Source organism: Glaciecola siphonariae (assembly GCF_042652645.1).
Classification (GTDB): domain Bacteria; phylum Pseudomonadota; class Gammaproteobacteria; order Enterobacterales; family Alteromonadaceae; genus Glaciecola; species Glaciecola siphonariae.
Genome location: NZ_JBHSGU010000009.1, coordinates 57,672 through 173,014 on the forward strand (window position 1 = coordinate 57,672; position 115,343 = coordinate 173,014).

General features: G+C 44.2%; 98 protein-coding genes, 1 tRNA gene and 3 pseudogenes (2 of these 102 cut by a window edge). 70 read left to right on the top strand and 32 right to left on the bottom strand.

Features of this window, described 5'->3' with window-relative positions; genetic code table 11:
- On the bottom strand, positions 1-381 hold the 5' portion of the coding sequence (locus ACFO4O_RS14245) for a VOC family protein (protein ID WP_382409708.1). The gene continues 168 nt to the left of window position 1, outside the view; the window shows 381 of its 549 coding nt (coding positions 1-381); it begins with the start codon at positions 379-381; its stop codon lies beyond the left edge, outside the window.
- Positions 381-1,478, bottom strand: coding sequence for a 4-hydroxyphenylpyruvate dioxygenase (gene hppD, locus ACFO4O_RS14250; RefSeq protein WP_382409710.1), 1,098 nt, complete (start codon positions 1,476-1,478; stop codon positions 381-383). The genes ACFO4O_RS14245 and hppD overlap by 1 nt, the downstream gene beginning before the upstream one ends.
- 214 nt (positions 1,479-1,692) lie before the next feature.
- Here hppD and ACFO4O_RS14255 point away from each other — a divergent pair, with 214 nt between their 5' ends.
- The 3 genes from ACFO4O_RS14255 to ACFO4O_RS14265 all read left to right on the top strand — a co-directional run bounded on the left by ACFO4O_RS14255 (position 1,693) and on the right by ACFO4O_RS14265 (position 5,517).
- The gene (locus ACFO4O_RS14255; protein WP_382409712.1) at positions 1,693-2,148 is read left to right on the top strand and encodes a MarR family winged helix-turn-helix transcriptional regulator; all 456 of its coding nucleotides are present in this window, start codon (positions 1,693-1,695) and stop codon (positions 2,146-2,148) included.
- Between the two features lie 102 nt (positions 2,149-2,250).
- The gene (locus ACFO4O_RS14260) at positions 2,251-2,916 is read left to right on the top strand and encodes a TetR/AcrR family transcriptional regulator (RefSeq protein ID WP_382409714.1); all 666 of its coding nucleotides are present in this window, start codon (positions 2,251-2,253) and stop codon (positions 2,914-2,916) included.
- Positions 2,917-3,174: 258 nt separating this feature from the next.
- Positions 3,175-5,517, top strand: a complete 2,343-nt coding sequence (locus ACFO4O_RS14265; RefSeq protein WP_382409716.1) for a PAS domain-containing hybrid sensor histidine kinase/response regulator — start codon at positions 3,175-3,177, stop codon at positions 5,515-5,517.
- 28 nt (positions 5,518-5,545) lie between these two features.
- On the opposite strand, the gene ACFO4O_RS14270 is transcribed toward ACFO4O_RS14265, so the two are convergent.
- The 5 genes from ACFO4O_RS14270 to ACFO4O_RS14290 form a co-directional block, all read right to left on the bottom strand.
- Complete coding sequence (locus tag ACFO4O_RS14270) at positions 5,546-6,556, bottom strand: DNA topoisomerase IB (protein WP_382409718.1); 1,011 nt, start codon at positions 6,554-6,556, stop codon at positions 5,546-5,548.
- A gap of 95 nt (positions 6,557-6,651) precedes the next feature.
- Entirely contained in the window at positions 6,652-7,527 is an 876-nt protein-coding gene (locus ACFO4O_RS14275) for an SDR family NAD(P)-dependent oxidoreductase (RefSeq protein ID WP_382409720.1), read from the bottom strand.
- Entirely contained in the window at positions 7,517-8,515 is a 999-nt protein-coding gene (locus ACFO4O_RS14280; RefSeq protein WP_382409722.1) for an alpha/beta hydrolase, read from the bottom strand. The genes ACFO4O_RS14275 and ACFO4O_RS14280 overlap by 11 nt, the downstream gene beginning before the upstream one ends.
- Positions 8,512-9,384 carry an SDR family NAD(P)-dependent oxidoreductase gene (locus tag ACFO4O_RS14285; protein ID WP_382409724.1) on the bottom strand — a complete coding sequence of 291 codons (873 nt, stop codon included), beginning with the start codon at positions 9,382-9,384 and terminating at the stop codon, positions 8,512-8,514. Before ACFO4O_RS14285 ends, ACFO4O_RS14280 begins: the two co-directional genes overlap by 4 nt.
- Positions 9,365-10,759 (bottom strand): MFS transporter, encoded by a 1,395-nt coding sequence (locus tag ACFO4O_RS14290; RefSeq protein ID WP_382409726.1) that lies wholly within the window; start codon positions 10,757-10,759, stop codon positions 9,365-9,367. The genes ACFO4O_RS14285 and ACFO4O_RS14290 overlap by 20 nt, the downstream gene beginning before the upstream one ends.
- Before the next feature lie 158 nt (positions 10,760-10,917).
- Between ACFO4O_RS14290 and ACFO4O_RS14295 the strand changes: the two genes are divergently transcribed.
- A complete protein-coding gene (locus ACFO4O_RS14295) occupies positions 10,918-13,527 on the top strand; it encodes a TonB-dependent receptor (RefSeq protein WP_382409728.1) in 2,610 nt (869 codons plus the stop codon).
- A 220-nt stretch (positions 13,528-13,747) separates the two neighbouring features.
- Here ACFO4O_RS14295 and ACFO4O_RS14300 read toward each other — a convergent pair whose 3' ends face one another.
- On the bottom strand, positions 13,748-14,278 hold the full coding sequence (locus tag ACFO4O_RS14300) for a PEP-CTERM sorting domain-containing protein (RefSeq protein WP_382409730.1): 531 nt from the start codon (positions 14,276-14,278) through the stop codon (positions 13,748-13,750).
- A gap of 60 nt (positions 14,279-14,338) precedes the next feature.
- Positions 14,339-17,536, bottom strand: coding sequence for a S8 family serine peptidase (locus tag ACFO4O_RS14305; protein WP_382409732.1), 3,198 nt, complete (start codon positions 17,534-17,536; stop codon positions 14,339-14,341).
- 425 nt (positions 17,537-17,961) lie between these two features.
- Here ACFO4O_RS14305 and ACFO4O_RS14310 point away from each other — a divergent pair, with 425 nt between their 5' ends.
- The 7 genes from ACFO4O_RS14310 (at position 17,962) to ACFO4O_RS14340 (ending at position 27,236) form a co-directional block, all read left to right on the top strand.
- Positions 17,962-18,960: a Gfo/Idh/MocA family protein gene (locus tag ACFO4O_RS14310; RefSeq protein ID WP_382409734.1), complete on the top strand. Its 999-nt coding sequence runs from the start codon at positions 17,962-17,964 to the stop codon at positions 18,958-18,960.
- A 186-nt stretch (positions 18,961-19,146) separates the two neighbouring features.
- Positions 19,147-19,455 carry a hypothetical protein gene (locus tag ACFO4O_RS14315; protein WP_382409736.1) on the top strand — a complete coding sequence of 103 codons (309 nt, stop codon included), beginning with the start codon at positions 19,147-19,149 and terminating at the stop codon, positions 19,453-19,455.
- A 289-nt stretch (positions 19,456-19,744) separates the two neighbouring features.
- Positions 19,745-21,211 carry a TolC family protein gene (locus tag ACFO4O_RS14320; protein ID WP_382409738.1) on the top strand — a complete coding sequence of 489 codons (1,467 nt, stop codon included), beginning with the start codon at positions 19,745-19,747 and terminating at the stop codon, positions 21,209-21,211.
- The gene (locus ACFO4O_RS14325) at positions 21,208-22,800 is read left to right on the top strand and encodes an efflux RND transporter periplasmic adaptor subunit (RefSeq protein WP_382409740.1); all 1,593 of its coding nucleotides are present in this window, start codon (positions 21,208-21,210) and stop codon (positions 22,798-22,800) included. Before ACFO4O_RS14320 ends, ACFO4O_RS14325 begins: the two co-directional genes overlap by 4 nt.
- Entirely contained in the window at positions 22,800-25,916 is a 3,117-nt protein-coding gene (locus ACFO4O_RS14330; RefSeq protein WP_382409742.1) for an efflux RND transporter permease subunit, read from the top strand. Before ACFO4O_RS14325 ends, ACFO4O_RS14330 begins: the two co-directional genes overlap by 1 nt.
- A gap of 20 nt (positions 25,917-25,936) precedes the next feature.
- Positions 25,937-26,419: a GGDEF domain-containing protein gene (locus ACFO4O_RS14335; protein ID WP_382409744.1), complete on the top strand. Its 483-nt coding sequence runs from the start codon at positions 25,937-25,939 to the stop codon at positions 26,417-26,419.
- A gap of 208 nt (positions 26,420-26,627) precedes the next feature.
- The gene (locus tag ACFO4O_RS14340; RefSeq protein WP_382409746.1) at positions 26,628-27,236 is read left to right on the top strand and encodes a hypothetical protein; all 609 of its coding nucleotides are present in this window, start codon (positions 26,628-26,630) and stop codon (positions 27,234-27,236) included.
- A gap of 107 nt (positions 27,237-27,343) precedes the next feature.
- On the opposite strand, the gene yjgA is transcribed toward ACFO4O_RS14340, so the two are convergent.
- Positions 27,344-27,874, bottom strand: coding sequence for a ribosome biogenesis factor YjgA (gene yjgA / locus ACFO4O_RS14345; RefSeq protein ID WP_382409748.1), 531 nt, complete (start codon positions 27,872-27,874; stop codon positions 27,344-27,346).
- Positions 27,875-27,989: 115 nt separating this feature from the next.
- Between yjgA and pmbA the strand changes: the two genes are divergently transcribed.
- Positions 27,990-29,321 (top strand): metalloprotease PmbA, encoded by a 1,332-nt coding sequence (gene pmbA / locus ACFO4O_RS14350; protein WP_382409750.1) that lies wholly within the window; start codon positions 27,990-27,992, stop codon positions 29,319-29,321.
- A 186-nt stretch (positions 29,322-29,507) separates the two neighbouring features.
- On the opposite strand, the gene arcA is transcribed toward pmbA, so the two are convergent.
- The 4 genes from arcA to trmB all read right to left on the bottom strand — a co-directional run bounded on the left by arcA (position 29,508) and on the right by trmB (position 33,658).
- Entirely contained in the window at positions 29,508-30,215 is a 708-nt protein-coding gene (arcA, locus tag ACFO4O_RS14355; protein WP_382409752.1) for a two-component system response regulator ArcA, read from the bottom strand.
- Between the two features lie 239 nt (positions 30,216-30,454).
- Entirely contained in the window at positions 30,455-31,897 is a 1,443-nt protein-coding gene (locus ACFO4O_RS14360) for a glycogen synthase (protein WP_382409754.1), read from the bottom strand.
- Between the two features lie 4 nt (positions 31,898-31,901).
- Positions 31,902-32,939 (bottom strand): methyltransferase, encoded by a 1,038-nt coding sequence (locus ACFO4O_RS14365; RefSeq protein ID WP_382409993.1) that lies wholly within the window; start codon positions 32,937-32,939, stop codon positions 31,902-31,904.
- On the bottom strand, positions 32,939-33,658 hold the full coding sequence (trmB, locus tag ACFO4O_RS14370; protein ID WP_382409756.1) for a tRNA (guanosine(46)-N7)-methyltransferase TrmB: 720 nt from the start codon (positions 33,656-33,658) through the stop codon (positions 32,939-32,941). Before trmB ends, ACFO4O_RS14365 begins: the two co-directional genes overlap by 1 nt.
- Positions 33,659-33,831: 173 nt before the next feature.
- On the opposite strand from trmB, the gene mutY reads away from it, so the two are divergent.
- The 3 genes from mutY (at position 33,832) to ACFO4O_RS14385 (ending at position 35,454) form a co-directional block, all read left to right on the top strand.
- Positions 33,832-34,950, top strand: coding sequence for an A/G-specific adenine glycosylase (gene mutY, locus ACFO4O_RS14375; protein WP_382409758.1), 1,119 nt, complete (start codon positions 33,832-33,834; stop codon positions 34,948-34,950).
- 19 nt (positions 34,951-34,969) lie between these two features.
- Complete coding sequence (locus tag ACFO4O_RS14380; protein WP_382409760.1) at positions 34,970-35,242, top strand: oxidative damage protection protein; 273 nt, start codon at positions 34,970-34,972, stop codon at positions 35,240-35,242.
- 136 nt (positions 35,243-35,378) lie between these two features.
- Positions 35,379-35,454: transfer RNA gene (locus ACFO4O_RS14385), tRNA-Phe, on the top strand.
- Positions 35,455-35,542: 88 nt separating this feature from the next.
- On the opposite strand, the gene ACFO4O_RS14390 is transcribed toward ACFO4O_RS14385, so the two are convergent.
- Both ACFO4O_RS14390 and ACFO4O_RS14395 read right to left on the bottom strand, forming a co-directional pair.
- On the bottom strand, positions 35,543-36,550 hold the full coding sequence (locus ACFO4O_RS14390; RefSeq protein WP_382409762.1) for a site-specific integrase: 1,008 nt from the start codon (positions 36,548-36,550) through the stop codon (positions 35,543-35,545).
- A gap of 1 nt (position 36,551) precedes the next feature.
- Positions 36,552-36,785: a DUF4224 domain-containing protein gene (locus ACFO4O_RS14395; RefSeq protein ID WP_382409764.1), complete on the bottom strand. Its 234-nt coding sequence runs from the start codon at positions 36,783-36,785 to the stop codon at positions 36,552-36,554.
- Positions 36,786-38,027: 1,242 nt separating this feature from the next.
- Between ACFO4O_RS14395 and ACFO4O_RS14400 the strand changes: the two genes are divergently transcribed.
- Both ACFO4O_RS14400 and ACFO4O_RS14405 read left to right on the top strand, forming a co-directional pair.
- Positions 38,028-38,588 carry a recombinase family protein gene (locus ACFO4O_RS14400; protein WP_382409766.1) on the top strand — a complete coding sequence of 187 codons (561 nt, stop codon included), beginning with the start codon at positions 38,028-38,030 and terminating at the stop codon, positions 38,586-38,588.
- A gap of 28 nt (positions 38,589-38,616) precedes the next feature.
- On the top strand, positions 38,617-41,433 hold the full coding sequence (locus ACFO4O_RS14405) for a TrlF family AAA-like ATPase (RefSeq protein WP_382409768.1): 2,817 nt from the start codon (positions 38,617-38,619) through the stop codon (positions 41,431-41,433).
- 1 nt (position 41,434) lies between these two features.
- On the opposite strand, the gene ACFO4O_RS14410 is transcribed toward ACFO4O_RS14405, so the two are convergent.
- Both ACFO4O_RS14410 and dcm read right to left on the bottom strand, forming a co-directional pair.
- Positions 41,435-42,733, bottom strand: a complete 1,299-nt coding sequence (locus ACFO4O_RS14410) for an MvaI/BcnI family restriction endonuclease (RefSeq protein WP_382409770.1) — start codon at positions 42,731-42,733, stop codon at positions 41,435-41,437.
- Between the two features lie 101 nt (positions 42,734-42,834).
- Entirely contained in the window at positions 42,835-44,226 is a 1,392-nt protein-coding gene (gene dcm / locus ACFO4O_RS14415) for a DNA (cytosine-5-)-methyltransferase (protein ID WP_382409772.1), read from the bottom strand.
- Between the two features lie 285 nt (positions 44,227-44,511).
- Between dcm and ACFO4O_RS14420 the strand changes: the two genes are divergently transcribed.
- A complete protein-coding gene (locus ACFO4O_RS14420) occupies positions 44,512-45,588 on the top strand; it encodes a hypothetical protein (protein WP_382409774.1) in 1,077 nt (358 codons plus the stop codon).
- A gap of 283 nt (positions 45,589-45,871) precedes the next feature.
- Positions 45,872-46,711 (top strand): hypothetical protein, encoded by an 840-nt coding sequence (locus ACFO4O_RS14425; protein ID WP_382409776.1) that lies wholly within the window; start codon positions 45,872-45,874, stop codon positions 46,709-46,711.
- Between the two features lie 67 nt (positions 46,712-46,778).
- Here the strand turns inward: ACFO4O_RS14425 and ACFO4O_RS14430 are convergent, their stop codons facing one another.
- From ACFO4O_RS14430 to ACFO4O_RS14440, 3 genes are all read right to left on the bottom strand, one after another.
- Entirely contained in the window at positions 46,779-48,422 is a 1,644-nt protein-coding gene (locus ACFO4O_RS14430; protein ID WP_382409995.1) for a methyl-accepting chemotaxis protein, read from the bottom strand.
- 340 nt (positions 48,423-48,762) lie between these two features.
- Positions 48,763-49,812, bottom strand: coding sequence for a beta-N-acetylhexosaminidase (gene nagZ, locus ACFO4O_RS14435; protein WP_382409778.1), 1,050 nt, complete (start codon positions 49,810-49,812; stop codon positions 48,763-48,765).
- Between the two features lie 16 nt (positions 49,813-49,828).
- The gene (locus tag ACFO4O_RS14440; RefSeq protein ID WP_382409780.1) at positions 49,829-51,061 is read right to left on the bottom strand and encodes an anhydro-N-acetylmuramic acid kinase; all 1,233 of its coding nucleotides are present in this window, start codon (positions 51,059-51,061) and stop codon (positions 49,829-49,831) included.
- A 309-nt stretch (positions 51,062-51,370) separates the two neighbouring features.
- Here ACFO4O_RS14440 and ACFO4O_RS14445 point away from each other — a divergent pair, with 309 nt between their 5' ends.
- The 3 genes from ACFO4O_RS14445 (at position 51,371) to ACFO4O_RS14455 (ending at position 56,108) form a co-directional block, all read left to right on the top strand.
- Positions 51,371-54,082, top strand: coding sequence for a TonB-dependent receptor domain-containing protein (locus tag ACFO4O_RS14445; protein WP_382409782.1), 2,712 nt, complete (start codon positions 51,371-51,373; stop codon positions 54,080-54,082).
- A gap of 86 nt (positions 54,083-54,168) precedes the next feature.
- Complete coding sequence (locus ACFO4O_RS14450; RefSeq protein WP_382409784.1) at positions 54,169-54,927, top strand: GntR family transcriptional regulator; 759 nt, start codon at positions 54,169-54,171, stop codon at positions 54,925-54,927.
- 74 nt (positions 54,928-55,001) lie between these two features.
- Complete coding sequence (locus ACFO4O_RS14455) at positions 55,002-56,108, top strand: acyltransferase family protein (RefSeq protein ID WP_382409786.1); 1,107 nt, start codon at positions 55,002-55,004, stop codon at positions 56,106-56,108.
- Positions 56,109-56,183: 75 nt separating this feature from the next.
- Here ACFO4O_RS14455 and ACFO4O_RS14460 read toward each other — a convergent pair whose 3' ends face one another.
- Positions 56,184-56,720: a redoxin family protein gene (locus ACFO4O_RS14460; RefSeq protein WP_382409788.1), complete on the bottom strand. Its 537-nt coding sequence runs from the start codon at positions 56,718-56,720 to the stop codon at positions 56,184-56,186.
- A gap of 123 nt (positions 56,721-56,843) precedes the next feature.
- On the opposite strand from ACFO4O_RS14460, the gene ACFO4O_RS14465 reads away from it, so the two are divergent.
- Positions 56,844-58,043, top strand: a complete 1,200-nt coding sequence (locus tag ACFO4O_RS14465) for an energy transducer TonB (RefSeq protein WP_382409790.1) — start codon at positions 56,844-56,846, stop codon at positions 58,041-58,043.
- A 29-nt stretch (positions 58,044-58,072) separates the two neighbouring features.
- Here the strand turns inward: ACFO4O_RS14465 and ACFO4O_RS14470 are convergent, their stop codons facing one another.
- The 3 genes from ACFO4O_RS14470 to ACFO4O_RS14480 form a co-directional block, all read right to left on the bottom strand.
- Positions 58,073-59,596 (bottom strand): sulfatase family protein, encoded by a 1,524-nt coding sequence (locus ACFO4O_RS14470; RefSeq protein WP_382409792.1) that lies wholly within the window; start codon positions 59,594-59,596, stop codon positions 58,073-58,075.
- Between the two features lie 131 nt (positions 59,597-59,727).
- A complete protein-coding gene (locus ACFO4O_RS14475; RefSeq protein ID WP_382409794.1) occupies positions 59,728-60,972 on the bottom strand; it encodes an ABC transporter permease in 1,245 nt (414 codons plus the stop codon).
- The gene (locus ACFO4O_RS14480; RefSeq protein WP_382409796.1) at positions 60,969-61,658 is read right to left on the bottom strand and encodes an ABC transporter ATP-binding protein; all 690 of its coding nucleotides are present in this window, start codon (positions 61,656-61,658) and stop codon (positions 60,969-60,971) included. The genes ACFO4O_RS14475 and ACFO4O_RS14480 overlap by 4 nt, the downstream gene beginning before the upstream one ends.
- 111 nt (positions 61,659-61,769) lie before the next feature.
- Between ACFO4O_RS14480 and ACFO4O_RS14485 the strand changes: the two genes are divergently transcribed.
- The 3 genes from ACFO4O_RS14485 (at position 61,770) to ACFO4O_RS14495 (ending at position 64,857) form a co-directional block, all read left to right on the top strand.
- Positions 61,770-62,414: a CIA30 family protein gene (locus ACFO4O_RS14485; RefSeq protein WP_382409798.1), complete on the top strand. Its 645-nt coding sequence runs from the start codon at positions 61,770-61,772 to the stop codon at positions 62,412-62,414.
- A 44-nt stretch (positions 62,415-62,458) separates the two neighbouring features.
- A complete protein-coding gene (locus tag ACFO4O_RS14490; RefSeq protein ID WP_382409800.1) occupies positions 62,459-63,583 on the top strand; it encodes a hypothetical protein in 1,125 nt (374 codons plus the stop codon).
- A gap of 188 nt (positions 63,584-63,771) precedes the next feature.
- Positions 63,772-64,857, top strand: coding sequence for a methyl-accepting chemotaxis protein (locus tag ACFO4O_RS14495; protein WP_382409802.1), 1,086 nt, complete (start codon positions 63,772-63,774; stop codon positions 64,855-64,857).
- 96 nt (positions 64,858-64,953) lie between these two features.
- Here ACFO4O_RS14495 and ACFO4O_RS14500 read toward each other — a convergent pair whose 3' ends face one another.
- Positions 64,954-65,307 (bottom strand): DUF4870 family protein, encoded by a 354-nt coding sequence (locus tag ACFO4O_RS14500; RefSeq protein ID WP_382409804.1) that lies wholly within the window; start codon positions 65,305-65,307, stop codon positions 64,954-64,956.
- A 190-nt stretch (positions 65,308-65,497) separates the two neighbouring features.
- Between ACFO4O_RS14500 and ACFO4O_RS14505 the strand changes: the two genes are divergently transcribed.
- Entirely contained in the window at positions 65,498-67,798 is a 2,301-nt protein-coding gene (locus ACFO4O_RS14505; protein ID WP_382409806.1) for a DUF5916 domain-containing protein, read from the top strand.
- A 45-nt stretch (positions 67,799-67,843) separates the two neighbouring features.
- Here the strand turns inward: ACFO4O_RS14505 and ACFO4O_RS14510 are convergent, their stop codons facing one another.
- Positions 67,844-68,374, bottom strand: coding sequence for a cupin domain-containing protein (locus ACFO4O_RS14510; protein WP_382409808.1), 531 nt, complete (start codon positions 68,372-68,374; stop codon positions 67,844-67,846).
- A gap of 177 nt (positions 68,375-68,551) precedes the next feature.
- Between ACFO4O_RS14510 and ACFO4O_RS14515 the strand changes: the two genes are divergently transcribed.
- From ACFO4O_RS14515 to ACFO4O_RS14550, 8 genes are all read left to right on the top strand, one after another.
- A complete protein-coding gene (locus ACFO4O_RS14515; protein ID WP_382409810.1) occupies positions 68,552-69,496 on the top strand; it encodes an SPFH domain-containing protein in 945 nt (314 codons plus the stop codon).
- Positions 69,497-69,535: 39 nt separating this feature from the next.
- A complete protein-coding gene (locus tag ACFO4O_RS14520; RefSeq protein ID WP_382409812.1) occupies positions 69,536-70,003 on the top strand; it encodes an NfeD family protein in 468 nt (155 codons plus the stop codon).
- Positions 70,004-70,195: 192 nt separating this feature from the next.
- The gene (rpsF, locus tag ACFO4O_RS14525; RefSeq protein WP_382409814.1) at positions 70,196-70,606 is read left to right on the top strand and encodes a 30S ribosomal protein S6; all 411 of its coding nucleotides are present in this window, start codon (positions 70,196-70,198) and stop codon (positions 70,604-70,606) included.
- Complete coding sequence (gene rpsR / locus ACFO4O_RS14530; protein WP_382409816.1) at positions 70,606-70,833, top strand: 30S ribosomal protein S18; 228 nt, start codon at positions 70,606-70,608, stop codon at positions 70,831-70,833. Before rpsF ends, rpsR begins: the two co-directional genes overlap by 1 nt.
- 25 nt (positions 70,834-70,858) lie before the next feature.
- The gene (rplI, locus tag ACFO4O_RS14535; protein ID WP_382409817.1) at positions 70,859-71,311 is read left to right on the top strand and encodes a 50S ribosomal protein L9; all 453 of its coding nucleotides are present in this window, start codon (positions 70,859-70,861) and stop codon (positions 71,309-71,311) included.
- Between the two features lie 185 nt (positions 71,312-71,496).
- On the top strand, positions 71,497-72,681 hold the full coding sequence (locus ACFO4O_RS14540) for an acetyl-CoA C-acyltransferase (RefSeq protein ID WP_382409819.1): 1,185 nt from the start codon (positions 71,497-71,499) through the stop codon (positions 72,679-72,681).
- A 114-nt stretch (positions 72,682-72,795) separates the two neighbouring features.
- Positions 72,796-74,445 (top strand): PAS domain-containing sensor histidine kinase, encoded by a 1,650-nt coding sequence (locus ACFO4O_RS14545; RefSeq protein WP_382409821.1) that lies wholly within the window; start codon positions 72,796-72,798, stop codon positions 74,443-74,445.
- Between the two features lie 57 nt (positions 74,446-74,502).
- Positions 74,503-76,221, top strand: a complete 1,719-nt coding sequence (locus tag ACFO4O_RS14550) for a putative bifunctional diguanylate cyclase/phosphodiesterase (protein ID WP_382409823.1) — start codon at positions 74,503-74,505, stop codon at positions 76,219-76,221.
- Between the two features lie 13 nt (positions 76,222-76,234).
- Here the strand turns inward: ACFO4O_RS14550 and ACFO4O_RS14555 are convergent, their stop codons facing one another.
- Positions 76,235-76,906, bottom strand: coding sequence for an MOSC domain-containing protein (locus tag ACFO4O_RS14555; protein WP_382409825.1), 672 nt, complete (start codon positions 76,904-76,906; stop codon positions 76,235-76,237).
- A 532-nt stretch (positions 76,907-77,438) separates the two neighbouring features.
- On the opposite strand from ACFO4O_RS14555, the gene ACFO4O_RS14560 reads away from it, so the two are divergent.
- Together ACFO4O_RS14560 and ACFO4O_RS14565 are read left to right on the top strand one after the other, a co-directional pair.
- Entirely contained in the window at positions 77,439-78,542 is a 1,104-nt protein-coding gene (locus ACFO4O_RS14560; RefSeq protein ID WP_382409827.1) for an alpha/beta fold hydrolase, read from the top strand.
- Between the two features lie 446 nt (positions 78,543-78,988).
- Positions 78,989-79,129: pseudogene (locus tag ACFO4O_RS14565) on the top strand (hypothetical protein); the annotation flags it as partial.
- Positions 79,130-79,184: 55 nt separating this feature from the next.
- On the opposite strand, the gene ACFO4O_RS14570 reads toward ACFO4O_RS14565, so the two are convergent.
- On the bottom strand, positions 79,185-80,954 hold the full coding sequence (locus ACFO4O_RS14570; protein WP_382409829.1) for a PAS domain-containing protein: 1,770 nt from the start codon (positions 80,952-80,954) through the stop codon (positions 79,185-79,187).
- A gap of 357 nt (positions 80,955-81,311) precedes the next feature.
- On the opposite strand from ACFO4O_RS14570, the gene ACFO4O_RS14575 reads away from it, so the two are divergent.
- The 26 genes and pseudogenes from ACFO4O_RS14575 to ACFO4O_RS14705 all read left to right on the top strand — a co-directional run.
- Positions 81,312-81,983, top strand: coding sequence for an RHS repeat-associated core domain-containing protein (locus tag ACFO4O_RS14575; protein ID WP_382409831.1), 672 nt, complete (start codon positions 81,312-81,314; stop codon positions 81,981-81,983).
- A gap of 251 nt (positions 81,984-82,234) precedes the next feature.
- Positions 82,235-82,699, top strand: a complete 465-nt coding sequence (locus tag ACFO4O_RS14580; RefSeq protein ID WP_382409833.1) for a hypothetical protein — start codon at positions 82,235-82,237, stop codon at positions 82,697-82,699.
- Between the two features lie 325 nt (positions 82,700-83,024).
- Positions 83,025-83,276, top strand: coding sequence for a hypothetical protein (locus tag ACFO4O_RS14585; RefSeq protein WP_382409835.1), 252 nt, complete (start codon positions 83,025-83,027; stop codon positions 83,274-83,276).
- Positions 83,277-83,469: 193 nt separating this feature from the next.
- Positions 83,470-84,078 carry an RNA polymerase sigma factor gene (locus ACFO4O_RS14590; protein ID WP_382409837.1) on the top strand — a complete coding sequence of 203 codons (609 nt, stop codon included), beginning with the start codon at positions 83,470-83,472 and terminating at the stop codon, positions 84,076-84,078.
- Positions 84,071-84,646 (top strand): hypothetical protein, encoded by a 576-nt coding sequence (locus ACFO4O_RS14595; protein ID WP_382409839.1) that lies wholly within the window; start codon positions 84,071-84,073, stop codon positions 84,644-84,646. The genes ACFO4O_RS14590 and ACFO4O_RS14595 overlap by 8 nt, the downstream gene beginning before the upstream one ends.
- A gap of 8 nt (positions 84,647-84,654) precedes the next feature.
- Complete coding sequence (locus tag ACFO4O_RS14600; RefSeq protein WP_382409841.1) at positions 84,655-85,638, top strand: DUF4097 family beta strand repeat-containing protein; 984 nt, start codon at positions 84,655-84,657, stop codon at positions 85,636-85,638.
- 221 nt (positions 85,639-85,859) lie between these two features.
- Positions 85,860-86,732, top strand: a complete 873-nt coding sequence (locus ACFO4O_RS14605; RefSeq protein ID WP_382409997.1) for a transporter substrate-binding domain-containing protein — start codon at positions 85,860-85,862, stop codon at positions 86,730-86,732.
- A 70-nt stretch (positions 86,733-86,802) separates the two neighbouring features.
- Positions 86,803-88,182: a replicative DNA helicase gene (gene dnaB, locus ACFO4O_RS14610; protein ID WP_382409843.1), complete on the top strand. Its 1,380-nt coding sequence runs from the start codon at positions 86,803-86,805 to the stop codon at positions 88,180-88,182.
- A gap of 50 nt (positions 88,183-88,232) precedes the next feature.
- The gene (locus ACFO4O_RS14615) at positions 88,233-89,264 is read left to right on the top strand and encodes an SMP-30/gluconolactonase/LRE family protein (protein WP_382409845.1); all 1,032 of its coding nucleotides are present in this window, start codon (positions 88,233-88,235) and stop codon (positions 89,262-89,264) included.
- A 201-nt stretch (positions 89,265-89,465) separates the two neighbouring features.
- Positions 89,466-89,780, top strand: a complete 315-nt coding sequence (gene tnpA / locus ACFO4O_RS14620) for an IS66 family insertion sequence element accessory protein TnpA (protein WP_382409847.1) — start codon at positions 89,466-89,468, stop codon at positions 89,778-89,780.
- A 2-nt stretch (positions 89,781-89,782) separates the two neighbouring features.
- On the top strand, positions 89,783-90,067 hold the full coding sequence (gene tnpB, locus ACFO4O_RS14625; RefSeq protein WP_382409999.1) for an IS66 family insertion sequence element accessory protein TnpB: 285 nt from the start codon (positions 89,783-89,785) through the stop codon (positions 90,065-90,067).
- Entirely contained in the window at positions 90,012-90,293 is a 282-nt protein-coding gene (locus ACFO4O_RS14630; RefSeq protein WP_382409848.1) for a hypothetical protein, read from the top strand. The genes tnpB and ACFO4O_RS14630 overlap by 56 nt, the downstream gene beginning before the upstream one ends.
- Positions 90,293-91,159, top strand: coding sequence for a hypothetical protein (locus ACFO4O_RS14635; RefSeq protein WP_382409850.1), 867 nt, complete (start codon positions 90,293-90,295; stop codon positions 91,157-91,159). Before ACFO4O_RS14630 ends, ACFO4O_RS14635 begins: the two co-directional genes overlap by 1 nt.
- A gap of 113 nt (positions 91,160-91,272) precedes the next feature.
- Entirely contained in the window at positions 91,273-92,082 is an 810-nt protein-coding gene (locus ACFO4O_RS14640) for a hypothetical protein (RefSeq protein ID WP_382409852.1), read from the top strand.
- A 10-nt stretch (positions 92,083-92,092) separates the two neighbouring features.
- Positions 92,093-92,701, top strand: coding sequence for a hypothetical protein (locus ACFO4O_RS14645; RefSeq protein ID WP_382409853.1), 609 nt, complete (start codon positions 92,093-92,095; stop codon positions 92,699-92,701).
- Positions 92,702-92,947: 246 nt separating this feature from the next.
- On the top strand, positions 92,948-93,952 hold the full coding sequence (locus ACFO4O_RS14655; RefSeq protein ID WP_382409855.1) for an RHS repeat domain-containing protein: 1,005 nt from the start codon (positions 92,948-92,950) through the stop codon (positions 93,950-93,952).
- Between the two features lie 9 nt (positions 93,953-93,961).
- Positions 93,962-94,579, top strand: a complete 618-nt coding sequence (locus tag ACFO4O_RS14660; RefSeq protein ID WP_382410001.1) for an RHS repeat-associated core domain-containing protein — start codon at positions 93,962-93,964, stop codon at positions 94,577-94,579.
- Between the two features lie 470 nt (positions 94,580-95,049).
- Complete coding sequence (locus ACFO4O_RS14665; RefSeq protein WP_382409857.1) at positions 95,050-95,214, top strand: hypothetical protein; 165 nt, start codon at positions 95,050-95,052, stop codon at positions 95,212-95,214.
- Between the two features lie 100 nt (positions 95,215-95,314).
- Positions 95,315-96,055 (top strand): DUF6088 family protein, encoded by a 741-nt coding sequence (locus ACFO4O_RS14670; protein ID WP_382409858.1) that lies wholly within the window; start codon positions 95,315-95,317, stop codon positions 96,053-96,055.
- A 20-nt stretch (positions 96,056-96,075) separates the two neighbouring features.
- Positions 96,076-97,044, top strand: a complete 969-nt coding sequence (locus tag ACFO4O_RS14675) for a nucleotidyl transferase AbiEii/AbiGii toxin family protein (protein WP_382409860.1) — start codon at positions 96,076-96,078, stop codon at positions 97,042-97,044.
- 117 nt (positions 97,045-97,161) lie between these two features.
- Positions 97,162-97,815, top strand: a complete 654-nt coding sequence (locus ACFO4O_RS14680) for an RHS repeat-associated core domain-containing protein (RefSeq protein ID WP_382410003.1) — start codon at positions 97,162-97,164, stop codon at positions 97,813-97,815.
- A 2-nt stretch (positions 97,816-97,817) separates the two neighbouring features.
- Positions 97,818-98,180 (top strand): hypothetical protein, encoded by a 363-nt coding sequence (locus ACFO4O_RS14685; protein ID WP_382409862.1) that lies wholly within the window; start codon positions 97,818-97,820, stop codon positions 98,178-98,180.
- Positions 98,181-98,526: 346 nt separating this feature from the next.
- Positions 98,527-100,728, top strand: a complete 2,202-nt coding sequence (locus tag ACFO4O_RS14690; protein WP_382409864.1) for an AAA family ATPase — start codon at positions 98,527-98,529, stop codon at positions 100,726-100,728.
- 178 nt (positions 100,729-100,906) lie between these two features.
- A complete protein-coding gene (gene istA / locus ACFO4O_RS14695) occupies positions 100,907-101,953 on the top strand; it encodes an IS21 family transposase (RefSeq protein WP_382409866.1) in 1,047 nt (348 codons plus the stop codon).
- A 46-nt stretch (positions 101,954-101,999) separates the two neighbouring features.
- Positions 102,000-103,012, top strand: a pseudogene (locus ACFO4O_RS14700) (IS3 family transposase); the annotation flags it as partial.
- Between the two features lie 486 nt (positions 103,013-103,498).
- Positions 103,499-103,669: pseudogene (locus ACFO4O_RS14705) on the top strand (transposase); the annotation flags it as partial.
- 163 nt (positions 103,670-103,832) lie between these two features.
- Here ACFO4O_RS14705 and ACFO4O_RS14710 read toward each other — a convergent pair.
- On the bottom strand, positions 103,833-105,026 hold the full coding sequence (locus tag ACFO4O_RS14710) for an OmpA family protein (RefSeq protein WP_382409868.1): 1,194 nt from the start codon (positions 105,024-105,026) through the stop codon (positions 103,833-103,835).
- Positions 105,027-105,373: 347 nt separating this feature from the next.
- Positions 105,374-105,829: a transcriptional repressor gene (locus ACFO4O_RS14715; RefSeq protein WP_382409870.1), complete on the bottom strand. Its 456-nt coding sequence runs from the start codon at positions 105,827-105,829 to the stop codon at positions 105,374-105,376.
- 187 nt (positions 105,830-106,016) lie between these two features.
- On the opposite strand from ACFO4O_RS14715, the gene nudC reads away from it, so the two are divergent.
- The gene (gene nudC, locus ACFO4O_RS14720) at positions 106,017-106,823 is read left to right on the top strand and encodes an NAD(+) diphosphatase (protein ID WP_382409872.1); all 807 of its coding nucleotides are present in this window, start codon (positions 106,017-106,019) and stop codon (positions 106,821-106,823) included.
- A 58-nt stretch (positions 106,824-106,881) separates the two neighbouring features.
- Complete coding sequence (hemE, locus tag ACFO4O_RS14725) at positions 106,882-107,946, top strand: uroporphyrinogen decarboxylase (protein WP_382409874.1); 1,065 nt, start codon at positions 106,882-106,884, stop codon at positions 107,944-107,946.
- A 55-nt stretch (positions 107,947-108,001) separates the two neighbouring features.
- Here hemE and queG read toward each other — a convergent pair whose 3' ends face one another.
- The gene (gene queG, locus ACFO4O_RS14730) at positions 108,002-109,180 is read right to left on the bottom strand and encodes a tRNA epoxyqueuosine(34) reductase QueG (protein WP_382409876.1); all 1,179 of its coding nucleotides are present in this window, start codon (positions 109,178-109,180) and stop codon (positions 108,002-108,004) included.
- Positions 109,181-109,195: 15 nt separating this feature from the next.
- Here queG and ACFO4O_RS14735 point away from each other — a divergent pair, with 15 nt between their 5' ends.
- The 5 genes in view from ACFO4O_RS14735 to miaA are tightly spaced (at most 42 nt apart) and all read left to right on the top strand, a layout consistent with a single transcriptional unit that may run on beyond the window.
- A complete protein-coding gene (locus tag ACFO4O_RS14735; RefSeq protein ID WP_382409877.1) occupies positions 109,196-110,695 on the top strand; it encodes an NAD(P)H-hydrate dehydratase in 1,500 nt (499 codons plus the stop codon).
- Positions 110,692-111,162, top strand: a complete 471-nt coding sequence (tsaE, locus tag ACFO4O_RS14740; RefSeq protein ID WP_382409879.1) for a tRNA (adenosine(37)-N6)-threonylcarbamoyltransferase complex ATPase subunit type 1 TsaE — start codon at positions 110,692-110,694, stop codon at positions 111,160-111,162. The genes ACFO4O_RS14735 and tsaE overlap by 4 nt, the downstream gene beginning before the upstream one ends.
- A 21-nt stretch (positions 111,163-111,183) precedes the next feature.
- Complete coding sequence (locus ACFO4O_RS14745) at positions 111,184-112,524, top strand: N-acetylmuramoyl-L-alanine amidase (RefSeq protein ID WP_382409881.1); 1,341 nt, start codon at positions 111,184-111,186, stop codon at positions 112,522-112,524.
- Position 112,525: 1 nt separating this feature from the next.
- Positions 112,526-114,448: a DNA mismatch repair endonuclease MutL gene (mutL, locus tag ACFO4O_RS14750; protein ID WP_382409883.1), complete on the top strand. Its 1,923-nt coding sequence runs from the start codon at positions 112,526-112,528 to the stop codon at positions 114,446-114,448.
- Between the two features lie 42 nt (positions 114,449-114,490).
- Positions 114,491-115,343, top strand: the 5' portion of a protein-coding gene (miaA, locus tag ACFO4O_RS14755) for a tRNA (adenosine(37)-N6)-dimethylallyltransferase MiaA (protein WP_382410005.1). It continues 38 nt past the right edge of the window; the window shows 853 of its 891 coding nt (coding positions 1-853); its start codon is at positions 114,491-114,493; the stop codon falls past the right edge of the window.

Here is a 115,343-nt window from a genome sequence, read left to right on the forward strand (position 1 = left end):
TGGGTCAAAAAAGTAAATGGACTGAAAAATACCGTGATTAGTAGGACCTAGCACGCTGATGTCATTTGCCTCAAGCTTTGCTTTGGCCGCATGCAAGGCGTCCATTGATTCGACTTCAAAGGCAATATGCTGCACCCATTCAGGGGTATTAGTGTCGCGGCCCATTTTCGGTGAATTAGGCAGTTCAAAAAACGCCAATACGTTGCCATTGCCCGCATCTAAAAACACATGCATATACGGGTCGGGCGCTTTGGTCGACGGTACTTGGTCTTCGGCAATGGCAAGCTGAAAATCCATATCGAGCATATTTTGATAAAACTCAACGGTCTCCTTGGCGTCGTTGCACCGGTAGGCAACATGATGAATGCGAGAAATGGCCATTACGCGCCTTCCTTAGTTTTGTCAGCGCCAGCAATCACTCCTCGCTCGACTTGATCGCGTTCGATAGACTCAAACAAGGCTTTGAAGTTACCTTCGCCAAACCCTTGGTCTTCTTTGCGTTGAATAAACTCAAAGAACACAGGGCCTAATAAAGTGGCTGAAAATATCTGAAGCAATAAACGTGGCTCACCGCCATCGGTTGTGCCGTCAAGCAAAATACCTCGGGCTTGTAGCTCTTCGGTTGGCTCGCCGTGGCCAGGAAGGCGTTCCTCTAACATACTATAATAAGTCTGAGGAGGAGCTGTCATAAACTTCATGCCTTGAGCCTTTAATCGGTCCCAACATGCCGGTAAGTCATCACAGGCAAAGGCAATATGTTGAATGCCCTCGCCATTATAGGCCATCAAGAACTCTTCAATTTGGCCACCCGCGCCACCGGCTTCTTCATTTAACGGTATACGTATTTTGCCGTCTGGCGCCGTCATCGCTTTAGACAGCAAACCGGTATATTCCCCTTTAATGTCAAAGTAACGAATTTCACGGAAGTTAAATAAATCTTCGTAGAACTTGGCCCAATGCGCCATGCGGCCGCGGTATACATTGTGAGTAAGATGGTCGAGGGTATGGAAGCCGCAGCCCTCAGGATGGCGGTCTACGCCCTCTAGCCACTCAAAGTCGATGTCGTATATGGTGTTCTCGCCCTTGTAGCGGTCAATTAAATAAAGCGCCGCACCGCCAATACCTTTAATGGCAGGCAGCTTTAGTTCCATTGCGCCGGTCTGCATATCTATAGGCTGGGCGCCTTTTTCAATGGCCATTTTATAGGCTTTTTGAGAATTTTTAACACGAAAGGCCATGCCGCAAGCCGATGGTCCATGCTCTTGGGCGTAGTAAAAAGCAGGGCTGTTTTTGGTATAGTTAGTGATAAAGTTGATATCACCTTGACGCCACAAGGCAACATCTTTAGATTTATGATTTGCCACATGAGTAAAACCCATCATGGTAAATACGGGCTCTAAAATGCCTTTACTCGGGGCGGTAAATTCAACAAATTCAAAGCCATCTAAGCCCATGGGGTTTTCGAATAAATCAGCCATAGTGTTTCCTTTTGTGTGAGGTCTTTAACTAAATTCAGACTGAGCCTGTGGTGTCTGGTAGCGTTTAAGGACCATTGGTACAAATAGTTGCAAGTGCAACTAAATTAGTTGTAATTGCAACTAATGTCAAGTCTTGTGATATGCTTCAAAGCAATATTGAGTTATTGTTTACGCAAAAGCCGCGTTTTTTGATTGATAAAGTAAGGAGTAATAAGTGACCAAGCAGCAAAGTTTGCTTACTTTAGAAAAATACATGCCCTACCGCTTATCTATTGTTTCAAATAAGGTAAGTAGCATTGTTGCGCAAACCTATAAAGATAAGTTTGCATTAAGCATTACAGAATGGCGTATTATGGCGGTGCTAGGAGAATACCCCGGTGCCTCAGCAGACGAAATCTCGCAAAAAACGCAAATTGAAAAATCCCTAATAAGCCGTGCAATAAGTCATTTACTCAAGCGCAAGCTGGTGGAGCGAAAGCTCGCAAAAGATGACAAGCGCCGGTCACATATCAGCCTTTCGCAAACTGGATATGAGGTGTATTCGGAAATTGTACCGCTCTCTCTCCAATATGAACGCGCACTTTTAGATTGCCTAAGTGATGATGAACAAGCAGCCTTGAGTAAAATTATTGAGCGGCTATATGCTCATGCACAAAAGCTTGAGTTCTGAATCGATAAAGATAAAAAAGCCAGACCGTTATCTGGTATAAGGGTTAATTCCGGTTATAAATCCTGTATTATTTAAACTTAAGTTGAACTAACGATGTCGAATATGCAAGCATTCCAAGTTGGAAAACAAAAGAAAACACGTCGTAAACGCGGGCAAACTCGCCCAGCCATTTTAGACGCTGCGGTTCGTTTGCTAATGCAGGAGGGGCCTGAAACGCTCACGACTACGCGCTTAGCAAAAGAAGTTGGCATTGTGCAGTCGGGTTTTTATGCGCATTTTCGTACCATTGATGAATGCCTAAAAGCAGTGGTCGCTGAAATAGACACAAACGTGAGAGCACCGCTCGCCGACCAAATGGCGCAACTGCGACTAACCGATGCTGGCGATGTTGAGCTACTCGATGAGTTTTATCACGTACTGTTTGACCGAGTAGAAGAAAATTGGCCGCTAATGGAGGTGTTTTTGCATTTTCGCGGGGATCACTCCAGTATTGGAAAAATGATTGCGGATTTTGAAATGAGTCTTGTGAGCGACCTGCAACTGCATTTGATGGAGATGCGAGATACCGTAAGCTTAGAAAAAGTTTTTGGAAATGCGCCAGAAAAAATGCTTTTGGCCCTTGCTCAAATGATGATCAGTCAAGCGCTAGTAGGGATTATGCAGTGGAAGCTTGGCAATATTTCGCGTGATGTGTTGGCCCGCTTGTTAGCTGAGCAAACCTCCAAAGTTGGTGAAAGCGCAAAGGCGGCTGGTATCCGTATCGTTTAAGTCAAAGGTTTAACACCAGCGCGTTAAGACAAACGGAAATAAATGCAAACGATTTAATGTCGGCTTTTTCGTTGTTCTTGTTGTAAACCGATATAGTTGTTAGCTTGTGGGTCGATAACTCACATAGTATAAGTGCTGCAGCTATGCTGTATTTGCAAATTGTGTATCAACAGCCTGTGCGCCATGAACAATGCGAACTCCTTGTTTTTACATGAGCGTTTAAAGAGATCAACCAATCTATGCCAAACTGCGACGATTATGCTGTCAGCTTTTTCATTCTTTAAAGACGTAAATTGCGTTTTCATCAGGCTCGATGACGCTTTTTTGATTCAGCAGTGCAATCAATACACGCTAAGCAACACGGTAGCGAATGCCGACGAAATGCTTAATCATAAGTTTGAAGCATTTTTTCATATTGACGATCAAGAAGATGTCTCCTCGATTTTAGCGCAAGTCTCCAAACCCGAAGTCACCAACAGGCGTTTTGTTCATAGATGGCAACAGGCCGGCGGCAGCCATATATGGTTAGAATGGTTCATAGTGCCTGATGACGATGGGAAGCATTTTTACGTAAAGGGTGAAGACGTTTCAGAACACAAGCGTGTAAAGTCAGCGTTAACGGCAATTGAAACGGTAACCGATACTGGCTATTGGGAAATTGATTTAGATACAAATCATGTGTATTGGTCTGATCAGGTCCATCGTATCCATGAAACAGACGCTCGAACCTTTCGACCGAAGGTTGAAGACGGCATCAGCTTTTATCACCCAGACGCTATACCTACTTTGTTAGACGCCGTTGAGGGTTTAAAACGCAGTGGGAAGTCGTATTCTGTTGACTTAAAATTTATCACCAGCAAAGGAAAAAACTTGGTGGTCAATGCTACCGGTTTTTCTGAAACGGTTGACGGTAAAGTCGTCAGAAATTTCGGCACATTTAAGGACCTAACCAAGCAGAAAGAAGACGATATCATGCGTCAGCGGCTAGAGCAGCGCATCGTGCTGGCCTTAAAAGCTGCCAACATTGGCGTATGGGAATACGACATCCTGCACGACGAGCTCACATGGGACGACCGTTTATTTGATATTTACGGGCGCAGCAGAGAGTCTTTTCAAGGTAAGCTCGATGATTGGATAAAATCGGTGCACCCCGATGATTTAGACGAAGCACTAGCCGCTTTCAATAAAGCAGTGCAGTCGCATACCTATTTTAATCATAAATTTAGGGTGGTCACTGAAGGCGGTGACACGCGCTATGTTCATGGTATGTCGGCATTTATTTATGACGACCATAGTACCCCCATCAAAGCTACTGGTATAAACATAGACTTGACTGAAGCGCAGGAAATGAACGCTAAGTTAGAGGCTACCATTGAACGAGCTGAAAAAAGTGCGTCACTTGCACGTGATTTGGCGAAAAAAGCGCAAACCGCTGACCTGCAAAAGAGTGCCTTTTTAGCGAATATGAGTCACGAAATTCGCACACCCATATCAGGTGTTATTGGGCTTGTTGAAATGCTCATTGATAATCAAGAAACTGATAAACTAAGCAAGCAAGAGCACCATCACTATTTGAATTTGGTGAAAAACAGTTCAAAACATTTGCTCAATATCATTTCCGACATTCTTGATTTCTCAAAAATTGAAGCGGGCAAAATCACCATTGTTAAGCAAAACTTTGTGCTTAAAAAACTGCTCAACGACCTGTTAGACGACTTTAAATATCAGGCCTCCGATAAAGGCCTAGATTTTGACTTTAAAGCGCATAATTTAAGTGATGAAATATTCTGCGGCGACCCTCTGCGACTTAAACAAATATTGTATAACCTGCTTGGTAACGCCATTAAATTCACGCAAACTGGCGGCATAAAAGTGCGAGTGCGAATTAATCAGCGAGATGAAGAGCATGTTGAATTTATTTGTTCAATCATCGATACCGGCGTAGGCATTGCTCAAGACAAACTAGACATTTTGTTTATGCCTTTTGAACAGGTAGATACCAGTGCCACAAGAGCATCTCAAGGGACCGGTTTAGGTTTATCGATTACCCGAAAGTTGATTGACTTGATGAGCGGAGATATTACGGTGACAAGCCAAGAAGTACTCGGCTCAAACTTTACCGTAAAACTGCCCTTTGAAAAGGTGAAAGACCAGCAGCAAGCGAACCAAGACATAAAACAAACGCAATTAGAAGCAGATAACATAACGCAGCACAAAAACCTGCATGTACTGGTTGCAGAAGATAACGACGTTAATCAGGTTGTAATCAAAAGCCTGCTTGAGCAACTTCATATCACCTGTATGCTGGCAGAGAACGGCGAGCAAACAATCGCATGCTTGAGTCAATACCCGCCAGAGCACTTCGATTTCATATTGATGGATTGTCAGATGCCCGTTATGGACGGCTTTGAGGCAACTTATCAAATCCGCAATAGCGCAAAGTTAGCCACGTATAAAAATATTCCCATTATTGCGCTGACGGCCAATGCGATGGCAGATGATAAAAAGCGGTGTTTAGACACCGGAATGAATGAATACTTAGCGAAGCCGGTAAGTAAGGAGCAGCTAAGCCAAACTATCGCAAGTTTATTAGCCAAATAAACCTTACCCGTCGCCGTAAGACTTATCGCTATTCAATGATGCGTAATACCGTGCGTTCGGCTGCGCTGAGTGCATAGGAACTGTTATTGTCTTCATCGTTGTTTGTGCGCAGTGTTTCAGTACTGATGGCGTCATCTTCAATAGCGCTTAGTATCTTAGGATGGATGTAGTACTCGCGGCAAATAGCGGGCGTATTGCCCAAGCTTTTTGCTACCTTTTTAACGATTTTGTTTATGGGTTTGGTATTGCCCGATTTAGCAGAATCGGTACGTTTATTGTTTTGCTGCATTTCAACATAATATTCAACCGCCAAGCAGCTAGCGGTCCACGTTCTAAAGTCTTTGCAGGTAAACGCTTCACCCATTTGTGACTTAATAAAGGCATTGACTTCATCGCTTGAAACGTCAGACCAAGCGCTTGCGTTTTCGCGGTACCTAAATAGCGCGTAGCCAGGCTGTTCACTGGCCTGCTGAACATGCTTAGCCAAACACTCATCATCAATTGTTACGCAGCGCTGCTTACCACTTTTACCTGTAAACTCTAAGCTTATACCGTCATCGTGCTCAACGATGTGTTTACGCCTCAAGGTAGATAGGCCATAGGTTTTATTATGTTGAGCGTAGTGTTTATTGCCGATGCGAATGCCGGTGTCGTCTAATACTAGCACCATCAAAGACAAGACTTTCTCAGGTGTCCATTGGGTTTGCTGCAACTGCTTGTGGCAGTATTGTCTCATATCGGGAAGCTTCGCGGCGAACTCTGGCAATTTGCCAAACTTAGCTGCCTGCTGTTGGCGTTGCCATTGTTCTGAATAGATATACTGCTTGCGACCTTTTGCGTCGCGTCCCGACGCTTGTATTTTAGCGCTTGATTCGGTGGCAATGAGCACATCATCCCACATAGGCGGAATAACGAGTGCCTTAATTCGCTTAAGCTGCCGTCTGCAGTGTATTTTTCGGTTGTTGCTATCAAAATACTGAAACCCCTTTCCCCAGCGTTTTCGCGTAATAAAAGAGGCATCTTCAATCTTGTCTGTCATGTAAAGCGTCTGTGAGTCAGGTAGTTATGTTGTTTATACTTTTCAGACGCTACATAGTTCAGCGCGACTTGAACAGGGCAAGGCCTGCAAGCCGTTTATGGCCGCTCTGTATCGAGGCTTATATCAGTATTGAGCTCTTTATTTTGCCGCTTTAGGTCATGCGACTTTGCCACTGCTTTTTCAATATTTTCATCGGTGAACTGACGCTCAAACAAACGCTGTACTATCCATGGAAATTTAAGTAACCAAGCCATTTTACGCGGGGCAACAATTTCTCTTTGTCTTTGATTAATACCGTCGACGGCAATTTGTGCAACCTTTGAAGCGCTTATTGCGTCTCCGTCACCTGAATTTACATTTCCCCATAGTAACTGCATCAGCTCATCGGTATCGCGATTGTCATCTCCTTCGCCTTTCACAAAGTTAGGGCATAGAATACCGACCTCAATGCCTCTAAACTTCACCTCCTGTCGATAGCAATCGAGCATCGCGTAAAGCCCCGCTTTAGAAGCGCAATAATGAGACTGTAAAGGGCTTCTGCCGACTGCAGCGGTTGATGCAACGGCCAATAAGTATCCGCGAGTTTGCGCTAAGTAGGGCGTTGCGATTTGCGCGACTCGATACGCGCCCACAAGATTAATATCTAACATGCGCTGAAAGGCACTTTCACTTGCAGTCTCAAGCGCGCCAGAACCCATAATACCGGCGTTTGATACCACAATGTCAACTCTGCCAAAAACGTCTATCGCTTTGTCAAATGCGTGTTGAATTGAGGCGCTGTCGCACACATTCATTTCAACAGCGATAGTGTTTGGGAGGTCTTTTGCCATGGCTTCGAGCTTGTCGAATTCTAAACCTGCCAAGACCAATTTAGCACCGCGCTTATGCAGTTCAAGCGCAATATGTTTGCCAATGTTTCTGGCCGGTCCGGTGACAAGTGCTACTCGCTGTCGGATTTGTTTATGCTTCATATTTGTTTCCCTCACGGCTGCCTTTGCTGCTTTCGCTGGCTTCTTCCTGAGTACTTGAACCGCCTACTTGTACAACTGAGTCAGGTAGTTCAACAATGCTTTTGATAAAGGCGATTTGATCGGCAATAGTGCGTTCAAAAGCCTCGCCATGATAAATCTCGAAGTGCTCAATGTGATAGTTAATACACTGACCGTGCGGTGCTAATTCAGCCGCTTTTTGCGCGGGCTCGGGCGGGGTCACTTCATCTTTTGTTGCTACCTGCACCAATAAAGGACATTGAATACTAGGTGTTGCAAGGCCAGGCTGCCAGTTTACTACCTCAAGAAACACCCTCGGCGTTGTGCGATTCTCCCAGTTGGCGTCTATATTCTGCTGCCATAAGTCGTCAGGAATAGCATCTGGGGAGGTCATTGCCGCAATCTGCCCAGGATAGCCAACGCTGGCGATGTAGTAGGGGTATTTATTGCGCTTTTCTCGCCATTTGTCTCTTAGCGCGCTATACAACAATGGAATAGCGGTGCGTAAAGACCCAGTGTTTGCCTTGCCATCAGCAAACGGCGCTTGGGCAATCACGCCTTTTATAAAATGTTTGCGACTGGCAATGTCCATGACGTGACCACCAGATAAAGAGCTGCCCCATAAAATGATGCTGTCGGATGCAACGTGATGTTGCTGTTTACACCACTCAATGACATGTTCATAGTCTTCATGGCGTCTTGCAATTGACATCCATTGGCGCGGCCAGCCGCCGGAGCGACCAAAACACCGATAGTCGAATAAAATCACGTTCAGACCAACTGCGGCAAAGCGCGCAGCATAGCGAAGAAGGGCTTCATTTATGGTACCGCCAAATCCGTGAGCCATCACTACGGTTGCTGCACCCGTTGCGGGAGTTAAGTCTGAAAAACACCGCCACAGCGCCATATCAACACCGTCGTGGTCAATGCTAAATTGCTCGGTATAAATGTGTGGAAAGTCCGTCGTCATAGCTGTTTGCCTTCTCTTTTTTCAATAGGCTCAATAATTTGTCCATCGACCAAGCCATTCTTTTTCATCTCTTTGAGAATGCGTTTGCTATAACCTACAGGCATGAGTCGAGCGGTCAGGTCCATTATTTTGGCATCCATACCAATAAGAATTCGCGTTTTGCTGTTTTTAATGCCTTCAATAATGGTAGCAGCCGCCTTTTCTGGTGAGGTGATAAAGGTTTGTTTAAAGGTACTGAGGTCTTTGTGTCGCTCCTCTTCGGTGCGTGACCCCGCGGTAATGGCATTTTCTGCAACATTAGTGTCAATGCCACCGGGATGGACCACCGACACAAGTAGGTTTGGATAATAGCTCATGGCCTCCATCCTTAAACTCTCGGTATAGCCCCTGACTGCAAACTTAGACGCGCAGTAGGCGCTTTGCAGGCCTACCGCAGTTACGCCAAAAATAGACGATATATTCACAACTGCCGCCTCACGAGCGCGCGCAAGTTCGGGTAAGAATACTTGCGTACCATGAACAACCCCATAAAAATTGATGTCCATCACCTTTTTTAGGTCTGTTTCGCGAAGGTGCTCAACGGCGACGGCCTCGTGCGCAATACCTGCATTATTGATAAGCGCGTCAAGTCCGCCAAAATGCGCCATAACCTCTGTTTTAAAGGCAAGCCATTCGTCTCTTTGCGCCACTGAAAACGCACGTGTAATTGCTTTGTTCTTCAGCAGCTTAGCGGTTTCTTGCAGTGCTTGTTCGTTAATGTCGTTTAAAGCGAGTTGCGCGCCCTCTTTATCAAGTGCAATCGACAGCGCGCGGCCTATGCCCGAGCCTGCCCCGGTAACAACAAATACTTTATTTCTGAGGTGTCGCATTAGCTAACTCCATAGCATGAATTTTTTCTTGGGTGAGAAGATGAGAGGCTTTGGTAATGGGGTATCGCCAACAAAGAAAGCTGGTAATAACAAAAAGCACAAATGGAACAGGTCCGGTCATCCATACAAAGGCGCCTAACGTGGTTTCATTTTGTATGATTTGACCGGCCTGATGCTCAAAGACTGATAGCACAATAGCATTTGAAAAAACGCCGATTGAGCCTGCACATTTATGCATGAATATAAAGGCTGAATAAACTAGGCCCTCCCGTCGCATGCCGCTGTTGAGAGTATCTTCGTCTACCGAGTCTGGAAGCATCGCCCATGGAAACAAATTAATGGCCGATATGCCGACGCCCGATAGCACGGCTGCTAAAAACAGCATGGGGCTTGCGCCAGTGCGCGGGATAAAGGGAATGAGCGACAAAAACAGCAAATATACAAGTATTCCGCAAATGAGTGCACGTGGCTTACCGATGCGCTGGCCCACAGCGGCCCAAAGCGGAAAGGTCAAAATTGACAGCAAAAAAATAGCACCAAGCATCTTTTGCTGCTCATTGCCTGGTAGTTTGACAACAGATTCTAAATAAAACGGCAGCATTGACTGGACAATCATCGTTGCCACAGTGCTAAGTACCAGCAGCATGACCAATAAACGAAAGGCCTTGGCTTTAAAGACACTTATAAAGTCACGAACAAGATGATGTTGGCTAGGCGCTTGCTTCGGGCCTTTCACATCGTCGATTACCAGAAAAAACGGGATCGAAAATATCAGACCCAAAAGAGAGTAGGTAATAGCGCTTAGCCACCACGCCAAGGGCGAACTTGTAGCTAAATCTGTTTGCCCTGCAAAAAATAATACCAACGCTGGGGTAACGGCAATGCCTATGAGTACTGCCAGCATCACAAAGCTCACGTTGTAGGTTACTTGCTTGGTGCGTTGGTCGTAGTCGGGTACCAGTGAGGGCAGCATGGCGTGTCTTGGGATGGTAATAAGCGTATAGAACAAAGAAAAAACAACGAATGCCAAACAGGCAAGCGCAAATTGCGTATATGCCTGAGCGCTGATAGTGGGCAGCCACCACAATGCTACGTATGCAACCGCGGCCGGTATAATACCTAATAAAATTAATCCCTTTCGTCCATGACTATGCTGTATGCGATCTGATAACCGGCCGATGTAAGGGTCTAAAACAGCATCCGCCAAACGTCCAATGATGAAAGCAAAACCTGCAAGAATGGCAGGTATCTCAACAACGTTTACAAAGTAGTAAAGCAACCAAGAATTAATGGTGACAAAAGTCAGCGCCAAGTTTACCTCTGGCGTCGCAAACGCGAGCTTTTTAGTTAAGGTATTGATTTTATTTGCGTTCATTAATGTTTGCTCTATGCATAGCCTTTTTGTTAGGGCTCAATTGTTTACAAAATGTAAAAATTAAGTTGTATAAACGGTGCTTAATATGATAGTACTATCATTTAATGTCAAGTGACAGATATAAATTTTTGCTTTCATAAAGCCAAGGAGCTCCTTGTATGAGTACTCATACTGCAATAAAGTTATCCCGTTTTACGATGCTGCCGGTCACATTGTGCACACTAGCAGCACTTTACCCGGCGTTTAGTACAGCGCAAGAACAAGTTAACGATACAAGCCAAACTGTATCGTCACAAAATGAAATCCAACAGGATACGATGTTAGAAACCATTGAAGTAACCGCCCAGCGGCGAGTACAAAATCTGCAAGACGTTCCTGTTTCTATTACTGCACTCTCTGGTGCGGCTTTACAAGACGCCGCGGTAAAAGATATTGTCGATTTAGAAGTAGCGGTGCCCAGTTTGCAAACCTTTATTACACAAAGTGCCACGCAAACTAATTTGGATATTCGTGGGGTGGGTACTTCGTCACAGAATTTTGGTCTGGAGTCTTCAGTAGGCTTATACGTTGATGATGTATTCAGGGCGAGACAAAACTCGATTATTAATAATCTAGTCGATATGGAAGCAGTAGAGGTACTGCGTGGGCCTCAAGGCACTCTGTTTGGTAAAAACACCCCATCAGGGGCAGTTGTTATTCGTACCAAAGCGCCAAGGCATGATGAGCGAGACGGTTTACTAGAGGCAACGGTGGGCAATTTAGGCCTACTCAATTTTGCTGCTGCGTCTAACGTTAATATTGTAGAAGATGAGCTGAGCCTTAGATTTACTGGGTTTAGCAGTCAGCGAGATGGGTTTGTAGACGATGTTGCGCTAGGTGAAAATACTCTGCACGACAGAGACCGCTATGGCGTTAGAGCACAAGCCCTGTGGACACCGAATGACGATTTACGCGTGCGGGTAATCGCAGACTATTCAGAAATTGATGAGATTTGTTGTGCGGCGCCCACCTTCTTAAGTAATTTCCAGTCGCAACAGGTGCCAGGAGTGTTTGGGACAGACGCGATTTTTGCGCAACTCGGCGGCACTATTTTTACAGGCGAAGAGTTTTTTGACTATCGTGTTGCACTCAATTCACTTCCGATTTCACAAAATGAAGATAAGGGCGTGTCGGTCCAAGTTGACTACGATATCAATAATGAATGGTCAGTAACATCCATTAGCGCTCTGCGTGACTTTGATTCGCGAGACACTATCGACGGTGACTTTACCGATATTGATTTAGTGACCACCACCAACGTCGCTTCCCAAAAATCGCTTTCACAAGAGTTCCGTTTTAACTACACCAGTGAGCGCCTTAACGCAGTAATCGGTGCCTATTATTTTACGCAAGACTTAGATTTAGATTATAAGGTTGAAATAGGTGAGCAGTTCCCTGACTTTTTCAATATTGCTGTGCTACCCAGCTTACAAGCATCGCCTCTTGGCCCATTACTTGCCGGGCTAGACCAAATCAGTGCTGCAACAGGAGGCTTAGTTGCGCCAGTAGGGCCAGGTGTTGGCGCAGGTTTTAGTTTTCCGCATATTGCGCAACAAGAGCATACCTCTTATGCTTTATTTGGACAATTTGACTACTCGCTAAATGACAGCTGGATAATTACGGCTGGACTTCGCTATACCGATGAAGACAAAACACTATTTAGTGGTTTTAGTGAGCTTAACAGCGCCGGTACACAAACCACCGCCGTAGATTTTGCAGCCGCTGGAGCTGCACTCGGTCAAATCGGCGCTGGATTAGCGCAGGGCCAGCTTCCTACAGAGGAAATGCTTGCGCCTCTAGTGCCTCTGCAAACTGCAGGCTGGGCCTTTCCGTTTGTGTCAGCGGCTACCTCGCCTAGACCAACCATTGACACCGACTTGGCAGATAGTAAAACGACCGGTACCTTAAAGTTAAGCTACACACCTAACAGGCACACCTTAGTGTATGCCTCTGCAGCGACTGGGTATAAGTCAGGCGGCACTAATACCGACCGTATACCAAGTGGTTTTTCGCCCTTGTTTGATGCCGAAACCGCCACGTCTTTTGAGCTAGGGATTAAAGCAGACTTTCCTCAGCAGGCGCTTCGTATAAATGCCGCTATTCATTCAACCAAGATTGATGATTTTCAAGCGAATACTTACGACGGTACCGGTTTTAATTTACAAAATGCCGGTGCACTCGATACGTTTGGTGGCGAAGTAGAATTAACGTGGCTGCCAACTGATGACGTGGAGCTTCGTTTAAATTACGCGCACATTGATGCGCAGTATGACGAATTTGATGCGGGCTCTTGTTATATCGCTTATACCTTTCATACTGGCATAGACGACCCAGGAAGACGCAATCCTCAAGACCCCTTCTGCTCGCGTGCTGGCGATCGCCTGCCAGGTTCGCCAGAGCACAAGCTGAATGCACAACTGCGCTACGACACTGAACTGACAAGTGACATTTTCATGTATGCGGTTGTGGAGGGTATTTTTAGCTCTGACATCATTCGTGATTCAAACAACGACCCACTTAAACTGCAGCCTGGCTATAGTTTTTTCAATACAAGAGTAGGCTTTGATTTAACACAATACGACATGCAGGTGTTGTTTTGGGGGCGCAATGTGTTCAACAAAGAGTATTATGGCGCCGCAATGTTCGATACGACCCTGCAAGATGGAAAGATATCGTCTTATGTATCGGAACCTAGAACCTTTGGCGTGACAGTGCGAAAGCGATTTTAGAACATAAGAGAATGAATCTCGGTGAAATGAAAAACAGACCTAGGTCTGTTTTTTTATGTTTAGGGCTTAGCGGCTATATCCTAAAACATCTTGTTCAAATGTAGCCAATAAAAAACCTGATTAAGCCAAGGGCTTCAATCAGGTTTTTGTTCGTTGTGCGAGGCACAACATGTAGATTATTTTGTATTTGGCTGAATAGGTTTATTCAGCCGATTTTACTTTACTTGCGTTGACGACGTAGCAACACACCACCGATTGCAAGCGTTAGCAATGCAATAGTAGCCGGTGCTGATACACGTGCTTCACCTAACTGTACGTCTGCTGAGAAGAAAACAAATCCTGCAGGCGAAAAGATGTCGATGAAGTTGCCGAACGGGTCGAAGGTATCAAAAATGAACTGATAGCTCCAATCGTCAAAGCCGTTTTCTTGCACGTCAAGCGCGAAAAACTCTATACCAGCAGATAAGTCAGCCGTATCAATTGCTACTTGGAAATCGAACTGAGTGAACGCAGGCGTTGGCAAACCGAACAATTCAATGCTAAACAAAGAAATGCCGCTATCAAATCCTGAGTCAACTATGTCACCGCTATTTGCAAGCGTCTGCGTAAGTTCAACTTCAATAGTGCCAAATGTAAAACCATCTACAATGATGTCTTGCGTTATAACAACTGCGTTTGCTGCAAAAGATGATGCGAACAAAAGGCTCGTTGCAAGGATGGCGTTACTTACTAATTTTTTTAGAGACTTCATATATACTTCCTCTTATTTATATAAATATTCCGAGGCGATAATCGCCCCGGAATTCTCTGATTATGGTTGTACTTCTAGTACAGTTGTTCCTTGAGACTCGCCCTCTGCATCAAAGTATTCGATAGTACCCATGTAAAGTGCTTCAGGGTTCAAGCCACGAGTTCTAATACTGATGTTTTGGAATCGACCTTCAACCGCTCTTCTTGAAGCAGTGATGCGTGTAGTGCTTTCTACGCCATCAGTGATCCAAGTAGCAACGGTGTAATCAACTGAATCTGCGCCTTGGGTGTCTACGCCTTGAGCAAACAAGATGTAAAGTGCACCTGGGTCAGCAGGATCGTTAGGTACTGGATTAACCAAGATGATCTCTTCGTTTGAGTCTGGGTTGGTTGAAGACTCTACAAAAGAACAGCTAAAGGCTACACAGCGATACACTAACAAGTCTACGTTTGCATCTGGGTTGCTTACCAACTCATTTACTAACGTAAAGCGCATTAGTGTCGTTCCTTCTCTAATTCTTAAGAATGTAGAGGTTGGAACGTTAGCACCGAAGTTAAACGCGCCTGGGTTAGAGATTGCACTGCTTTCGATACCGGCAGCAGGAACAAGACCAGCATATTCCATTGTAAACGCACCTGAGTAGAGAGTTTCTACGAAGGTTTGTCCACGGCCGCGGTTAAGCGATAGTGAAAGGGTTTCTGGTACAGCAATCGTGTTGATTGCGGCTGGGTTTACAGCGATTGGGCTGCGAACGTTAATACCGTTATCACCTTCAAGCGTAACTGCACCAAACGCAAATTGCTCTGGTACAAACTCACCTGGTACACGCTCAAATGTTAGGGCGTAGCTAGCGGTGCCGTTAGGCGCAACAGTAACTAGACCGTCTTCAGTTTGAACGCCTTCAGAATCGAAGGTAGCAACTGTTACAGCAATACCAGTAGGTGCTTCAACAGATACTGTATATACACCACCATCGCCAGTAACGTCAGTTACGGTACGAGTGATAGTTTCTGGTTCTTCAAGTGTACCAATAGCAATTGAAGGATAGTTCAATTGACTTGCGTCAGTTGCAAATCCATCAGCCTCTAAATCTGCACAGGTAGTTTCAGCTAAAGTAGATACTAAACCTGCTTCGCCTTGACCACATAAGAAACCAAGGTAGTCGCCTAAGTTTGCATTATATACAAGACCTGGGTTCATCGCTGGTACTGGGTCAACATGACCTGCACCAAAGTCAAACGGGTCAGCTGGCGTCTCACCATCTTCTTTTACAACATTCTGACGAGCAGTTGTCATAATCGCAGATTTGATTTGGGCCGGCGTCCAGTCTGGGTATTGACCAGATAATAAGGCTGCCATACCTGCAATGTGCGGGCTAGACATTGATGTACCTTGCAAGTATGCAAAGTTCTCACCTTGTGGGTTACCACCAAAGTTAAGCTGTTCTGGGCTTGATGCCGCTAAGATACGAACGCCTGGAGCGGTAATATCAGGCTTGATGATGTCATTCGTCTGCGTGTTCACGCCACGAGATGAGAAACCAGCCATGATGTTACCCACTTCTGTAATGGTGCCAGAATCTGGAGTAAGCGTCATTGTTACGTTAGTGGTTTCTGCTTCAACACTTGCAGACAATAGCAAGCCGTCAGAGTTAGTCACCATTACGCCAGGAATAGTAATACCTGTACCGTCGCCGCCCATCGCAGTTGGTGTGCGCGCGTCAGAGTATACAACTACGCCCACAGCCCCTGCGTCTTGTGCGCCTAAAATCTTGGTTGAGAAGTTACATGCACCGCGAGCGATTAATGCAATCTTTCCAGCTAAGGCTTCAGGATTAGTGATAGGGTCACACGCTAATAGTGGCTCTGCTAGCGCTAAGTCACCCGTTAGACCTTCTGCAGGGATAGGAGCAGTGATTTGACCTGGTAGAGAGAATAAAGTCTCAGAACCTACATTACCGCTGTTGATTTCAAGCTCTGTTCCGATTAGTGCAGATTCGCCGTCATAGGTAGATGCAGCTACAGTGGCCACCCAAGGAGCGATGTTGCTTACTGTTGCAGCAGCAGGACCGCTGTTACCGCCAGAACCAGAGAAGAACACGCCAGCATCGGCAGCACGAAGCGCTGCGTTGTATACGGGTGAGTTAATTGCTTGAGAGTTACCAATTGAATAGTTAAGCACGTCTACGCCGTCAACTACTGCTTGGTCGATTGCCGCCATGCTGTCGCCGAAGAAACAACCGCGTTCGTTTACGCCTTCAGGGCTTACGTAGTTAGCATTCCAACATACTTTGTATGCAGCAACGCGAGCGCGTGGAGCGATTCCGGAAACTGTGCCCACGTCAGCACCGCTTAATACAGCAGTAACGCCAGCATTACCTGCCGCAGTTGAGGCCGTGTGGCTACCGTGACCGTCTGCGTCTCTAGGAGAAGCGAATTCGCCTAGGTCAAAACGCATTTCGTATACGCTAGAGAAAGATGTACCGAAGTAACGAGCACCAATCAGTTTGTTGTTACATGTAAATTCGTCAACCGGCGCAGTTTCGTCGTTATATACAACGTTACCCGCATCATCAACGAATTGACCAACAGAACCTACGTTACACTCTCCTGCCCAACCTTCTGGCGCAGGACCGTAAGCGAGCTCTTCAACAGATGGGTCCTCGCCAAAAGACATATTTTCTGGCCAGATACCTGAATCTAAAATACCAACAATAACGTCTTCGCCTTTAATGCCGAGCGTGTGTTGACCGTCTGGACCTGTAAGACCTAAAAAGGCTGGTGTATTAGAAGTGGTAAGCGTGTGAAGCTCATCTTGGTATACAGCAGCAACGTCTGGGTGATTTTGTAGGGCAGCTAACTGCTCAGAATTTAAACGTGCTGAAAAGCCGTTGAAAGTGTGTGCATAGTTATAAAACACGTTCTCAACGCCAATTTCAGATGCAACAGCTGCTTGCTTTTCTTTAACCGCTGCAACGTAGGCCTGAATTTCAGGTGACTTAGCGTTGTAGTTGTTGCCAAAGCGCGCCACCAGCTGGTTGCTTGGAATTAATTGTCCAATCTCAGATGCTTTGGCTATAGCCGGTGCACCTTTCAGCTGAATAATAAACATATCCGCTGCTGCTGGGGCAACTGGAGCCGGCCCAGTTGCAGAAAATTTGCTTGTGTCTACTTGAACTATGTTCGGTGCAGCTGAGGCAAAACAGCTTGCAACTGCAGCAGAGACAGCAATACCTGATAGGTATTTATTGAATTTCATCTACTTCTCCCGTTTACATCATTTTAAACTTCAGTCGTTATACTTTCGGAATCTTGTGATTACCCAGTTGCTCGGTACAACAATCAACGTCCAATATTTACGCTTTAGCTCATTCGTATTTTATTTATTGTTCTGAATCTGATTTTTATAATTTTTAAATCCAGACTGTACTAGAGTGCAAGTTTTGTGCCCCTAAAATAAGTGTTTATTTTGCTTAGATTTTTCAGTTGTAATTAGCTTGAATATAATGAGATTGTAAAGAAAGCTGACATTATTTTAGACGGCTGAACGTCTGTAAAGTGCTGATTTATTGAGCAATTTTATTGCGCTATTTTCTATTTAATCGAATGAGCCCAAGACCTAATTTGCCTATTCGGTTATATTAATAGAAACATTATAGGTAAACTTCAATCGGGGCGATGCTCATGGCAGAACAAACCTTAATCAGGTGGGGGCTTTTAGGCTGCGGTCATATTGCAAAAACCTTCGTCCGATCCTTTCATGCGTCGCGTGGCAGTGAGCTATTGGCTTGTGCAGCGTCTCAGCAAAGTCGTGCAGAGGATTTTGCTGCACACTTTGGCATCCCTAAAGTGCATCAGAACTACTTGGCACTAGTGCAAGATGAGTCGCTAGATGTCATTTACATCGCGACTACCCATAATTTCCATTTTGAGCATATTATGCTGTGTTTAAAACACAACAAACACGTGCTGTGCGAAAAGCCGCTAACCGTCAACGCCGAGCAAGCGCGCAAAGTTAAGGCAGAAGCATCTAAGCGAAATTTACTTGTGGTAGAGGCCGTGTGGACGCGATTTTTACCTGCAATTAATGCGCTTAAACATATGCTTGATGCAAAGGTGATTGGACAGCTCAAATCGCTTTATGCAAATTTTAGTTTAAACCGCGTGATGAAAGACGAGCATCGTTTGTTAAATCCAGCATTAGCGGGTGGCGCACTTTTAGATTTGGGTATATACCCAATCACCTTTGCCGACATCGTGTTCGACCAGCCCGTGGTATCTTGTAAGGCAAGTGCCGTCATGAGTCACACTGGGGTCGATGAAGTGTCTAATTACTTAGTTGCTTATGAGGGCGGGCAAACTGCTCTGCTGTCTGCAGGATTTAGGCAAAGCGCACCGATTGAGGCGATTATTTACGGTGACGCAGGCCATATAAAAGTGCCGCATTTCCTAGGTGCTCGTTCCATTGAGGTGTATGTTGATGGGCAAGCGCCTGCTACACACGATTTTCATTTTGATGATGACGAGAAGTTTCGCTTTGAAATTGAGCATGTAAATGACTGTTTAAAACGCGGCCTTCGCAGTAGTTCAATACTGCCTCTTGAAACGTCGATTCACATGCTTGCTCTCATGGATGAGCTTAGAGCGCAGTTCGGTCTGAAATACCCAGACGAGCCGGCATAAATCAACACTTTATGGATGGCTTATTTTATGCTTTTATTTTATGCTTGTATTCCGAGCTTAGTTATACAGCGTAAGCCAAATCAAAAAAGGTGATCTCTGAAAACGCGTCTACTGCCCAGCCTAATCTGCATGCTTCTGCTACTTTCTCAAATTGCAGACGCGTTTGCGTGCAAGTCGATGCCCTGTATGAGCAATAACGCCCCGGTACCAGCAGCTATGACCGAGCACATGTCCGAGCATAGTCACCACGATATGAATGACGCAGGTGTGGAGATGGCGGATATGGCCTTATCACCAATGATGAGCATGGCCTGTGAATGTTGCGACGAGCAATGTCAATGCTTAGTAGCCTTCATGTCGATTGCAATACTTCTCGACAGCCCTGTACAAGCGCCTTATGCGCAAAATATGTTTCAACTCCCTGATTATCAATCAAGATTTGTAGAGCTCGTCATTGCTCTGCCTCCCCGCCCGCCCAAACTTTCTTTCATTTAGCAGGCAAGTTGTGCCTGAAATTTGTGTTTGAAGACACAGTGCAGCAGCACTTGCTTACTTATATACCTGCTTGTTGCTGCGCGTTAGAGGCTTTTGAGTAATTTTATAAAGTCCTTTTTGTTCTCCTTTTAAATGAAAGTTTGAGATAACCCTTATGACTTATGTTCACGATTGCCACCACGACATCACTGTTTGTAAAGTGTGTGTGTGCATTTTATTAAAGCCTTTTCGAGAAAATCTAGCGTATTGCCGTTGGTTAAAATGTGCAAAAGAGCTTTTTCTCATTGCATTGTTTACATTATTTGCAATGTGGCTGCCTGCTACAACCTTCGCTAGTAGTATTCACAGCAAAGAGGTTACGAGTGCGGCTGAGAGCGCCCTTGGAGTACTCAGTCTTCAGCATGCTATTGAACTAGCAAGCGCTAACGACCCATGGCTAAAAAGGAGTCAATTTGAGCAACAGGCTAGCTTAGCGCGAAGTGTTGCAGCGGCGAGTCTGCCCGACCCAAGCCTTAGTATCAGCTTGGCAAACTTACCCACCGACGGCCTGGCGTTCAATCAAGAGCCTATGACCCAATTGAAAGTTGGTCTTAGCCAAACACTCGCTCGTGGCGATAGCCTGAACATTAAGCGAGAGCAGCTTGAGGCCGTAGCCGCCCAGCAACCGTTTTTACGACTCAATCGTAAAGCGAGCGTTGCTGTACAGGTTTCGCATTTTTACCTAGATGCGATGTTGGCAAAAATGAGTATTGCGCTTATTGAACAAGACCGTGCATTATTTGAACAGCTTGGCGATATTGCCCAAAGCGCTTACGCTTCTGCAATAGGCGCTACGCGCCAGCAGGATGTGCTGCGCGCAGAGCTCGAACTTGTTCGCATTGAAGATAAATTGCTAGCGCTTAAAGCCAATCAAGCAAATGCTATGGCCCGTTTAAATGAGTGGCTCGCCCCCGACATGCAAAATGCTGAGCACGTTTATGAGCTCAATCAACAGAGCGCTACAGACTTAAGACATGCGTTTTATCAAAGCCCACCATGGATATTACCTGAGGCATTACCGAAGGTGTCAGTAACGACACTTGCTTCCTTTTTGGGCCATCAAGGCCAGCATAAAAACCTCGATAATGAGGCAATCATTGCGCTAGTTAGGCAGCGCGACCAAAGCCCTCTGATTGAATTTATCTCATCTCACCCATTGGTGCTCGGCATTGAGCAAAATATTCTTGCCCAACAAAATGAAGTGGCGCTTGCTAAGGAGCAGTACAAGCCTCAGTGGGCGGTGAATGCAAGCTATGCGCATCGAGATGACGATGATATAGGTCGCAGTCGCGCAGATTTTTTGTCAATCGGCTTAAGCGTCGACCTGCCCTTGTTTCAGCAAAATCGTCAGGATCAAAGCTACAAAGCAGCGGTTAATCAGGCTGAAGCGAGCAAAACACAAAAGCGATTGGCGCTTAGAAACATGCTCGCAAAGATTCATGCAAGTTATGCTAATTACGAGCGCTTACTTCAGCGCCAAGCGCTTTACCGCACGCGGTTTATTGTGCAAAGCGAACAAGAGGCTGAGGCCAGCTTGAGTGCATATACCAATGATGAAGGCGACTTCACCGAGGTGGTGCAAGCACGTATCGGTTTACTCAATGCCAAACTCGACGCTTTAAACATTGAGTTTGAACTTAACAAAACAAAAATGCAGTTGGGCTACTATTTTGTTCAAGCTGCTAGCTTTTCTCACCAGCAGGAACTTCAGCCATGAGCCAATTAAACAGTCAATTTAGCGTTCAGCAAAAGCTTGTTGCAGGTATCATATTCGGCATCATTGTTGGCGCATTAACTATGTTTGTAACGCTTTCAAACACCGATATTTTAGGTAATTCTCCTAATAACGCTGCTGACAACATGACGCATGAGCACAACAGCGACAAGGCGAAACCTAAAGAACCCCTGTACTGGGTAGCACCAATGGACCCTAACTTTAGACGCGACAAGCCGGGTAAGTCACCAATGGGCATGGACTTGGTGCCGGTGTATGCCAGCGATAGTCAAACCGGTAAGCAAAGCGATAGCCCCGGTACTGTGCGCATAGATGCCAATGTAATAAACAATTTAGGCGTAAAAACGGTTACCGCCAAGCTTCGCCCGCTTAATAGCGATATTCATACAGTGGGCTTGATTCGATACAACGAAGACACTCTCGTACACATTCATCCTCGCGTGGAAGGTTGGGTGGAAGAACTATATGTTAAAGCCGCCGGTGATTATGTAACTAAAGGTCAGGCGCTATATTCTCTTTACTCACCCGAACTGGTAAATGCACAAGAAGAGTATTTATTGGCAGTGCAACGAGGCAGTAAAGCGCTGATAAACGCAGCGCAATCGCGCCTAAGTGCACTACAAGTGCCAAGTGACGTTATTAGCAAACTCAATCAAACAAAAAAGGTTGAGCAAAAAATAGTGTTTAAGGCTGCGCAAACTGGATTTGTCGATAACCTCAATATACGGCAAGGTTTTTTTGTTAAACCAGGAACGACATTAATGTCTATTGGTGCTCTTGACGAAGTGTGGGTAGATGCCGATGTCTTTGCGCGTGATGCCGCAAAGCTCGCCCTTGGGCAGCGAGTGAGCATGACCTTAGACTATGCCCCCGGTAAACTGTGGGAGGGCACGATTGACTATATATATCCCTCGCTCGACAGCCAAACGCGCACACTGCGAGCACGCGTGCGATTCAACAATCCTGATTACCAACTAAAACCAAACATGTATGCCAATTTGCGTATTCATACTGAGCAAGACTCAGACGCGGTTTTGCCAAAACGTTATTTGCTAGTGCCCAGCCAAGCGGTTATTCGCACCGGACGACAAAATCGCGTTGTGCTTGCCTTAGGTGAAGGTAAATTTAAGTCGATAGAGGTGACTTTAGGTCGCATGGCGCAAGATATGATTGAGATTACGTCGGGTCTGCGAGCAGGAGACGAGATAGTAAGTTCAGCCCAATTTTTAATTGATTCACAAAGCGCGATTGATTCAGATTTTATGCGTATGCAGCCTGCATCAAACATGCAAGACATGAGCGATGAGCCAGAATCTGTGATGGCGCAAGCCACCATTAACAAGCTTATATTTGGAGATAGCGCCGGCGAGCACAAAATCAATTTAAGTCACGAGGCCTTAGACGCTTGGAATATGCCGGCCATGACGATGGACTTCATGCTTGCCGAGACAATTGACATACAAAACTTAAGAGAAGGTATGCAGATACATGCCACCATTGTAAAGCAGCCATCAGGAATGTATGAGGTAACAGATATACACATTATGTCGCCTTCGATGGAGGGCATGTAATGATTGGCGCCGTTATTCGTTGGAGCGTGCACAACCGCTTTTTTGTTCTGTTGATCACTTTGATAGTGATTGGCGCTGGTTTAATTGCCGTAAAAAATACCCCAGTGGATGCCATACCCGATTTGTCTGATGTGCAGGTAATTGTAAAAACCAGCTACCTAGGACAAGCGCCCCAAGTCGTTGAAGATCAGGTCACTTATCCGCTCACTTCTGCCATGCTCTCAGTGCCGGGTGCAAAAACGGTGCGCGGTTTTTCATTTTTTGGCGACTCTTATGTCTACATTATTTTTGATGATAAAACCGACATGTACTGGGCGAGAGCCAGAGTGTTGGAATATTTGTCGCAAGTTACTGCTACCTTGCCCGAGGGCGCAAGGCCCCAACTCGGTCCAGATGCAAGCGGAGTAGGGTGGATTTACCTTTATGCGCTTATTGATAGAAGTAATCAGCATGACCTTGCAGAGCTTCGCAGTATTCAAGACTGGTTTTTGAAGTTTGAACTGCAAACGGTGCCTGGCGTGTCGGAAGTGGCGAGTGCTGGCGGCATGGTGAAGCAGTATCAAGTGCTTTTAGATCCAAATAAGCTGCGCGCCTACAACATTCCTTTAAGCCATGTGCAAATGGCGATACGCAGAGGCAATCAAGAGCTCGGAGCGTCTGTGATTGAAATGGCAGAGGCTGAATACATGGTACGGGCCACCGGATATATTTCGGATAAACAAGATATAGAGAATATTCCCTTAGGTGTAAATGACCAAGGCACGGCCCTGTTTATTAAAGATGTGGCGAGCGTTGAACTCGGTCCGCAAATGCGAAGAGGCCTTGTTGAGTTAAATGGTGAGGGTGAAACAGTAGGCGGCATTGTGGTTATGCGTTCTGGTGAAAACGCGCAGCAAACCATAAAGGGTGTAAAAGCTAAGTTAGAGCAACTCTCTGCTGGCCTGCCAGACGGGGTAGAAATTGTCAGCGTGTATGACCGTTCCGCGCTAATAGAGCGCGCCATCGATAATTTAAGCACCAAGCTCATTGCTGAGTTTGTTGTGGTGGTTTTGGTGTGTATCGCGTTTTTGTTTCATCTGCGCTCATCTTTAGTTGCCATTATTAGTTTGCCGGTGGGTATTTTACTGGCCTTTATTGTGATGCACCTGCAGGGAATTAACGCCAACATCATGTCTTTAGGAGGCATCGCCATTGCTATTGGTGCAATGATAGATGGCGCCATTGTGATGGTTGAAAATATGCACAAGCACATGGAGGATACTCCCTTAACCAAACAGAATCGCTGGCAAATTGTGGTTGATTCAGCCACAGAAGTAGGTCCTGCTTTGTTCTTTAGTTTGCTTATTATCACCGTGAGCTTTTTACCGGTATTTTCGCTAGAGGCGCAAGAGGGGCGTATGTTTTCGCCGCTTGCTTATACCAAGACCTATGCCATGGCTGCTGCCGCGATTTTAGCGGTGACTCTGGTGCCGGTGCTGATGGGATATTGTGTGCGCGGCAAAGTAAAAGCCGAGCAAAAAAATCCCATTAATCGTTTGCTGACTCTTATTTATCGCCCCTGTTTAGGGTGCGTATTGCGCTATCCAAAGTCTGCGATTTTCGCGGCGCTATTGATATTGATAGTGGGCCTTTGGCCGCTTAGCAAAATTGGCAGCGAATTTATTCCCTCGCTAGATGAAGGCGATTTGATGTATATGCCTACTACCTACGCTGGGATTTCGGTCGGTAAAGCGCGAGAACTGTTGCAGCAAACCAATAAACTCATTAAAACCGTGCCTGAGGTGCAAACTGTATTTGGCAAAGTTGGCAGAGCAGAAACGGCAACTGACCCTGCGCCGCTCACCATGATTGAAACTTTTATTCAGCTAAAGCCAAAATCTCAGTGGCGAGAAGGCATGGATACCAAGGCCCTGATAGAAGAGTTTGAAAAACTGATAAATATCCCGGGTTTAAGCAATGCATGGGTGATGCCCATTAAAACGCGCATTGATATGTTAGCAACCGGCATCAAAACGCCAGTGGGTATTAAAATAGGCGGCCCAGACTTAAATGAAATTCAGCGAATAGGTCAGCAGCTCGAAGTCATTATAGGAGGGCTTGATGGCACCGCTTCGGTTTATTCAGAGCGCGTTGCCGGCGGACGTTACATCAATATCGATATCAAAAGAGCGCAGGCGGCGCGATACGGGCTTAACATCGCAGACGTACAGCAAATTATTGGTGGCGCTGTGGGCGGTATGAATGTGGGGCTTTCGGTGGAAGGTCGAGAGCGTTATCCGATAAACGTGCGCTACCCTCAAGCATATCGCAATTCGCCAGAGTCGCTTAGCGACCTGCCTATAGTCACGCCAAGCGGTGCACATATCGCCTTAGGCGAGATAGCAACGATTAACATTATCCAAGGTCCAGCGGGCATAAAAAGTGAGAATGCGCGCCCTAACGGTTGGGTGTTTATTGATATAGACGATGTTGACATTGGTCACTACGTTGCCACCGCGCAACAAGCTGTAAATGAGCAGCTCGTTTTACCCGCCGGATACTCACTGAACTGGGCTGGGCAATATGAATACATGATGCGTGCAAAAGAGAAATTGAGCCTAGTATTGCCGCTCACGCTAGCGATCATTGTTGTCTTGCTTTATCTGAACTTTAGAAACATGGTGCAGGTAAGCATGATCATCATCACGCTTCCTTTTGCCATGATTGGCGGCATCTGGTTACTGTATTTACAGGGCTTTAATTTTTCAGTAGCTGTGGGGGTGGGTTTTATCGCGCTGGCTGGCGTTGCCGTAGAAATTGGCGTGATCATGTTGGTGTATCTCAATCAAGCATATGATCGCATGCTCACAAGTTGTGCTAAAGCCAATATAACGCCTAGTTTACATGAGCTGATACAGGCTGTACAAAATGGAGCAAGCTTGCGTGTAAGGCCTGTCATGATGACGTCGGCCTCTATTATTCTTGGTTTGTTGCCGGTGATGTATACCACCGGAACAGGCTCAGAGGTAATGAGCCGCATCGCCGCGCCAATGGTCGGCGGCATGGTAAGCGCCCTTGTTTTGACCTTACTCATTTTGCCCGCCGTATACTTAATATGGCGTAAGCGTTATTTATAGGCTTGGTTTCTATTTAACGTATGTGCTCAATTGATGTAGTTAAGGCGCTCGAAAAAGAACACTCCACTGTAAAGCTTTTTAAAGGTGAGTGTGCCATCGCAATCATCGATATAGACCGATTTAAGTCAGTGAACGATACTTATGGTCATGATATAGGCGACAGGGCAATAAAACATATTGCTGAAATTTTGCAAGTTAACACCAACAGCACTGACATAGTGGCTCGAGCTGGCGGTGAAGAGTTCTGTATTGTAATGCCACAGCAAGACATGCAGCAAAGTCTGTTCAAGTTAGAGCAAATTCGTAAGCAAATTGAATTAAAGCCGCTGGTAACAGACGACTATCACATTCAAATGACGGTTAGTATCGGCCTTGCCTCAATGTTAGAGGCAAACAGCTCTAGTCAAGCGATGAAGTTCGCCGACACCGCACTATATGGCGCAAAAGAAGCTGGACGCAATCGCGTAGTGCAATATAACAACAGGCTAAAGCGTAAAAGCTGAGTATTTGTTATATGTGTGAATACAAGTAACCTTGTTGCTTTCTAGACAATTCTGATAGCCCGGATGGATGCATCTAAGCAGTAGAGGTGTCAGGATTCTTTACTATAAAATCAACTTGAGAAAATACTTTCAATAAAATCATGGGTTTAACTAGTGGCTTGTTAATTGCTGTATCGACTTTTTACCCATAACTTAATTAGAAGTAAGTATGTTGAAGTTGAAGGCGCTCCTAGCGAGCCTAGTACTATTACCTATGATTGCAAATGCAGCCGTAATCAATGTCAGCACGGAGTATGACTTAGCGCTAGGATTATCATACACCGTTCCTTTAGATTCTGGTCCGGTTACTTTAGACGCTGGTGACAGTGTTGAATTTAATGTTAGCTTTGCAAATAACGATAGATTAAAAATTGAAGATGGCAATGAGTCTCTCGTGGGCTGGTTTTTGGGCGTAGATAATGAAAGCTCATTTACTATCGAAAACGTTATTTTCGAGTTTCTAGCCCCGACATTGATTAACGGTGCTTCATCGATTTTTAACATCGGCACTGCTAACGGTGGCGCAGCCCACATCGGCCCTTTACTTCGTGAGTTTCTGACTGCAGGTCAGTCCTTAGAGTTCTCTGGTTTCAAAGTGAGCTACGACGTAGTCTCTATAACAAGAACGCCTTACACATATTCTAATATGTGGTTTATTGCTACTGGCGATAACGTAAGCGTTATCTCGGCTACACAAGTGCCTGCGCCTTCTATGCTTATGCTATTTTTGCTAGCGCTTTTAGGTGTTAGAGTGATCAAAAAGTCAAGCAAGGCATAAGTGTCCAATTTGAATATTCAAAACCCGCTTTGGCGGGTTTTTTGTTGAGTAAGCTGTTAAAACAAATTTCTTGAGTCTTATGTTCTGGCAAGTATATAACTAAGCGATTAAGAAATTTCTGATTTTAAATATTTAAACAACTCTCGAGAGGCGGCTGGTGGTTTTGCTTCTGAGGCTTCTTTTTTTGCAGTGCGAATAAGCTGCCTTAGCTTCTGGCGATCTAGCTGAGGGTGCTCGGCCATGAGTGCTTGAACTGCATCGTCACCCTCTTTGATAAGCGTGTCTCTGGTCCGCTCTAGCCCATGAAAGGCTTTTACGCTGTGTGTATGAGCGTTACGTAATTTGTCGATCGCCAAACGAATAGGGGCGACATCACGCTGGCGTAACAGTTTGCCGATAAGCTGAATTTGCCGACGAAAGCCTTCTTTTTTACGATTAATTTTTGAAGCTACTTCTAGGGCGCTATCAAGCTCATCGTCAAGTGGCATTTTTTCGCGCTCACCTTTGGTGAGGCCTACCAATTCGAGTCCTAGCTTCTTGAGCGCTTCAGAGGCCTGCTTAAGCTGAGTCTTACTGGTAAATTCTGTTGCGCTATATTCTTCGCCTTGCGGGTCTGAATCAAATGCGTCGTTATTCATAGGGCGTTTTTTTACATCATTAGTGCTAAACTTGGGCGCAATTGTAACAGGGCTGCATTTGAAAACATAATTGTTGCTGCAGCCTAACGAAGTTAATGAGAGTGAAGTGTCGTTTATGCAGGTACAACAGCAGCTTAGTGAAATACAGAACATCGTTGATGAAACCCTTTCTCTTGCCAAAAAACTAGGCGCCACTGCCGCCGAGGCCAGCATGTCGAAAGTGCAGGGGATTTCAGTGACCTCGCGTATGCAAGAAGTGGAAACGGTTGAATTTACAAACGACGGTGGACTTGGCGTGTGTGTATTTGTGGGCAATAAAAAGGGCAATGCGTCAACCGCCGATTTAAGCCCCGATGCGCTAAGACTTACTGTTGAAAAGGCCGTAGAGATTGCTAAGTATACCAGCGAAGATAAGTGCGCAGGTATTGCCGACGCCGATATGATTGCACGCGATATTCCCGACTTAGACCTATACCATCCTCAAGCGCTTGACGCCGAGTATGCGCTAGAGCAAGCGCTCATTGCTGAAAAGGCGGGACTTGAAACCGATAGCCGTATTGTTAATTCTGATGGCGCCAGCTACAACGCAAATTTAGGTGTAAGGGTGTATGGCAATACTAACGGCATTAACGCAGGTTACCCTAGCAGTCGCTTTAGTTTGAGTTGCGTATTGATTGCTCAACATGATCAAGACATGCAGCGCGATTATGCGTATACCGTGTCTAGAGAGGCCAACAAACTAGACAGCGCGCAAACGGTTGGTCGACTTGCCGGTGAGCAAACCGTCTCTCGTTTGGGCGCGCGCAAGATAAACACAGCAAAGGTGCCGGTTCTATTTCATCGCGATATTGCCTCAAGCGTGTTTGGACATTTTATCAGTGCCATAAGTGGCGGTAGCCTCTACCGTAAGTCGTCATTTTTACTCGACTCTATCAATACCCAAGTATTTCCTAAGTGGTTAAGCATACAGGAACGCCCACATTTACTGCGCGGCCTTGCTAGTAGCCCTTTTGATAATGAAGGCGTGCGCACGCAAGATATGGATATTGTGCACAATGGCGTATTACAGCATTATTTGCTAGCGAGCTACTCGGCGCGCAAATTAGGTTTACAAACCAATGGCCACGCCGGCGGTATCCACAACTGCTTGGTCAGTCATACGGGGCACTCAGATGAGGACCTGCTCAAAGAGATGGGCACAGGACTTATGGTGACAGAGCTTATGGGGCAAGGTGTTAATGTGGTAAACGGTGACTATAGTCGCGGTGCCGCAGGCTTTTGGGTTGAAAATGGCGTAATTCAGTATCCTGTGCACGAGATTACCATTGCTGGCAATTTAAAAGATATGCTAATGAATATTGTCGCCATTGGCGAGAAAGCCGAAGTGCGTGGTGCTTTGCAAACTGGTTCAGTATTGTTAAGTGAAATGCAGGTTGCCGGCAATTAAGGTAGTAACTAAGGCAACAATAGGCGCGGTAATAAACGCCGCAATAAACGAATCAATATAAAAAAACGCACCTAATGTTTTGATTGCATTAGGTGCGTTTTTATTGTGTTTCTGATTAAGGTCTCTTTTTAAATCCCTTTATGTTAACCCTTAGCCGCTTAAAGCAGTCCCTAATCAACAGCTGTTTTATTGGTCCACTTCGCCGCAAAAGCGATAGCCTTCGCCATGAATAGTCACAATCAATTCTTCATCATTTGGCTCAGATTCAAAGTGCTTTCTTATACGGCGTATGGTGACATCAACCGTACGGTCATTTGGACGTAACTCACGACCAGTCATCTCCATAATAAGCTGTTCACGGGTTAATATTTTGCCCGGATTGCTCAGAAACAAATGGAGTGCTCTAAACTCACTGCGCGGCAGTCTGAACTCTGTACCATTTGGCGAGATTAAGCTGCGGCTGTCACCGTCTAGCGTCCATCCGTTAAACTTCACTTTGCTTGGCAAATCATCATCTTCTGCCGAATTGCTGGTGCGAGACAAAAGGTTGCGCGCTCGGATGGTCAATTCACGAGGGTTAAACGGTTTTGTAAGATAATCGTCGGCCCCAATTTCTAGACCCAAGATACGGTCTACGTCATTGTCGCGACCGGTTAGGAATATGATGCCAACGTTTTTACGGTCGCGCACTTCGCGCGCAAGTATCAAGCCGTTTTTGCCAGGCAAATTGATGTCTAAAATGCATAGATTTATGTTGTTGTTTTCAAAAAAATCATGCATCTGCTCACCGTTTTCGGCTTCAAACACATTGTAGCCTTCAGCCTCAAATAGACTTTTAAGGGTGGTGCGTGTAACAACTTCGTCTTCTACTATTAATATATTTGGCGTCTGCATCTTTCTACACTGTTCTTATTGATGTGCGGCTAAATGGCACATTTGCCGAATTGTCGCTTCATCAGAGATTATGCCGCAACGATATATGTCTGGCGGGTTGCAGCGAAAATAAGAGCTTGCTCTTACTTATTGCCAGTTTCAACATACAGTATTTCAAAAAAGACCGCACTTGAAAAGTAACTTTTTTGTTAAACCGAGCTATCAAGCGCCAAAAAAATTAATAAAAAACAAATAGATTGTTATTGATTGTATATCTGTTCGTACTCTAAAGCTGCTTGGCTCCACGTAAAACGTGTTTTCATAGCGCGTTCCCGCATTGCTGCAAGCAGTTTTGTTTGTTCTTTGTTTAATAGTAACACGCGGCGCAAAGCACTTAATAAGGCATCGGGGCTAGGGTCACAAAATACAAATCCTGTGCCGTGTTCATCGCTTGCGTCAACGACGGTGTCGGCTAATCCTCCCACCTTGCGCACTACCGGCAGTGTGCCATAGGCCAAGCTATACATCTGGTTAAGGCCACAGGGCTCAAATTCCGACGGCATTAAAAAGAAGTCGCTACCCGCTTCAATCAAGTGTGCCCATTCAGGCGAAAAGGCCTCAATAAAGGCAAACTGCTTAGGATGAGCCTGCGCGATATCTCTTAATGATTTTGTGATGCTTACATCACCGGTGCCCATAATCACCAACTGGACTTTGTGCGTTAGCAGTTCGTTAAGTATTGGCATTAAATAACCAAATCCTTTTTGCTGCGTAGCCCTGCATACCATGCCAAACAGCGGCACAGATTTTAGCGAAGCAAGCCCAGCATCTTTTTGAAGCTTGGTTTTGCAGACTGCTTTGCCTGCCATATTGGCCAAACTGAAGTTTGCGGGAATAAGTGGATCAGATGCTGGGTCCCATTGGGAATAGTCGCAGCCGTTAAGTACGCCTCGCACTTTTTCAGGGGCAAGATTAATCACGTCGAATATGCCGTGGCTACCAATGTAACTCTTAATTTCTTCAGCATAACTAGGGCTAACCGGGCAAATGTGGTCTGCGTATAAGATGCCCGTTTTAAGTAAGTTAATGTAACCATTGTCGGTGCTAATTTGAAAATAAGATTGCTCGTCGATGAGCGGCACGCGTGACAATGCGCACACTCCCTGAAAGGCTGCGTTATGCAAGGTGATCAGAGTTTTTGTTTGATGAAAAAACGTGGCGTCTGCCAGTATATTATGCCGGCCAATAAAATCGCTCTTCACAAAGTAATTAGCAATAGCTGTGTGCCAATCGTGAGTGTGCACCACATCAGGTTTAAAATTTAGCTCGTTAGCCACTTTAAGCGCCGCTAACGAGAAAAACGCAAAGCGCTGGGCGTTGGCGCTAGCTTCTTCCGAATAGGGCGTAGCGTTATCACTAAAATAAGCATGGTCAATTAAGTATACGTCTAAGCCATGCAGCGATAGTTGCTTCACGCAAAACTGGTAGTGCTGCTGATGAATACGAATATCTTGCTCTGGCATGGCTTCAATAAGATTTGCACCTGCGCCCATGCTGTCGCTGATTTGCTTATAAAAGGGCAAGATAATTTTGATATCGTGACCTCTCTCGGTGAGCGCCAGTGGAAGCGCTTTGCCTACGTCGGCCAAGCCACCAGTTTTAATGATGTCTTCAACTTCGGAAATGAGAAAGAGTATTTTCATCAGGCTATTTTAACCCCTCATATACGCAAAACTTATTAGTTTTACATAGCGTGGTAAATTTGAAAAAAGTCTTTTCGATATGCTCAGGATAAGGCAAAAATCGATTGGCGACTATTGTAAGGCGACTCCCGCGATTAGACTTAGCATAAGCATCTTTTATAAAGCTTTGAGTAATACCATACTCGTTTTTTAAGCCGTCATGAAAGGGCGGATTACTCACAATGTGCTCAAAATGGGAATGTAGCTCTTGCATGCCGTCACTCGCAATAACCTCAGCCTCTAGCTCATTGAGCAAAAGCGTTTGCTTGCTACAGTAAATGGCAAGCGCCGAAATGTCGCTCATAGTTACTTTAAGCTTGGTATTAGCCATCTTGAAATAACTGCCAATAATGCCCGTCCCACAGGCAAAATCGTAAAGCTTGCCGCGCATTTTTCGAAGATTTTCAGGGTCTGCAAATTGTTGAAGTAATAGCTGTGTGCCGGGGTCAAACTGCTTGTGCCCAAACACTCCAGGCAATGAAAACACTTTTAGCGTTTTATGATTGACTTGATAGCTGCGCTCAACACCATAGCTGTTGATATCAAAACTTAATAGCGGCGACTCAACCGTGCAGGCAATCAGGCCACAATGTTTAGCGCTATCGAGTTTATTTACATGCACGCCAATACGCTCAAGCTGCTTAGGCACACTTTTTATGCCGCCTTTGTTTTCACCCACTACCATTAGCAAACCATTGGGTTTAATTAGATGCGCCATATTTGCGAGCAGCATATCTAGATGCTGCTTGGCCTTGGGCATGTAGACCACAATACCGTCGAAGGCTTCAGTTACCTGCAAAATATCAAAGGCCGCACTGAATACGTGCTTTTCAGGCGCGATTTTATGCAAAGCTTTAAAGCTATCAAACTGTTGATGTAAACCAATAATATCGCCCTGCAGCTCGCTGAAAATAGCTGTGTCGCTTGGATTGACCAAGGCCCATCGACCGCTTTCAAATAAGGCTTTATTTCGAATCAGTAATTGACTGGGTAACGAAAGCATCAAGATACCCGCTTAAAAATAATATCCCATACGCCATGACCAAGCTTTTGTCCGCGTACCTCAAATTTAGTAATAGGTCGATAGTTGGGGCGTGGCACAAATACGCCATCGCTTGATGTATTCTCATAGCCCTCGGCTGCCTGCATTACTTCAATCATGTATTGCGCATAGGGCTCCCAGTCGGTCGCCATATGAAAGTGTCCGCCAATTTTAAGCTTGCTGCGAATTTTTTGCACAAAATCGCTTTGTACAATACGACGTTTATGATGGCGCTTTTTATGCCAAGGGTCTGGAAAAAACAGCTGTAAACGATCAAGACTCTCGTCTTTTATGCACGAGGCCAATACCTCAACCGCATCATGCTCAAATACGCGCAGATTGCTCAGTGAGGCGTCTGCTGCATCAGCTAAACAAGCCCCAACACCCGGACGATGCACCTCTATTCCAATAAAATCGGTTTGCGGTGCATGTTGTGCCATTTCAACTAATGACTTGCCCATACCAAAGCCAATTTCAAGCACGCGCGGCGCCTCACGGCCAAACACTTCGTTTAAATTAAGCAAACCTTGCTCGATGTTTAAACCCATATGCGGCCACTGCTCTTCTAGGGCTTTGCCCTGCGCTTTAGTTAAGCGACCTTCGCGCTTAACAAAGCTTTTTACCTTTGAAATATACACACCCGCTTGGCGAGCTTCTTCTTCTGACTTAAAACGACTCATATATGCATGAACTTTCTGTTTGTAGGGTTTTGAGCGTGCGCTTATGTTGTGCACATGTGTTCCAAATTTGCGAACGCTCGTATATCTTGACGAGTATTATAAAGCATTGTGATTGTTCTGTATTTTTAAAATCGCTTTGAATAAGTAAACCACCTTAGGATTACCACGCAATAATGACAGCCTTTTCCTTTTCTCATGCGGTGCTCACGTGGTTTGACGAACACGGGCGCAAGCAACTTCCATGGCAACAAAACAAAAGCCGTTATTCGGTTTGGATATCTGAGATCATGCTTCAGCAGACTCAGGTAAAAACCGTCATCCCGTATTTTGAGCGCTTTATGCAGAAGTTCCCCGATGCAGTGGCACTTGCTGATGCGCCCATAGATGAAGTGCTTCATTTGTGGACAGGCCTAGGTTACTACGCCAGAGCGCGCAATCTGCACAAAGCCGCAGTGCGTGTTAAAGACGAACATCAGGGCATTATGCCCGATACATTTGAGCAAATTGTAGCCTTACCCGGCATAGGCCGCTCTACCGCGGCAGCCATTTTATCTTTAGCAGACAACAAGCCTTACGTTATTTTAGACGGCAATGTAAAACGCGTGCTGGGGCGCTATTTTGCTGTTGACGGCTGGCCCGGCAATAAAAAAATAGAAGACAGTATGTGGAACATGGCGCAGTCTATCGCGCCGCCAGCGCGTCATGGTGATTATACCCAAGCCATGATGGATTTAGGCGCTACGCTGTGCACGCGCAGCAAGCCACGATGCGAAGACTGTCCTGTGCAAAGCCGATGCTTGGCATTTGCCCAAGGCAGGCAAAGTGAGCTGCCGCATAAAAAACCCAAAAAGAGCATACCGAGCAAACACACTTACATGATTATACCGTTTTACAAAGGCAGTGTATTAATGCATCAGCGCCCAGCAAGCGGCATATGGGGTGGGCTATGGGGGTTTATTGAGTGCGATGAAAGCAACAAACAACGGCGTATTGAACAATTGATTGGAAAAGATGCGCAAAGTAATGATAGCGTGGTGGCCCTTGAGGCGTTTCGTCACACATTTAGTCATTTCCATTTAGACATTTCTCCAATATTGCTACACTTGCCTGAACTACCCGAGCCATTGCCTATGTATGCAGATAACAAAAAGAAAGGGCTTAAAAAGTCGGAAGTGGCTGAGCCAGAAGCGTCGGGGCAAGCTAGCATGTGGTATAACATTGGGGCTGGCTCAGAAGTCGGCTTGGCGGCTCCCACGGTAAAAATATTAAAAGCAATTGAAACGAATTTATAACAGAGGAAACATATAGCTTATGGCCAGAACGGTTTACTGCGAACATCTAAAGAAAGACGCCGACGGACTGGATTTTCAGTTATATCCCGGTGACATTGGCAAACGCATTTTTGATGGAATTTCAAAAGAAGCGTTTGCTCTATGGCAAAAAAAGCAAACCATGTTGATTAACGAGAATAAATTAAACATGATGAACGCCACCGACCGAAAATTTTTAGAAGAAAAAATGGTCGCGTTTTTGTTTGAAGGCAAAGAGCCAACAATTGAAGGTTACGTTCCGCCTACAAAATAAGCAATTTCCCGCAGCATCGCACAATTAGTGGCTAAACAGACAAAAAATCCCGTAGTTTTAGCAAAAAGCTATTGACTTGGAGGGCGTAAATCCGTTTAATACGCGTCCACAGCGATTTGTGATGTCGCACGTGATTGCCTCGATAGCTCAGTTGGTAGAGCAGCGGATTGAAAATCCGCGTGTCCCTGGTTCGATCCCGGGTCGAGGCACCATTAATACCTAAGCCCTGCAAGAGATTGCGGGGCTTTTTAATTTCTAGCCCCAATTCAACTTTCCAAATAAAAACGTTTTTTCCAAAAACTACACTCGTTTCTCGAACGGCTCTACCCGTGTTCCAAGCATACTATAATGTTGCTTGGTAACGGAAGTACTTGTGTGACCAACCGTTTTGCTAGCCCTCGCCAGGTCATTGCAGTCAGTTACCACTTTATTCCTCAAATATCTCTCAGCAAACCTTTTTTCTAGACCATTTTTTGACGCCTTAACCATTGCTCTCTGCCAAGCACTACTAAATGATTCAGCGTTATGTGGCTCACCTGTTTTACTAGTAAAAAAATATTTCGAACCGAATGGAATTGAATCTGTTATTAAGTCTATTAATGCTTTCAAATCATCAGTCCAATCAAACATTAAAGCTCCACCCCCTTTGGAAATATCGTGCACAAAGAAACAGCTTTCTAAAATCATTGATGTATTGAGTTTCAGCATTGCAGATTGCCTTAGCCCACGTATCAGCTTCAAATCTATGTACAGAGATAGCCATGCGGGAGTGTAAGTTTTAAATATAAGAATCTGTTCGTCAGTGATATATCTTTCTAACTTCTTTGCGGCTTTCGCTGGGAATTCACTTTTACGCCTAATACTTGCTGCTGGGTTGTTGATTGGAAGCCCCCAAAAGGGTGCTTGTTTGAACATGACAGAAAGTAAACTCATTTCTCTATTTACTCGCACGGCAGCTTCTTCAGACCTCAATGAGTAATATTGCGCAACGTCCACTGAGGTGACGTCGGTCGCGTATAAATTGCCTAATCGATGTCTTAGTTGTTTTGCAGACTTAAGCTCATCTGCATGCGTTGTAGGAGCTTTTAAAGGTGATAGTTCAATCATGTACCTATCAATTAAATCGGCCATGCTAACTAATCTTTCATGATGTGGCATCAACTTGTAGTAGCTTGAGATAGCGCAGCTTAAATCTCGCCCCAACTGATGATACTTGTTATGCGCATCTACGAAGTAAAACATTCCTGACTTTTTATCTTGGTAAACCTTAGGTGGTAGATGAATATTTGATTTACGAGGACGTCCCATATCATTCTCCCTCAGCTTGTTTAAGAGGCTTAGAAATTACTCGCTCTTTGTTGCCATTGAATTTAGTGCTGTTGTTTGATTGGACTATCGATTGAGCTACGACTTGCGGGTAACCGTTGCGGTCTAGCTTAAAAGAAATATTTGATTTTGAAAGGTGTTCGACTTGGAGTTTACGTACTTTTGTACCCGTAAGTCTGACTACATCTTCTTTGTTTAAAAATATCGAATTGTTCATGGTTTTCCTCAGTTAACGTTTCCAAAAAATCATCTAACTCCCGACGTTAACTGCTAAAAGGTTTGGGAAAACCTCGATACTTTAAGAAACCTTAGCGAAGTTGAACAAAAACGCAAGTACTACAATTTCTTGGTTTACCTTAATAATGCAAAATCTCACAATTTTTATAATGTGACGATTTGATACACCCTTAGCCCTTGTGCTGTTTGGGTTTCTTAAAATAATTGGGGTCAAAACAAAAATCAAAAAATCGAATAAATTACCAATTTGACCCCCCCTTAGCCCACGAATTACCTGGGTTGGGTTTAAAAGGATGCACATCCATCAGGTGTGTCAATTTTTTAGAGTCAAAAATAAAAATTGTAGAAAGAAAAAATATTTTAAATTGTTTACAAAATTTGCGTTGCGCTCGAAAATTGCACATATTCAAGTAATAGATTCCACCCCTACTTAGGAGAAAAGGATGGTAAATTCAGACGAGATGATGGAACAGAAAGTTAACCGCCTTTTTTACCAATGCGATTCGTTCTTTGAGGTATTCAAGATAACGCTTCAGCTAACTTTTTGGGACGGATTTACAGTATCTGAAAACAAAACTAGAGCCGCGTCGGGGTTTGCAGTCGGCTTACTATTTTCTATTTATGTAGTAACGATGAAGGATGAAAAGGCATTTTTTTTGTTTTTAGTATATTTAAGCCTCGGCAGTATTTTTGCATCAATCCTGCTTTGCTTAGTATTCAGCAAGGGTGGATTTTTCTCATATACTTTTTACGCTATGGGTATGCCTTTGATAATAGGATTTATTCCCTGTCTAACTTTGATCTGCGGTTTTACGTTCACTAGGCATTACGTTTCGTTTAGACATGATATGCGTTTTAATTACTCTGGAAGGCTTACTGGTACCAAGGGATCTGATCGAACGCGGCTCTAGCCTAAAGCTTTGAGGGTTGTTAGTAAATAAATAAGGTTGCAACCGCGAAAATAATGGCTGCGTAAAAAATGCAAACTATCCACTCATTCTTATCTTCAGTAATCATTTCTTGTTTATGATCCGACCAAGTTTTCATGTTTGTACTCCTGCCAATACTTAGATTGCTTAATATATAAAACCAGCGTAAATAAAACGACCATTTTCTTTGCCAATTTAAAAAGCGCAGTTTTAATCAATTATTCTGGATTAAGCGTAAAACAATCCGTAAAGTAAACTACGTAAATTATACCTACCTATTATTTGAGGCTGAAATGATAATTGGTTATGCGCGTGTTAGCACTGACGATCAATCACAAAGCGCACAAATAGATGCATTGAACGCAGCTGGGTGCGAGCGCATATTTCGAGAGAAATGCAGTGGCCAATCAAAACTTCGCCCAGAACTAGAGCGATTGACAGATACTCTGCGTGCGGGAGATATTATTGTTGTTCAGCGTTTAGATCGGTTAGGTCGTAGCTTAAAAGATTTAATTGAGTTGTTGGATGGTTTTAAATGTCAGAAAGTCCAATTTATCAGTCTCAATGAGAACATAGATACCACTACAGCCGTTGGTGAGTTAGCGTTTCATATGATCGGTTCCATTGCTCAATTCGAGCGTAAGCTAATCTCAGAAAGAACTAAAGCTGGCCTTGCGGCGGCAAGAGCGAGAGGCCGAAAAGGTGGTCGAAAGCCAAAGCTGACGGAGAGTGACATCAAAAAGGCTCATGCAATGCTGCGTGCCCCCGAAATGACAAAGGCTGAAGTTGCGAGTCATTTTTCAGTGAGTCGGCCGACCCTCAATAAAATGTTAGATTTGAGCAAACTTAGTTAGCTTGTCATTTTACAAGCATGGAGAGCAAATGATGGATAATGGAAATCATTTTAAGAAATGTGATTTGCAAGTACACACACCACGAGATAGAAATTGGTCCCAAACCAATTGTATAACTGAATATGAGCGCGAAACTTACGCTAAGGCTTTTGTAAAAGAATGTCGAATTGCTGGTTTGGACGCAGTAGCAATTACTGATCATCACGACTTGGTCTTTTTTGAGTATATAAAAGTAGCTGCGAAAACTGAACTAGATGATAACGGTGAATTAGTTTCAATAGATAATCAACTCATAGTGTTTCCGGGACTTGAGTTAACACTGCATCAACCTCCAATTCAGGGATTACTAATATTAGATGCAAACTTCCCTGAGCAATTGTTCCCGACGGTTCTCGGTGCGCTCGGAATAGCTCAAGCACCAAAGAAAGATTCAAAAACGGCCCCAACAACGCCAATTTCAAATGACACTATCAGTGGAATTGAGCAACTGTATAAAAAGCTTGATGGAACTGATGGCTTGAAAGGGAGATATATCTTTCTACCACATGTAAAAGATAGTGGGCACAAAACACTAATGAGAAGTGGTTTTCATGAGGCTTATTCTAAAATGCCGAGTGTGGGTGGTTATGTAGATGGCTTATTTAAATCAACTAATAGAGGCTACCTAAAAATAATAGCTGGATTGGTTCCGGAGTGGGGAAATAAGTCGATCGCGACTTTGCAAACGTCAGATTATAGAGCCAATAAAACGATTGGTGAAATAGGTGTTGCAACATGGATAAAATGGAAAGAGCCTACAGCTGAGGCATTAAGGCAAGCCTGCTTGGCACAGGAGTCTCGAATAAGTTTGCTAGAGCCTGAGCTGCCACATATTTTTATTGAAAAGATAGACGTCACTAATTCTTCGTTCTTATCAAAATTTAACTTGGATTTTAATTCTCAGTTGAATGCAATAATAGGTGGTCGAGGAAGCGGTAAATCTACAATTTTAGAATACCTTAGATGGGCACTATGCGATCAAACAATAGATTTTGGTAGCGATGCAACGAAATCTGATATACAAAAAAGAAGGGAAACACTAATTGACAAAACCCTTAGAGCAGTCGGCGGAGAAGTAAGGATTTTTTTCTCGGTTAATGGAACTCGACACATCGTCAAGCGGAGTCCAATGTCTGAAGACGTTTCTTTAAAGGTCGGTAATGGAAATTTTGAGTCGGTAAAACCTCATCAAATTCAAGATCTTTTGCCCATTCAAGCATACAGTCAAAAGCAGTTGAGTAGTATTTCAATAAAAACCGACGAGTTAAAAAGATTTATTGAAAGGCCTATCTCCAAAGAAATTTCAAGTATCGATTTTGAGATCGATGAAACTTTCCGTAAGGTCAAAACCACTTATATTAAGCTTGCTTCAAGTAAAGAAATACGTAGTGACTTGAAGAAGAGTGAAATAGAGATCGACTCTTTTAAATCTCAGATTGAGCAGCTTCGTTCAGGCCTAGCAGGGCTAAGTGAAAATGACAAAGCTGTATTAAGCAAGGCGAAGCTATTCGTAAACGAAAAGAATCTACTAGATGAGATTTCATTAGAAATTTTATCTGTTAAATCAGCGATTGCAGCTTTGACTGAAATAATAAATAAAACTAGGAATGTGGGTTCAGATAAAACAATTCTATTTGAAAATAATAGCATTATCGATACCTTGTCTAATACTCGTAAGCAGTATTTGGATAGCATGCTTGAAACTCTTGAGGCTCTTGAAATTAAGCAAGCAGAATATGAACGAGCTTATGAAGAAACAAAGGGTGAGTGGCTAATTATTCGTAATAGTTTTGAAGAAAGGTACAGATCTGCAAAATCTAATTCGACCGCTAGTGCGACAACGTTAGAATCCGTAAAAGAGCTTGAGCAAAAAATTGAAAAACTAGAATTATCGATAAGAAAGAAAAAATCGTTGTTGTCGGAATATGATGTAACGGGAGATGATCTAGATAAACTATTTACTGAATACGTTAGTCATCAGGAGAAGAAAGTAAAAAAGCTGACCGAATCTACAAATATGTTTACTGAGTTGTCCGATGGTCATATTGAGGCTGACTTTACAAAAACTGTGGATGTTGAAGCCCTCGCTCAGCAGATTAACGCAGTTTTTTCATCCAATAGTTTGGGTATACAGAAAACGAAGGTGGAGTCATTAGTTGCTATTATTGCCGAATCGCCTAATCCCATATCAGAATGGACAAAAGTAATTTACGAAATAAAAGCTCTAAGTGAATTCAGTGTCTCAGTTGACCCAAAAGACGAGCTTCCCATTACTCCAATTATCGAGGGCGCTAAATTTAACGCAGGCAATAAACGTAAAATATCAGAGTCATTGCAACAAGATGGAATGATTCGTTTGGCAGAAATAAGGCTTGGTTTTTTGCCACGGTTCTTTTACAAAACTTTTAATGAAATGGGAGATAAAATTCCTTTTGAGGAGGCTTCAGCTGGTCAGCAGGCTACTGCATTGTTGAATGTTCTCTTCAACCAAGACGGATTTCCTCTTATCATTGATCAACCCGAGGATGATATCGACAACCGGGCTATTGAACGTATTATTGAAAAACTGTGGGGTTCCAAAAAGAAACGTCAAATAATTATTAGTAGTCACAACGCTAATCTAGTGGTTAACGGCGACTCAGAATTGGTTGTATGTTGTGACTACAATTCGACGAGTGAGCAGACCAAGGGTCACATAAAGTATGAGGGCTCTATCGATTCGAACGATATCAGACAAGAAATCACCTCTATAATGGAAGGTGGGGAGCGCGCATTTAAACTTCGAAAAGCAAAATACGGATTTTAAGCTATTTAGGTTTTAAACTTAAATCCTTGATCTCAGTGAAAAGCGAAATCAAATCGGACCATTTAATTCTTAATTGATTTCGTTTCTTTGGTTTCCAACTACACTCAATGAACTTTAGGTTTACGCCCGGATCGTAATAAATAGACTTATCGAAAATGCTGTTTAAAAAGTTTGGTAGCGTTGCTCCCTCAGCTATTCGTATTTCTGGCCCAAATGCGTATTCAGGAGTTGGAGCTTTAATTTTAGATACACTTACAAAACATGTCTTTGAATGTTTCTTTTTCCAATGGTCAATCAACTTATCGAAGCCCCAGCCTGCGGCAAGTACTCCATTTTCATCGATTAAGTGTAAGCCACCATTAGGCTCAATTATTTTCGAGGTTTTGCGGTCAAATCCAATCAACTGAAGAGTTAAATGCGTTTTAGTATTTGTCTCGCCATGCTTGTGAATTCCAGTGAAATCCATGCGTTCATTTTCTTTTACTTTGCCATATGTTCGGACGAACACTTCTAGCGAATCAAGATAAGTTCCGCAGTTTGGCTCTGGCGTCATCAATGTAACGACGCTACTAGAATGTGACTTGAGCTCCCAATCCTCAAAATCTGGGTCAGAAGAGCCGTTAGGGGTAATTCCAAATAAAGCCTCAAGCGTATAACCCGCACCGTTTTGCGCTTTGTATTGAATCTTGTTTCCGTCTTTATCCAACCGGTGCGACTGTACGGGACCCATTTCGTAAATTTCTTGTAGCCTAGCTAGTAATTTTTCTTTTGAGTCTATTGTTTGAACACTAAGTTCATAAAACACCGAAGTGATCAGTCGTGTTTCTTCTTTGGCTATAAGATCTGAGGCTTGCTGGCTTAACCTAGATTCCCATGCACTTGCATATGCAAACACCTGGTCTTTCTTTATCCCAAGAAATAAGTATCGGTGAGTATTTTCTCGCTCTTTACGTTGCCCTCGTGTAGAAGGTTTCATAAGATGACTTGGAGCCAACTTACACCCCTTTAAGAAACCGGATAATCGAACTTCAGGGTATTTAGGATATAGTATGAACTGAGTACCTTTGGCTTGCTCAGGTTCTTGTTCTGGTTCTATCCATGAGAAGTTTAACGGAGATTTAAAGATGGGCCCTTTGGAACTCATACCATCGCTGCGTGTTTCACCGCTAGGTATTAACTGAATAACGTCAAAGTTGCCGCCAAAATATATTTGTTGCTTTGAATTGTCATTGTTAGCAAGCGCTTTGAATACAACTTTAGTACAGCCGAGCTTAGTGAAAGCGGTTTTAATGTCTGACAAGCTCTCAAATTGTGTTCGCATTTTGCCTGAATCAACGTCATTATTAATGAGTCAAACTATATGATCTTGTCGACAGAAATGAAACTGATTAAATACTAATACTAAGCGGCGGCTATTTCTTGCTTCTCATTGTCCGTCATTTCGATAGCTTCGGCTATTAATGGCCGCATCAATTCTGCAACTGCAGAAAATACCGGAACTACAACAGAATTACCGAACTGCTTATATGCTTGGGTATCTGATACCGGAATTATAAACTGATTTCCATCCGGAGAATCAAATCCCATCAGCCTTGCGCATTCTCGTGGCGTGAGTCTTCTCGGCCTTCTAATTTGATTACTTTTATCCCAAAAGTTATCTTCACCAAGTTGTGGATCCCAACCTCGATCGATTAAGATCTCTGAACCGTCTTTGTGATACCGTGCTGACAATGTTCGGCATAAAGCATTTGGGTCTTCGGGGTTAACTAGCCCATAGCCAAAACCATTACCTTTAGCTTTGTGTTTTTTTGAATACTCATACAAATATTCCCAAAGTCTTGGTGTTAATGTGTATTTGTTCTCGCGCTCGGTGTCTAAATTTTCAAGTAAGTCGGCAAGTGTTGGTTTTATTTCAGGGAATTGTATGGCAGACAGACTCATGCGGTGGGAAAGGCCCAAATCTTTTCTAAAGCCAACTAACACAATCCGTTCTCTATGCTGAGGTAAAAACTTACTACCATCTATAATTCTGGGATCTCTAGAGCCGGTTCCTTGGTAATCTTGATCACACACGTGATACCCAAGTTCATCTAGTGCCTTAAGAATTATTTTAAAAGTTTTTCCTTTATCATGACTTTTCAAGTTTTTAACATTTTCTAATAAAAATGCCTTGGGCTGTGTTGCTCTAATGATTCTACAAACATCAAAAAAGAGAGTTCCCTGCGCCTCATCTTCAAAGCCATGCCTTCTACCAAGCGAGTTTTTCTTTGAAACGCCTGCTAAAGAAAAAGGTTGGCACGGAAAACCTGCGAGTAAAACGTCGTAATCAGGTATTGTATTTCTAATATGCTGGTCTACAGAACCTTCAGAAATGTTATCGTTGTTTGAGAGAGTGACATCTCTTATATCGTCATTGAAAACATGCTCTTGAGGATCTAAATAGTGGTTTGCCTTGTAAGTCTTAACTGCAAATTTGTTCCACTCGCTGGTAAACACGCACTTACCCCCTATTTTTTCGAATCCTTTTCTAATGCCGCCAATACCTGCAAATAAATCAATGAAGCGGAAACTTGGATTATCATAATGAGCAGGCCTTTTGGGAAATAAGCCCTCCAAAAAAAAGACTTCTTTATCATTGAAGGTTTTGTCGCTTTTTCCTTTAAGAACACGGTTAATTGTTTCTCTGCACCAGTCGTTATCAGTGATAGGATTGAGCTTTTCAGCTATTTGTTTTTGGTCATAAATTTCTAAAAGACATTGTAAAAGATTTTTTGTTTGAGTTTTTTTATTCATGTTTTTTAAGCCTTTTATTTTTTAAAATTCTATCACTCGTTTGACCCAGAGTAAAATTAATTAACTGTTTAAATATACAGTTTCATGGAAGTCAAAAGTACAAAATATATTGCAGGTAATCTACTGTTCTTCGGCACGGTATTTTAAAAATGCATACTTTTATTCATTTCAAGTTTTTTATTGTACTAGCAAGATACATGATTCACTTTTTGCTAATATCTAGCGTTTCCACTTCATACCTTCAATATGTTTAAAGCGCTAAAAATTACTTTCACTATTGTTGTCATGTTTGGGCTTTCTTTCCTGCTTGCCTTGTATCTAGACAATAAAAAAATGGCACTGCCCGATTTTGTAACTAATTGCTTAGAGGCTGGGCGGGAGTGGGTGCTTGAATTAAAACAGAGCAATTTTGAGTTTGATAATGAAGTTTCTCCTTCCGAATATGCAGCGCAAAATATTGGAAGCGATATTGTAGATGCCTATGCATCCCCCAATGGCGCAGTTGAGTTGGGGGCCGTGCACGTTGCCTGCACCGATAAGATAAATGCGCCTGCACAAAAGCAAATCTACACCTGGGTCGACAGCGAAGGTATTAGAAATGTGAGCGACTCGCCGCGGGCTATTTCACCGAGCACACCCGTTGAGGTGCTTGGCACCATTCAACCTGAGAGTATATCGTTACAGTTTGTAGGCGAGGCTGCACTTCAGCCTTTAAAACATGACATTATTAAAAGAGTCATGGATGCTAATCGCTTCTTCGCGCTTGTAGCGCCAAAACATCTTGTTACGCCTGTATCATTTAAAATGAGGATGTTTAGCAATAAAACTTCATACGACATGTATCGAGCTTCCGTTGCGCCAACTCTCACGTTAAGCCAAGGCTTTTATCGTTCGAAGCAAAACGAGGCCGTAGTGCTCGTGTCGAATAAAGAACAAGGTATTAATACGGCGGTACATGAGGCATTGCATGCCATCAATCGCCATTGGTATGGCACAACCGCACGCTGGTTAAACGAGGGCCTAGCTGAATATGCCGAGCAACTAAAGCCTCGTGAGCTTGCTCAAAGTACTTGGTCTAAATATCTGAGGACTTCGCCAATCAGCTTATCGCAGCTTTTTGACGCCAGCGCCAAAGACTGGTCATCGCAAAGCCTTCAGAGCGATTTATATGGTGCAAGTTGGGCGTTTGTGGCATTTTTGTTCTCCGAGCACAAAGATTCACTCAGTCGTATATTGCTTCAAGAAAGTGAAAACGGTTGCCGTACAGTCGCAGCCGAAAACATCGAGCAAATATTTGGAAAACCGCTAGCGCAACTACAACGTGAATTTGATAACTGGCGCTTTGGTTTTGGGCGAGTATGATAACTTTGGTTATACTAACTTTAATAAGAGCTTATTAGGAGCAACGATATGGAGTTTATTATTCCGCTAATTGTTTTTGTGTGTGGTTTCTATTTTTTGGCAAAAAAGTTAAAAACCAATAAGACAAAATAGGGTGATATAGCCACCCTTGTTAAGACAAGGGCTATCGGCATTTGGTACTTTTTATTCTCAGATGCAAGTTGACAGTTTATTTGATGTAGTGCATCCTCCATAGAGCTTTATTCATACCACTATGGACCACTTTACACGGAGCGTTACATCGATGTTTTTTAATCGTATTATATTTTTATCCGCCCTTCTATTTACAATTAACACTCACGCAAGCGTAGTTAATTTAGAGGTCAACGTTACTGGCAAGAACACTTACTACAGTGAGGATGGCCTAAACGGTGAGATACTTAATGAGCAAAGTACTTATACCCCTTTAAATGAGCCCGGCTTTGGACTGAATTTCTTTATTGATTTATTTTCTGAAGACAATTTTTCACGGCAGCCTTTTGAAGGTAGTTTCGAAGACTTAGATGGGAACGAGAATCTGTATTGGGCAAACAATTTTTCGATGTCGAACGCGCCCGGTTTTACCCCTTATTCTCAAGAGTTGCAAAGGCAACGCTTGCTCGACGATCCAAGCTCTGAAACATATGATTCAAGCTTATATTTGTATGGCGGAACACGATTTGTCAATGGAGAGGAAGTGATAAACGAATCTCTGCAGTTTTCTTATCAACATGTTATCCAACAAAATACGATTGTTGGAGATATTGAGACGGTAAACTTCCAGTCTTATTTTTTGACATTTGCATTCCAATTACCCACTCCAATGAGCATAGGTGATGCTTCATATTTTGATGCAAGCAAAACACACGAACTTCTTTTTGATAGTTTAGGTATAACTACCAGTTTTCTTGAGCAATACTCCGAGTCAATATATTCGTATAATATTAATACTAACGAGTATTTAGGGGGAACAGTAGACCAAATTAACTACGCTGGGTCTGCAATTTTTAACATTACTGAAGTTTCAGGGCCTAGCCAAGGTGTCATGTTTGTTATTATTGGCTTGTTTCTGTTGATTACATTACGCTTAAAAGTAGCTAATTAAGACAATAAAAAGCCCCGCGGTTACTGAGTAAAGCGGGGCAATTCTGTATAAAGACCTAACAGAGCGTTTAACTCACTTTAAAAAACTCAACTTTATCTCTTAGGTCTATCGACACTAAATTTAAGCCATTTGCGGCAGCTAAGTTTTCATCTAACGAGTGAATAGTGCGCTCAGACATGCCCTTAATTTGCTCCATTGCTTGGGCAATCTCGTTAATTGAACTTACTTGGCTGTGGGTGGCCTGCACTACAGATTGAACATTTTTGAGTGACTCGAGTGCCTGCTTTTCAATATCAATCAATATTTGGTTTGCTTCGCTGGTGAGAGCCTTGCCATTTTCTACAAGAGGCTGAGTTTTTTCCATGGCGTTCACCGAGGCAATCGTCTCTTTTTGGAGTTCTGTAATAATGGCTTGAATTTGGTTAGTCGCATCGCCGGTTCTACCTGCTAGGGTGCGTACTTCATCTGCCACAACGGCAAAGCCTCTTCCTGTTTCACCAGCGCGCGCAGCTTCAATTGCCGCATTTAAGGCAAGTAGGTTGGTTTGCTCTGAAATGCTGCTGATCACGCCTACAATCGCGCCAATTTCTTTTACCGTGCTTTCTAGCTTTCTTACTTGCACAACTGTGTCATTCACCGTCACTGAAATGCTTTCAATTTCGTTGGCGCTGCGGCTGACAGCCAGCGTTCCTTTTTTCGAAAATTCTGTGGTTTCTTTCGAATTTTGTTCGGTTTGCATGGCAATTTCAGCTATGTGATCAAGGCGCGTTTGCATTTCTTCAAGGTTGCTTAAGGTGCGCGATGTTAAATCAGCCTGAGTAGACGCGTCGCTGCTCACATTCTTTGACGTATCTTGCAAATGACTCGATTGCTCCGACACCTCATTTGCTGCACTTTTTATGCTTTTTACAATGCTGGTCAGGTTAGTCTGCATCTCTTTAATTGAATAAAGCATACTGTTGCTGTGCTTACTCTCAACACGGTCGGTTAAGTCTCCACGGGCCATCGTTGCTACTACCTGCGCCGCATCGCTTGGCTCAGCGCCTAACGCTTTGTATAAATTATCTATAATGAGTTTAGCGATAAGTAAACATAACGCAGCGGCAATGGCCGTAATTATCAACATTGTAGACTGAAAGCCGTCGGCTACGTCGCGGGCGAGAGGCGTAGTCTCTTGGTTTTTCTGTTCTTGATGGTCAATGAATTCATTTATTACCGCAAGCCAAGTAACAAACGCCGGTTTCGCTTGCTCTAGAAGAACTTGTTTCGCCTCGCTGTCGTTGCCGGCTTCTTTAAGTGCAATAATCTGTTTAATAAGCGGAAGCGTTTTATCGCGAATGCTATTGATGCGAGAAATGATGTCGAGCTCTTTCGCGCTGAAAAGTGAGGCATCGTTCATCATCGCTTTCATTGCTGAATTGGATGTATCGTAAAAAGATTTCAGTGTTTTGATTTCTTGCTTGAGAGCGTTTATCTCATCGGGTTTTTCAACAAGCACAACATCGCGCACTGAAATTGCGCGGTCGTGCACACTGCCTCTAAAATTGATGGCGTAACGCTGCTTAAGAGAGTTTACGTCGGTAATTTCTGTGAGTGAATCGCTGATGTAATTTACTTTTTGGATGCCAATCACGTTCGAAAGCAACAGCATAAATAACGCGGCAGAAAAACCGATATATAACCTTTTTCTTAACGACATTTTGTTTAGCATTTCCACTAATGGGCTCCTCTATGCGTGACGCAAATTTATTTCAGTAGTTAACCTTAGCTCTGCAAGGTGTTGTTTCTTATTCAGAGCTGAGGTAAGCCAAGATTTTACTGTGTGCAATGGGTTATCGGCTTGCGTGAGATTGTGATGAGGCTTATTTTTAAACGGGCATTAAGTATGCAAGAGCCACGTATGTAAGAGACTCGTAAGTGAGGGCCACGTACGGAAAAGCTGTGTATCTGAGGCCTACGTATATGAGAGCTATGCAAAAAGGGGCTATGCACAAAGGAGCTGTGCAAATAGGAGCTGTCCTAGCCGGCCCTACATTGATAACAGCCATGCCTTAAGTTGTTTTGAGCAAGGTGTTTAGCTTATTAAGTAGAGCCTCCTCGTTTGCTGTTGAATCATGAGCAAGCGGCGTCGATGCTTTACCCGCTGCTACGCGCGCGCGCGTCAGTGCGTCACCGCTCAAAGGTGAAACAACAGATTCAAGTGCTGTTAAATCGGCAAAGTTTCCGCTGCACTGCAACACTACATCACAACCGGCGTTGAGTGCGTTTTGAGCGCGCGAAGCGGTGCTGCCGCTCAGCGCGTGCATGTCAATATCGTCGGTCATGATAAGTCCACCAAAACCTATTTGTTTACGCAGTACGTCGTTAATGACTTGCTTGCTGAAGGTGCCGGGGTGGGTAGCGTCTATGTGAGAATATAGAATATGGGCGGTCATCAACATGCTTTGATGCTTAAAGGCCTCGAAGGGTAAAAAGTCCCATTGCGCAAGCGCATCGAGCGTCGCATCCACAGTGGGCAGAGCTTTATGGCTGTCTACCGTTCCTCTACCGTGGCCTGGACCATGTTTAATTACCGGCTCTACAGCGCAAAGCTGCAGGCCTTCGATAGTGGCGCGTGCAAGATCAATAACTGCATCAGGGGAGCTGCCTAAGGCACGGTCGGTCACTACGGTTGAGGCGTTGGCTTGAGGGATATCGAGCATGGGCGCGCAATTAACACTTATGCCTGCCCTCTTTAAATCAAGGCCTATTAGCTGATAATTAATTTTACATGCTTCAATGGCGCGAAGCCGGTCAACTTCATAAAGTTTAGCAAACACTGTGGGACTGGGCGGAATCCGCCAATGCTCACTGGGCAGCCGAGACACCCGCCCGCCTTCTTGGTCAATTAAAATAAGTGCATCTGGGTTGAGTGTGATGTCTTTAAAGTCGTCGGTGAGGGCTTTTAGTTGCTCTGGATGCTGAATGTTTCGCGCAAACAAAATTAAACCTAAAGGACGCATATCCTTAAGCAGGTCGCGCTCTTGAGGCGTTAATGCGGTGCCCTCGCAGCCGACTATGGCGTTACTGGGTATATGCTTAAACTGAAAAGTTGAATTCATGCTATTCCTGTAATGATTAGTCTGGAAAACTAATTTTGCCTAGGCTTACGCTGGGCATATTCGTTTGCTCAGAATGCGCATCCCCTTTTGCACAAAGCGTTTCGTTAGCGAGAAGGGCAAACAATACTGCCTCTTTGGCATCAGGGTTGAGCGAAAGCAATTCTGTACTGCCCATGCTAGCGTCAGGCAACGATTCGCTGAGTTTGTTTTCAAGTCGCTCCATGAGTAATGGGTTGTGTATGCCGCCGCCGCTCACATAAACCATAACATCATGTAAGTGCTCACTCAGCTTAAGTATTGCATCAGCTATGCAGTTTGCACTAAATTCACACAGCGTTCTGAGAATATCCTGTGGGGCGATACTTTGTTGCTTGCTGTTATGCGTAGCCTTAGAAACAGTGCTGAGCGCATGAGATAAATAGTCAAGGTTAAACACTTCAGGCCCAGTAGTTTTTGGAAAATCCTGAGCAAAAAAAGCATTATTTTCTAAGGCATTAAGAAGCGCTAGATCAACGCTTCCGCTTCTGGCAATTTCAGCGTTTTTATCGTATTCGAGATGAGAATAATGCCGCTGAACAAAGGCGTCCATCATGGTATTGCCTGGGCCAATATCAGAACTGAATATGTCAGAAAGAGCAGCGTTTTTGGGCAAAAAGCTTAAATTGGCAATGCCGCCAATATTCAACATAATGCGGTTTTCTTGTTCATGGGTAAATAATAAGTAATCACCATACATTACGAGCGGCGCTCCTTGCCCACCCGCAGCAATATGCTTTTGCCTGAAATCACTTAAGGTCATGATACCCGTTTGCACTGCGATATGGTCGCCGTCGCCAATTTGTAAGGTCGCATTGTCAAAATCTGCAAGGCCATGCTGCTCTTTAGGGCAGTGATAAACGGTTTGTCCATGGCTGGCAATCGCATCTACATCGCGTTTAGACATACCGAAGCTGCTAAGTGCTTGCTTCACTAATTTTGCATGATAACGCCCAATCCAAGCGTTTAATAAGCAAAGATGCTGAATGCTGCCATGCTCTTTTGCAAATATTTGGCGCACCTTACTACGATACTCATCACAATATTCAATGGTTATAAAATGCAAGAGCTCGCATTGGGTGTTTATACCCGCGCCCGATATTTTGCATACAGCAATATCTAAGCCGTCTAGGGAGGTGCCGCTCATTAAGCCCACAATAATACGAGAGGGCTTATCGCAGAGGGCGCTTAAGGTTTTGATATGTGGGTGCATGTCATCAATCAGCTAGTTTGTGGCTTATTTGCTTTATCGTATGTTTGCGCAAAACAATACCACTTGCAAATTGGTAAGGTCAACGCGTGATTTTATTGAAAAATTACGATTTTTAATATTTAAAAAATCCAAAACGCATAAATTATGTACACAAAAGCGGTTGACATGTATTAACGCTCACCTATATGGTAATACCAATGCAATACATGTTTCACTGCTCATGTATTTTTAATGACGACTAAATGATTACGGCTTAATTATTCGATTCACCGCAAAAACAGACGCTCACGTTTTTTAAAAGGGATTATTATGAAGACTTACCCACTCAAACCGCTCGCTAAATGTATTTTATTTGCTCTATCGGGCTCAATGCTACTTAGCGCAAATGCCAATTCACAACAAGACAATGACTCAGTGGGCGACAACGCTGAAGTTGTTGAAATTACCGGGTCTCGAATCGCGAGGACGGAGTTAACGGCCACCAGCCCAGTATTTACGGTAAGTGAGCTACAGCTTGAAACTGACCAAGTGGTTAACGTAGAAGACATTATTAGAAAGTTGCCCCAAGCGGCAGCGGGTGCAAATAGCACCGGCGCAACCGTGGGTGATTCGTTAGGCTCCTCCACCATCGATTTAAGAGGTTTGGGGCAAAACCGCACATTGGTATTGGTCAATGGTTCGCGTATCGTGCCCTTTAGTTTCAGAAATGCTGTTGATGTAAACGCCATCCCTGCTGGCTTAATCAAGCGTGTTGAAGTCCTCACAGGTGGCGCAGCTGCTGTTTATGGCGCAGATGCAGTTGCCGGCGTCGTAAATTTTATTCTTGACGATGAGTACGAAGGATTTGAAACGACCGCAGGATACGAGTTTACCGACGGTGGCGGCGAAACCTTTAATATTGATGCGACAATGGGAACCAGTATCGATAACGGCCGAGGCAACGTGACTGCCTACGTGGGCTATTCAAAACGTGAAGAGCTGTTGGCAGGCGAGCGCGATTTTACGCAAGGCTCACCCACAAATGTTGCCGGACGCGGCGGTAATTTTATCGATATTACAAGCGGGAACAGCTTTGCTTTTGACGATGCCGGTACTTTGGTGAATCAAGCGCAAACTACCAATATCACGCCGCAGCGTTACTTAGTGCAGCCCCTTGAGCGTTTAACGGGTAATGTCTTTTTTAACTATGAGCTGTTTGAAGATGCCGTTGAAATGTATGGACGTGCTATGTTTACCCAAGTGCGCGTGACAGGAGCCGGTTCGACTGGACAAACCCCAGTAACGGTTAATGAGCAGATCAACATTGCTGCTGATAACCCGTTTTTGAACGATGCCATACGAAGCCAACTAACCTTTGACGCTAACGGTCAGGCTGCAGTTGCTGTGCAAAAAAACCTTGGATTTGGCTTACAAGAAACCCGGACGGTGCGTGACACATTGCAGTTTCAGGTGGGCTTTAGAGGCGATATAACCGACTTTATAGGGTGGGATATATACGGACAATACGGTCGCACCGACGGCACGGCTAAAGTCTACAACAATGGTATTCGTTCTGATTTTCAAAATATTGCCAATACGCGCAATATCTTTGGACCAACAGACTTAAGCGATTTAAGTTCAACGCTTATTCATTCAAACCGTGAGCGCATTCAGTCGGTTGTAAACCTCAATATATCGGGTGACTCAAGTGACTTCTTTGAATTGCCAGCGGGCGCCATTGGATTTGCTGTAGGTTATGAATATAGAGATGAAGAGGGCGTTCAAACGCCCGGTGCTGCATTGGCTGGTGGAACTGCTTATGGTCTGGGAGGCATATCTGCTATTGACGCAGGTTTCGACACTAAAGAGTTTTATGGCGAGGTGTTAATACCTGTTTTAAAAGACCTACCTTTTGTTAAAGAGCTTTCGGTAGAAGGCGCTTACCGTAAATCAGATTATTCTAATGTAGATTCTGCCAGCACAAACAAGGTAGGGGTGTCGTGGGCGATAACCGAAGATTTAAGAGTGCGGGCAACTCGGCAAACCGCCATCCGTGCGCCAAATTTAGGTGAGTTTGCAGGACCTGAGGTCGCACTTTCACTGGCTTTGTTTGATCCAAACAGCCCATCGTTTATTCCGCGTTTGGGTGGTCGCTTTGACGGCGACCCATGCTTAGACGGTCGCGGCGATAGTGCGCAATGCCAGCGTTTAGGTGCCGCGGCGCCGGGCACTACTTTTGATACGTCCCAAGCTATCTATACCTTTGGTGGAAACGATGCCATTGAACCAGAAGAGTCAGAAACAACCAGCATGGGTTTGGTGTTCACCCCCTCTGCATTAGGTGATTTGGCCATTACCGTCGATTATTACGATATTGAGATTACCGATGCGGTTAGCCAAATTCAGCCAATCGCGGCACTAACCAGTTGTTACATTGATGACCCAAGTGAAGGAAACCCACTGTGCGGCGCGGTGCTGCGAGACCCGGCTACCGGCCTCATTAGTCAAACATTGGTGAACGATTTTAATTTGGCAGTACTGTCTCAATCTGGTTTTGATGTGGGCGTGCGTTATGGGTTTGGTGATATCGGTGAAAGCGTGCAAAATTTACAGCTAAGTTACCAAGGCAATATCGTGAACGACCAGAGTCGGCAAAATAACGCAACCGTTGCAGCACTTGACTGTAAAGGGACTTTTGGCACGTCATGTACAGGTGACTTTGCCAGTATTGTACAAGCTGATTATCGTCATAGAGCATGGGTCGACTTTTCAGTAGAGGCGATAGACGTACAAATAGGCTGGCGCTTTATTGGAGAAGTGAGTGCTGCGTTAGACGACAGCATTACGATTGGTTCGCAGAGTTATATTGACGTTGCTGCCACTTACAAATTTGCAGATAAATATGAGCTTACCTTTGGCATAGATAACCTATTCGATGAAGAGCCACCGATTCCTGAGGCAGGTGGAAACTTCTTTGGCACGGTTAGCGATTATGATGTGATTGGCCGCACTATTGGTATGACCTTTCGTTTTAGACCGTAAAAGGTTGGACTTAATAACAAACACGTTATAAAACAAGAGAAACGCTTAGGGGGGCTCTGCTCCCCTAATCTGACTCAGTTGAGGTAATGATTATTAAAGACGCATTGTTACAGCAAATCGGTGGTGATTGGAATCGCTCTACGCCGCTTTATCAGCAACTGGCAAATGACTTACGAAAAATTATATTAACCGGTGAAGTCACCAGCGGCGACGCAATTCCATCTGAGCGTTTGCTGCGTGAAAAAACCGGGGCGTCGCGAGTCACCGTGCGAAAAGCTATCGACCAGTTGATTGATGAGGGTTTGTTGTTTCGCCGACAGGGCTCTGGCACTTTTATAAGCAATCGAATTGAGCACAAAGGTGAAGATTTGTCGGGTTTTACCGACGAAATGCGTAATTTAGGTGTGGCGCCCAGCTCTATTTGGCTGGCTAAAACTCATGCGCAGGCTACGCCACAGGAGGCAAGTGCACTGAGACTACCTGAGTGCAGCGAAGTATGTCGTTTGGGCAGAATTCGCTTGTCGAATAATACGCCCATGGGCATAGAAAATGCCATTATTCCGGCTAAGTTCTTGCCAAATTTAGACGACATCAGCGACTCCCTCTATCATGCCCTAAACAATAATGGTTGTGCGCCAGTAAATGGTCTGCAAAAAGTCACAGCGTCTGTTGCATCGCCTACTGAGGCGGGTTTACTGTCGATAAAAGAAGGCGACGCGGTGCTGCGCATTGAACGATATACTTTTTTGCAAGATGACACCCCCCTTGAATTTACCCGCAGTGTATATCGTGGTGACAAATACGTGTTTACGTCGAAGCTGCAAAATTTTAAACGGGGCTGGTGATGTATTTGCTTGCGAGTTGTTTTCCAACAATTTAATTTCAAACGTTTTTAGAGTCGAAGGTAGGGACTACGCCCATGAGCAATACGCAACGTATAGATGCACTTGATGTGCTGCGAGGCCTTGCACTAGCCGGTATGTTGCTTGTTAACAATCCGGGTGATTGGGGAGCAGTGTACTCGCCCCTGCTGCATGCTTCATGGCATGGTCTGACGCCTACCGATCTGGTCTTCCCATTTTTTTTGTTCGTGGTGGGAGCGGCAATGGCGTATTCGTTTAAGGCCGCAATTGCCAATAGGCAATTTGACTGGCTAAGTATATATAGGCGTAGCTTCTTACTGATTGCCATTGGAATATTATTAAGCGCTTTTCCATTTCAGCAATCTTTATCTGAATGGCGCCTGCCGGGTGTGCTGCAACGCATTGGTTTGTGTTATTTTTTAGTCGCCGTATTACTTCGTTACTATCGACCCAAACAATTGCTTTTTATTGGCATAGCAACCTTGCTGGCCTATTGGGCGGCAATGGCATGGTATGGCTCAGATATTGGTACCGACCCATACGCAATGCAGAGTAATTTACCAAGACAAATTGACCTCATGGTTTTTGGTGAGGCGCATATGTGGAAAGGACTTGGTTTTGCATTTGACCCTGAAGGTCTGCTCAGTACACTCCCTGCCGCAGTGACCTGCTTGTCGGGATACTTAGTGACATTAAAACTACAAACCTGCGCCCATGCCATGCAAAAGATTAAGTTTTTGCTGCTCGCGGGAATAGTTGCCATTGGACTAGGTGTGCTGTGGCACCTTGTACATCCTATCAACAAAAGCTTATGGACCAGTAGCTATGTGTTAGTGACAAGCGGGATTGCATGCATTTGTTTAGCATTAATCATTTTCTTGTGGGATAGTTTACGGTTTCGCTTTGCTTTACATGCGCTCAAAGTGTATGGCTCCAATCCTATATTACTTTTTGTATTAGCCGGTATTGTGGCCAGAGCGCTTTACTTAATTAATATTGAAGTGAACGGGCAGACGCAAAGTTTAAAAGGTTTTTTATACAGTGGCCTTGCGGGCACATTGCCGCCAAAGCTGGCGTCTTTAAGCTTTGCAGTGTTGTTTATGATGAGCTTTTATTTGCTAGCGCTTTGGCTCTACAAGAAAAAGATATTTGTAAAACTATAAGCTTAAAACAAGCACGAATCGTCCCGTGATGCCTTATGCACTTTGTTGCAAAAATATTGCACTTTGATGTGCTTACTAGGTGCCAAATACCTCGCGTAGTTTTAAGCCCATCGCTGTTGAGTAGCCGTAAGATTTGCTTATCACCTCTTGTTTAGTGTTAATGAGATAGTAGCTGGGGTAGCCCTGAATTTGAAATTGGGTTTTTAAAGTATCGTGACCGAACAACACGGTGGAGCTCACATCATGTTCATCTACAAACTGCTCGACTGCCTCTCGATTAGGGTAGTCTAAAGCGATTACCACCACATTGATTTTATGCTCATCTAGATACGCCAAGTTCCCAATGCTCAAGGCACAAACAGAGCACCAAGGGGCAAAAAAATACACCAAGGTAGGTTTGTTTTCTGCTAATAGGGGCACTACGTTTCCGTTGAGGCTCACCAAATTTTGCTGTTGTACGCGCATACTGCCGTCGCTTGCGAGCATATCGCGGGTTTGCCAATACATAATGGCTGCTATGACTATTAGCAACACAGCGGCATCTCTTAAATAGCCAAGCCACTTCGGCGTTTTGCTATGTTCCTTTTTGAGCATATTATTTGTTTTGCTCATTGCCACCTCATCGCTTTATACTGAAGTTAAATGCCGAGCACCGTTTTTTGAGCTAGGCTTATGAGTGAGTGTTAAAATAATACTCGCTTTATTGATAGATTACCCAAATATGGATATTTAATTATGATTTGTCGACTCTTTACGTTTAAAAGCATCTCTACAAATGCGCCTAAAAAAATCAATAAAAGTATCACCGGTAGGTTTGTAATAACAAGCGTCTTTAGCCTTGTTGTAGGGTTGGGTTTTTTTAGCCTTGTCCAGGCGCAAACCATCCCCGAAGACAATCTGCTTCCCTGTGATGAGCTTGAGCAAAAAGCGCTTGAGCAAGTTAGTCCTGACGAGGTCAAAAAAATCACCGCATACAAGCCTGCGGAAATTAAAGAGCGAAAAAATCCTCGTTACCCAGAAAGTGCTATCCGAGGAAAAAGAGAAGGCTGGGTAAAATTAAGTTACGTCATAGACACCCAAGGCAATGTGCAAGACCCAGTTGTAGAAGATTATGCGGGTGATAGAAGCTTTAAACGAGCCGCGATGAGTGCAATTAAGGGATGGACCTTTGAGCCGGCAATAAAAAATGGCGAGCCTACTGAGCAATGTCATCAAGAGGTTATAATGAGCTTTGCGCTTTCAGGAAAAGGAGGTGCCTCGCGTCGTTATGCTGTGAAGTATCGAGAAGCCGATGAAAAACTAGAAAGTGGTGATGTAGCCAGCGCAGATCAACTGGTGCAAGAGTTAGCACAAGGCGATTATCGTAATCGCTACGAAAACGTATGGACCTTTAGTTTAGATGCCCGCGTTGCCAAAGAGTTGGGCGATGAAAAACGAGAGCTGGCAAGTATTAGGCGCTTATTGTCGAGTTCGAGTTTTATTGGGAGCAAGGACGCAATTTTCAGTCCTGAGTACTATGCCTATATGTACCAGCGCATGTTCTCGCTAGAGCTAAAACAGAATTTATTCGCAGAGGCGATGCAAACGGTAGCCGAAATACGAGAGCTAGAAAATGCAGACGCTATCCTAGCGCCGCTCCAGCCTACTATTGATGAGGTTCAGGAATTTATCGCTTCAGACGAAAACTTCTTTGTAGTTGTGGATTTGGACGAGACAGGCAGTTATTTCCACTCATTGGCACGCAATAAGTTTGCCTTTGCCGACATACAAGGCAGCTTAGACACCGTAGAGGTAAGATGCGACACGCATCGGGAGAAGTTTACTGTGGCCGAGGAGTTTGTATGGGATATTCCGAAGTCATGGGGCCAATGCCGCGTGCTTGTAGAAGGAAAACAAGGCACGCGCTTTGGCTTAGTCGAAGTCAATAAGGTTTAATGCAAATGCTTATCCAGAGCTGAGCCTATTTACAAAGAGCCCATTGGACGATTTTCTCTGCCTTTGATGCCGCGTAAATCGTCTCCAAGCTCAGCTCGTTTTATGTCGGCGAGCGCTTCAATCTCAGCGACAATATCTGGTCGTTCAGCACTTAAGTCCACGGTTTCACTCGGGTCGTTGTCGAGGTCATAGAGTTTAATTGCGTCGAGCATTACAAAGCCGCTTTTGCCTTTGTTGCCGTTGTTTCCGATTTGTTCAACAAGATTGTAGCGGTGAGGATAGTAAAGCTTCCATTGCTTATATCTGACGGCGCTCAAATCATTATGGTGAAAGTAAAAAAAGTAGGCCTCGTGGGCAGGTTCGCTTTGTTTGCCGCTTATGATAGGCCAAATATCTTTACCGTCTATTTCCTTTTCAGGTAGGCGTGCTCCGGTGAGTTTCGCCAATGTGGGCAACAAGTCGATGGTCATCATAGGTGTGCTGACGATATCCTGTTTTGCCAAGCCAGCAGGCCATTGAATATGAGCAGGCGTGCGTACGCCTCCCTCAAACGTACTCTGCTTGCCGTTACGTAATTCACCAGACGAGCCGGCATGGTTGCCATAGGTTAACCATGGACCGTTATCTGACATATAAATCACTAAGGTATTTTCGTAAACGCCTTTACGCTTTAATGCGTCGATAAGTTGCCCAGTCGACCAGTCAATTTCCATGATCACATCGCCATAAAGGCCAGCCCCCGATTTACCCTCAAACTCTTTTGATACAAAAAGCGGCACGTGAGGCTGTGGATGAGCAAGCATCAAAAAGAAAGGCGATGCTGCGTTTTTTTCAATAAAAGCAACGCTGCGTTCAGTGATGTTTTTGGTTAAGTTTGATTGATCGTCAGTCAGAGTCTCTACGATTTGGTCTTGGTCAAACACTGGCAACGGCCCGAAGTCGTAATTTTTGTTGACATTACCCGACCACATGTCGTTAGAGTAAGGAATGCCATAATAGGTATCAAAGCCGTGCTCGGTAGGTAAAAAGGGAGACACATCGCCTAAATGCCACTTGCCGAACAAGCCTGTTGCATAGCCTTGTTCTTTGAGCAATTCAGGCAGTGTTTCTTCATCTGGGTTGAGGCCCACAGCCGGCCCATCTGTTAGTGCGGTTGGAAACAGTGCATAACTTATCCCCAAGCGGTTAGCATAGGCGCCGGTTAAAATAGAGGCGCGAGAGGTGCTGCAAATGGGTTGCGATACATAAAAATGGCTAAGCATGACGCCGTTCTCGGCGATACTGTCAATGTTTGGTGTTTCATATTGCGTTTGCCCAAAACCAGATGTGTCGCCATAGCCTTGGTCGTCAGTAAGAATGAGCACGATATTTGGGCGTTTAGGTTCGTCTGCTTTGTTTTCAAGCGTATCCAATGTCATTTGTGAGGAAGCATCATTTACTGTGCTTGCCTCTTGAGCGGGTGAGCATCCTGTTGTTAGCACAGTGACTAACAAAGACAGAGGCACAAACACGCTAAGCGAGAGCCTGTTAAGAGATATGAGAGGTATATTCATAATATATTCAACGCGTTAGTGAGTGAGTATGTATGGTTATAAGCCCTCATTGTGCGCCGACCCTCGGTGTAAGTAAACTGGGGTTGTTTAGCAATCGCATTATGAAAATTTCATAGGGCGCGCCCTAAAGTTTACTTTACCTGTAAGCCCTGTTGGAGAGCCTGTTTACACGCGCCAACAGCAGGTATGCAGGCAATAATGAGTGTGGCTACGCAAACTAATGCTAAAATACCCAGCGTGTTCAGGTTGAAAAGACTAGCCTCTATAAACAAGCCATATTGCTGACTCAACCACTGACTACCTAAGATCAAGCTACCGTAAACCAGCCCCATCGCCAATACGCAAGCGCTAAGGGCAATAAGTAAGGCCTCGGCTTGAATCAAAATAAATATAGCAATGGGGCTTGCGCCAATGGCCCGCAGCACGGCCAGCTCACGACTGCGCTCGCGAATAGAAGTGAGCAGCATGGTGGCCATACCAAGTAAAGATGAAATTAAAATCAAAAAAGAAATTAGGCGCAGAAGATTCTCTACGTTACCTACCAACTTCCACACCTCGGCCAGTGCGATTCCGGGCAAGATGGCGCTTAAAGGCTCGCCCCTATATTGATTTATATCTCGCAGCGCGCTGAGCGCCATTATTTTAGATTCTAAACCTACCAAGACAGCACTCACGCTTTGTATATTAAATTCTGGCGTCTCGCCGGCGGCAAGATTGGCTAATAGTGCCTCTTGGTCGGCCTCGCTCATGTGCATTGCCTCAATACCTGCAAGACTAACGTGCACGGTTTGGTCTACCGGCGTGCCTGTAGGTGTTAATATGCCTGCTACGGTAAAAGGTGAATCATCGTGGTGATGAAAGCTGGTGTGGCCAATGCCATGCGATATTACCAGCGAATCACCGACTTCATAGTTGAGCTTACGCGCCACCTCAGCACCAATCACAGCCTCTAGGGGACTTGAAAATATGTTGCCATCTTCAAAGCTCAATGCTTGCTTATTCCCGTATTTGTAATAGGTAAAATAGTCTTCATTGGTGCCTACAACGCGATATCCACGGTGTGAATCACCTAAAGAAAGCGGTATAGCCCAAGCGACGTTATTCGCATTTTTAACTGCTTCAAAGCTGTCCCAAGATAAATTATTGCTAGGGCTGCCAATTCTAAAAATCGAGTATAGCAGCAGGTTCATTTGTCCGGTTCGAGCCCCCACAATTATGTCGACATCAGATACTGTGCGGCTAAAACTTTGCTTAGCTTGGCTTCGAATATGTTCAACACTCAGCAGCAGGCTTACGCTTACTAACATCGATAGCAGTGTGAGTAAAACTGCGCTACGACGACTGCGTAAACTGCCTAAAGCAATAGATAAAATCATAGTGATTCAGCGCCTAATGTGGATAGTTCGGCCATGCTGATGTGCTGCTCAAAATAGCCGGCAAGAGCGCTGTCATGACTCACAAATAGCAAGGTGCTTTTATTGGTTTGGGTAAGCTTTAGTAACATCTCCATAAAGGCGTCTCTAGCGTTGGCATCAAGTGCAGATGTCGGTTCATCAACAACCAGTATTTCTGGTGAATTGATCAAGGCGCGCACGATGGCCACTCGCTGCTGCTGACCGACACTAAGCAAAGAAGCCTGTCGGTCGAGGAGGGCAGGCTCGAGCTGTAATTGCGTAAAAAAGTCGAGCAAGCGGACATCAAGGTTCTGCTTAACTGCGCCAGCAAAGTATGCCGCTGCCTGAATATTTTGCCGCACACTTAGATAGGGAATAAGGTTAAACTGCTGAAAGACCACGCCAATGTGTTTTGCACGTTTAGCGTCGCGCTGAGTTCCTCTTAATTGGCTAAAAGCGCCGCCTAAAATGTCGATATTGCCACTAGTAGGCACCAATGCTCCGCAGATTAAATTCAGCAAGGTACTTTTGCCGCTGCCTGAAGGCCCTGATATAAACAAAGACTGGCCTTGTTCAACTTGCCAATCAGGGATGTTCAGAAGCTCTTGCCCATTATCTTGGTAGCGAAAGTGCAGGTTGGTAACGTGGATGGCAGGTTTTGTTAACATCTAGTGAGTCAATTCCTAGTAGCAGTAAGCGTGACGACTGAACAAATAATAGCGCTGAGCCTTATAAATTGCACTAAATCTTAGGCAGTGGAATGCTGGGGCAAACAACAAATGCGCAATTTATCAGTTTATACTCAAGTTGTGAGTGTTACGGTTTTATTTTTTATCATGGGAATGGCAATTATGGGGAGTATGAGCAAAGAGAGTTTCGCCAACGATAAAGCAACTACTGACAAATTGCCCGCTAGCCCGGCGATAGCATTCGAGACCATCGCGGAGCTCGAGAACTGGGTGATTGTTAACGACACCGTGATGGGTGGTCGCTCACGCGCCCAGATGCAATTGCAAGACAATATGCTCGTGTTTTCTGGCACCCTTTCTTTGAAAAACAACGGCGGCTTCGCGTCTATTCGTCGTGTATACGACCCTAAAAGCTGGTTGACTAATCAAGCGATACAAATCAAAGTAATCGGCGACGGCCGTGATTATCAGTTTAGACTACTAACCAATCGGTTTATGGACGGCGTTGCTTATGTGGCCAATTTCGAAACGGTAAAAGGCGAAGAAACCACCTTGAGTTTCACCGCCGCTGACTTTACCCCGCAGTTCAGAGGACGCTTGGTAAAAGGCGCGCCGCAATTATCCTTTGAGGATATTCAGCAGCTCGGGTTTATGTTAGCAGACAGTCGCCCCGGTGAATTCGCGTTGAAAGTTGCGAGTATAGAGCAGGCGCTTCGCATGGCCAGCATTCAATAACAACATGAGGTAATGCAGGGCACATTACTCAAAAGGACCAGAAATTGCGACAGTTAATATCGGCAACCACCACCCCTCTTGCATCAATCTTTGGCAGCGGATTTTTAGTTATTGTCCCTATTCTTGCGGGTGCTGTTGGAGAGTTTTCTGTGTTTGCGATGGCGGCAATTTGTTTACTCGCTTTTTTAGTTGGCGAAGTCATCAGGCATAACATTTTATCCGTTGAGCTTGCGCTTCAAAATGGCGCCTCAAAGATTACGCTAAGCCTAGAGCGCTTGTCGGATGTTGCTCTTATTGTCGCTTACGTTATTTCTGTTTGTCTTTACCTACATATTTTGTCGGCTTTTGTGCTCGCAGGTCTCGATATCGAATCGCACTTTGCAGACGATATGCTAACCACTTGTGTGATTGTGTTTATCACCTTAATTGGATTAACAAAAGGCCTGCAACCATTAGAGAAACTAGAGAAGTGGGCGTTATATGTCACGCTGGCTATTATCATTGTGCTATGCGCAGCGTTTGCTTACTACGACGGTTCGCTTCTAAGCGGTGGTAAGTCTTTTCAAATGCCGCAAACAAATGCGTATTCAAATTGGCAAATACTCACTATTTTGGCGGGCACCCTCATTGTTGTGCAAGGCTTTGAAACAAGTCGATACTTAGGCGCTAGCTACCCCAGTAAAATAAGAGTTGCCTCTTCTCGTCTCTCCCAGATAATCGCGACAGTTGTGTATCTGAGCTTTGTCGCACTTACTCTTCCTGCTGTGCATCTTCTCAACGGTGTTTATAACGACAATAGTTTAATTGAGTTAGTTGGCTATACCGCTGCACTTTTGGTGGCGCCTTTAATTTTGGCGGCAACCTTGAGTCAATTTTCTGCCGCAGTGGCAGATACTTTAGCCGCGGCGGGCAATCTAAATGAGCTTAGTAATAAAAAAGTGCCAGAAAAACTAGCCTACCTACTAATTGGTATGGCGGCGGTGGCACTGACGTGGACCGTCGACACTTTCACGGTGCTGGCGCTGGCCTCGCGGGCTTTTGCGCTTTATTACTTCTTGCAGTGTTTAGTGGCCTTAACCGTCACGAGCAATATTGGCTTAAAGCTATTCTTTACTCTTATGGCGTGTATCCTAGCCTTTATTACCTTATTTGCTGTGCCTGTCGGGTAGCTTTCGCTTTTGGCGTTAGTCTTGCATCATTTAATGTTTTTATCGTTATGTCCGATATAAACACTATGCCGTATTCTCATCAATAATTGCCACTAGCAATCAAGGTCGTTGTGCTAGCTTTTGAACAGAATACATACTGTAAATCGCGATATTGATATCCATTATTCTTCTCGAGGAATGTTGCACCCATGTTAGTTCTGGCCAGCCACCATAAAACTGTATTAAAAGAAAACGAGGCCCTGAAGGCTCGAATTGCCGCCCTTGAGGCCGATAATCAAGCGCTACGAAGCGAAAGTGCAAGCATGCAAGACGCGTTTGCTAATTTATCGCAAACGCAGGCTGACGGGTTCGACGATAAGCTACTTAAATGCGCCATCGGTGCCATGCGTCAAATAGAGGGCATTAGGGAAACCGTGCTTCATTCTTTTGAACGTATAGATGACGAATCAAAAGCGGTAGAACAAATAAACGATCTGTTTGCAGTGTCGAGCACTGAGTTGTCTAACATTTTATCGGCTATGGACCAAATGGGCACTAAAATGGGCGGCATGGCCACTAGCATTACCGGCTTGTCTGACACCGCCGACAGCATCAATACCTTTGTTTCGACCATCGCTAACATCTCTGATCAAACCAATTTACTGGCTTTGAACGCCGCAATTGAAGCAGCCCGAGCGGGTGATGCTGGCCGAGGATTTAGCGTAGTCGCCGACGAGGTGCGAACTCTCGCAACTGAAACCAACAAGTCAGCCAGTGAAGTAGCCGAGCTTGTTAGTAGCATACTGCATTCGACTAAATCAGCCGTTGGCTCGGTTGACGAGATAAGCGGAAATAATCAAAGTTTGTCACAAGGCGTGAATCAGCTAAATACTCACTATCATGCGATTGTGAGTAAATGTGAAAGCATGACCTCCACCATTTCTTACTCCTCACATCTATCATTTATTCAAACGGTCAAGCTTGATCATATAGTATGGAAGGCAGAAGTATACGCCGGTGTGTGTGGCTTAGAGGCTAAACGTGCCGACGAGCTTAGTGACCATCACAGCTGTCGCTTAGGCAGGTGGTACGCTTCGCAGTCGCAAAGCGACATTGCTAAACATGCAAGCTTCAGAAGCCTTGAAAGACCGCATCAACAAGTCCATCAAGAGGGCGTTAATGCACTACGCGCAATGGCAGATGGCAATAAGGTTCAAGCGATAAGTCATTTGCACGCCATGGAAGCGGCTAGTGACAAAGTGATGCACATTCTTGATGAGCTGGCCGCTGCCTGATTTTTGAGGCCTAGATAAAAATGCATAAAAAAACCGAGTTGAGCTCGGTTTTTTTAAATATTACGTCGGTATTAAGGGTAAATCTGCACCCAGAACTCAGAAGAACCAGCTTGTCGGGTTTGGATGGGCTTGTTTTTTATCAATCAGTAAGAAGCCTTTTACGCTTCTGATAATTAGCCAGACGACAAAGAAAATAAGCACTAAATAACCGACCAGTACCAACATCAGTAACGAACCGATAAAGATGTATAGAAAACCAATCCAGAAAGTACGAATTTGAAATTGAAAATGCGAGCGCAACCACTCAGGGCTATCGTTTTTCTTGATGTAGGCAATCACAACACCAATGATGCCAGTTAAGCCAACAATTATGCTGGCTAAATAAAGAATATAGACCAATTTGGCCATGCTAGAGGTATCGTCTTTGGTTTCTAAAACGGGGTCGGTCATGCTTCATATCCTTATAGGTATTATTTGAGCGTAAAGCATAGGGGATATTATGTCTCTTGCCAATGAGAAAACAGCCTGTCTGACCAGCTCGGTTTTTAGCAATGATGTGAACAAAATAGGGCTTAGCATTAAGACTTTAGAATTAAATTGCGTTAATATCCGCGCCAGATTTATTACTCGCACTCAAATTATGTTTAATCGACTTTTAATGCTCGCGTTGCTCGCGATGACTGCCTTATTTGCCTTTAAGGCCGTTGGCGCAGACAATTTATCGATTCCAAATCTGCAGTCTGCCGTTGTGATTGATGGAAGCCTTGACGATGCGGTATGGCAGCAATCTGGCGAAGTATCGTTAGATTATGTGACGCGCCCTTTTGAAAATGCCACGCCACCGGTAAACACCCGCGTAAAATTTTTTGAAAACGGCACCGAACTCATCGTTGCGTTCATTTCGTCTGACCCAGACCCTGATGCTATTCGCGCCTTTTTGCGCGACCGCGACCGTAGTTTTGGTGAAGATTTGGTGGGCGTTAAACTAGACCCCTACAATGACGGTCGCCTCGCATATCAGTTTTTTGTAAACCCCTTAGGCGTGCAAACCGACGCCATTGAAAACGAAATGACGGGCAATGAAAGCGCCAGTTGGAACGGTATTTGGGAATCGGCCGGACAGCTAACAGACGCCGGTTTTGTTGTTGAAATGCGCATTCCGCTTAGGCTTATGAACTTTCTAGAAGTCGATGGCGAGAAAACATGGGGCGTCGAATTTGTGCGCTTTTATCCGCGCAAAGACAACTACCGAATTTCACATGTGCGTTTTGATAGAGATAACGCGTGCACACTCTGTCAGATGGGGGCCGTAAGTGGCTTTAAGGATGCTAAGCAAGGCGAGAAAATCACCATTGTTCCCACTGCTGTCGCCGGCGTGAGCCGCTCGCGAGATCCGCTAGAAAACGGTGACTGGGAGTATGACAATAACCAAGAAGTGGGGCTGGATGTTAATTGGGGGATCACGCCTGAGCTTACCTTTTCAGGCACGCTCAATCCCGACTTTTCGCAGGTCGAAGCAGACGAAGCTCAGCTTAATATTAACAATAACTTTAATTTGTTTTTTAGCGAGCAGCGTCCTTTCTTTGTAGAAAATGCAGACTATTTCTCATCCATCCAAAATCTTGTATATACCCGTAATATTAACGCCCCTGACTACGGTGCTAAATTAACCGGCCGCGTTCAAAAGCATTCTGTGGGTGTATTTGTGGCCAATGATGCATCCACTAGCTTTATCATACCAGGCAATCGCGGCTCGTCGGTCGCAACGCTGGAAGAAAAATCAGTGAATTTTGCAGGGCGTTATCGTTTTGACTATTCAGACGACTTATCGTTAGGTTTGGTCAGCACAGTACGAAATTCGGACTCTTATCAGAATATTGTTAGCGGCATAGATAGCCGTTACCGCATAAGCGAGCAAGACACTTTACGCGTGCAGCTAGTGCACTCCTCTACCGACTATCCAGAAGAGCTCTTTAAGCAGTTTTGTGATAATGACTGCCAGTTAGCGTCTGAGCTCAGCGAGCCGGCTTTGCGTACTCAGGCGCAAGACACCTTAAACGGTTTGTCGTATCGGATTTTTTATGAGCGAGTGAATGAAGACTATTTTGTGCGAGCTCGCCGCGTTGTCGACCAAGCAGATTTTAGAGCAGACCTAGGATTTAACAACAATGTGGACCGTCAGCGCTATATTTTTGGCGGGGGCTATAGATGGTACAACGAAGAAAGCTGGTGGAACCGCGTGCAAATAGATGGTGATTGGGATATCACGCACAATGACAACGGTGAGCTGATTGAAAAAGAACTAGAGGGCCAAATAAGAGTCAATGCTGACTTACAGTCATATTTTGAACTTGGCTGGGTAAACCGCACGCGGGTTGGGCTCCGACAAGACCCAAGTAATCTTGCGATTGACGGCAATACCACGCAGTTTGAAGAAACCGCTGTGAATGCCTTTATTGAAATGCAGCCTAATTCGTTAATTGAGTTTTACAGTTTTTGGCGCATGGGCGATAGGGTTGATTTAAGCAACAATCGTTTAGGTGAAGAAGTGTTCTCTGAAAGCGGCTTTGACTTAAATCTTGGCACCAACACCAGCGTAAGCTTGGACTATACCTATAGCGAGCTTGATTCCGCTAACCAAAGTTTGTTTGTGGCAAACTTGATTGATACCCGCATTACCTATCAGTTTGACCCAAGGCAGTTTTTGCGCTTAATCGTTGCCTTCTCAGACATCAAACGTAACGCTTCAAACTACATAGTTGAGGTTGACGAAAAAAGCCGTAACTTAGGGTTTCAGCTTTTGTATTCGTACAAGGTCAATCCATTGACTAAGTTCTTTTTAGGCTATTCTCAATCGGCCTACGACAACGACGCCTTGAATCGTTTAGCGACCGACAATCAGTCATTGTTTATGAAGTTTAGCTATGCGTGGTTACCCTAATAGAGCGGCGATTAGCATAAAATGGCATACCTACGCGCGGCTACCTCATAAAAACTTAGCGTAGTCGCGCTTCTTACCCTCTACAATGGTCTTTGTCGCGTCATCTTCAATGTAAGAGAAATCTGTAAATTCGAATCCTGGCGCGACGGTACAGCCAACAAATGTATATTCACCGGTACTTTCAGCCGCTTGATAGTCGCCGCCTTCAATGATTTTAAAATACTCAAGGCCAGGCTCGAGCTTGTTGTTGTCGAGTTCCTCGCCAGAATTAGGTGCAGGATTAGGTGCTGGATTGCCAATCACCTCATCGGTAAGTGTTTGGCCACGTAAGCTTAAAATGCGAAGGGGCGCTCCTTCATATACATTCCAAATCTCATCATGCAGTACTTTATGCCAGCGGCTTACGTCGCCTTTTGTAAGCAAAAAATAAATGTGCGACATGCTAGAGCGCGGCATCCCGTCTACTGGCGAATTAACCGTAGTATCGGCTCGATATTGCTCAGCATAATAGCCGCCCTCAGGATGAGCTTGTAAATTAAAGGCGGTTTTTAGCTGCGCGATGCGTTGTTGGCTCATGGATTATCCTAGCGTTGATGAGAGAAGCTGCCTGAGCACACAATGTTACAACAAACTACTAGCGCGGGCGAAGCACAAACAGTAATATAAATTGCCGCAGAAGTGACGCTGCGTACACCTTTTGCTCGGTCGGGATTGTCATCCGACCGTTACCTCAGTATTTATTAAGGAAAAGACATGGAAGCTATATTAGATATTTTGTTTAGGGCAGAAGTCGCTCTTATCATACTCATTATTATCTTATTAAAAACATCGATAAAATTTGTGCCTCAAAACCGCGCCTACATTATTGAGCGCTTTGGTAAATACCAGTCCACTAAAGAGGCCGGTTTAAATTTCATTTTACCTTTTATTGACAGAATCTCTGCTGACCGCTCGCTAAAAGAACAAGCGGTCGACGTGCCCGAGCAAAGTGCAATCACAAAAGACAATATTTCGCTGTCAGTCGATGGCGTGCTCTATTTTAGGGTGCTTGACCCGTACAAAGCCACTTATGGCGTTGAGGATTATGTATTTGCAGTGACGCAGCTTGCGCAAACCACCATGCGGTCTGAGTTAGGTAAAATGGAATTAGATAAAACCTTTGAAGAGCGCGATATTCTAAATACGAATATTGTGAGTGCCATTAACACCGCCGCTGGCCCTTGGGGCATTCAGGTTATGCGTTATGAAATCAAAGACATCATTCCACCTAGTTCAGTAATGGAAGCGATGGAAGCGCAAATGAAGGCAGAGCGGGTTAAGCGTGCGCAAATTTTAGAATCAGAAGGTGATCGCCAAGCCGCTATCAACCGTGCAGAGGGTGAAAAGGCGTCGGTTGTACTCGCCGCTGAAGCGGACCGCGAAGAGCAAATTTTACGCGCTCAAGGTGAGGCATCGGCTATTGTTGCGGTAGCAGAAGCACAAGCTGAAGCGCTTCAAAAAGTAGGTGAAGCAGCCAACACCGAAGAAGGGCAAAAAGCCATTGAGCTTGATCTTGCCACCAAAGCGATTGAAGCTAAGCACGCGATTGCAAAAGAGTCTTCGGTGGTTCTATTGCCAGATTCAAGCACAGAGGCAGGTTCGGTTGTGGCACAGGCCACCACCATTATTCAGGCACTTCAATCGGGCAAAGGCGCTTAAGGGCTCGCTTGCTAAACTAGACGTTAAGGAGACAGGTTTATGCAATGGTTTTCTGAACATTATGCCGAGACACTTTTAGTGCTTGGCTTGATACTGCTCGCAATTGAGGTGCTCGTATTAGGGTTTAGCACTTTCTTTGTATTCTTTATTGGTTTGGCGACTATCGTCACCTCAGGGTTGGTGTATTTTGCGGTCATTCCAGACACGTGGCTAGCATCGCTAATGAGTATCTGCATATTCACGGCGCTGTTTGCGCTTGTGCTATGGAAAAAGCTCAAAGGCCTGCAGTCAAATGTAGATACCAAGCGTGCCGATAACGACTTAGTTGGGGTGAGTTTCGTGTGTCCAGCAGACATCGACCCTCTACAGCCGCTTGATAAAATGCCTACCTATGAATACTCAGGGATAACATGGCGCTTACTGTCTGATGTACCCATTAAAGCCGGTGATAAAGTCTCAATTAAGCAAACTGATGTGGGTGTGCTGCACGTAATGCAGGTGATTTAAGCCAGTTTCTATTGCTTTGCCTCAGCTCATTTATTAATCAATACACTGGTCTTTTTTAAGCGCCAGTGTATATTCTGCTTGCCCTTGGCTGTATTTGTCTGTATTATCCGCGCCCTTGCAATCAACATCCTAAGTTCCTTGTCTCTATATAGCCGATTGCACTATCCGAGACTATAACCGTAGGGAGCAGTAATGCGTCATTACGAAATCGTATTTATGGTTCACCCTGATCAGAGTGAACAAGTACCTAGTATGATTGAAAAATACAAAGGTATTCTAGAAGCAGACGGCGGAGCTATCCACCGTTTAGAAGATTGGGGCCGTCGTCAGTTGGCTTATCCAATCGAAAAACTCCACAAAGCTCACTATGTGCTTATCAATGCTGAAGCAACTGCCGAAGCCGTTGAAGAGCTAGAAACAGCTTTCCGCTACAATGACATCGTTTTGCGTAACTTAGTTATGCGCACAAAAGCGGCTGTGACTGAGCAATCGCCAATGGCGAAGGAAGAGCGCAGAGAAGAGCGTCGTGAAAGACCTGCTCCAGCAGCACCTGCTGAAGCAACCGAAGCGCCAAGCACTGATGCAACTGAGGGAGAAGAATAATGGCTCGTTTTTTTAGACGTCGTAAGTTCTGTCGTTTCTCTGCCGAAGGTGTAGAGCAAATCGACTATAAAGATATTTCTTTGCTAAGAAACTACATCACTGAAAGTGGCAAAATTGTCCCTAGCCGTATTACCGGCACCAGTGCAAAGTATCAGCGTCAGCTATCAACGGCCATCAAGCGCGCGCGCTTCTTAGCCTTGTTACCTTACACTGACTCTCACAAGTAAGTTTGGCAATTAAGAGGTAGCAAAGATGAATATCATTCTACTAGACAAAATCGCCAACTTGGGCGGTCTAGGTGACCAAGTCACAGTAAAATCAGGGTATGCTCGTAACTTCTTATTCCCGCAAGGAAAAGCAGTACCAGCGACCAAAGCAAACGTTGAAAAGTTTGAAGCACGCCGTGCAGAGCTTGAAGCTAAAATCGCTAGCGATTTAGCCGCGGCACAGCAGCGCGCCGAAAAACTTAACGCATTGGAGCCTGTAGTAATAGCAGCTCCAGCGGGAGACGAAGGTAAGTTATTCGGCTCTGTGGGCACACGTGACATTGCTGATGCAATCACGGCTGCCGGTGTTGAAGTGACAAAAGCCGAAGTGAAGCTACCTACTGGTACGCTGCGCGATACAGGCGAGTACGAAATTGACGTACAAGTTCATTCAGACGTTATGGCTGCAATTAAACTTCAGATCATTGCTGAAGCTTAATCACTAACAGCGTTAAACATGAAAAACCCGCTTGCCTTGGTAAGCGGGTTTTTTTATGGATGTTGCTTAGCGCTCTATCGTCATCTATTAACTATCTCCATGCAGTTGGATAAAAAATATAAATGCGGTTTATAAGAGAATTTGTCTATGATGATGAGACTTATACAAACTGATTAGGAAGCATCATGAAAGAAGCCGTCATTGTATCCACTGCACGAACGCCAATAGGCCGCGCATTTCGAGGCGCATTCAACAACACGCAATCACCTACCCTAACCGCACATGCTATTAAACATGCAGTGCAGCGCAGCGGCGTTGAAGGTGAAATGATTGATGACGTGATTATCGGGTCGGTGTTAAATGCAGGCAGCGCTGGTGGCAATATTGCTCGTTTGGCAACGCTAGCCGCTGGATTGCCTAATACTGTATCGGGGCAAACTATTGACCGTCAGTGCTCATCTGGACTAATGGCAATATCAACGGCAGCCAAGCAAATCATGGTTGACGGCATGGATGTGGTGGTAGCAGGTGGTCAAGACAATATCAGTGAAGTGCAGCAAAAGTATTTTGAATGGGCCAGTCAGAGCATGGATAAAAACGTCACCGCTCATGAAAAACACGCCTATATGCCCATGCTTTTTACTGCCGAGCATGTAGCAAAAACATATAACATTTCACGTGAGGTGCAAGATGAATATGCACTAAGTTCACAGCAACGCACGGCAGCCGCACAGGCAGCTGGTAAGTTCGATGATGAAATTGTGCCTATTACAACAACCAAAGGCGTGATGAACAAAGAAACAAAAGAGGTAAGCATTGAAGAAGTTACCTTGAGCCGAGATGAAGGGAATCGCCCTTCAACAACGCTTGGCGATTTACAAAATTTAAAACCGGTGGTAGATGGCGGTCTTATTACCGCAGGAAATGCATCTCAGCTATCGGATGGCGCATCTGCCTGCGTGCTGATGGAAAGCAAAATGGCCGAAAAACGTGGCTTGCAGCCATTAGGTATCTACCGCGGCATGGCGGTAGCGGGGAACGCGCCAGAAGAAATGGGCATCGGTCCTATCTATGCTATCCCTAAATTATTAAAATTACATGGTTTATCGATTAACGATATTGGTCTATGGGAGCTTAACGAAGCCTTTGCCTGCCAAGCTATATACTGTCGAGACAAGCTTGGCATCGACCCAGATATTTACAACGTTAATGGCGGCGCAATCAGTATTGGTCACCCTTATGGTATGACCGGAGCGCGCACCACCGGCCATGCGCTTATTGAGGGCAAGCGCCGCGGCGTAAAGTATGTTGTAGTAACCATGTGCATAGGCGGCGGCATGGGTGCGGCAGGCTTGTTTGAAATCGCATAGGCGCAATTGATTAAACAATAATCACTTATATAATCCTCTCTTGAGCCAAGAGAGGATTTACCATAGTATCATTATACCCTCTGTAAAAGCCGTATACGGCCCGTTTTGGCGATAATGCTTAGCTCTGATTTTTCTGCTTTATTAAATTTATTGAGTCTCAGTTGCCAGAGCGATTATGTTTTTATTTATCAGCGCGGCAGCGCACTTATGCATCTGCCAACGCGAGTAAGCAACAGCAAAAAGCACGAGCAATTAGCAAAGTTAGATGTTCCAGCGCTTTTGAATCAATCTGAAAACGTCGCGGCGTTATTTCACGACCACACTCTGCCTTTTAATATTCATACCTTAGCACTTGGTCAGCACCTGCCTGATTTTGAAGGTTGTGCTTTGCGACTAGTGGCATGTCAATCAACTGCTTTGACATCCCCACCATTTATTATAGGCCTAGTGCACGATGCAGAGGTTACTAATGACTCTGTGAAAAATGTCTCCGTGAACAATGACTCCGTGAACAACGTCTCTGTGAAAAATGACCCCGAGAAAAACAAGCCCACACAAAACGCTAGGGAGCCTAGTCACAATCAAGCTTGGTCGAACGATTACCTGACGCCTGTGCAAGATATTGTGACTTTGCTGATAAGTCAGAATCAAACATCTGTGAAGCTGAAAAAGTCAGCGAATGCAGAAAGCCTTTTTAAAGAGCTACTTGATTTAAACAAAGACTATATCTATGTAAAAGACAGCCATGGCGATGTTGTATTTGCCAATCAAGCGGTGCTGCAAATGTGCGGTCAAAGTCAGCTCAAAAACCTTATTAGTGCCGACGTACTGACGCGATTTGAGGCTAATAATGGCAAAAATGTGCAGGCCTCGGTAAAGGAGGCTGAAGCAATTACGCGCTCAAAGGGGGAACATGAGCACATTGTAAGCGTCACTACGCCAAATGGCGACGAGCTAACGCTGCAAACAACACGGCAGCGTTTTGTGGCACAAGACGATCAATTTTATTTGATGGTAGCAAGCACCGACGTCACCGAGCGTGAGGTCATTATTAAGGACCTCAAGCGTTCAAATAAAGACCTAAACAACTTTGCGTATGTTGCTTCGCACGATTTAAAAGCCCCATTAAACGTAATTAAACGATTAGTTTCTTGGGTTATGGAAGACTGCGCCAGTATTTTACCGCGCGACAGCCAAGAAAATTTAGAATTGGTTATGAACCGGGCAAACCGTATGGAGCAGCTATTACAAGACTTGCTCGCTTACTCGCGCATTGGCAGAGAGTATCAAGAGGCGGTTGAGCTAAATGTTAAGTCAAAGGTAATTGAGCTACTTTCGCTTATGGATTTGCCCATGGGTTTTGTGGTCAAATGTGACGATGCTGTTGTTAAGGTGCCTGAGATACCTTTTGGTGTTGTGCTGCTCAATCTAATGAGCAATGCGATTAAACATCACGACTCTGGTAATGCTCAGATTCAAATAAAAGTACGCAGTAATCAGAGCGCAAATGTGATCACGGTGCTCGATAATGGGCCTGGAATTGCGGTTGAGAATCGCGCCAAAATTTTTGATTTGTTTGAAACCCTAAAGCCACGAGACGAAGTAGAGGGCTCGGGCATGGGATTAAGTGTTGTAAAACGCTTAGTTGAGCATTATGGTGGTTATATTAAGGTTGGTGACAATCGGCCGCGAGGTACTAAATTCGTGGTGTATTGGCCATTTAATAATGTGGCGCGCCAGGTATTAAGTCAGCTAAGTGATTAAATGTAAGCGATTAATTCGGCATTATTGTAGTAGCGTGAATAAGTAAGAGTAGCTAGCATGGAAATGAGACGTGGTCTTGATGTACTTGTGGTTGATGATGATTTTGCAGACCGTAAAATCATCAAAAGAACGATTGCTGAAAATGCATTTAATGTAAATATTATTGAGGCCACCTCCGTTGCTGAAGCCCTAGAAAAACTTAAAGAGCAGAGTTTTGACGTAATATTGCTCGACTATAAGATGCCCAACGGCAACGGGATTGAGCTTGTTCACACCCTTCGCGCGCGCGCTGATTTAGGCAGCGTTGCTATCGTGATGATGAGTGCGTCAGACAGTGACGAACTAGCGGTAGCGTGTTTAGAGGCCGGCGCTCAAGATTTTATTCTTAAATCTGAATTACAAAAACTGAATCTGCAGCGAGCGATTGTGCATGCACACAAGCGTTTTGAGCTGGAGCATAAGCTGCATCAGAATTATTTAGATGTAAAGCATATTGCGGAAAAAGACCCGCTAACGGGCTTGTCTAATCGCCATCACTTTAACCAACTCCTCTCTGTGCTTATTCAAGACGACGGCAATACACGCGTAGATGTGGCATTAATTTTACTCGATTTAGATAATTTTAAATTTGTAAACGACTCCTTAGGTCACGATGCCGGTGACCGGCTGTTGATTGAATTCTCAACGCGTATTAAAAATTTATTGCGTCGCCATGAAGGCTTTGCGCGCCTCGGAGGCGATGAATTTGCAATTATACTCACAGGTATCAAAACACCTGAACAGGTTGCTCAGGTGGCCAAACGCATTCATAACTCGCTACTAGGCGCGATTCATATTAACGAGAATGAACTGTCGTGCAATGCAAGCGTTGGCGCTGCTATGTTCCCCTTGCATGCAAAAGACAAAGAAAGCTTGGTTAAATTTGCCGATGTAGCCATGTATGCCGCCAAACGAGCCGGTAAAGGACAGATAAAAGTATACGATGAGCGCATGCATAAAGAATTTAGCAGGCAGTACGATATACAAGTCGGTTTGAAAAAGCATTTAGACGATGCTGCCTTTGGAATGCACTTCCAGCCAGTGGTCGATTTACGAAATAGTCATCATATAGGGTATGAAGCACTCATTCGCTGGCCCGAAATGGTGGATAGTTTTCTACCCGATGAATTTATTCCGGTGGCAGAAAAAAATAACGATATTCATGCCATAGGTGAATGGGTGATTGATAAGGCCATTGCGCAAATTGCTATTTGGCAAAAAAGCGTTTCGGATGCGCAATTTATTGCTATTAATATTTCACCTGTTCAGCTACAAAGCGAAAAAGTAACGCAATTTATTATTGAGCGAGCAGAGTACTATCACGTCAAGCCAGAAACAATCGTGCTCGAAATTACCGAAACCGCTTTATTTGAGCAGCAATCTGCAATTAAACAGTCTATTGAAACCCTTTCAAGCTATGGTTTTAAAATATCCTTGGATGATTTTGGCGTGGGCTATTCATCTATTGCCCATTTAATTAATTACCCAATTAATATTGTAAAGCTCGATAAGTCCTTGTTTAAAATGGACGAGAGTGAAGAAAAACGCCTAGCTATTTTTGAAGCCCTAGCCAATATGCTAAAGCGTTTGAATATGACGGTAGTGGCTGAGGGCATTGAAACCGAAGAGCATTTAAAGCTGTGTAAAAGCCTCAATATTGATCATGGTCAGGGCTTTTATTTTGCACCGCCCTCAGAGGCTGAGCATATAGAGTTAAAGCACTTACAAAGTGCCTAGTGCTTAGGTAATTTTATCCTCTCGTTAGCGCACTGATTCGCCTTTGTAGCTTGTCTTGCCATTCAGGTGCTAGTCCCTCGGTGGTAAGCGCAGCTTGCAGCTCCCCTTCACTAAAACTAATGCCCTCTGGTGGTTTGCTCATATGCATCAGGGTTTTAACTGATACGGGCTGTTCATTGCGATGGGTTAATTCAATACTGTCGCCTACCTTTAAAACGCCGCTTTGCAATACTCTAAAATACCAACCCGTTATTCCATGCTCTAGTATAAATAGGTCGATTTTTTTCTGACCATAGCGCTGATTTATTTTTGAACATGGCGCTCGCGGCGAGCTAACTTGCACAACCACTTCACCCATCTGATAAATATCACCAATAAACACATTATCTTCATGCATGTGCGCCGCGCTTATATTCTCTCCTATAGAGCCAATGCTCATTAAATACGCTGTTTTAGGAAAGGCGTTTTGAAGTGCGATATAGCTAGCCTGCGCAAACTGATGAAGTGCCATTTGCGGCCCGCCATGCAGCTTTTTATTGCCCTGTTCATCTTCTGTTGCGCCATCTGATACAACATTTAGCGACTCATGAGCCGTTTTGATGATGCTGCTAGGAGATTTACGTGGGCCAAAAGGCTGCGGTTTACCGGCAAAAAGCGCGCTAATGTTCATGTTCAATGCGTTCATATTTAATGCGTTCATATTCAATGTCTAGCGAAGCAAAAGAAACAGTCTACTGCTAGGTGATGCCCTACACAATTGCAAAAGACGATGTTGTAGCAATGTTTTTTGACAATAATGACTGGCAATCAATTTTGCTTGGATGATTCATTTTAACGACGCTGCCAAAAAAATTATGGGTATTTGCATATTAGGGTAGGAAACAGCAATTTTAGCTACCGTGGCAAGGTGCCTGTATTGCGCAAAGGCCGGTTGGATTTTTCAGAGAATTAAATCACATTTAAAATTCAGGTTTGTTCGCATTGCGGACTCTCAGGCTTTCTGAAAAACCAAAAAAAACATTGTTGAAATTTGGTCCGGATTAGACAAGTAGCCCCCGTTTGTCATTGTAGATTCAGTCACCAAACTGCTAATAACTGACATGTAAAAGTCGCTTTTTTGCTTGACTATCTTTTAAATTTTTCACTAGTATCATTACACAAGTAACACGTTTAAATAAGTAACTCGTTCGATTTTAATAACACTAAATGGACTTTTCATGTTTCGACTTACGCTGGTACTTTTTCTCAAGCTAACCACTCTGAACCTTTCTGCGGGTCAGAACATTCTCGTCAATGGAAAAAATTTAGAATTCGAAGTCAAAGGTAGGGGCGATATAGCTGTTTTATTTGATGCTGGAGCGCTGACCGGAATGGCAGGGTGGAATGCTTTATGGAATGATTTACCCTCTGATATAACAGCTTACAGGTTTTCCCGTTTAGGAGAAGGTAATTCGGATGCATGCGTAGGTCAACGCTCTAGTGAAGAGCACGTTCACGAAGTTAAATCAATTGTTGATGCGGCTCAAATAAAAAAACCATTTATTTACGTTGGTCACTCTCTAGGCGGTGCGACTGCAAGAAATTATGCGCATTCTTTTCCCAATGAAGTTCTAGGCATGCTTCTCGTTGACCCAGAAAATCCTCGTGATATAGAAATTATAAAGGAAATAGACCCACTTAACGGTCCTCTTGAAATTGAGCATATTAAGAATCAAGACTACAAAGATAGTGATGGACGCTGGTGCTTTTTAGATGCGATTTGGAAAAAAGAAGCGGCAAACGACTTTGATGATATTGGCAATATTCCCGTGACTTTAATAGCTACAACCATGACATTTGATAATCCAACGACTATTTTCAATAGCGATATAGGCAGAAAACGTTGGGGAGACGTACAGAAAGAATGGGTCAGTACTTTTCCGCAAGGGCAGTTTGTTGCAACAAATAAAAGCGGCCATTATATTCAGCAAAATGAGCCGGATTTAGTGTTAAGTGAATTAAAAAAGCTGTTGGAACGAGTCCAAAGCAGTTCTGGTAAGTATGTGATTCAAGGTAAGTGGCATCACGCCACTAAGCCAGTAGTTATAGAATTTGACATGGATAAAAATGAAGCGTTTGTGTTTAGTTACGACGGTGCAAGCTCTGAAGGACTAAATATCTTAAAAAACATAAAACAAGTCCCAAGTGAGAGTAATCAATGGCAAGCTGACATGTATGATGGTTATCAAGATAAATATGTAACTGTTAATCTAGTGAATCATAAAAATGAACTTTCGATATTTACAAAAGATGAGCAAGAAGTTCTGAGACTCAGTCGTTAAAAATTGTGAATATATTCGAAACTTAAAATATGATTTTTCATCATAGGCTCAAACCAAGGGGTCAGGTTCTTTGAAACCAACCTTTCTGCTGTATGGAAGAAAGTCGTTTTTCGATTATTTCCACGTTAAGCAACATGGATAAATATGTTGCGAACAATAATTCTAAAGTGGCGTGAAAATTGATTTTCAATTTAAAAACAAACGTTTAAACATCTTATTGTTAATCGCCAAGCCACATTTTCTATTTGGCAGCAAATCAACGCGAGCTAAAAATCAAAATACCTTTTCAAGGAACCTGACCCCTAGAATCCGTAGAGCGCACTGATGCAGGCACATATGTTCATGTTGATGAGGATGGTGATGGCATTGCTACTGCACAAAAAGCAAAGGTGACAGCGCCGTTTTATCGTTCAGATGAAGGCCGCAATTGAGACGAGGGCGGCACAGGCTTGGGTCTTGCCATCGTTGAACGAATACAACAATGGCATGGTGGTGACATATTTGTGGGCGACTCAGCTTTAGGAGGCGCTCGCTTTAGTATGTTCTTCAAGGCAGATTTTTCCGCTGCCCGCTCCACCAATATCTAATATCGCGAAGCCTAAAGCACATAGCATAGTCGAGTAGGTTTCTCTTTAGATAGCGCTAACTTTTGTTGTCCATATATGCAGATAGGCTGTCTACATGTTCTTTGGTTTCGCCAATCAACGAGGTGATTTCATGCGCAGAGTCGGTGGTGCTGCCAGCAAGGGTTCTGACTTCATCTGCTACCACAGCAAATCCACGTCCAGCCTCACCTGCGCGCGCAGATTCAATCGCGGCGTTTAAAGCAAGCAGATTCGTTTGATCCGAGATACCGTTAATGGTCTGAATGATGCTGCTAATTCTGTCTAGCACCTGCGACATCGCCCCATGCGTTTTCGCAATAACCGCATAACGCTCTGAAACATCAGTCCCGTACATCAGAATTTTGACCAATTCCCCTTCAATATTATGCACAGTAGAAAACGTAGCAGAAAGTCTAAGGTTTGAGCCATTTGCCAAGTGTTCTATCGTTAAATCAGCTTTTAGCGAGCCCGTTCGAATTAAGTTTTCCCAGTCATCGGCAGTAATTAAGTTTTTGATATTTATGTCTTTGCTTAGCGCATTTGCATCGGGTGAAAATCCTAGTATTTCCTTGGCAAGATTATTGACATGCTCGACCGTACCCAAAGGTGAGCATTCAATGACGATATTGCTTTGTGCTATGGCCGACAAGCGAATGTCGTTTTCCAGACTTTTTCGTTTTGTAGAGTCAATATTGCTTTGAATAGAAATAAACTTATCTAACTTCCCTTTGCTATCAAAGACTGGGTTTATCGCCAGACTGATCCAGTATGAAGTACCATCTTTTGCGTAATTAAGAATTTCTTCATAAAAAGGCTGCCTTTTAGCAATGTTATCTCTTATTTGTCGTACGGTTTCTTGGTCCGTATGCTCGCCCTGCAATAGACTCCCCGGCTTCTTTCCTAGCGCTTCGTCAAACGAATACCCGCTCAACTCAATAAAGCCCGGATTAACATATTCAATTAGTCCCTCAGCATTAGTAATAATCACAGAGTTGTCGGTTTCATTTGCTACCAAGGAAAGAATTTCGAACTGCTTTTCTTGCTTCACGCGTTCAGTAATGTCGGTCGCAAATTTCACGACTTTTATGACATTACCCGATAAGTCTCTAATAGGATTGTACGTGGCTTCAATCCATACTTCTTCGTTACTTTTTCCAAAACGCTTGTAGCGCGCGGCTTGATACTTCCCGTGACGAAGATTCTCCCAAAATTGTTGGTATTCACTGCTTGATTGCTCGGCGCTATCAACAAACATAGAATGATGCTTCCCTTCAATATCGCTTAACGCATAGCCCATAACGTTAAGGAAGTTTTCGTTTGCTGAAATAATATGCCCGTCTGGCAAGAATTCTATTATTGCTTGCGATTTTGAAATCGCCGATATTTTGCCCTCAAAATCGATCGTTTTCAGTTTGCTGCTGGTTATATCGGAAGCAAACTTAATGACTTTGATGACATTCCCGTTTTTATCTGTGATGGGGTTGTAGGTTGCCTGAAGCCAAATTATTTCTTGATTTTTTTTAATACGCTTAAATTCAGCCTGTTTAAACTGTCCATTATTGAGCTGTTGCCAGAACTGACTATATTCAGGGCTGTCGCGCTCCGAGCGCTCCACAAACATGCTATGGTGTTTTTCAATAATTTCAGTGCTTGAATAGCCCATCGTTTCGAGAAAATTCTTATTCGCAGAAAGGATGGTACCATCTGGACGGAATTCAATAATGGCTTGCGATTTATCAAGCGCTTCAATAATTCCCGCAATGGTTTGGGAATCAAAAGTTGATTTGTTTTTTCGTAGACTAAACATGCTTATTCGTAGATCCCATATGGATTGAGCGTCTTAAAAAAAATTGTTGGTTAGTGGTGTGAACAAACAATCTTTCTTATTCACGCCCGCATGTCATATCGGCTGAAAAAAGCAGAACATTAAAGTTAAGATTCTATTTCGCTATAATATTTATGACCGTGCATTAGTCGCATTTCATTTTATACGGCAGCTTATACGCTACAATGCAGCTTTTGATAGTTCGGTTATTTACTTTAAACCAAGGGGTCAGGTTCTTTGAAACCAACCTTTCTGATGTATGGAAGAAAGTCGTTTTTCGATTATTTCCACGTTAATCAACATGGATAAATATGTTGCGAACAATAATTCTAAAGTGGCGTGAAAATTGATTTTCAATTTAAAAACAAACGTTTAAACATCTTATTGTTAATCGCCAAGCCACATTTTCTATTTGGCAGCAAACCAGCGCGAGCTAAAAATCAAAATACCTTTTCAAGGAACCTGACCCCTAGAATCCGCTATGATCCAGTGATTGGGCGGTTTTATTCGAATGATCCGGTTGGGGCGTTGTGTCATGGGCAACGAGAAGAATACGTTAAAGGATTTAACCGATACGCTTACACTTATAACAACCCATACAAATATACTGACCCTGATGGCAAGCTTCCTCGAATTGATATAGCGGCTAGGAATCGTTTGGATAGAGTAAATTCTGGAGAAATTACGCCGCAGCAGGCTGTAAATGAACAAACTGAAATTGCACAAACTACAGTGAAGGGAGTGCTTGAAGTTGCATCATATGTACCCGGACCCACTGGGTTAGTTGCAACAGGTGTTCAAATAGCTGCGGAAGCTGCCGATGGTGATGTTCCGGTATCTAGTGGCTCTTCAGCTATATTGTCTGAAACAACAGGTCAGCTTGGGAATGCGATAGATAAAGTTGAATCTAAAACTCCGGGTGGTTTCAAAGCAAAAGTGCTTACCTACGTTGCCGAGCAAGCCGTTGGCTTAGGTGTGGAAAACCTTCGGAAAACGCTGACAATATCGTAAATCAAAGAACAGAAGAAGAAATTGAAAACAAATAAAGCAAATAACAGTAAGTTGATGCAGGGCTGTATTTTCATTATTGCGGCTATAGCCCTCTTTCTATATTCGTTTGGAAGTTTCTTCTTCGAGGGCATTGAACCTGTGAGCTTTTCAAGCGGCAAATATGGTTCTGTAATAGGTATCTTTATTTCATGTATTCTCCTTCTTGTTCTTGGGATTAATGAGTTGATAAAGTTTTTTAAAAGTACAAAAAAATGAGAGCGGGTTTTCTGAAGGTATTATTAGCAATTCTTCTTTTTTTTAGTTATCAAAATGTATTTGCAAAGATAACAATTGAAGGGAGTTGGGAATGTGACTATGGGTATTCATATGAGGCATATGAGCTATCTCAAAACTTGCGTTTGGATTTTGACGGCGCAGCCAATCTATACTCAATCAGAGGCGTTGTGACTATTTCACCTTCAGACTCAAATAAGTCTTCATTACATTATGATTCACTGGTTAGATACTCTTTAGTTGATAAAAAGATGCATTCGGAGACGGTTGAATTCAAGGTTGAACGCATGGAAGATCCAAACGGTTTCTTTGATCAAGCGACTATTGATGCGATGTCGAACATGTCGTCAAATTCAGCCATTGAATTCACAGCATCAGGAGGTTTGTCTTTTCAATATGAAGACGGATTGTTGTTTGAATGTAGGAGGCCCATAGCAAAATAAGAAGCCTTAGAGTGTTTTTTAAACTGAAGCCTCGCACTCGCGAGGCTTTTTCACACGAAGCGTAGATGTCTTATTATAAAATGCGACTATGCAGGTTTACCTGCGTTCGATATAACTATCACTATTGTTGCCAACGGTATGCTCAAGCAAATGACGTATGGCAATGGCCATGTGTTTAGCCAAACCCTAAACGATAGTCAATTGCCCCTTCGCCTGCTTACCTTAAAAAGGCAGTATTAAACCACTGGATTTAACCTACACTTACGACAAGCCTCACTTAGTCACGCGCATAGAAGATGCCAGTCCAAGCAATCACGATATAAGTATGACTTACGATGCACTTGAGCAAATTGCCACCGCTTCTGGCTCGTGGGGCACCGGCAGCTTTAGCTTTGACAGCTTGGGCAATGTGCGCTCAAAACGAATAGGCGGCCGCACCATTACGGTAAATTACAATGCTAAAAACCAAGTTAGCAGCGCAAACGATATTGGCGCTATTGCTGGTAGTACAGCGCCAAGCACAGTATGCCACTACATTTACAACCAACTGATGATTCTGGCTACTCACGTACTTTAATCAATTTCCAATCCTAGAATGCAAATAGCCAAAAAAATTATGTATGCGTGTAAACCTTTTGCTTAATCCTTGCGACAGATACTATGACAGACACATGGATGCAAAAAAGGGAACAGCATGAGAGTGATAACTATTTTACTAGAGCGCATGCCAAGTGCAGCTTCACCACTGAAATTTGGACGAGCTTGAGTCTATGAGCGTGCGAGTTGATGCAAAGTATCAAATGCCTAGTGGGTCAAAAGATGTCTCTGGCAAGTCGGTGCCCCCTCGCGAAGAGAATGATGCCCTAGCGACCACTGTGCGCGCAGCCCAAGCGGGAGATATAGACGCATTTAAGTCGCTGTACCAAACTCACATTAATATGGTGTATGGCTTGTGTCATCGGCTGTGTGCAGACCGTTCACAAGCTGAAGATGCTGCACAAGAGGTGTTTGTTCAGGTGTGGCAAAAAATACAAAGCTTTGAACATCAGAGTAAGTTTTCTACATGGCTGCACAGCGTGGCTAGTCATGTTTGCGTTTCTTTTATCCGCAAGCAAAAGGGATGGTGGCAGCGTATGTTTTCGATAAGTACGGAGGTTGGCGAAATCGCGCAGCAAGAAGACACCGGGCATTTATCCGCAGATTCCATTGAAGGGCTGATAGCGGGATTACCTCAGCGAACGCGGCTTGTTTTTGTATTACACGGCATTGAAGGATACCGACATGAGCAAATTGCATCGATGCTCGATATTTCAGTTAACACAAGTAAAGTGCAGTTTCATCGGGCCAGAACACTGTTGGAGGCAGCATTAAATGAGTAAATCAAACGTCGATGTACGAAATTCAGTGCCTGATGCCAGTGCTTCGCAAGCACATCAAAATGCAAACAGCTTAACGCAAAAGTTGAGTGAAATTAGGCGTGAAAGAGAGCCAGAGAAGGACCTTTGGCCAGGTATCGAGTTTGCGATTATCAGCGATAAACAAAAACAGCAGCAAGATAATCACGCCTCACGCTTGCAAGGCGCGAAAGCGACAAAATCTAGACGCGTTTATTTGGCAGCAGCCGCCAGCGTGTGCTTGTTGGTTTTGATTGCCAATATGGGTTTTGAGTACATGGCCCAGCATAATACTCAATCGCTGATTGCAAAGCTAAGCGCAGAGCACCAGCAGCAGAAACAAGCACTATTGATAAGTGTTCAAGACGCTGTACCGGCCACCAATAACTGGCAGCAGCAACTTGCAGATTTAGATGAAGCTGAGCGTGCCATTAAACAAGCTTTAGACGAAGCGCCCAACAACCCTGCGCTGATAAAAATGTTGAAGCATGTTTATCAGCAGCAATTAGCCATAATCGAGCGGGTACATGCACCTGCTTGGCAACAAATTTAGGAGTTTTTATGTTTACACTTAGCCACAAAATTAACTCACTTGCCATATGCTTTGCCTTACTTATTCTTCTGCTGAGCGGCGAGGCACTGGCATCGCAAAAAGTCGATGAAACGCTGGAGGCAGACCTCGATAGCCTCATACAAATTGAGCATGTATCAGGGTCGGCCAAGATTATTGGTTGGGAAAACGCTCAGGTAAAAGTAGAAGGAACACTCGGGGACGATACCGAAGAGTTTATTTTTGAGAGGAACGGTAAATCAATAGAAATACGTGTAGAGATTAAGCAAAAAAGCTCATGGGGTGGCTGGAACAGTGGCAGTGTAGATGGTGATAAGCTTGTGATTTATGTACCCAAACAAAGCCGAGTAGAGTATGACACCACCAATGCTGACGTTGAGCTTGAAAATATCGAGGGAGGCAGTGATATTGAAGTGGTAAATGGCGACATTGACGCAAAGGGTTTATCGGGCCGGGTGCAGCTTGAATCGGTGAATGGTGATATTAACGCCAAAGCGATTAATGGTGACGTGCGCGTTGAAACGGTAAATGGTGATATTGAGTTAGAGCAAGTGAGCGGCAGGACCCTCAAGGCCAGCTCAGTCAATGGCGGCCTACAGGCAGTGAGCTCGGCCGAAGAACTTTATGCTGAAACGGTTAACGGTGACATTGAATTTACTCTACAAGAGATATCTGCGGTAGATGCACAAACCGTAAATGGCTCGATAGAACTGAGCATGAGCTTACAGTCAGGCGCTGTGGTGAAGGCAGGTTCGGTAGGCGGAAGTATCACGCTTCATCTACCTAAGCAAACGGAAGCTAAATTCGACATCGAAGCGCACGCCGGTGGCAGTATTCGAAATCGGCTCACAGCCGATAAACCAAACAAGGCAGAATATGGTCCGCGTTCATGGTTATCGTTTAATAAGGGAAGTCCAGATGCCACTGTCGATATCACAACGGTGCATGGAACAGTTGTCCTTACTGCGCAGTAGCCATATTGCTAATCTAGGCACAAATTAAACAATAAATCTGATGCACCGATATAGTATATACAGCGCACAGATGTTAAAAAAAGGTCATGCCAAAGGTGTGACCTTTTTGTTTTTAGTTTATGCTTAATAGGTTCCGTGTAGTGAGCTTGGGTATTTTGGGGTTGAAATTGAGAGTCAAAAATAAATCGTTATTGTTAGCATGGTTAACGCTTTTGCCGTTAATGTGTTGCGTAGCCGTAATAAGCAGTGTTTTTGCGGATGAAAGCGCGCCTGGGCAGGAAAAACCCGCCTATGATATCGATTTTGTATTTTTTGATGTGCGTGAGGTAGAGAGCTTCAATAAGGGGGAGCCAATAAGTGCAAGTGTCAACACTGCATTATTAGTGACCCAGCATCTTGATAAACAGGTAAAGTTAATCCACACCCCGGCTCAGCGTTTATGGCGAGTACTGGAACAACAAAAAGCTGCTTGTGTACCGAGTATGGTTAAGACTAAAGAGCGAGAAGCGCAGTATCTTTTTTCCGAGCCCTTATTTATGACACTAAGCGCCAGAGTATTTGCACGTAACGACGACACCTTTGCAAACAGTCCTGCTATTGATGCCTCAGGTGAAATAAGCTCCATTGAAGATTTTATCTCTACCGTGCCTAACAGCCGCATTTTATATTCACGTCTTCGGTCGTACGGAACATTAATTGATGAACAAATCGCCGCCCTAGATAACGACAATAGAGAGGCAATATTTAGTCCTACTTATTTTGGCAAAGACATTGAGTTATTTTTGCGAGGACGGGGTGACTTGTTAGTTGCCTCGCCGGTAACGATAGACCGATATTTTCCTGACCGCGAGACAGAGCTTTTGTCGTATTCAGTTAAAGGAAATCCACCCTATATGGTGGGCCATTTTTTGTGCAACGACAGACCTGAATCCCGCAGGTTTCTTGAGGAGCTAAATCAAACCTTGCTTGCAATTTATCCCACTCAAGCGTTTAAAGACTCTCACCTAAACAACCATAGCGCGCAATTCCAAGAAGAGGTGTCACGCTATTTTGACCGTGTGTATTTGCAAGAAGAACAGGCTAGTACAAACTAAAAATCGGTCGAGACAAATCGCATCTCATGAGCCATAATAGCCGACCGATTAAATGAAAAGTTAGTATCAAGTGGCGCAAACTCAAACCGATTCGATTGAAAAACTGAACATACCTCCTCACAGCATTGAGGCGGAGCAATCTGTGCTCGGCAGTTTAATGATATCGCCTGACGCATGGGACAAAGTTGCCAATGTGCTTATTGAATCTGACTTTTATAATCGTTCCCACCGCATTATTTATGCCTCTATTTTACGCCTAATAAACGCCAATCAATCGGTTGATACCGTCACAGTAAAAGACGAATTGAGTTTGCACAATCAACTAGATGATGCCGGCGGCTTTGTTTATTTAATTGAGCTTGCCAAAAATACCCCGAGCGCTGCCAACATCGGCGCATATGCCTATAGCATTCGAGAAAAGGCGGTTATTAGAGAGCTCATTGGGGTTGCTCATGATATTGCAGAGGTAGGCTATAACCCAGAGGGACGAGACAGCAAAGAAGTATTAGACCTAGCTGAGACCAAAGTTTTTGAAATTGCAGAAAAGCGCACCGTTGCTGGTGAGGGCCCGGTCGATGTTAAGAGTGTTTTAAAGAAGACAGTCGACAGGCTTGATGAGCTAGTTAAACAAGACAATGAAGTTACAGGGGTATCTACCGGTTTTAATGACCTAGATAAAAAAACCAGTGGTTTACAGCGTTCTGACTTGATTATTGTAGCAGCCCGCCCCTCTATGGGAAAAACAACCTTTGCGATGAACTTGTGTGAAAACGCGATGATGATGCAAGACAAGCCCGTACTTGTATTTAGCTTGGAGATGCCCGCTGAGCAAATAATGATGAGGATGTTGGCGTCTTTGAGTAGGGTTGATCAAACCAAAATTCGAACCGCTAAACTTGACGATACTGACTGGGTAAAGCTGCAGCAAACCATGCAAAATCTGCATAAGCGTGACAACCTGTTTATTGACGATAGCTCCGGCCTAACACCGATGGAGTTGCGCACTCGCGCGCGCAAATTAGCACGTGAGAAGGGAGGCATTGCCATGATCATGGTGGATTATCTTCAGCTAATGCGTGTGCCTAGCTTATCTGATAATCGTACCTTGGAAATTGCCGAAATATCCCGCTCTCTTAAGGCCCTTGCCAAAGAGCTTGAAGTGCCGGTAGTGGCGCTTTCTCAGCTCAATCGTGGATTGGAGCAACGCAGTGATAAGCGCCCAATCAACTCAGATTTGCGTGAGTCTGGCTCAATTGAGCAGGACGCAGATTTGATTATGTTTATTTACCGTGATGAGGTTTATCATGAGAATAGCGAATACAAAGGCATTGCTGAGATTATCATTGGTAAGCAGCGTAACGGTCCGATTGGCACCTCTAGGCTTACTTTCCAAGGGCAGTTTTCTCGCTTTGATAATTATGCAGGACCTGAATTTTCAGATGACTACTAGGCTCGCGTAAAGGCATGTGAGCGCTACACGTTTACAATAGGAAATTGTCTATGAATCGCAATCGCACTCGGTCAATAAAGTTTACCGCCATTATTTTACTATCTTGCTTATTCGCGCTACCCAATATGTTAACAGGCGCACTTGCGAGTCAAGTTCCCTATATTGAGATTGTAGATGAGCGCGCCCTTAACATTATTAGTCCTGATGCGGCCTTTGAAGTGCTCGGAACCGGTTACAGCTGGTCAGAGGGGCCTCTTTGGTTACCCGAGCAAGATATGCTTATTTTTTCAGATGTGCCGCAAAATACGCTTTATCAATACAAAGAAGGCGAAGGGGTGAGCGTTTACTTAACACCCTCTGGTGCTACCGGCATCGATCAGAACGACTCTCAGCAAGGCGGCAACGGCTTGTTGCTACACCCAAACGGGCAGCTTGTTATCATGCAGCACGGTGACCGACGTGTAGCGGCAATGGACGCAGCGCTCACACAAGCAGAGCCAAAGTTTGTGGCGCTTGCCGATAGTTATAATTCAAAGCGCTTTAATAGTCCTAATGACGGTGTGTTTCATTCAAACGGTGATTTATATTTTACAGACCCGCCTTACGGCCTTAAAAACGGCCGTAAAGATGCCAATAAGCAGCTAAGCTTTGACGGTATTTATCGATTGCGCCCCAGCGGCGAACTCACTCTTGAGGATGATAGCGTGCTTTATCCAAACGGTATCGTTTTAAGCACTGATCAATCAAAAGCGATTGTGGCGGCGTCTGATAGAGAGGCTGCAAAATGGTATCAGTATGATATTGATGCTAATGGGAGCTTGCGAAACAAGCGTGTTTTCTATGATGCGTCTAATTTAGTAGGGCAAGAAAACGAGCAAGGACTTCCTGATGGCATGGTGGTGCACAGTGCCGGTTATATCTTCGCGACCGGTCCCGGTGGAGTGTTCGTGTTTAATGAACTCGGCGAGCTTTTAGCCAAAATAAGAACGGGTAAGGCAACAGCCAACTGCACGCTTTCGGGTGATGAAAAAACCTTATATATGACCGCACACGATACGCTCATGCGGATAAACCTAAAGTGATTTCCTAAGAATTATGCGTCATCTCTGCAAGGGGCCTTGCCGTTTAGCCCTATTGGTTTGATTAGTTCATCTGGCGAGTGGGATATGTGCATTTAAAAGTCGCTTTTCGCCGTTTAGGTCGTAAGCGTCGCCCAAACCTCGTCTATTGGTAGCACATATAGCTCTGCATGATGATGTTTTTGATAATATATCGGGGACAGCATGTACAGAAAACGTCGAACCAAAGGAGAATGGAAAGCTAAGCTTGATGCGCAAGAGACCAGGGGAGTCACTACATTACAATACTGTGCCAAGTACGATATCCATTTGCAAACGTTTTACCCCAGAAAAAGCGATATCGATAAACCATGGCCCAAGCCGACCGCTAAAGCTTGGGCAAAAATCAGAAAACCTCAGCCTGTTACACAACATCCATCGCCGCAACTGAGTTTGCAGTATCAAGATATTGTGATTAGCATTTTGCAAACTCCCGAGTCACGTTGGTTGAGCCAAGTCATCAAAGAGCTCGCGTCATGAGAATGTTTGTCGAGCCAAAACTTGAGGTCTCCCCATTTGACGATGCGATGTTTATCTTTTGCAACAAAAAGCAAGATAAACTCAAAATTGTCTATTGGGATAAAACCCGCTTTGCCATGTGGTACAAGGTGCTGCAAAAAAAATCGTTTAAATGGCCTAAAGTAGACGACATGAGCCATCTTAGGTTGAGTGAGCAGCAGTTAACATGGCTCTTAGGTGGCTATGATGTGATTGGGCATCGCACGCTTAGTTACCAGTGCAGACTCAGGAAAACAACTCTCTGTTGAAATAGCATTCAATGATGGTGATGGTTTCAGCGAACAGATCGTAAGTGACAAGACTGCTCCTGTCGTAGCGGAGGGCGAGCCTGTTCCCGGCGCATACTCAATGGAGAAAACATTTGTGTACGATGCGCTCGGCCGCTTGGTAACTGTAAAAAAAGACGGTGAGCAAATACGTAAGTATAAGTTAGACAAGGCTGGAAACAGAACAAGCATTGAAGGAGAAAAATAATGAAAGGGATTTATAACAACTGCATGCTAGTGTCGTTCTTGCTTGCCACCAACACTTCTTATGCACTGCAAGAAGAAGTGGCTGACCCAATGCAAGTGCTCGCTGAGCAACTCAGCAGCGCCAGTGGCCCAAATGCTTCAATCGCTCCACCATCGGACTTAAGCTCGCATGACGAGGCTGGTGTTAATTTGCTATCTGGGAGTGCAACGTTATCCCAAACTGACTTAAAAATAGGCAACGGTGACTTATCATTAGAGCACACAATACTGAGTTATGCTGGACATTTTAGTCGCTTTTACGACTTGCGCGCGTCCTATATAGACATTGACCCCGGCGCCGGTGGTTTATATGCAACTGTTCGCTTAGGGACTGAAGTAAAGCAATTTACAAAACATAGCGGTGTATATAAAGCAAACAAACCTGATGGTTCTACCTTAATAAGAACGAGCGATAATTATTGGTTGTATACCTCATCTGATGGCACCGAATATCATATGTCCTCGCCTGGACGGATTGTTTATCCTAACGGATATACACTGACTCTTGGCCCTAATTACATTACCACAAATAATGGCCTGCAATTTAAATACACGTACAGCGATTGGCCCATTGATAGCCGCAATACCAACAATAAAATCGAAAAAATTACTGCAATTAATTTGGCGATCGAGTATTGCGACCAAAACATCAATGACTGTAGTCTCAACAATTCATGGCCAACAACTATTTATGACTGGGATGATATACCTGCCAGCACCGGCGTTGAATTTAATTTTACTGTGACTGACGGCCTAGGAATTGAAACCCGTTACGTGCAAAAAAATTCTTTTTGGAAGAGTCGCTTTCGACTCCAATTCGAGTCGTAAAAATATATTAAAATGGGTTAACGAAACCCAGCACGGAATACTCATATTACGAATGGAAGAGTTGTTTTGATTCAACAGGGGGTTACTTTTGGAGTTGCTCAGGTTCTCGGCTATTGGTAGAGGAAGCGAAGGTAAATGGCGTTAAGCATGAATATACATGGAATAGTACCGGTGGAGTTACCTCAAGCATAACCGCTAGCAAGCAAAGTGATAAGGGTAATGCAAGCATAAGTGCTACTGCCTACAAAGGGGGAGAACCACAAATAGGTAGCTCATCTTGGGTCAGTGGAAATGCACTTTATGATGGAATTGGTCGAAACCTCATCACTGAACTTACTGAAAAAGGCATCAAAAGCACATTTGAGTATGATGCGCGCAGAAATGTCTTCAAACGAACACAACACTCTGCAGCACTTCCAGACGTTCCCGCCTTGGCGAATATCGTAGAAGAGGCAAGCTATCCAACAACGTGCACTAATATTAAAACATGCAACAAGCCCACTTATATTATTGATGGTGAGGGTAACAAAACTGAATTTGATTACCATGACGAAACGGGACTCGTTAAACGTATTCGTTCTCCAGAAAATGCGCAAGGAATCCGCCCTACACAATTTTTTAGATATCAAAAGCACTACGCATATTACAGAAAGGGTAGCAATAGAGTAGTCAAAGCAGCTACGCCCATATGGCTATTAACGGAGACTGAAACGTGTGTCGAAAAAGCAGCATCTGCAACTGCATGCGCACCGAGTGATGCTCTCAAAACTAAATATGAGTACAGCAATAATAACTTGTGGTTAAGCGCAAAAATAGATGTTGCTACTGACGGATCAACACGGCGAACATGCTATGCCTACGATATTTACGGCAATATGATTGGAGAAATTTCTCCCAACGCTAAACTAAGCACCTGCCCATAAGGATATGAACATGAAGCATTTTATATATATTGTTTTACTGGTGGCTGCGTGTTCGGTGCAAGCAGCACAGGTTTCTAAAGACTATTTGAAGGCAAACAGATACAACATAAAAGGCCAAATTGCCGGCGAGATTTTCCCCGATCCAGACAAACATAATGATGGATTGGTCTTCCCCGCTACTCGCTACACTTACAATTCGAACGGCCAGCTTAGTAATACTCAAACTGGTTACTTATCAGCATGGCAAAATGAAACGATTGCGCCAAAAGACTGGACCGGATTTACCGTGCAATCACAAGTAATTATTGGCTATGACGGTTACGGGAGAAAAATTCGCGAGACGCAAGCAAAATCTGATGGTACTGCGCTGCAAATTACCCAGTATTCTTACGACACGTCAGACAGACTTAAATGCCAAGCTGTGCGAATGAATACTAGTACGTTTGGCTCGTTATCAAGTAACGCATGCTCACTTGTAAGTTCAAGCGAGGGCATGACTGACCGTATCACGCAATACGAATATGACAGCAAAAATCGAATAAAGACTATCAAGAAAGCAGTGGGTACAACGGTAACGCAATCGTATGCGAGATATACATATGACCAGTTTTGGCAATAAAATACGATCAAAGACGCGAACAATAATCTCGCAAAACGCGAATATGATAATCACGGGCGGCTGTATAGATGGTACTTCCCTTCAAACACGAAAGGTAGTGGCAGTCACAATACTACCAACTATGAACAGTACACGTATGATAAGAATGGCAATATAAAGCAGATAAGAAAGCGCAATGGAAAGAAAATCACTTACACCTACGATAGGCTGAATCAAGTAATTGAACAAAAATACTCAGATAGAGCCATGGACGATGTGTATTATTCATACAGTCTTTTAGGTCAGCGTTTGCGCGCCGCGTGGGATAGATTACACAAAAAGAATGGTATTCAGTATGCTTATAATGTGTTTGGAGAGTTGCAAACAGAGACTAGCAATTCTTACGGAGACTACAAAACGGTATATTCACTAGAATATGGCTATGATAACAATGGAAATCGCACATCCATTAAATATCCTGACGGAAAGACCTTTGACTACGAGTATGACAACCTCAATCGTCTAATAAATATCGATGACCCTGATGACAACACCTTACTCAATCCGGTGTATAGAAATAATGGTTCCCTATCGTCTATCAAACGCCCGAACAACGCTAACACAAGCTTCGCCGTAGACAGTTTATTGCGAATAGAGCAAATGAAGCACAACCTTAGTGGCAACGAAAATGATGTAACGTTTAATTATGCCTACAATCCTGCAGGGCAAATTAAATCGTTGAAGTTAAACAATAAGAAGTTTGAAGCCACTCAAGGCCCTGTGGAAGAAAGCTATATTACCAATGGCCTTAATCAATATTCGAAAGTTGGTAGCAAAAGCATCTCCTATCATACCGATGGCAACCTGAAAGACGACGGTGATAATACTTACAAGTACGACGTCGAGAACCGGCTAATTACTGCAAATACTGAGAGAATTACAGTTACTCTCAAATATGACCCCTTAGGACGCCTAGCTGAATATAGGGAGGGGGGGACGACAAGATATTTCGTATATAGTGGTAATGCACTAATTGCCGAGTACACCACGAAGCATAAAATGAACGCACGATATGTGCATTCGGTTGGCGCTGATGTGCCTGTGGTGAGATATGACACAGCGAGTACTGCGGTTGTAAACCGTCGTTTTTTACACGCGAATCATCAAGGCTCAATTGTTGCGGTATCAAAAAGTGATGGCAACGTGTATCAAATAAACACCTATGATGAATATGGTGTACCGTATTGGTCAAATCAGACCCGATTTGCATAAACTGGGCAGATCTACTTAAAGGCGCTTAAGCTTTATTACTACAAAGCACGGATTTATCATCCAAAGTTAGGGCGGTTCCTTCAGACTGACCCGATTGGTTATGAAGACCAGATGAATCTTTATGCTTATGTTTATAATGACCCAGTTAATTATAATGATTATTTAGGCCTGTCTGGTAATAAAACGAGGTACACCAATGTTCCGTTTGGAAAAAATCCAAATAACCCCTTGACACTGGAGGGTCCATATAAAAAGAGGCAAACCGTAACGAAACCTAAGATAAGAAAAACAACGAGAGCTTTTAGGTTTTTAGGAAATAAAGCCGTAAGGTATGTTACATTTGATTCTTTGAGGTATACCTCGACTGGCGTTATAGCTTTGAGCAGAGGGATCTCATTAACCATTGGTTTAGTCACGTATAGCCCCGAGGTGGCTGACGCGACGTGCAGCAACGAAAACAATGAATGCGTGGTTTCGAGCGAAAATATAATAAAAGACGATCAAATAGCAAAAGCTTTAGAGGGAGATATGCAAGATACTACAGATGATAATAATGTACCTATGGGTGTGAGGGATTGCTCTTTTGCAGCCTGTCAACCCCGTCGTCGCAAGGAAGAAGAACAGTGAAAAACTCAACGAGGAGGGTAAGCGCTTTTAAGTCAACGGTTGTACAAACTTGGAGCCCGTTTTTCCTCGTCGCGATCCTATTGTCTGTAAATGCATCTTTTCCGCTTTCGATTCTGTTTTTGTTTGTGAGTATAAATGCCATAGCCTTCACACATTTTGTATTACTCAGAATTGTGTTTTTATGGAATCTAAACATAGCGATATTTTGCATATTTTTGTTTACAACACAAATATTGATAATTAGTTTGATATTTTCATTTTAACGTGTAAACCACTATGCACTTATCGTACCTTTGTATCCGTCCGGCGATGGCCATCTAATTTAGTTCAACGTTCCAAGGCTGGAGTTTGTCAATAGTATCCGTCCGCGATACCTTTTAAAAAATGATGGCAAAAACAGCTATTATAAGTGCGACACGAACAAATATGACTTCAAAGGTGGATGGGCCAATAAGGGCTCGGAAATCATTATGCCCATTGGACCTCAACATTTGATTGATACCCAGGTCGGCAATAACAAATCATTAAGACCAAACAAACTTGATGCTGATATGACCGAACAGTTTATTAAGCAGATAGAATGGAAGTTGTTCCATGAAAGGCAGGTAGACGCGGAGAGAAAATTAAGCCTGTGAATTTTCTAATTCACCATCAATACGAAATGTCCATTATTTTTTTAAAAAACTGGACAGGCGTGCGGGATTCGAACTAAACTCCACACATCTGGAGAAGCTGATGACTATTGCACAATCTGTATATAAAGAAATCGAGCACATAAGGCCTGGTAAGCTATTTTCTTACAGGGATATTGGCGTGTACTCAGATCATAGTGAGGCCGTTGTTAAAGCCGTCAACCGCAATGTGAAAAAGCTCGGGCTCATTAAAGTCAAAAAAGGACTTTTTTATAAAGCCGAAGTGGGCCGGTTTGGACCTATGGCTCCAAGGGAAAATGACGTCATACAATACTTCACACAACACAAAAGCCGAACAGTAGGTTATGTGACAGGTCCTGCGCTTTATTATCGCTGGGGACTGACCACACAAGTGCCTGCCGAAGTGAATGTGGCGACAGCAGAAGACAAGCGTGAAAAAGCCAACCTTTCTGGCTTACGGTTAACTACATCACCTGCTCGCTACAAACGCGTCACTAAAACCAATATTGAGTTATTGCAATTCTTAGATGTACTTAACCATATTGAACGCATACCAGATGCCAATGTAGAGGATGTATCGAACAAGCTAGGTACGAGACTAAAAAGGTTTCCCGACAAATCAATAGCTGAGTTGGAAGACATTGCTATCAAAGCCTATGCCGAACGAACTAAGGCGTTACTTGGCATGTTCATGGAGCGTTATAAAGGCTATTTTAGCGACAAGTTACAGAAGTCGTTGAACCCAACATCAACATTCTATTTTTCGAACGCAGACAAAGTGCCAAATGCTAAACAGCACTGGCATTTAACAATCAATAAATAAACCTTAGAGCAAATTTATTCGTGGAATTACACACCAACCCAGGTCTCTTTGAAGAAGCTATTCGAGCAACGGCACAACACTTGACTTTACCAATGACTTACGTTGAAAAAGACTACTGGGTCACTGTTGCGCTTAAGGCCTTAGCTAAATCCGACATGAATGGCAGTATCGTCTTCAAAGGCGGAACTTCATTAAGTAAAGCCTACGGTTTGATTTCCCGATTTTCTGAAGACGTTGATATTGCGGTTTTAACTGATTCAATGAGTGACGGGCAAGTGAGACGGCGCGTTAAAAAAGCGTGTGGTTTAATACCCAATTGTTTCAAAGAGATAGACTCGCCAGACACATCAAAAAATTCTAATTTCAGGAAAATCCGATTTCAATACCCCAAATTGGAGGAGGAGAGTGAGCCACAAGGACAAGTAACAAATAGCCTCTTATTAGAAGTAAACGCGTTCGCTGATCCTGAGCCTTACAATCTGATGCCTATTTCCAGCTACGTTGCAGATTTTCTATCATCTACTGGGAATGAAGACGAAGTCACGCGCCATTCACTTCAGTCTTTTCAAATGAATGTTCTGTGCACCTCTCGCACTTTGTGTGAAAAGATCATGGGGATGGTTAAGGTGTCATGTGGCGACAATCACATAAATGACATCAATAAAAAGATCCGCCATCTCTACGATATCTATTATTTGATGGGCGATGATTCAACTTACGCTTTCTTTGAATCAAATAATTTTTCAGAGATGGCTAATCGCGTCATTGAAAGTGACCGACGGACATTTCCCAATTCGCAGTGGATAAATCAACCACTTGCGCAAGCCGTCGTCTTTTCAGATTTAGAATCCATTTGGGGACAACTTGAATCAACTTATAATGGTGATTTTAAGAAGATGGTAGTTAGTGCTGAGTTGCCAACGCCAGCATCATTATTTGAAATGACAAAGAAAATACACAATCAATTAGCAATACTAGATGGCAAATAATTGCTATTATTAAGTGTGATCAGTGACGAGCACACTCGTTCTTTGAAAATACGCTATGGATAAGCCTCCTCTGTAAAGCATCTTTCTGATTTCAATAGAATTTACTCTGGATCGTAGATCCGATTATTTTACTACAAAGCACGGATTTATCATCCAAAGTTGGGTCGCTTCCTGCAAACTGACCCGATTGGTTATGAAGATCAGATGAATCTGTATGCGTATGTGGGAAATGATCCTATCAATATGCGAGATCCTACGGGGCTCGCTGGATGTTCTGATGCAGCCAGCCAAGGAGTTTCAGGAACATGTATTGAATCCTCTAATTTTGATGAGTCAAAACATGGGAACAATACGACGGTTTCAAACGCTCAAACTGACACTGTAGCTAACAACAATATGTCTAGTTTAGAATCGAAAAATAGTGAAAAGGCAGGATATTTCACGGAAGGTGAAGGTGGAGAAGTCTCGTTTACTGAAGCAACTAGCGAAACAACTGAAAGCGGCGGAGTTTTAACAACAACGATGACCATACCTTCCAGTGCAACCGCAGTTGGGCATTCACATCCTGAAAATGGCGGAGAGGCAGCACCTGGTCTTCGCGATGATTCAGCTGTGAATGGCGGTAGACCAAATTATATATACCATAATGGAAGAGTGGTTGTTATTGAGAGGTCAGGCGGTCAATTCAGAGCAAGAGTCATTAATGGCAGATTGACAGGCACAGAGAAAAGACGAACTCGAAAAATGTTGAATCGTTTTCAAGGCAGGTAGTTATGGGTAAGCTCAAGAGTCTTCTATTAGTGATAACTGTGTTCCTGAGCTGTTTTTCTTGCGCAGGAACAAACGACTTTGACGATGTTTTGAAAGATAGACAGTCAATCATTGGCAAAGAAATAAAGTTAGTTGGAGTGATTCGAAATCAAGATGGACGGAAATTGATTTGTTCTGATTACGATAGTGATAACTGTCTAGACTTACAATTTACAGTTGACCAAGCAAGTCGTATTAATGAATTCGAGGGTTATAGGGTTGAATTAAATGGTGTTTATCGCGAGCACGAATACTTAGACAAAGATGGTGCATTACGCTTTATTCCCTCTCGTATCTTGGTTTTAATGGTAAAAAAAATACCATGATTTAAAAGTAATGTGCTTCTGTACTAAAAAGCTAATTAATAAGCCTATGCTTACTATATAAATCTGAATTCTACTTATTTTACTCTAAGTTAAGATATGAATCGTTGCTTGGTCAATAAGCCGTTAACGGTTTATCAACAGTATAAGATAGCAATAGAAGGTAAGCTTCTTATAAGTGATTGTCTCTAAAATTGTTCATATGATGTACTGAAGTTCAAAAGATTCGTTCGGTATCAGTTGGTAAAAATAACTAATGTGTTGACTATCGATAATCTAAGGCTTTTCATTTTCGAGCTATAGCTGGAATCATCCTATTGATGGTTAAACGCGTTTCTAAGGAAGGAATATGATTAATAACATACAAATCATTCCGCCAACCGCTACTTATGTAAACCAGGTGATATTAACCGACCTTCGAAGGATAAATTTTTTCTTTGGTGCAAATGGAACAGGAAAAACCACGATTAGCAGAGTACTTGCCGGCACTAATGGCTTTGCTCATTGCCCAGTAACATGGGACGGTGGAATTCAACTTGAGTCTATGGTCTACAACCGTGATTTTATAGATCGCAACTTTAATCAAGACGGTCCCCTACAAGGCGTTTTCACGCTTGGCGAAGATCAAGTCGAAGCTGAACGAAAAATTGCTGAGTTGCAACCCGAAATAGGAAAAATAGAAGAACAAATATCTAGCTTGAATGTTCAACTCGATGGCGATGACACACAGCCTGGTAAGAGAGTTGAACTAGATGCGCTTGAACCAAATTTTACAGAAAAGTGTTTCAGACAGAAACGACAGCATGATAGCTACTTTCAAGAAGCATTTTCCGGTGTAAGAGGAAACGCTGAAAAGTTTAAAGCCAAAGTATTAACCGAACATCATACGAACTCGGCAGAATTGTTCTCGTTGGATATACTCAAAGATAAAGCGGAGACGGTTTTTTCCAGTGATTTAGAGCGTGTGTCATTGCTCGGTGATTTATCAAGTCAGAATCTTATTCAAGCAGAAGATAACCCACTTTTACAAAAAGTGATTGTAGGTAATCAGGACATCGATATTGCTGCACTCATCGATAAATTAGGAAATAGCGACTGGGTCAAGCAGGGCCGTCAGTTTCATGCGCAAGACTCCAGTATCTGCCCTTTCTGCCAACAGTCGACAGACGAAGATTTTGCCGCGAGTTTGGATGCATTTTTTAGCGACGCCTACGACAACGACATAGTGGCATTGCAACAGCTGAAAAACAGTTACAGAGAGGCGAGCGAATATCTATCGACTGGAATCCAGCGAGTTGCAGAACAGAATAACCCTTTTCTCAAGACTGAATTGTTCAATGCAGAAGCTCAAGCAGTAGTTGATAGACTCAAAGTCAATCTTGCGTCTATTACACGTAAACTGAATGAGCCTAGCAGAAGAATTGAACTTGAGCCGATGCAACCATTGCTCGATAAATTACAGTTGCTGATAGCAGAAGCGAACGAAGCTTCTAACTATCACAACCAGACCGCAGAAAACATTGGCAGTGAGAGAGAAACATTAAAAGCTCAAGTATGGCGATACGTGCTCAACAAATTAGATACTGACTTAAACGAATATCATCAGCGTAAAGATAACTTAAACAGAACAATATCTGGCATGGAGCAAAGCCTCAATGCCAAAAACGAATGTTTGCAAGCGCTCAAAGGACAGATAAAGGATCTAGAGAAGCTCACGACTTCAATTCAGCCAACAATCAATGCGATAAATGGATTGCTCACTAAATTTGGGTTTAATTCGTTTGAACTCGGCGATGTAGGAGATGGAATACACTATCAGCTTCTTCGTGCCAACGGAGAAGAAGCCAGTAGCTCTTTAAGCGAAGGTGAAAAAACATTCATAACATTTTTGTATTTTTATCACCTTATCAAAGGTGCTCAGTCGCCTTCCGGTGTAACGGCGAGCCGAGTAGTTGTATTTGATGATCCCATTTCTTCTTTGGATAGTGACGTACTTTATATTGTGAGTAGTTTGATTAAATCTGTTATGGATGAGGCAAGAGATGACGCTTCACTAATCAAGCAGGTGTTCGTATTGACACACAATGTGTATTTTCACAAAGAGATTAGTTTCAATCAAAGAAGAACATCTGGCGATGCATTGAGTGATGAAAGCTTCTGGTTAGTGAAGAAATCACAAAGCGGTTCGGAAGTGACACGCTGCCAGACTAACCCCATCCGTTCAGCTTACGAGTTACTCTGGGAAGATGTAAGAGTAAATAATATATCCAGTACAGGTCTTCAAAATACGCTTCGTCGAATATTAGAAAACTACTTTTCAATGTGGGGAGGCATGAGTAAAGACGAAATTTGTGCGCTCTTCGATGGCCGAGACAAAATAATTTGTCAGTCTTTATTCTCTTGGGTAAACGATGGCTCTCACTCAATCCATGATGATCTTTACATTAATCATGGCGAGCAAACCAATGAATCTTACCTGCGTGTGTTTAAAGAAATATTCGTTCAAGCGGGGCAAGTAGGCCACTACAACATGATGACAAATCGTGTATGATGCTCATAAGACATTGAACAAATTTTAAACGCTGGTAGATTTGTAAGATATCAGCACAACGGTTCAACAGATATTAATTCAGCGCAAACCAAGCCCACGTTTAGTGTTTTGGGCCCTCTTGAATCTATATCGCTTCATGCCCTCTGCGCCTTTATTAATGTAATAAAGGTAAAGAAACATGGTTTCAATAAACAAAATTCGCACGGCGATTCGAATAAAGTTCGCGTTGCCCGACGCCAGCGGTCGCACACAAAGCAAAATTGTTGGTATTCCACACAACACAATGATTCGCTTATCAGCACGACTTGACCGCGCTGCAATCACGCATGAAATCGCAGAGGAGCTCACCGATAGCGAGTTAATGGTGAAGCTATATCCATCCATTGTGCACAATAATCGCTCAAAGCGTGCTCCCAATATTGAGCACATTATGACTGAGCTGACTAAACCTCGGGGCAAGGGCACCACAAAAGCAGTGCTGTATTTAGAATATGTTGCTGAAGATCCCAAAACCGCCATGAGTCGCTCACACTTCTATCGCAATATTAACAAAGTGTTGAAACGCTCCAAGTTGGTCATGAAACAGCTTCATGCTGCCGGTGAAGCAGTGTTTATCGACTATGCAGGTTACCAAGTGTTTTATCGCAAATCGAATAAGAAAGTTTGGGTGAAAGTCTTTGTGGCCGTATTGGGCGCATCGAAAAAAGTCTTCGCGTGGGCAACGTACGGTGAAAAAACGGTGCATTGGATCGATGGCATGACACGCATGTTTGAGGATTTTGGTGGTGTGCCTGAAGTGGTGGCAATGGACAATGCCAAAGCATTGGTCACCAAACCTGGGTTAATCCCTATATTTACAAAGAATGTGGAGTCGCTTGAAGAGCACTACGGCTGTTTTATGGATACCAGCAGACCTCGTTCACCTCAAGATAAGTCTCATGCGGAGTTGGGCGTGAAGTTTGTCACTCAGCGTATCCTTGTGCCCATGATGCGTAACCACACCTTCTTTAGTTTGGAAGAAATTAATGATTACCTGACTAAAGAAATCGCTGTCCTGAATAACACGCCTTTTCAGGGTCTACCGATTTCGCGGAATGATCTGTTTGAGAAAAACGAAAAGACAGTATTAAATCCACTCCCCACCACTCCATATCAGATGGTCGTTGATTGGTTACGACAAAAAGTGTTGCCCAACTACTGTAACCCTCCCATAGAATCAGAATAGCTTAAAAAGAGTTTTCCATTTACAGTAAACCTAATGGAGAACGAAGATGAAAAAAACTCGATTTACCGAAAGCCAGATAATCAGTATTTTGAAAGAAGGTGAATCTGGCGCAATGACCGTTCCAGAGCTGTGCCGCTTGCATGGCGTGGGGCAAAGCACCTACTACAATTGGAAATCAAAATATGGCGGCATGCAAGCGTCTGATTTAAGTAAAATGCGCGAGCTAGAAGCCGAAAATGCGAAGCTTAAAAAGATGTTTGCTGACGTCAGTTTACAAAACATGGGGCTGAAGGATATTGTCGAAAAAAAGCTGTAAAGCCAGCGCAGCGTAAAGAATTAGCTCAATATGCGGTGGTTGAATTTGGTTTGGGTGTTGTGTTGGCCTGTGAAGCAGTAGGCATTAGCCGATGCACTTATTATTATCAGCCAAAACTGGTCGATGATAATGAGATTATCGAAGCTGTCAGTGAGCTTGCACAAAAGCACACGACTTATGGGTTTAAGAAGATACATAAGCGCTTACGTTTGATGGGGCATTGCTGGAACCATAAACGCGTTTATCGGATTTATTGCGGTCTTAAACTTAATTTACGGCGCAAAGGTGAGAAACGCTTGCCTTCACGCGACCCAGAGACGTTGATTGTGCCTAGCAAACCCAATGAGTGTTGGTCGATGGATTTTATGAGCGACAACTTGCACGAGGGGAAATCGTTCCGCACGTTTAATGTGATTGACGATTACAACCGTGAGTCGTTGGCGATTGAAATTGATTCTAGTTTGCCGTCAAAGCGCGTTATCAGAGTGTTAGACAGAATCGCTGCATATCGAGGCTATCCAAAGGCTCTGAGGCAGGACAACGGGCCGGAATTCTTCTCTCATGCACTTGAAGTATGGGCTGAATACCATGGCGTAAAACTTGATTTTATCAAACCAGGTAAACCAACACAGAATGCTTATATTGAACGATTTAACCGAACATATAGGAACGAGGTGTTAGATTGCTATTTGTTTAAAAGCTTGACCGAAGTACGCGAGATAACAGATAGTTGGATGGTCGATTAAAATTATGAACGGCCTCATGAATCATTAAACGATTTACCGCCTAAAGAATATGAGCGATTAGATCAGGAAAACTCTCTTGAAGTTTGATCGATAAAAGGGAGGGTTACAACGCGGAACCGTTTCAGATAAACCCAGTACATCAACGTGATTAGTCATCTTCTTCTTCCTTCGGTTCCTAGTTTTTTCGCTAACTTATGAGCGCTGAAGTAAAGGCGTGCTTGGCGGCAAAAGTTTGCAGCTTCCTATCGCAAAAGCCCGCATCGCGTTAATAACGCCAAAAAAAATCGGCTGACCGTATTGGGTTCATCATAGATTGCCCGAATATCATTTTCTCCCGCATCAATGGAAAAAGATCCGTCGTCTAGCCGATAGGTTGCATGCCCGCCGAAGAAGCTCTCTTTGGCAAGCCTCGATGTAATCCCCTAGAAAGCCGGAGCAGTTGTAAGTAGAAATTGCCGTTAAACTAAAATGAAGGAGTTTTTTATGCGTAAATCACGATATATCGACAGCCAGATATTGGCGATACTAAAACAGAATGAGAATGGCGTAGCTGTTCCTGAACTATGCCGAGAACACGGCATGAGTTCAGCACAGTTCTACAAATGGCGAGCCAAGTTTGGTGGTATGGATGCCTCGTTGATGAAGCAACTCCAATCCCAAACCCGGAACTAAAACCCCCTAACCCCACTACCGCAGCGTCAGCAGCGATACTATTTCCACCAATAATGTTATTTAATGATTCTTTCTAGAGTATACAAAAAACCGAGGCACTAGGCCTCGGTTTTTATATAGTTAGCGCTTATCGCGCTAACTGATTCTAGCGGGTAAGCTTTTCTTCAACCGTCGCAGTGATTTTAGCTTCAATGCGTCGGTTTAAGCGGTGCGCTTCAGCGGTATTCTCAGTGAACTTCAAGCGTGTTTCACCATAACCAATTGCGCTTAGGCGTGAAGCATCAATGCCGTATCGATTTATTAGCATGTCGCGTGTTGCTTCAGCTCTGCGCTGAGATAGCGCCTGATTGTATGCTTCGGTACCTACAGCAGAAGTGTGACCTTCGATAGATGCATTGGTATTTGGATAACGCTTCATGAAGTCAACAAAGTCTGTAATCATTTCTGACTCAGGGTTGTCGATAACTGCGCTGTTATTAGCAAACAATAGGTCAAGCTCTACAAAGATTTCGGTCTCTTCAAAGATGCTGCAACCTACTTCATCCACACGGTCAGTAGACGGTGTATCTGCGCACTGGTCAACGTTATCTAACACGCCATCACCGTCAGAATCTTTGAATGCACAACCGCGCGCGTCTACAGCAACACCAGCCGGTGTGCGCGGGCATTGATCAACACTGTTAATCACGCCATCGCCGTCTAGGTCAATGTTACAACCGGTAGCGTCTACACGAACGCCTGCCGGAGTATTAGGACAGCGGTCTACAGCATCATAAACGCCGTCGCCATCTGTATCAGGCTGCGATTTAGCCGCGTTGTTTAAACCAAACACGTAAGCTAGGCCAAGTTTAAGGCTAAATTCGTTATAGCCCTGTCCAAAGTCATAGTAAGTGGCCGCTTCGGTGATCACTCTCCAGTTTTCGCCAGTAACCCAGTGCTTACCTAAACCTAAGCTAGCCATGCGGTAGCTGTCAGTTAACGACTGTTCTCTAATACCGCCAAACAGGTAAGCAGCATCATCTTCTAAAAAATACATTAAATCAGCACCAAGCTGAGTGCCGTCATCTGCTAACGATGAACGGTTGTTATCGTCGTTATCAATAAGTACGCGACCAAGCTCAAAACGAATGGCCCACGACGGGTCAAATCTGAAGCCCATCTCAGCACCAAATCCTTTACCTTCATCTAAACCGCCTACAGGCTCTGGCTTATCGGCATCCGCGTTATAATATTGTGCAAAACCGCCAACCCAGTTTTCATATGGAGGGGCTTCTTGTGCGGTCACTGCATGGGTGGTGCAAGCTGCTAATATGGCAGTTGCTAGCGCTAATTTCTTCATGGTGTGTACATCCTTTTGGCAGAATAATTTTTGTTTTGGGTCAGATGACCAAAATTTGCTTTGTATTATAAATGCTTACTTCAAAAAACGCATCGTAATCATTAACAATTTTTTGCGAGCGGGAATGTTTACCTGAGAGTATGTCTATTCACAGGCAACAGGTTATTTTAGCTCTTTTGCAAATCTGTATGGCCGTCTTCGCGGTCATTCTTTTTTGAACTTAGCACTCACTTCTGTGATGAGTTTGGTCGCGTGTATTTATATACACTATATGCATGATAGCAAGCCATGCATTTTTATCAAATCTAGCTGTTTATTCAGGCTTCGCTCTGCTTTTTTCAAGGCCGCTAGGGGTTCACGCAGTTTTTACAAATGCCGTGTGCTTCAATAGTTTGCGTATGAATTTTAAACGCGTTTTCTTTAGCCTGAGCCTCAAGTGTATCTTTTACGCCTTGAGACTGAATCTCTTGTACATCACCGCAGGTATCGCAGATCAAAAATTGAACAGGATGCGAGCAACCAAAATGATGACATGCTTTAAACGTATTATTTGATTCAACCTTGTGCACCAAGCCTAATTCTAAAAAGAAGTCTAGCGCGCGGTATACTGTGGGTGGCTTCGCATTATCCTCTACTGTTTTAAGCTTATCGAGCAAATCATAAGCCCCAATGGATGAGTCTTCATGAAGTAATATTTCGTACACGCGGGCGCGCAGTGGAGTAAATCTTACCCCTTGCTCTTCACAATAGTCTTTTGCCTTATTAAAAATGCGTTGTTTTTGGTCTGACAGGGCAATACTCAAGCAGTTTATTCCTGTGATATCTTTGGTCTGCTAAAACTACCGCAGACTGAATTACATAATAGTATGAGTATACCACTGCTTTATTTGTGAACAAGGCACAAAACAAGTAAAGTCACGCGCTGTTGGTTTGCATTACAGCCACAAATGTATCTGTATATTACCTTTTGACCTACGAGCAACGCTAAGCATGACATCGACGCAGCAAACACTCTATTTTATTTTTTCTGACAACAGGTGGGTTGTGCCTCAATCTGCCAATTTAGGCGAAGGCTTGGCGGCTGTTAAAGACCTCGCACTCGATGCATTCGCTCAGTATCGCCAAGAGGCTGTAAAAATAGCTCAGTACGACGCTCAGAGTCATGTGCTTATTGATATGCAGCGAGACACCATTGATGATGATAACTATCGCTCACTCAGCATGCGTGAAGCGCTTGGCACGCTCAACGAACACGAATTCTCAATGCTGGCAAAAGCATGGCAGTATGCGCTGTTTTTGCGTCATCATAAATATTGCGGTCGATGCGGAAGCGCTATGTTACAAGTGCAGTGGGAAATGGCAATGCACTGCCACAGCTGTCAGCATCGTGTCTATCCTCGCGTATCACCTTGTATCATTGTAGCGGTTCGTAAAGGCGATAAAATTTTATTAGCACAAGGAGTGCGCCACCAATCTACCGGATTTTTTTCAACCTTGGCCGGCTTTGTAGAAAGTGCAGAATCTTTAGAGCACGCAGTGCACAGAGAGGTAAAAGAGGAAGTCGGTATTGAGATAAAAAATCTGGAGTACTTTGGGAGTCAGCCGTGGCCTTTTCCTCATTCTATAATGGTGGGATATTTGGCCGAATATGCCTCAGGGGATTTGGTCCTAGAAGAAAAAGAAATTCTCAGTGCTGACTGGTTCGATGTGGACAAGCTACCACTAACGCCCCCCACGCTGTCAATCGCTGGAAGGCTAATAGAAGAAACAGTGAAAAGAATAAAGCAAGGATCGTGATTTTAGCGTATTCTTTGCAAAAATTTTTTGATGAAATAAGAGAACAAAAGAGAGTCTAATGAGTCAGCTAAAAAACGATCGTTATTTACGCGCATTATTTAAGCAACCCGTAGATATGACCCCGGTATGGATGATGCGACAGGCAGGCCGCTATCTCCCTGAGTACAAAGCAACCAGAGGTGAAGCAGGCGATTTTATGGCCCTTTGCACCAACCCCGAGCTTGCTTGTGAAGTGACTTTGCAGCCACTACGCCGCTTTAAATTAGACGCCGCAATTCTGTTTTCTGACATTTTAACGATTCCTGATGCAATGGGTTTAGGCCTTTATTTTGAAACGGGCGAAGGGCCTAAGTTTCATCATCCTATTAGCTCTAAAATGGATGTAGAAAACCTACCCGTTGTTGACCCCGAGCTTGGCCTAGGTTACGTAATGGATGCTGTGCGCACTATCCGCAAAAACTTAAAAGGTGAGGTTCCGTTGATTGGCTTTTCTGGCAGTCCATGGACCTTAGCCACTTACATGGTTGAGGGTGGTTCGAGCAAAGCATTCACAAAAATTAAAAAAATGGCATTCGCTGAGCCACAAACACTTCATCTTTTGCTAGACAAATTGGCTGACTCCGTCATTTTATACTTAAACGCACAAATCGCCGCCGGCGCTCAATCAGTCATGGTGTTTGATACGTGGGGTGGCGTCCTATCTCCGCGCGACTATCAGCTGTTTTCCTTACAATATATGGAAAAAATTGTCGCTGGTTTAACGCGTGAATATGAAGGCCAGCGCATCCCTGTGACATTGTTTACGAAAAACGGCGGTCAATGGCTAGAGGCAATTGCTGCAACAGGTTGCGATGCTATTGGTTTAGACTGGACTATTAACATTGCAGATGCAAAAGCAAGAGTAGGCGACAAGGTAGCTCTGCAAGGAAACATGGACCCATCAGTACTCTACGCGCCTAAAGAGCGCATTGAGCAAGAAGTGTCAGACATTCTTGCAGGATTTGGTAAGGGAGAGGGTCACGTTTTCAACCTAGGTCACGGTATTCACTTAGACGTACCGCCTGAAAACGCCGGTCATTTTGTAGAGGCGGTTCATAAACTGTCGAAGCCTTATCACAATTAGCAGATGGCGCCGGTAGTTGTTGGCTAAATTGCGAAGAAAAGGTCTTGCTCGGGGCTCATGCGTCTCGGGGAAGGCCTTTTTTCACTAGCCGTACTAATCGCGCCTGTTGGCGCGTTATCCCAAGCTCATTTAGCTCGATGGCATGTTCGTCTTTGCGATGTTTTTGCCACTGAACTTGCTTTGCGAGCTGCTGGTCAATTGCCCATGAAAAGTGCTCAGTTAAGCAAGGGTCATCGTTCACGGCCAGCGCATCATTTAAAGCAACTAAGATATCTGGACTGTAGCTGGCATTACCCAGTGCAATAGATAGGTTACGTTGCCACTTTGCGTAGCCTATTCGCCGTATTGCTGAGCCCTCAGTATGTTTTAAAAAATCGCTTTCAGTCCAGCTAAAAAGGCTTAGTAACGAGACATCTTCAAACACTTCTCGTCTTGCAAAGTCTTTTTCATCGCTGATGCTCGCCTCACGATTGAACGGACATACCAACTGACAGTCATCACAACCGTAAATGCGATTGCCCATTGCCTGCCTAAACTCTGTGGGTATTACCCCCTCATGTTCTATCGTTAAATAAGAAATACAGCGCCTTGCATCTACTTTATACGGGGCAACAATTGCCTTGGTTGGACAAATTGAAATGCATGCCTGGCAGGTACCGCAGTTCTCTTTGGCAGGGTTATCTACAGGCAGTGGAATATTGACAAAAAGCTCACCTAAAAAAAACCATGAACCAGCGTGTTCATTTAATGTAAGTGAGTGCTTACCTGTCCATCCAATCCCTGCTTTTTCTGCAATGGCGTGCTCAAGTACGGGAGCTGAGTCGACAAATGGCCGATAGGCTAGCTCAGCGCAATGCTGCTGAATTTTTTCGGCCAACTGCTTGAGTCGCTTACGAATGATTTTATGATAATCGCGTCCAAGGGCATAACGGCTTATGTAAGCTTTATCGCTTTGCTCTAAGGTGTTGGCAAACTTTGCATCCTCTGGCAAATAATCCATGCGGACGCTGATGATCCTCAGTGTCCCTGGAACAAGGGCCTGCGGGTCCATGCGTTTTTCAATATTTCGCTCAAAAAACGACATCTGACCGTGGTATCCTTTCGATATCCAGTCAAGCAAGGCGCTATGATGTTTTGATAAATCAACATCAGCAATGCCAACCTGTTGAAATCCTAGTGATTTCCCCCAAGCCTTGATATGGTTTGCCAATTGCTGATAATCAGTGGACTGCACGTAAGGAAGTAACCCATGTTGGAAAAGAGTAATGCGCCAAGTTTAACACAGAAACTGTATCGGGCAGACCAAGTTAGACAGCACGAGCAGGCGGCCGCACAGCAAAGTGGCATCGACATGTATAGCCTCATGCAAAAAGCAGGTGAGGCAGTATTTGAGCAAGCTGTTTTGCTTATGCCTAATACCGACAACTATCTGGTGCTGGTAGGCATTGGACATAATGCAGGCGATGCCTACGTTGCCGCCTTGACTGCGGCCAAGGCAGGAAAAAACGTAAACTTATGTGCCGTTGAGCCAGAGCGTGAGGTCCAAGGAGATGTTGCGCGAGCAAAGCAAGCATGGCTAGATTCTGGTGGCACGGTTCAGCCATTTAGTGAATCTTTGCTAAGCAAAACAGATGTCATCATAGACGGCTTACTTGGCACTGGCATCAATGGGGTGGTACGCGCTGAATTTGCAAGTGTCATTAACGCTGTGAATCAAAGCGGCTTACCTGTTGTGAGTATCGATGTGCCAAGCGGCCTTTGCGGGAACTCAGGCGAATCTCTTGGGGCTACGATTGAGGCAAACGTCACCGTTACCTTTATCGGAATAAAGCTTGGATTAACCACCGGTGCGGGCAAGCAGTATTGCGGTAAGTTAGTATTGAAAGACCTCGGTGTTGGCAAAGCCTTCGCTAAGATTGCACGAAGCGACGCCACTGCTTTAGATATTGCCCATTTTAAGGGTTTGGCGCCGCGCCCGGTTAATTCTCATAAAGGAAACCATGGTCGCTTACTTTGTATTGGCGGCAATGCTGGTATGTCGGGTGCAATAAGGCTTACCTCAGAAGCTGCGTTACGAACCGGTACTGGCATGGTCAAGGTCTTCGCGCATGCCGACTCAAAAATACAGATTTGCGCAGGACGACCGGAACTAATGGTCATCAGCGATGGTCTTGATGATGCATTGGCATGGGCTACTTCAATTGTTATTGGACCGGGGCTCGGCACTGATGCGTGGGCTAAAAATATCTTTGACCGGGTGATGGAATATTGCCAGCAAAACCCAAAACCCATTGTGATTGACGCCGATGCGCTGAATTTAAAAGCGGTTAATACTACCTTTGTGGCCTTGCCCGACTGTATGATTACGCCGCATTCAGGTGAGGCATCTAGGCTGTTGAACGTATCTATCGAAGAGGTCGAATCAAACCGTTTTAACTATGCCCGCCAGTGCGCACAACGATATGATGCAACATGCGTGTTAAAAGGCGCTGGCAGTATTGTAGACAACCAGTCTCATTCTTGGGTCTGTCGTCATGGTAACCCAGGCATGGCAACGGCAGGTATGGGCGATGTACTGACCGGCATATTAGGTTCGTTAGTTGCACAAGGGCTTGATACCGACATGGCGTGTCAGTTTGGCGTGTCTTTGCATGCCAAAGCAGGCGACCTGGTGGCCGAAAAGTATGGGCAGCGCGGGCTTTTAGCAAGCGACTTATTTGAAACTATCAGAGTATTAGTAAACGAATGATGCAAGTTCAACACTCTTGTCACGACGAGGCCGCGACCGAGACTTTAGCTAAAGGGCTCGCCGCTGCGGTAAAAGCAGGCGGTCTGGGCGGTAGCGTGATTTATTTAGAAGGTGATTTAGGGGCGGGTAAAACCACCTTTAGTCGGGGTTTTTTGCATGCATTAGGCCACATAGGCAGCGTGAAAAGCCCAACATATACATTGGTAGAGCCCTATAAAATTGGCGATGTAGACGTGTTTCATTTCGATTTATATCGCTTAAATGACCCACAAGAATTAGAGTATATGGGTATTAGAGATTATTTTAACTCAAGCACTCTGTGCTTGATTGAATGGCCTGAAAAGGGAGCCGGCTTATTGCCATCTGCCGAGCTAGAAATTAAGATTGACTATGAAAATGCCGGCAGAGGCTTTATATTAACATCGCACACACGCCGAGCAGACGCTTGGCTGTCGGGTTTAAAGTAAAGCGGAGTATAAACCACAGCAATGAAGCAACACATTAAGCATCCAATGCGATTGTTATTGTGCCTTATGGCGGCATTGCTCTTTGCTCCTTTTAGCTTAGCAAACAATGGCTTTAAACAGATTAGATTTGGCACTAGCGACGACACATCTCGTTTGGTGCTGGAGTTTCAGTCTGAACCCACATACACCTACTTTGCTCTCAAAAACCCCGACCGGATTGTGGTAGACATAGCGGGTGTCAGTAACGATTTTTCGCTCTCTGATGTGGCGATTAACTCACCGGTAGTTAAAAAGGTGCGCCACTCAACACCTAAAACACCTGAAGATACGCGTTTGGTTATTGAAATGACTAAGGCTTTGGTGCCAACGCTTTATACCCTGCCCGCGTCAAGCAGTGCTCCTCCTCGCTTGGTTATTGAATTGGTCGACCCGAATCCTCCGGCTCAGAATATTGTGATCAATAGCGCCGCGCCAAATCGAGATAAAGATATTATTATTGTAATTGATGCAGGGCATGGCGGAGTGGACCCCGGCTCGATTGGACCGGCAGGCACCTACGAAAAGCGCATAACTTTGAGCATTGCAAAAATGCTTGAAGATAGAATAAACAGCGAACCGGGCTTAAAAGCGGTGATGACTCGTAACGGCGATTATTACATATCACCTAACGATCGGCCGAAAGTGGCGGTAAAAGCGAATGCAGATTTGATGATTTCGATTCACGCTGATGCATTTAGTACGCCTCAGCCAAGAGGTGGGTCTGTGTGGGTACTATCAAAAGGTCGCGCTGACAGTGAATTGGGTCGCCTACTTGAGCAGACAGAACGAAGCTCTGAGCTCTTAGGTGCGGCCGCTGAGGTAATTGAAGATAGAGACACCGAGCGCTATTTTGCAGAAACCATCCTCAATATGTCGATGGACCTGTTTCGGGCCAGTAGCTATGAACTTAGCAACAAAATGATTAGGGAAATGAAGGGCGTAACAAAGATGCATAAAAAAACACCTCAAAGCGCCAGCTTTGCTGTGTTAACTGCGCCAGAAACCCCTTCTATTTTGGTTGAGGTTGGTTTTATTTCTAACCCTCAAGAAGAAAAAAATCTTAACTGGAAAGAGCATCGAGAGCGTTTAGCCGACGCTATGTTTACCTCTATCAAAGCTTTCTTTAAAAAAACACCTCCAGACGGCACGCTTTGGGCCCAGTGGAAGCAAAATGCACCTCAGCAGCATAAGGTAGCAAGTGGCGAGTCATTGTCATTGTTAGCACAGCGATATGGTGTAACAGTCAATCGCCTCAAAAGTGAAAACAATCTCTCTTCCGATTTAGTGCGAGTGGGTCAGATGCTGACCATACCCAGTTCGTAATATGGCGCAACTAGATAATGTAAGCCCTGCCATTCATTTGCTCCCGCCTCAACTTGCCAACCAAATAGCGGCTGGGGAGGTAGTAGAGCGGCCGGCATCTGTGGTCAAAGAGCTGTTAGAAAATAGTATTGATGCCAAGGCCGATAGCATTCATATTGAGATTGACCAAGGCGGACACAAACGCATACTGATACGCGACACTGGCTCAGGCATTTCTAAAGATCAGCTGGAACTGGCGCTTAGCCGACACGCGACCAGCAAAATATATAATTTAGACGACCTTGAATGCATCACTAGCATGGGATTTAGAGGCGAGGCACTTGCCAGTATTAGTTCGGTGAGTCGTTTGAGTCTTACGTCGCATCCAGAGGCTCAAAGCGAGGCATGGCAAGCGCAAACTCAAGGCATGGACATGGCGGTAACGCTTAGTCCAGCAGCGCATCCTATTGGCACCTCGATTGAGGTGCTCGATTTGTTTTTCAATACCCCCGCGCGGCGTAAATTCTTAAGGGCACAAAAAACCGAGTTCCAGCATATTGAGCAAGTGGTGCGCCGAATTGCCCTCGGACATCCGAACATAGCGTTTACCTTGAAACATAACGGAAAACTCATTTTTAAATGGGGCGCGGGGACGCTTGAGCAGCGCGTTGCTGCGGTCTGTTCGCCCAATTTTTTAACGTACAGTACGCGCATAGACTACCGTCATGAGCAAATAAGCCTCAGCGGCTGGTGTTCCTGCATTGGTCAGGGCTGGCAAACTAACGACCAGCAGTATATTTTTGTTAATCAGCGAATGATCAAAGATAAATTGGTACTGCATGCCCTGCGTCAGGCTTACGAGGGGATGTTGGCAGATAATCAATATCCGGGTTATGTGTTGTTTCTAAATTTGCCCGCGCAGGATATGGACATAAACGTGCATCCAGCCAAACATGAGGTGCGCTTTCATCAGGCAAGAAAGGTCCACGACGTGATTTTTCAAGCGGTGAGCCAAGCGCTGCTCCTTGCACAAGCAAAGCAAGAACAAGCACAACATGATGTACCCACAGATTCTTCAGAAGCCGCCAGTCATGACTTGGTAAGTGATACGTCAAATGGCGGGGCAAATAAAGCAGAGCATGACGCGGCTCATGGTCAATCGACTCTCATTCCATCAGCCCCTAACCATGATTATATCCAGCCGCTGCGAGCGAGTGTTCATGAAGCTCCGCCTGCGCCGCAGCACACCGCTGCGCCATTTGGCGTTAGCAGTGTCAGGCGTCAATCTGTTACCAGTGCGCCGGCGAGTTCAGCGGGTCGCTCTGGCCGATTCCAAGGGCCATCTGCAGATGTGGGAGAAGCGGGTCGGCGTTATCAAGAATTGATGCAACCACGCACAGACTCGCTCGCCAAGCACTCGCAAGATACGCATTCACAAAGAACACATCGGTATGTGATGTCTGGCGCTTATGCTTTGTTTGAAACAAACAAGCAGCTTGTGGCCTTGCCGCTCGCTCGCTTAATAAGCTTATATTTGCAGCATTCATTATCGCAAGCAAACACGCCACAGCCACTGCTGATGCCGGTGTCTGTGCAAAAAGACCATGCGCTTTGTGAGTCTAGCATTTCGTCGTTAGAGGAATGCGGATTTGTGATTGATAATGCTCACAATAAATACATTCTCAAGCAGGTTCCCAGTGGCTTAAGAGCCCTTCCGTGGGCACATTTGTTTGCCGAGTTGAGCGCACAGCTACAAAACACGTCGGCTAAATCGAGCTTTATGGATGCACTAGGAGACGCATATTATGCGCTTATCAGCGAAGACACTCAGCGTTTGCATTCACTCATTGCTGCCTTACCTGATGACACTATCGGTGACGCACTCTCTCATCATGGGCGAGAGCTGTGTGCAAAGTCTATATTGTCACTTTGCGAGAGCCTGTAAACGGTGAATAAAGTGCCCCCTAAACAACCGGTCATTTGTATTATGGGCCCCACGGCAAGTGGCAAAACAGCGCTGGCGGTTGCTTTAGCACAAGCCATTCAGGGTGAGGTAGTCAGCGTTGACTCTGCGCTTATTTATCGAGATATGAATATTGGTACTGCAAAGCCTGATATAGATGAGATGCAAGGCATTCCCCATCATCTTATTGATATTTGCTCTCCACAAGATAGCTATTCTGTGGCGCAGTTTAGAGATGATGCGATTGCCTGTATCGATGACGTGCTAGGGCGCAATAAAATTCCTATTTTGGCGGGCGGAACTATGATGTATTTCAATGCACTGCATCAGGGAATATCGCAGATTCCGTCGGCCGATATGCAGGTTCGAGAGCAGGTGCAAACCATGATTAGCGAACACGGCCTTGCTCACGTGCATGCAAAATTGCAAGAAGTCGACCCTATTAGCGCTGCAAAAATCCATCAGAATGACCCTCAACGCCTAACGCGTGCGATGGAGGTATTTATTAGCACAAATAAGCCTCTTTCGGTTTGGCAACAAGAAAAAAAACCGGCTCTCGAATACGATTTTTATAACTTTGCTCTGATGCCAAATGACCGCGCTTTTTTACACCAGCGCATTGCCACGCGATTTGAACTTATGCTCGAGCAAGGTTTAGTTAAAGAGCTAGAGATGCTGTTGAGTAAATATGACTTAAATCCAGATTTGCCTTCCATGCGTAGTGTAGGATATCGCCAAGTCTATTCGTATCTCAGCGGTGAGTATGATTATGCAAACATGGTCGAAAAAGGCTTAGCCGCTACTCGACAGTTGGCAAAGCGTCAAATGACGTGGTTAAGAGGTTGGGAAGACACAACTTTCATGGATATCCAAGCCC

What these genes read in the sequence shown, in the direction of transcription:
- ACFO4O_RS14430 (WP_382409995.1), bottom strand. Translation starts at nt 48,422, where the DNA reads ATGCTAAACAAAATGTCGTTAAGAAAAAGGTTATATATCGGTTTTTCT.
- ACFO4O_RS14300 (WP_382409730.1), bottom strand. Translation starts at nt 14,278, where the DNA reads ATGAAGTCTCTAAAAAAATTAGTAAGTAACGCCATCCTTGCAACGAGC.
- ACFO4O_RS14615 (WP_382409845.1), top strand. Translation starts at nt 88,233, where the DNA reads ATGAATCGCAATCGCACTCGGTCAATAAAGTTTACCGCCATTATTTTA.
- ACFO4O_RS14555 (WP_382409825.1), bottom strand. Translation starts at nt 76,906, where the DNA reads ATGAACGCATTGAACATGAACATTAGCGCGCTTTTTGCCGGTAAACCG.
- ACFO4O_RS14330 (WP_382409742.1), top strand. Translation starts at nt 22,800, where the DNA reads ATGATTGGCGCCGTTATTCGTTGGAGCGTGCACAACCGCTTTTTTGTT.
- rplI (WP_382409817.1), top strand. Translation starts at nt 70,859, where the DNA reads ATGAATATCATTCTACTAGACAAAATCGCCAACTTGGGCGGTCTAGGT.
- ACFO4O_RS14390 (WP_382409762.1), bottom strand. Translation starts at nt 36,550, where the DNA reads ATGGGACGTCCTCGTAAATCAAATATTCATCTACCACCTAAGGTTTAC.
- trmB (WP_382409756.1), bottom strand. Translation starts at nt 33,658, where the DNA reads ATGAGTCGTTTTAAGTCAGAAGAAGAAGCTCGCCAAGCGGGTGTGTAT.
- ACFO4O_RS14450 (WP_382409784.1), top strand. Translation starts at nt 54,169, where the DNA reads ATGATTATTAAAGACGCATTGTTACAGCAAATCGGTGGTGATTGGAAT.
- ACFO4O_RS14265 (WP_382409716.1), top strand. Translation starts at nt 3,175, where the DNA reads ATGCTGTCAGCTTTTTCATTCTTTAAAGACGTAAATTGCGTTTTCATC.
- ACFO4O_RS14745 (WP_382409881.1), top strand. Translation starts at nt 111,184, where the DNA reads ATGAAGCAACACATTAAGCATCCAATGCGATTGTTATTGTGCCTTATG.
- ACFO4O_RS14520 (WP_382409812.1), top strand. Translation starts at nt 69,536, where the DNA reads ATGCAATGGTTTTCTGAACATTATGCCGAGACACTTTTAGTGCTTGGC.
- ACFO4O_RS14305 (WP_382409732.1), bottom strand. Translation starts at nt 17,536, where the DNA reads ATGAAATTCAATAAATACCTATCAGGTATTGCTGTCTCTGCTGCAGTT.
- ACFO4O_RS14405 (WP_382409768.1), top strand. Translation starts at nt 38,617, where the DNA reads ATGATGGATAATGGAAATCATTTTAAGAAATGTGATTTGCAAGTACAC.
- ACFO4O_RS14710 (WP_382409868.1), bottom strand. Translation starts at nt 105,026, where the DNA reads ATGAAGAAATTAGCGCTAGCAACTGCCATATTAGCAGCTTGCACCACC.
- pmbA (WP_382409750.1), top strand. Translation starts at nt 27,990, where the DNA reads ATGCAGGTACAACAGCAGCTTAGTGAAATACAGAACATCGTTGATGAA.
- ACFO4O_RS14420 (WP_382409774.1), top strand. Translation starts at nt 44,512, where the DNA reads ATGTTTGGGCTTTCTTTCCTGCTTGCCTTGTATCTAGACAATAAAAAA.
- yjgA (WP_382409748.1), bottom strand. Translation starts at nt 27,874, where the DNA reads ATGAATAACGACGCATTTGATTCAGACCCGCAAGGCGAAGAATATAGC.
- ACFO4O_RS14540 (WP_382409819.1), top strand. Translation starts at nt 71,497, where the DNA reads ATGAAAGAAGCCGTCATTGTATCCACTGCACGAACGCCAATAGGCCGC.
- ACFO4O_RS14380 (WP_382409760.1), top strand. Translation starts at nt 34,970, where the DNA reads ATGGCCAGAACGGTTTACTGCGAACATCTAAAGAAAGACGCCGACGGA.
- ACFO4O_RS14325 (WP_382409740.1), top strand. Translation starts at nt 21,208, where the DNA reads ATGAGCCAATTAAACAGTCAATTTAGCGTTCAGCAAAAGCTTGTTGCA.
- ACFO4O_RS14460 (WP_382409788.1), bottom strand. Translation starts at nt 56,720, where the DNA reads ATGAGCAAAACAAATAATATGCTCAAAAAGGAACATAGCAAAACGCCG.
- ACFO4O_RS14645 (WP_382409853.1), top strand. Translation starts at nt 92,093, where the DNA reads ATGAAGCATTTTATATATATTGTTTTACTGGTGGCTGCGTGTTCGGTG.
- ACFO4O_RS14340 (WP_382409746.1), top strand. Translation starts at nt 26,628, where the DNA reads ATGTTGAAGTTGAAGGCGCTCCTAGCGAGCCTAGTACTATTACCTATG.
- ACFO4O_RS14665 (WP_382409857.1), top strand. Translation starts at nt 95,050, where the DNA reads ATGCCCATTGGACCTCAACATTTGATTGATACCCAGGTCGGCAATAAC.
- nudC (WP_382409872.1), top strand. Translation starts at nt 106,017, where the DNA reads ATGACATCGACGCAGCAAACACTCTATTTTATTTTTTCTGACAACAGG.
- ACFO4O_RS14360 (WP_382409754.1), bottom strand. Translation starts at nt 31,897, where the DNA reads ATGAAAATACTCTTTCTCATTTCCGAAGTTGAAGACATCATTAAAACT.
- ACFO4O_RS14365 (WP_382409993.1), bottom strand. Translation starts at nt 32,939, where the DNA reads ATGCTTTCGTTACCCAGTCAATTACTGATTCGAAATAAAGCCTTATTT.
- ACFO4O_RS14500 (WP_382409804.1), bottom strand. Translation starts at nt 65,307, where the DNA reads ATGACCGACCCCGTTTTAGAAACCAAAGACGATACCTCTAGCATGGCC.
- ACFO4O_RS14275 (WP_382409720.1), bottom strand. Translation starts at nt 7,527, where the DNA reads ATGAAGCATAAACAAATCCGACAGCGAGTAGCACTTGTCACCGGACCG.
- ACFO4O_RS14585 (WP_382409835.1), top strand. Translation starts at nt 83,025, where the DNA reads ATGACTTACGATGCACTTGAGCAAATTGCCACCGCTTCTGGCTCGTGG.
- ACFO4O_RS14505 (WP_382409806.1), top strand. Translation starts at nt 65,498, where the DNA reads ATGTTTAATCGACTTTTAATGCTCGCGTTGCTCGCGATGACTGCCTTA.
- ACFO4O_RS14550 (WP_382409823.1), top strand. Translation starts at nt 74,503, where the DNA reads ATGGAAATGAGACGTGGTCTTGATGTACTTGTGGTTGATGATGATTTT.
- mutY (WP_382409758.1), top strand. Translation starts at nt 33,832, where the DNA reads ATGACAGCCTTTTCCTTTTCTCATGCGGTGCTCACGTGGTTTGACGAA.
- ACFO4O_RS14315 (WP_382409736.1), top strand. Translation starts at nt 19,147, where the DNA reads ATGAGCAATAACGCCCCGGTACCAGCAGCTATGACCGAGCACATGTCC.
- ACFO4O_RS14605 (WP_382409997.1), top strand. Translation starts at nt 85,860, where the DNA reads ATGTGTTGCGTAGCCGTAATAAGCAGTGTTTTTGCGGATGAAAGCGCG.
- ACFO4O_RS14590 (WP_382409837.1), top strand. Translation starts at nt 83,470, where the DNA reads ATGAGCGTGCGAGTTGATGCAAAGTATCAAATGCCTAGTGGGTCAAAA.
- ACFO4O_RS14400 (WP_382409766.1), top strand. Translation starts at nt 38,028, where the DNA reads ATGATAATTGGTTATGCGCGTGTTAGCACTGACGATCAATCACAAAGC.
- ACFO4O_RS14635 (WP_382409850.1), top strand. Translation starts at nt 90,293, where the DNA reads ATGAAAGGGATTTATAACAACTGCATGCTAGTGTCGTTCTTGCTTGCC.
- ACFO4O_RS14290 (WP_382409726.1), bottom strand. Translation starts at nt 10,759, where the DNA reads ATGAACGCAAATAAAATCAATACCTTAACTAAAAAGCTCGCGTTTGCG.
- ACFO4O_RS14560 (WP_382409827.1), top strand. Translation starts at nt 77,439, where the DNA reads ATGTTTCGACTTACGCTGGTACTTTTTCTCAAGCTAACCACTCTGAAC.
- ACFO4O_RS14670 (WP_382409858.1), top strand. Translation starts at nt 95,315, where the DNA reads ATGACTATTGCACAATCTGTATATAAAGAAATCGAGCACATAAGGCCT.
- ACFO4O_RS14440 (WP_382409780.1), bottom strand. Translation starts at nt 51,061, where the DNA reads ATGCACCCACATATCAAAACCTTAAGCGCCCTCTGCGATAAGCCCTCT.
- ACFO4O_RS14465 (WP_382409790.1), top strand. Translation starts at nt 56,844, where the DNA reads ATGATTTGTCGACTCTTTACGTTTAAAAGCATCTCTACAAATGCGCCT.
- hemE (WP_382409874.1), top strand. Translation starts at nt 106,882, where the DNA reads ATGAGTCAGCTAAAAAACGATCGTTATTTACGCGCATTATTTAAGCAA.
- ACFO4O_RS14395 (WP_382409764.1), bottom strand. Translation starts at nt 36,785, where the DNA reads ATGAACAATTCGATATTTTTAAACAAAGAAGATGTAGTCAGACTTACG.
- ACFO4O_RS14445 (WP_382409782.1), top strand. Translation starts at nt 51,371, where the DNA reads ATGAAGACTTACCCACTCAAACCGCTCGCTAAATGTATTTTATTTGCT.
- ACFO4O_RS14310 (WP_382409734.1), top strand. Translation starts at nt 17,962, where the DNA reads ATGGCAGAACAAACCTTAATCAGGTGGGGGCTTTTAGGCTGCGGTCAT.
- ACFO4O_RS14595 (WP_382409839.1), top strand. Translation starts at nt 84,071, where the DNA reads ATGAGTAAATCAAACGTCGATGTACGAAATTCAGTGCCTGATGCCAGT.
- ACFO4O_RS14280 (WP_382409722.1), bottom strand. Translation starts at nt 8,515, where the DNA reads ATGACGACGGACTTTCCACACATTTATACCGAGCAATTTAGCATTGAC.
- tnpB (WP_382409999.1), top strand. Translation starts at nt 89,783, where the DNA reads ATGTTTGTCGAGCCAAAACTTGAGGTCTCCCCATTTGACGATGCGATG.
- ACFO4O_RS14480 (WP_382409796.1), bottom strand. Translation starts at nt 61,658, where the DNA reads ATGTTAACAAAACCTGCCATCCACGTTACCAACCTGCACTTTCGCTAC.
- ACFO4O_RS14295 (WP_382409728.1), top strand. Translation starts at nt 10,918, where the DNA reads ATGAGTACTCATACTGCAATAAAGTTATCCCGTTTTACGATGCTGCCG.
- ACFO4O_RS14495 (WP_382409802.1), top strand. Translation starts at nt 63,772, where the DNA reads ATGTTAGTTCTGGCCAGCCACCATAAAACTGTATTAAAAGAAAACGAG.
- ACFO4O_RS14285 (WP_382409724.1), bottom strand. Translation starts at nt 9,384, where the DNA reads ATGCGACACCTCAGAAATAAAGTATTTGTTGTTACCGGGGCAGGCTCG.
- ACFO4O_RS14580 (WP_382409833.1), top strand. Translation starts at nt 82,235, where the DNA reads ATGAGAGCGGGTTTTCTGAAGGTATTATTAGCAATTCTTCTTTTTTTT.
- ACFO4O_RS14270 (WP_382409718.1), bottom strand. Translation starts at nt 6,556, where the DNA reads ATGACAGACAAGATTGAAGATGCCTCTTTTATTACGCGAAAACGCTGG.
- ACFO4O_RS14735 (WP_382409877.1), top strand. Translation starts at nt 109,196, where the DNA reads ATGTTGGAAAAGAGTAATGCGCCAAGTTTAACACAGAAACTGTATCGG.
- ACFO4O_RS14600 (WP_382409841.1), top strand. Translation starts at nt 84,655, where the DNA reads ATGTTTACACTTAGCCACAAAATTAACTCACTTGCCATATGCTTTGCC.
- rpsF (WP_382409814.1), top strand. Translation starts at nt 70,196, where the DNA reads ATGCGTCATTACGAAATCGTATTTATGGTTCACCCTGATCAGAGTGAA.
- ACFO4O_RS14545 (WP_382409821.1), top strand. Translation starts at nt 72,796, where the DNA reads ATGCTTAGCTCTGATTTTTCTGCTTTATTAAATTTATTGAGTCTCAGT.
- ACFO4O_RS14470 (WP_382409792.1), bottom strand. Translation starts at nt 59,596, where the DNA reads ATGAATATACCTCTCATATCTCTTAACAGGCTCTCGCTTAGCGTGTTT.
- tnpA (WP_382409847.1), top strand. Translation starts at nt 89,466, where the DNA reads ATGTACAGAAAACGTCGAACCAAAGGAGAATGGAAAGCTAAGCTTGAT.
- mutL (WP_382409883.1), top strand. Translation starts at nt 112,526, where the DNA reads ATGGCGCAACTAGATAATGTAAGCCCTGCCATTCATTTGCTCCCGCCT.
- ACFO4O_RS14260 (WP_382409714.1), top strand. Translation starts at nt 2,251, where the DNA reads ATGCAAGCATTCCAAGTTGGAAAACAAAAGAAAACACGTCGTAAACGC.
- dcm (WP_382409772.1), bottom strand. Translation starts at nt 44,226, where the DNA reads ATGAATAAAAAAACTCAAACAAAAAATCTTTTACAATGTCTTTTAGAA.
- ACFO4O_RS14425 (WP_382409776.1), top strand. Translation starts at nt 45,872, where the DNA reads ATGTTTTTTAATCGTATTATATTTTTATCCGCCCTTCTATTTACAATT.
- ACFO4O_RS14485 (WP_382409798.1), top strand. Translation starts at nt 61,770, where the DNA reads ATGCGCAATTTATCAGTTTATACTCAAGTTGTGAGTGTTACGGTTTTA.
- hppD (WP_382409710.1), bottom strand. Translation starts at nt 1,478, where the DNA reads ATGGCTGATTTATTCGAAAACCCCATGGGCTTAGATGGCTTTGAATTT.
- nagZ (WP_382409778.1), bottom strand. Translation starts at nt 49,812, where the DNA reads ATGAATTCAACTTTTCAGTTTAAGCATATACCCAGTAACGCCATAGTC.
- ACFO4O_RS14455 (WP_382409786.1), top strand. Translation starts at nt 55,002, where the DNA reads ATGAGCAATACGCAACGTATAGATGCACTTGATGTGCTGCGAGGCCTT.
- istA (WP_382409866.1), top strand. Translation starts at nt 100,907, where the DNA reads ATGGTTTCAATAAACAAAATTCGCACGGCGATTCGAATAAAGTTCGCG.
- tsaE (WP_382409879.1), top strand. Translation starts at nt 110,692, where the DNA reads ATGATGCAAGTTCAACACTCTTGTCACGACGAGGCCGCGACCGAGACT.
- ACFO4O_RS14475 (WP_382409794.1), bottom strand. Translation starts at nt 60,972, where the DNA reads ATGATTTTATCTATTGCTTTAGGCAGTTTACGCAGTCGTCGTAGCGCA.
- ACFO4O_RS14510 (WP_382409808.1), bottom strand. Translation starts at nt 68,374, where the DNA reads ATGAGCCAACAACGCATCGCGCAGCTAAAAACCGCCTTTAATTTACAA.
- ACFO4O_RS14655 (WP_382409855.1), top strand. Translation starts at nt 92,948, where the DNA reads ATGGACGATGTGTATTATTCATACAGTCTTTTAGGTCAGCGTTTGCGC.
- ACFO4O_RS14685 (WP_382409862.1), top strand. Translation starts at nt 97,818, where the DNA reads ATGGGTAAGCTCAAGAGTCTTCTATTAGTGATAACTGTGTTCCTGAGC.
- rpsR (WP_382409816.1), top strand. Translation starts at nt 70,606, where the DNA reads ATGGCTCGTTTTTTTAGACGTCGTAAGTTCTGTCGTTTCTCTGCCGAA.
- ACFO4O_RS14570 (WP_382409829.1), bottom strand. Translation starts at nt 80,954, where the DNA reads ATGTTTAGTCTACGAAAAAACAAATCAACTTTTGATTCCCAAACCATT.
- ACFO4O_RS14690 (WP_382409864.1), top strand. Translation starts at nt 98,527, where the DNA reads ATGATTAATAACATACAAATCATTCCGCCAACCGCTACTTATGTAAAC.
- ACFO4O_RS14515 (WP_382409810.1), top strand. Translation starts at nt 68,552, where the DNA reads ATGGAAGCTATATTAGATATTTTGTTTAGGGCAGAAGTCGCTCTTATC.
- arcA (WP_382409752.1), bottom strand. Translation starts at nt 30,215, where the DNA reads ATGCAGACGCCAAATATATTAATAGTAGAAGACGAAGTTGTTACACGC.
- ACFO4O_RS14335 (WP_382409744.1), top strand. Translation starts at nt 25,937, where the DNA reads ATGTGCTCAATTGATGTAGTTAAGGCGCTCGAAAAAGAACACTCCACT.